The organism is Paraburkholderia sp. SECH4, assembly GCF_030511745.1.
Taxonomy (GTDB): Bacteria; Pseudomonadota; Gammaproteobacteria; order Burkholderiales; family Burkholderiaceae; genus Paraburkholderia; species Paraburkholderia madseniana.
The window spans coordinates 1-113,992 of record NZ_JALOCP010000010.1; the positions used below are offsets into that span (position 1 = coordinate 1).

At 62.6% G+C, this 113,992-nt stretch carries 100 protein-coding genes and 1 pseudogene (1 of these 101 cut by a window edge); 46 read left to right on the plus strand and 55 right to left on the minus strand.

The features are described from left to right. Positions 1-343 precede the first annotated feature (343 nt). From M0D67_RS15715 to M0D67_RS15725, 3 genes are all read right to left on the minus strand, one after another. Positions 344-577, minus strand: a complete 234-nt coding sequence (locus M0D67_RS15715; RefSeq protein ID WP_266239207.1) for a 4-oxalocrotonate tautomerase — start codon at positions 575-577, stop codon at positions 344-346. After that, positions 573-1,349 carry a class II aldolase/adducin family protein gene (locus M0D67_RS15720; RefSeq protein WP_266239146.1) on the minus strand — a complete coding sequence of 259 codons (777 nt, stop codon included), beginning with the start codon at positions 1,347-1,349 and terminating at the stop codon, positions 573-575. Before M0D67_RS15720 ends, M0D67_RS15715 begins: the two co-directional genes overlap by 5 nt. A gap of 157 nt (positions 1,350-1,506) precedes the next feature. Next, entirely contained in the window at positions 1,507-2,451 is a 945-nt protein-coding gene (locus tag M0D67_RS15725; RefSeq protein ID WP_266239147.1) for an urea transporter, read from the minus strand. A gap of 259 nt (positions 2,452-2,710) precedes the next feature. Here M0D67_RS15725 and M0D67_RS15730 point away from each other — a divergent pair, with 259 nt between their 5' ends. Then, a complete protein-coding gene (locus M0D67_RS15730) occupies positions 2,711-3,265 on the plus strand; it encodes a putative glycolipid-binding domain-containing protein (protein WP_200566008.1) in 555 nt (184 codons plus the stop codon). Here the strand turns inward: M0D67_RS15730 and M0D67_RS15735 are convergent. From M0D67_RS15735 to M0D67_RS15795, 13 genes are all read right to left on the minus strand, one after another. Next, complete coding sequence (locus tag M0D67_RS15735; RefSeq protein WP_266239148.1) at positions 3,240-4,208, minus strand: alpha/beta fold hydrolase; 969 nt, start codon at positions 4,206-4,208, stop codon at positions 3,240-3,242. The genes M0D67_RS15730 and M0D67_RS15735 overlap by 26 nt on opposite strands. After that, entirely contained in the window at positions 4,205-5,086 is an 882-nt protein-coding gene (locus M0D67_RS15740; protein WP_171929438.1) for a metal-dependent hydrolase, read from the minus strand. Before M0D67_RS15740 ends, M0D67_RS15735 begins: the two co-directional genes overlap by 4 nt. Before the next feature lie 63 nt (positions 5,087-5,149). Beyond that, complete coding sequence (locus M0D67_RS15745; RefSeq protein ID WP_171929437.1) at positions 5,150-6,058, minus strand: SDR family oxidoreductase; 909 nt, start codon at positions 6,056-6,058, stop codon at positions 5,150-5,152. A gap of 64 nt (positions 6,059-6,122) precedes the next feature. Beyond that, positions 6,123-7,739 (minus strand): NAD(P)/FAD-dependent oxidoreductase, encoded by a 1,617-nt coding sequence (locus M0D67_RS15750; protein WP_154567527.1) that lies wholly within the window; start codon positions 7,737-7,739, stop codon positions 6,123-6,125. Positions 7,740-7,997: 258 nt separating this feature from the next. Beyond that, positions 7,998-8,897, minus strand: coding sequence for a mechanosensitive ion channel family protein (locus M0D67_RS15755; RefSeq protein WP_266239149.1), 900 nt, complete (start codon positions 8,895-8,897; stop codon positions 7,998-8,000). Positions 8,898-9,295: 398 nt separating this feature from the next. Next, a complete protein-coding gene (locus tag M0D67_RS15760) occupies positions 9,296-10,297 on the minus strand; it encodes a sulfonate ABC transporter substrate-binding protein (RefSeq protein WP_171929434.1) in 1,002 nt (333 codons plus the stop codon). 198 nt (positions 10,298-10,495) lie between these two features. Further along, positions 10,496-11,347 (minus strand): MerR family transcriptional regulator, encoded by an 852-nt coding sequence (locus tag M0D67_RS15765; RefSeq protein WP_266239150.1) that lies wholly within the window; start codon positions 11,345-11,347, stop codon positions 10,496-10,498. Positions 11,348-11,356: 9 nt separating this feature from the next. Beyond that, on the minus strand, positions 11,357-11,959 hold the full coding sequence (locus M0D67_RS15770) for a GNAT family N-acetyltransferase (protein ID WP_266239151.1): 603 nt from the start codon (positions 11,957-11,959) through the stop codon (positions 11,357-11,359). 227 nt (positions 11,960-12,186) lie between these two features. After that, complete coding sequence (locus M0D67_RS15775) at positions 12,187-12,480, minus strand: hypothetical protein (RefSeq protein ID WP_171929464.1); 294 nt, start codon at positions 12,478-12,480, stop codon at positions 12,187-12,189. Positions 12,481-12,535: 55 nt separating this feature from the next. Continuing rightward, positions 12,536-13,147 carry a peroxidase-related enzyme gene (locus M0D67_RS15780; protein ID WP_154561587.1) on the minus strand — a complete coding sequence of 204 codons (612 nt, stop codon included), beginning with the start codon at positions 13,145-13,147 and terminating at the stop codon, positions 12,536-12,538. Then, a complete protein-coding gene (locus tag M0D67_RS15785; protein ID WP_154561585.1) occupies positions 13,144-13,695 on the minus strand; it encodes a CMD domain protein in 552 nt (183 codons plus the stop codon). Before M0D67_RS15785 ends, M0D67_RS15780 begins: the two co-directional genes overlap by 4 nt. Positions 13,696-13,710: 15 nt before the next feature. Next, positions 13,711-15,201: an NAD(P)-binding domain-containing protein gene (locus M0D67_RS15790; RefSeq protein ID WP_266239152.1), complete on the minus strand. Its 1,491-nt coding sequence runs from the start codon at positions 15,199-15,201 to the stop codon at positions 13,711-13,713. Continuing rightward, positions 15,198-16,184, minus strand: coding sequence for a LysR family transcriptional regulator (locus tag M0D67_RS15795; RefSeq protein WP_266239153.1), 987 nt, complete (start codon positions 16,182-16,184; stop codon positions 15,198-15,200). Before M0D67_RS15795 ends, M0D67_RS15790 begins: the two co-directional genes overlap by 4 nt. Before the next feature lie 350 nt (positions 16,185-16,534). Between M0D67_RS15795 and M0D67_RS15800 the strand changes: the two genes are divergently transcribed. Genes M0D67_RS15800 through M0D67_RS15815 form a run of 4 tightly spaced genes read left to right on the plus strand, consistent with a single transcriptional unit; the run spans position 16,535 to position 21,214 of the window. Beyond that, on the plus strand, positions 16,535-17,731 hold the full coding sequence (locus tag M0D67_RS15800) for an ABC transporter substrate-binding protein (protein ID WP_154561579.1): 1,197 nt from the start codon (positions 16,535-16,537) through the stop codon (positions 17,729-17,731). Positions 17,732-17,778: 47 nt separating this feature from the next. Continuing rightward, a complete protein-coding gene (locus M0D67_RS15805; RefSeq protein ID WP_266239154.1) occupies positions 17,779-19,602 on the plus strand; it encodes an ABC transporter permease in 1,824 nt (607 codons plus the stop codon). Between the two features lie 10 nt (positions 19,603-19,612). Further along, positions 19,613-20,455, plus strand: a complete 843-nt coding sequence (locus M0D67_RS15810; protein WP_266239155.1) for an ABC transporter ATP-binding protein — start codon at positions 19,613-19,615, stop codon at positions 20,453-20,455. An 18-nt stretch (positions 20,456-20,473) separates the two neighbouring features. After that, positions 20,474-21,214 carry an ABC transporter ATP-binding protein gene (locus M0D67_RS15815; protein ID WP_097396882.1) on the plus strand — a complete coding sequence of 247 codons (741 nt, stop codon included), beginning with the start codon at positions 20,474-20,476 and terminating at the stop codon, positions 21,212-21,214. A 158-nt stretch (positions 21,215-21,372) separates the two neighbouring features. Here M0D67_RS15815 and sapR read toward each other — a convergent pair whose 3' ends face one another. Both sapR and M0D67_RS15825 read right to left on the minus strand, forming a co-directional pair. Continuing rightward, entirely contained in the window at positions 21,373-22,278 is a 906-nt protein-coding gene (gene sapR / locus M0D67_RS15820) for a sap1 transcriptional regulator SapR (protein WP_154561574.1), read from the minus strand. Between the two features lie 113 nt (positions 22,279-22,391). Next, a complete protein-coding gene (locus M0D67_RS15825) occupies positions 22,392-23,279 on the minus strand; it encodes a DMT family transporter (protein ID WP_154561572.1) in 888 nt (295 codons plus the stop codon). 116 nt (positions 23,280-23,395) lie between these two features. Between M0D67_RS15825 and M0D67_RS15830 the strand changes: the two genes are divergently transcribed. Continuing rightward, positions 23,396-24,835, plus strand: coding sequence for a PLP-dependent aminotransferase family protein (locus tag M0D67_RS15830; protein ID WP_266239156.1), 1,440 nt, complete (start codon positions 23,396-23,398; stop codon positions 24,833-24,835). Between the two features lie 27 nt (positions 24,836-24,862). On the opposite strand, the gene M0D67_RS15835 is transcribed toward M0D67_RS15830, so the two are convergent. The 3 genes from M0D67_RS15835 to M0D67_RS15845 form a co-directional block, all read right to left on the minus strand. Next, on the minus strand, positions 24,863-25,936 hold the full coding sequence (locus tag M0D67_RS15835; RefSeq protein ID WP_266239157.1) for a TAXI family TRAP transporter solute-binding subunit: 1,074 nt from the start codon (positions 25,934-25,936) through the stop codon (positions 24,863-24,865). A gap of 212 nt (positions 25,937-26,148) precedes the next feature. Then, positions 26,149-27,156: a hypothetical protein gene (locus tag M0D67_RS15840; protein ID WP_266239158.1), complete on the minus strand. Its 1,008-nt coding sequence runs from the start codon at positions 27,154-27,156 to the stop codon at positions 26,149-26,151. Positions 27,157-27,595: 439 nt separating this feature from the next. After that, on the minus strand, positions 27,596-29,143 hold the full coding sequence (locus M0D67_RS15845) for an MDR family MFS transporter (protein WP_154561564.1): 1,548 nt from the start codon (positions 29,141-29,143) through the stop codon (positions 27,596-27,598). Positions 29,144-29,218: 75 nt separating this feature from the next. Here M0D67_RS15845 and M0D67_RS15850 point away from each other — a divergent pair, with 75 nt between their 5' ends. Next, positions 29,219-30,007, plus strand: a complete 789-nt coding sequence (locus tag M0D67_RS15850; RefSeq protein ID WP_154561562.1) for a TetR/AcrR family transcriptional regulator — start codon at positions 29,219-29,221, stop codon at positions 30,005-30,007. Positions 30,008-30,020: 13 nt separating this feature from the next. Here the strand turns inward: M0D67_RS15850 and M0D67_RS15855 are convergent, their stop codons facing one another. Next, positions 30,021-30,743 (minus strand): ribonuclease activity regulator RraA, encoded by a 723-nt coding sequence (locus tag M0D67_RS15855; protein ID WP_266239159.1) that lies wholly within the window; start codon positions 30,741-30,743, stop codon positions 30,021-30,023. 492 nt (positions 30,744-31,235) lie between these two features. Between M0D67_RS15855 and M0D67_RS15860 the strand changes: the two genes are divergently transcribed. Further along, positions 31,236-31,745, plus strand: a complete 510-nt coding sequence (locus tag M0D67_RS15860) for a response regulator (RefSeq protein ID WP_154561558.1) — start codon at positions 31,236-31,238, stop codon at positions 31,743-31,745. 112 nt (positions 31,746-31,857) lie between these two features. Here M0D67_RS15860 and M0D67_RS15865 read toward each other — a convergent pair whose 3' ends face one another. Next, the gene (locus M0D67_RS15865) at positions 31,858-32,436 is read right to left on the minus strand and encodes a Fur family transcriptional regulator (protein WP_154561556.1); all 579 of its coding nucleotides are present in this window, start codon (positions 32,434-32,436) and stop codon (positions 31,858-31,860) included. A 123-nt stretch (positions 32,437-32,559) separates the two neighbouring features. Then, a complete protein-coding gene (locus M0D67_RS15870) occupies positions 32,560-33,186 on the minus strand; it encodes a glutathione S-transferase family protein (protein WP_154561554.1) in 627 nt (208 codons plus the stop codon). A gap of 246 nt (positions 33,187-33,432) precedes the next feature. Between M0D67_RS15870 and M0D67_RS15875 the strand changes: the two genes are divergently transcribed. Next, entirely contained in the window at positions 33,433-35,136 is a 1,704-nt protein-coding gene (locus M0D67_RS15875; RefSeq protein WP_154561552.1) for an ATP-binding domain-containing protein, read from the plus strand. A 7-nt stretch (positions 35,137-35,143) separates the two neighbouring features. Here the strand turns inward: M0D67_RS15875 and M0D67_RS15880 are convergent, their stop codons facing one another. Further along, entirely contained in the window at positions 35,144-36,091 is a 948-nt protein-coding gene (locus tag M0D67_RS15880) for a phosphoribosyltransferase (protein ID WP_154561550.1), read from the minus strand. Positions 36,092-36,398: 307 nt separating this feature from the next. Between M0D67_RS15880 and M0D67_RS15885 the strand changes: the two genes are divergently transcribed. Both M0D67_RS15885 and M0D67_RS15890 read left to right on the plus strand, forming a co-directional pair. Beyond that, positions 36,399-36,947, plus strand: coding sequence for a molybdopterin-dependent oxidoreductase (locus M0D67_RS15885; RefSeq protein WP_266239208.1), 549 nt, complete (start codon positions 36,399-36,401; stop codon positions 36,945-36,947). Beyond that, on the plus strand, positions 36,917-38,785 hold the full coding sequence (locus M0D67_RS15890; RefSeq protein WP_266239160.1) for an ATP-binding protein: 1,869 nt from the start codon (positions 36,917-36,919) through the stop codon (positions 38,783-38,785). The genes M0D67_RS15885 and M0D67_RS15890 overlap by 31 nt, the downstream gene beginning before the upstream one ends. A gap of 80 nt (positions 38,786-38,865) precedes the next feature. Here M0D67_RS15890 and M0D67_RS15895 read toward each other — a convergent pair whose 3' ends face one another. The 3 genes from M0D67_RS15895 to M0D67_RS15905 all read right to left on the minus strand — a co-directional run bounded on the left by M0D67_RS15895 (position 38,866) and on the right by M0D67_RS15905 (position 41,609). Next, entirely contained in the window at positions 38,866-39,720 is an 855-nt protein-coding gene (locus tag M0D67_RS15895; RefSeq protein ID WP_266239161.1) for a helix-turn-helix domain-containing protein, read from the minus strand. A gap of 291 nt (positions 39,721-40,011) precedes the next feature. Then, on the minus strand, positions 40,012-41,352 hold the full coding sequence (locus M0D67_RS15900; protein ID WP_154561544.1) for a type II toxin-antitoxin system HipA family toxin: 1,341 nt from the start codon (positions 41,350-41,352) through the stop codon (positions 40,012-40,014). A gap of 2 nt (positions 41,353-41,354) precedes the next feature. Continuing rightward, positions 41,355-41,609, minus strand: coding sequence for a helix-turn-helix transcriptional regulator (locus tag M0D67_RS15905; protein ID WP_054036490.1), 255 nt, complete (start codon positions 41,607-41,609; stop codon positions 41,355-41,357). Between the two features lie 206 nt (positions 41,610-41,815). Here M0D67_RS15905 and M0D67_RS15910 point away from each other — a divergent pair, with 206 nt between their 5' ends. The 4 genes from M0D67_RS15910 to zwf all read left to right on the plus strand — a co-directional run bounded on the left by M0D67_RS15910 (position 41,816) and on the right by zwf (position 45,636). Further along, positions 41,816-42,448 (plus strand): C39 family peptidase, encoded by a 633-nt coding sequence (locus tag M0D67_RS15910; protein WP_171927018.1) that lies wholly within the window; start codon positions 41,816-41,818, stop codon positions 42,446-42,448. Between the two features lie 95 nt (positions 42,449-42,543). Further along, positions 42,544-42,801, plus strand: coding sequence for a hypothetical protein (locus tag M0D67_RS15915; protein ID WP_154561538.1), 258 nt, complete (start codon positions 42,544-42,546; stop codon positions 42,799-42,801). Between the two features lie 197 nt (positions 42,802-42,998). Next, entirely contained in the window at positions 42,999-43,952 is a 954-nt protein-coding gene (gene lhpI, locus M0D67_RS15920; RefSeq protein WP_154561536.1) for a bifunctional Delta(1)-pyrroline-2-carboxylate/Delta(1)-piperideine-2-carboxylate reductase, read from the plus strand. A gap of 202 nt (positions 43,953-44,154) precedes the next feature. After that, complete coding sequence (gene zwf, locus M0D67_RS15925; protein ID WP_266239162.1) at positions 44,155-45,636, plus strand: glucose-6-phosphate dehydrogenase; 1,482 nt, start codon at positions 44,155-44,157, stop codon at positions 45,634-45,636. Between the two features lie 117 nt (positions 45,637-45,753). Here the strand turns inward: zwf and icmH are convergent, their stop codons facing one another. The 3 genes from icmH to tssJ all read right to left on the minus strand — a co-directional run bounded on the left by icmH (position 45,754) and on the right by tssJ (position 48,611). Further along, positions 45,754-46,533 carry a type IVB secretion system protein IcmH/DotU gene (gene icmH / locus M0D67_RS15930; RefSeq protein ID WP_093638426.1) on the minus strand — a complete coding sequence of 260 codons (780 nt, stop codon included), beginning with the start codon at positions 46,531-46,533 and terminating at the stop codon, positions 45,754-45,756. Beyond that, positions 46,530-47,876, minus strand: coding sequence for a type VI secretion system baseplate subunit TssK (gene tssK, locus M0D67_RS15935; RefSeq protein ID WP_093638429.1), 1,347 nt, complete (start codon positions 47,874-47,876; stop codon positions 46,530-46,532). The genes icmH and tssK overlap by 4 nt, the downstream gene beginning before the upstream one ends. 108 nt (positions 47,877-47,984) lie before the next feature. Then, entirely contained in the window at positions 47,985-48,611 is a 627-nt protein-coding gene (gene tssJ / locus M0D67_RS15940) for a type VI secretion system lipoprotein TssJ (protein WP_154561597.1), read from the minus strand. Between the two features lie 363 nt (positions 48,612-48,974). Here tssJ and M0D67_RS15945 point away from each other — a divergent pair, with 363 nt between their 5' ends. The 9 genes from M0D67_RS15945 (at position 48,975) to tssA (ending at position 59,786) form a co-directional block, all read left to right on the plus strand. Further along, a complete protein-coding gene (locus M0D67_RS15945; protein ID WP_154561530.1) occupies positions 48,975-49,667 on the plus strand; it encodes a tetratricopeptide repeat protein in 693 nt (230 codons plus the stop codon). Between the two features lie 37 nt (positions 49,668-49,704). Next, positions 49,705-50,253 (plus strand): type VI secretion system contractile sheath small subunit, encoded by a 549-nt coding sequence (gene tssB, locus M0D67_RS15950; protein ID WP_154561528.1) that lies wholly within the window; start codon positions 49,705-49,707, stop codon positions 50,251-50,253. Positions 50,254-50,271: 18 nt separating this feature from the next. Further along, the gene (gene tssC, locus M0D67_RS15955) at positions 50,272-51,762 is read left to right on the plus strand and encodes a type VI secretion system contractile sheath large subunit (RefSeq protein WP_093638439.1); all 1,491 of its coding nucleotides are present in this window, start codon (positions 50,272-50,274) and stop codon (positions 51,760-51,762) included. Between the two features lie 72 nt (positions 51,763-51,834). Continuing rightward, positions 51,835-52,338, plus strand: coding sequence for a type VI secretion system tube protein Hcp (locus tag M0D67_RS15960; RefSeq protein ID WP_054036475.1), 504 nt, complete (start codon positions 51,835-51,837; stop codon positions 52,336-52,338). Positions 52,339-52,420: 82 nt separating this feature from the next. Next, entirely contained in the window at positions 52,421-52,900 is a 480-nt protein-coding gene (tssE, locus tag M0D67_RS15965) for a type VI secretion system baseplate subunit TssE (protein WP_054036473.1), read from the plus strand. A gap of 101 nt (positions 52,901-53,001) precedes the next feature. Then, complete coding sequence (gene tssF, locus M0D67_RS15970) at positions 53,002-54,840, plus strand: type VI secretion system baseplate subunit TssF (protein WP_154561526.1); 1,839 nt, start codon at positions 53,002-53,004, stop codon at positions 54,838-54,840. Continuing rightward, complete coding sequence (tssG, locus tag M0D67_RS15975; RefSeq protein ID WP_266239163.1) at positions 54,804-55,898, plus strand: type VI secretion system baseplate subunit TssG; 1,095 nt, start codon at positions 54,804-54,806, stop codon at positions 55,896-55,898. Before tssF ends, tssG begins: the two co-directional genes overlap by 37 nt. 35 nt (positions 55,899-55,933) lie before the next feature. Further along, entirely contained in the window at positions 55,934-58,609 is a 2,676-nt protein-coding gene (tssH, locus tag M0D67_RS15980; protein ID WP_266239164.1) for a type VI secretion system ATPase TssH, read from the plus strand. A gap of 67 nt (positions 58,610-58,676) precedes the next feature. After that, entirely contained in the window at positions 58,677-59,786 is a 1,110-nt protein-coding gene (tssA, locus tag M0D67_RS15985; protein ID WP_266239165.1) for a type VI secretion system protein TssA, read from the plus strand. Positions 59,787-59,870: 84 nt separating this feature from the next. Here tssA and M0D67_RS15990 read toward each other — a convergent pair whose 3' ends face one another. From M0D67_RS15990 to M0D67_RS16005, 4 genes are all read right to left on the minus strand, one after another. Next, positions 59,871-60,827: an OmpA family protein gene (locus M0D67_RS15990; protein ID WP_154561518.1), complete on the minus strand. Its 957-nt coding sequence runs from the start codon at positions 60,825-60,827 to the stop codon at positions 59,871-59,873. Between the two features lie 4 nt (positions 60,828-60,831). Further along, positions 60,832-61,824 (minus strand): type VI secretion system-associated protein TagF, encoded by a 993-nt coding sequence (gene tagF / locus M0D67_RS15995; protein ID WP_054036464.1) that lies wholly within the window; start codon positions 61,822-61,824, stop codon positions 60,832-60,834. Continuing rightward, a complete protein-coding gene (gene tssM / locus M0D67_RS16000; protein ID WP_266239166.1) occupies positions 61,821-65,723 on the minus strand; it encodes a type VI secretion system membrane subunit TssM in 3,903 nt (1,300 codons plus the stop codon). Before tssM ends, tagF begins: the two co-directional genes overlap by 4 nt. Positions 65,724-65,991: 268 nt before the next feature. Beyond that, positions 65,992-66,837 (minus strand): M15 family metallopeptidase, encoded by an 846-nt coding sequence (locus M0D67_RS16005; RefSeq protein ID WP_054036462.1) that lies wholly within the window; start codon positions 66,835-66,837, stop codon positions 65,992-65,994. Positions 66,838-66,962: 125 nt separating this feature from the next. Between M0D67_RS16005 and M0D67_RS16010 the strand changes: the two genes are divergently transcribed. Next, positions 66,963-67,907, plus strand: a complete 945-nt coding sequence (locus M0D67_RS16010; protein ID WP_266239167.1) for a hypothetical protein — start codon at positions 66,963-66,965, stop codon at positions 67,905-67,907. A gap of 68 nt (positions 67,908-67,975) precedes the next feature. Continuing rightward, positions 67,976-68,206, plus strand: a pseudogene (locus tag M0D67_RS16015) (nucleoside hydrolase); the annotation flags it as partial. Between the two features lie 31 nt (positions 68,207-68,237). Here M0D67_RS16015 and M0D67_RS16020 read toward each other — a convergent pair. Next, a complete protein-coding gene (locus M0D67_RS16020) occupies positions 68,238-69,194 on the minus strand; it encodes a LysR family transcriptional regulator (protein ID WP_168435750.1) in 957 nt (318 codons plus the stop codon). Positions 69,195-70,037: 843 nt separating this feature from the next. Then, positions 70,038-71,090, minus strand: a complete 1,053-nt coding sequence (locus M0D67_RS16025) for an NAD(P)-dependent alcohol dehydrogenase (protein WP_154561510.1) — start codon at positions 71,088-71,090, stop codon at positions 70,038-70,040. 320 nt (positions 71,091-71,410) lie between these two features. Here M0D67_RS16025 and M0D67_RS16030 point away from each other — a divergent pair, with 320 nt between their 5' ends. After that, positions 71,411-72,397: an AraC family transcriptional regulator gene (locus M0D67_RS16030; protein WP_154561508.1), complete on the plus strand. Its 987-nt coding sequence runs from the start codon at positions 71,411-71,413 to the stop codon at positions 72,395-72,397. An 18-nt stretch (positions 72,398-72,415) separates the two neighbouring features. Here the strand turns inward: M0D67_RS16030 and M0D67_RS16035 are convergent, their stop codons facing one another. From M0D67_RS16035 to M0D67_RS16045, 3 genes are all read right to left on the minus strand, one after another. Next, on the minus strand, positions 72,416-73,189 hold the full coding sequence (locus tag M0D67_RS16035; RefSeq protein WP_154561506.1) for a molybdopterin-dependent oxidoreductase: 774 nt from the start codon (positions 73,187-73,189) through the stop codon (positions 72,416-72,418). Then, positions 73,186-73,818, minus strand: a complete 633-nt coding sequence (locus tag M0D67_RS16040; RefSeq protein ID WP_154561504.1) for a cytochrome b/b6 domain-containing protein — start codon at positions 73,816-73,818, stop codon at positions 73,186-73,188. The genes M0D67_RS16035 and M0D67_RS16040 overlap by 4 nt, the downstream gene beginning before the upstream one ends. Before the next feature lie 101 nt (positions 73,819-73,919). Beyond that, positions 73,920-74,552 carry a hypothetical protein gene (locus tag M0D67_RS16045; RefSeq protein WP_154561502.1) on the minus strand — a complete coding sequence of 211 codons (633 nt, stop codon included), beginning with the start codon at positions 74,550-74,552 and terminating at the stop codon, positions 73,920-73,922. A 184-nt stretch (positions 74,553-74,736) separates the two neighbouring features. On the opposite strand from M0D67_RS16045, the gene M0D67_RS16050 reads away from it, so the two are divergent. Together M0D67_RS16050 and M0D67_RS16055 are read left to right on the plus strand one after the other, a co-directional pair. Beyond that, positions 74,737-75,408: a heavy metal response regulator transcription factor gene (locus M0D67_RS16050; RefSeq protein ID WP_093638501.1), complete on the plus strand. Its 672-nt coding sequence runs from the start codon at positions 74,737-74,739 to the stop codon at positions 75,406-75,408. After that, a complete protein-coding gene (locus M0D67_RS16055; RefSeq protein WP_266239168.1) occupies positions 75,405-76,805 on the plus strand; it encodes a heavy metal sensor histidine kinase in 1,401 nt (466 codons plus the stop codon). The genes M0D67_RS16050 and M0D67_RS16055 overlap by 4 nt, the downstream gene beginning before the upstream one ends. Here the strand turns inward: M0D67_RS16055 and M0D67_RS16060 are convergent. Next, positions 76,802-76,975: a hypothetical protein gene (locus tag M0D67_RS16060; protein WP_166618212.1), complete on the minus strand. Its 174-nt coding sequence runs from the start codon at positions 76,973-76,975 to the stop codon at positions 76,802-76,804. The genes M0D67_RS16055 and M0D67_RS16060 overlap by 4 nt on opposite strands. 52 nt (positions 76,976-77,027) lie before the next feature. Next, a complete protein-coding gene (locus M0D67_RS16065) occupies positions 77,028-77,369 on the minus strand; it encodes a zinc ribbon domain-containing protein YjdM (protein ID WP_154561498.1) in 342 nt (113 codons plus the stop codon). A gap of 207 nt (positions 77,370-77,576) precedes the next feature. Between M0D67_RS16065 and M0D67_RS16070 the strand changes: the two genes are divergently transcribed. After that, complete coding sequence (locus tag M0D67_RS16070; protein ID WP_154561595.1) at positions 77,577-77,900, plus strand: hypothetical protein; 324 nt, start codon at positions 77,577-77,579, stop codon at positions 77,898-77,900. Positions 77,901-78,104: 204 nt separating this feature from the next. Next, positions 78,105-78,407, plus strand: a complete 303-nt coding sequence (locus tag M0D67_RS16075) for a putative quinol monooxygenase (RefSeq protein ID WP_093638511.1) — start codon at positions 78,105-78,107, stop codon at positions 78,405-78,407. 80 nt (positions 78,408-78,487) lie between these two features. Here M0D67_RS16075 and M0D67_RS16080 read toward each other — a convergent pair whose 3' ends face one another. Next, complete coding sequence (locus tag M0D67_RS16080; RefSeq protein ID WP_154561496.1) at positions 78,488-79,993, minus strand: sensor domain-containing diguanylate cyclase; 1,506 nt, start codon at positions 79,991-79,993, stop codon at positions 78,488-78,490. A gap of 269 nt (positions 79,994-80,262) precedes the next feature. On the opposite strand from M0D67_RS16080, the gene M0D67_RS16085 reads away from it, so the two are divergent. The 4 genes from M0D67_RS16085 (at position 80,263) to M0D67_RS16100 (ending at position 86,072) form a co-directional block, all read left to right on the plus strand. After that, the gene (locus tag M0D67_RS16085) at positions 80,263-81,195 is read left to right on the plus strand and encodes a 2-hydroxyacid dehydrogenase (protein ID WP_266239169.1); all 933 of its coding nucleotides are present in this window, start codon (positions 80,263-80,265) and stop codon (positions 81,193-81,195) included. Between the two features lie 145 nt (positions 81,196-81,340). Then, complete coding sequence (locus M0D67_RS16090) at positions 81,341-84,262, plus strand: molybdopterin-dependent oxidoreductase (RefSeq protein WP_266239170.1); 2,922 nt, start codon at positions 81,341-81,343, stop codon at positions 84,260-84,262. A gap of 101 nt (positions 84,263-84,363) precedes the next feature. Continuing rightward, positions 84,364-85,110 (plus strand): 4Fe-4S dicluster domain-containing protein, encoded by a 747-nt coding sequence (locus M0D67_RS16095; RefSeq protein ID WP_154561490.1) that lies wholly within the window; start codon positions 84,364-84,366, stop codon positions 85,108-85,110. 11 nt (positions 85,111-85,121) lie between these two features. Further along, positions 85,122-86,072: a DmsC/YnfH family molybdoenzyme membrane anchor subunit gene (locus M0D67_RS16100; RefSeq protein ID WP_154561488.1), complete on the plus strand. Its 951-nt coding sequence runs from the start codon at positions 85,122-85,124 to the stop codon at positions 86,070-86,072. Positions 86,073-86,134: 62 nt separating this feature from the next. On the opposite strand, the gene M0D67_RS16105 is transcribed toward M0D67_RS16100, so the two are convergent. Beyond that, positions 86,135-88,699, minus strand: coding sequence for an adenosylcobalamin-dependent ribonucleoside-diphosphate reductase (locus tag M0D67_RS16105; RefSeq protein WP_266239171.1), 2,565 nt, complete (start codon positions 88,697-88,699; stop codon positions 86,135-86,137). Positions 88,700-89,074: 375 nt separating this feature from the next. Further along, the gene (locus M0D67_RS16110) at positions 89,075-89,359 is read right to left on the minus strand and encodes a DUF3331 domain-containing protein (protein WP_028197253.1); all 285 of its coding nucleotides are present in this window, start codon (positions 89,357-89,359) and stop codon (positions 89,075-89,077) included. A 345-nt stretch (positions 89,360-89,704) separates the two neighbouring features. Between M0D67_RS16110 and M0D67_RS16115 the strand changes: the two genes are divergently transcribed. Then, complete coding sequence (locus M0D67_RS16115) at positions 89,705-90,787, plus strand: AI-2E family transporter (RefSeq protein WP_266239172.1); 1,083 nt, start codon at positions 89,705-89,707, stop codon at positions 90,785-90,787. A 71-nt stretch (positions 90,788-90,858) separates the two neighbouring features. Here the strand turns inward: M0D67_RS16115 and M0D67_RS16120 are convergent, their stop codons facing one another. Both M0D67_RS16120 and M0D67_RS16125 read right to left on the minus strand, forming a co-directional pair. Beyond that, complete coding sequence (locus M0D67_RS16120; protein ID WP_154561482.1) at positions 90,859-91,719, minus strand: alpha/beta hydrolase family protein; 861 nt, start codon at positions 91,717-91,719, stop codon at positions 90,859-90,861. A gap of 73 nt (positions 91,720-91,792) precedes the next feature. Next, on the minus strand, positions 91,793-92,902 hold the full coding sequence (locus tag M0D67_RS16125; protein WP_171927001.1) for an OpgC domain-containing protein: 1,110 nt from the start codon (positions 92,900-92,902) through the stop codon (positions 91,793-91,795). A gap of 578 nt (positions 92,903-93,480) precedes the next feature. Here M0D67_RS16125 and M0D67_RS16130 point away from each other — a divergent pair. Further along, the gene (locus M0D67_RS16130) at positions 93,481-94,653 is read left to right on the plus strand and encodes a porin (RefSeq protein WP_154561478.1); all 1,173 of its coding nucleotides are present in this window, start codon (positions 93,481-93,483) and stop codon (positions 94,651-94,653) included. 85 nt (positions 94,654-94,738) lie between these two features. On the opposite strand, the gene M0D67_RS16135 is transcribed toward M0D67_RS16130, so the two are convergent. After that, entirely contained in the window at positions 94,739-95,038 is a 300-nt protein-coding gene (locus tag M0D67_RS16135; RefSeq protein ID WP_154561476.1) for a hypothetical protein, read from the minus strand. Positions 95,039-95,397: 359 nt separating this feature from the next. Beyond that, complete coding sequence (locus tag M0D67_RS16140; protein WP_154561474.1) at positions 95,398-95,985, minus strand: NUDIX domain-containing protein; 588 nt, start codon at positions 95,983-95,985, stop codon at positions 95,398-95,400. Positions 95,986-96,108: 123 nt separating this feature from the next. Here M0D67_RS16140 and M0D67_RS16145 point away from each other — a divergent pair, with 123 nt between their 5' ends. The 6 genes from M0D67_RS16145 (at position 96,109) to M0D67_RS16170 (ending at position 104,341) form a co-directional block, all read left to right on the plus strand. Next, the gene (locus M0D67_RS16145) at positions 96,109-96,864 is read left to right on the plus strand and encodes a DeoR/GlpR family DNA-binding transcription regulator (RefSeq protein WP_168435748.1); all 756 of its coding nucleotides are present in this window, start codon (positions 96,109-96,111) and stop codon (positions 96,862-96,864) included. A gap of 447 nt (positions 96,865-97,311) precedes the next feature. After that, the gene (locus M0D67_RS16150) at positions 97,312-100,140 is read left to right on the plus strand and encodes a xanthine dehydrogenase family protein molybdopterin-binding subunit (RefSeq protein ID WP_266239173.1); all 2,829 of its coding nucleotides are present in this window, start codon (positions 97,312-97,314) and stop codon (positions 100,138-100,140) included. Further along, on the plus strand, positions 100,137-100,898 hold the full coding sequence (locus tag M0D67_RS16155; RefSeq protein WP_171926997.1) for a (2Fe-2S)-binding protein: 762 nt from the start codon (positions 100,137-100,139) through the stop codon (positions 100,896-100,898). The genes M0D67_RS16150 and M0D67_RS16155 overlap by 4 nt, the downstream gene beginning before the upstream one ends. Beyond that, complete coding sequence (locus tag M0D67_RS16160) at positions 100,895-102,175, plus strand: cytochrome c (RefSeq protein WP_266239174.1); 1,281 nt, start codon at positions 100,895-100,897, stop codon at positions 102,173-102,175. The genes M0D67_RS16155 and M0D67_RS16160 overlap by 4 nt, the downstream gene beginning before the upstream one ends. Before the next feature lie 124 nt (positions 102,176-102,299). After that, positions 102,300-102,716: a hypothetical protein gene (locus tag M0D67_RS16165; protein ID WP_266239175.1), complete on the plus strand. Its 417-nt coding sequence runs from the start codon at positions 102,300-102,302 to the stop codon at positions 102,714-102,716. A 650-nt stretch (positions 102,717-103,366) separates the two neighbouring features. Further along, positions 103,367-104,341, plus strand: coding sequence for a peptidoglycan DD-metalloendopeptidase family protein (locus M0D67_RS16170; protein WP_266239176.1), 975 nt, complete (start codon positions 103,367-103,369; stop codon positions 104,339-104,341). Positions 104,342-104,492: 151 nt separating this feature from the next. Here M0D67_RS16170 and M0D67_RS16175 read toward each other — a convergent pair whose 3' ends face one another. Together M0D67_RS16175 and M0D67_RS16180 are read right to left on the minus strand one after the other, a co-directional pair. Further along, positions 104,493-105,311 (minus strand): alpha/beta fold hydrolase, encoded by an 819-nt coding sequence (locus M0D67_RS16175; RefSeq protein WP_266239209.1) that lies wholly within the window; start codon positions 105,309-105,311, stop codon positions 104,493-104,495. Positions 105,312-105,770: 459 nt separating this feature from the next. Further along, positions 105,771-106,169: a hypothetical protein gene (locus tag M0D67_RS16180; RefSeq protein ID WP_154565293.1), complete on the minus strand. Its 399-nt coding sequence runs from the start codon at positions 106,167-106,169 to the stop codon at positions 105,771-105,773. A 449-nt stretch (positions 106,170-106,618) separates the two neighbouring features. Between M0D67_RS16180 and M0D67_RS16185 the strand changes: the two genes are divergently transcribed. The 3 genes from M0D67_RS16185 to M0D67_RS16195 are packed head-to-tail and all read left to right on the plus strand — an operon-like array spanning position 106,619 to position 110,603. Next, positions 106,619-107,074: a (2Fe-2S)-binding protein gene (locus M0D67_RS16185; protein WP_054036421.1), complete on the plus strand. Its 456-nt coding sequence runs from the start codon at positions 106,619-106,621 to the stop codon at positions 107,072-107,074. Between the two features lies 1 nt (position 107,075). Then, positions 107,076-109,310: a xanthine dehydrogenase family protein molybdopterin-binding subunit gene (locus M0D67_RS16190; RefSeq protein ID WP_266239177.1), complete on the plus strand. Its 2,235-nt coding sequence runs from the start codon at positions 107,076-107,078 to the stop codon at positions 109,308-109,310. Between the two features lie 12 nt (positions 109,311-109,322). Further along, entirely contained in the window at positions 109,323-110,603 is a 1,281-nt protein-coding gene (locus M0D67_RS16195) for a cytochrome c (protein ID WP_266239178.1), read from the plus strand. Between the two features lie 76 nt (positions 110,604-110,679). Here M0D67_RS16195 and M0D67_RS16200 read toward each other — a convergent pair whose 3' ends face one another. The 4 genes from M0D67_RS16200 to M0D67_RS16215 form a co-directional block, all read right to left on the minus strand. Beyond that, positions 110,680-111,336, minus strand: a complete 657-nt coding sequence (locus M0D67_RS16200; protein WP_171926992.1) for an amino acid ABC transporter permease — start codon at positions 111,334-111,336, stop codon at positions 110,680-110,682. Positions 111,337-111,338: 2 nt separating this feature from the next. Next, positions 111,339-112,091, minus strand: a complete 753-nt coding sequence (locus M0D67_RS16205) for an amino acid ABC transporter permease (RefSeq protein WP_266239179.1) — start codon at positions 112,089-112,091, stop codon at positions 111,339-111,341. Positions 112,092-112,158: 67 nt separating this feature from the next. Continuing rightward, positions 112,159-112,983, minus strand: a complete 825-nt coding sequence (locus M0D67_RS16210) for a transporter substrate-binding domain-containing protein (RefSeq protein WP_154565297.1) — start codon at positions 112,981-112,983, stop codon at positions 112,159-112,161. Between the two features lie 90 nt (positions 112,984-113,073). After that, a protein-coding gene (locus M0D67_RS16215; protein WP_171926990.1) for an ABC transporter ATP-binding protein crosses the window boundary here: on the minus strand, positions 113,074-113,992 show its 3' portion. Its footprint extends 155 nt past the window's final position; 919 of the gene's 1,074 nt are visible here — the last part of the coding sequence; its start codon lies beyond the right edge, outside the window; it ends in the stop codon at positions 113,074-113,076.

Below are 113,992 nucleotides of genomic sequence, written 5' to 3' on the forward strand. Positions count from 1 at the left end.
GCGCTTCGGGGTGTGGGTCCTACCCGCGCGCCGCCCTCGTCCCGCCGCCTTTGCGCGCCTGGCGGGGGACTCAGCCCCCGTTTATCTGTCCGGGGTGGGGGGGGGGGGTGGGCCCCCCCCCCCACGGCGACGCGTTTCAGATACGCGTCGCTCAGAAGTTCCTGCTGCGCGCGCAACGCGCGCAGCATTTTCTGCGGCGCACGGACTTCGGTTCAGTCTTGACGCGCCCCGTCTCGCGTTACCGCCCACCGATTGACCCAGTGCCGGCTTTTTCAGCTCAGGGGGCGCGAATCTGTTGTGACAATCGGACAGGATTAAGACGTTGGATGGCAAATACGGACAATTACGCGTCCGCTTCGGACCACAAACGCCCACCCGTTGCCCAGTTTTCGCGTTTGACGTCGGTGAGGATGATGTCCACTGAGTCCGGTTCGACGCCGAGCGATTCGCAAGTCGCTTTGGTAATGGCTTCGACGAACTGGCGTTTCTGTTCCACCGAGCGGCCTTCGAAGAGTTCGATATGAAACGTGGGCATTGCGTGACTCCGTGATGAGTGATGTTGAAAAGTGAATTTAATCGCGGTACGTGCGATCGAGCCGGTCGAGCTTGCGTAGCAAAGCAGGCCATTCCAGTGCGCCTTCGATCGCCCCGCCGTCGTACAGTTGGTCGGCAGTGCGAGCGGCTACGGCATCGCCCGGCACGACAAGCTCGCTGCCGCATGCTTGCGCCTGCAACTGGATTTCGCAGGCCTTGATCAGCGTCGCCATCAGTACATAGGCTTCGGCGACGGTGCGGCCGGCGGTCAACGTGCCGTGATTGCGCAACAGCATGGCTGGTTTGTCGGCGAGATGTGCGACGAGGCGTTCGCCTTCGGTCGGCGTGAAGGCGAGGCCTTCGTAATCGTGATACGCGAGGTGGCCGTAAAAACGCAGCGCATGTTGCGACGCCGGCAGCAAGCCGGCGGGTTGTGCGGAAACTGCCACGCCTGCCGTATTGTGCAAATGCATCACGCAGAAAGCATCGGCACGTGCCGCGTGCACAGCGGCGTGCAGCGCGAAGCCCGTGGCGTTGACCGGATGCTCGCTCGCGCCGACGATGTTGCCTTTGATATCGATCTTCACCAGGTTCGATGCGCACACTTCGTCGAACGCGAGGCCGAACGGGTTGATCAGGAAGTGGCCGGGTTCGCCGGGAACGCTGGCCGAGATATGCGTGTAGACCAGATCGTCCCAGCCGTTGAGCGCCGCGAGGCGATAGGCGGCGGCCAGGTCGACACGGGTCTGCTGTTCCGCTTCGGATCTTGGCCCCGCCTCGGTGACACGGCCGGTGGGCATGTGGGTGAACGACATGTCTGTCTCCTGAGATTGCATGATGGGCTGGGACGGTGGCCTAGGTCCAGGGGCTAAACCTGCGGCTTGGATCTGCGGTCTAAATCTGCACCCAAACCTGCGGCTCAAGCCCGCGGCCCATATCTGCGGTTTAAGCCTGTGGTCCAAACCCGCAGCGCTAACCCAGGCGCCTGACTGATGCCGGTGGCGTCACACGCCTTCCGGCTTCGGCGTGCTCCGGCGGTTCGGGCATCGCCGTACCGCGCGTAAAACGGCCAGTGAGCCACTGCATGCTCCACGTCGCGAGTACGAACGGCGCGGTCATGGCCGGCAACGCATAGTAAGCCGTCGCCATCTGCAGCACGACCGAAAGCACAACACCCCCAAGCGTCATCGCAATGCCGCAATCGGCCAGCGCGATCGCGGTCAGCGCGCCGTTGAATCCTAACAGGCCTGCGTCGAACGAGCTTGCACTCGCGCCGAGCAGGAGGTGCATGACGCTCGCGAAGCCCGCGCCGACCAGCGCCCACAGCGCGTGCCGTCTTGACGCAGCCGCAATGCCGATCCATACGAGCACACCTGGCAACGCGCCGGACGCAAAGCCGGTTTGCGCGAATCCGGCGAATAAGCCGCTGCTCAATTGCACCGCGCTGAGCGTGGGCTCAGTGGCGAGGCTCGCTTGCTGGGCGACACGAGTCACGAGCGGCAGCCAAAGCCACGTGACGATCAAACAGGGGCTCGAGAAATAGCCGAGACCACGCGCGCGCAACCAGCGCGACCACGGTTCCAGCAGCCATGCCGTGCCTGTCGCAGCCAGAATGGCCACGGCGGCGGCCGTCGCGTTTTCGGCGATGAAGCTGAACGCGGCGAGACCGGCCAGCGCGCCATTGAAGCCGTGCAGGCCCGCGCGAGTGTCGTGCTCGCGATAGCCGGCCAGCACCGCGCTCACGTTGGCCGCGATCGCGCCAATCAGCGCCGCGCAGGCGAGACGTGGATCGTATAGCAGCCACGCGCCCAGCAGGTACGCGCCGGTGAATGCGTTCGGTTGCAGCACGACCTGGCCAAAACTGCGCAGCAAGGTGCGCAAGGCGGCGGATTGTGCTTCGGTTGCGGCGGCGTGCATGGTTTGAGGGCGGCGGATTCGATGCGGCGCGACTTTGCCGCGGGCAGGTGAGGCGCGCAGCGGGTCAGGTTGAAAATAAACCGCGAGCATAGGCTACTGGCGCCGCGCCGGGCATCGCCGCCGTTGATAGTGGCTATTTGCGACACTTGCGCGCCAGAGAGCCGAAAGCCGAAAAACGATGCGTCGGCGAACCGAAAGCTTTCGCGCTACGATAGAAACCCGGCGCGTTTGCCGCGCCGTTCCACAAGGAGACAGGCTGATGCGTGAATTAAGGTGGGCATCGGAAGAGGGCGACGGCTTCGAACATCTGGCGTTCGACGCGCGCGCGGACGGCTTTGCAGTGGAAAGCGTCCTGGTCGGGCAGCGCTACGGCAAGGAATATGGCTTGCACTATAAGGTGCGCTGCGATGCGCAATGGCGCACCACATATGCGTGGCTGAAAATCGTCGGCGGCGCTGAGCTGGAATTGCACGGCGACGGAGCCGGCCATTGGCACGATGGTCATGGCCTCGTACTGAGCGCGATTGAAGGGTGCATCGATATCGATATCGCCGCCACGCCCTATACGAACACGTTGCCGATCCGCCGGTTGCAACTGGCCGAAGGCGAGCGTCAGCCGATTTCCGTGGCCTATATTTCGACGCCGGATTTACAGGTCACGCGTGCCGAGCAGGCGTATTCATGCATCGAGTTGAATCGCGTGTATCGCTATGAGGGCATCTTCCGCAATTTCACCGCCGACCTGACGGTGGATGAAGACGGCCTCGTGATCGACTATCCGACGCTGTTCACGCGTCTGCCGCGCGAGCGTTGACCGTCGAGGTGCCGGGGCCGCCGTTGTCTGCTGGCTGCTGCAACCGGTGCTGCTCGACAAAGCGCTCGATGCCTGCCGCGATACGCTCGGGTTCGCGCAATACGACCCAATGGCCGGCATCGATTTCAGTGCGGCTATACGGGCCGAGCCAGCCTTCGAGTCCAATGGAGAGTTCGGGCCCGACGTAGCGATCGCGCAGCGGCACGATGAATTGCACCGGCGCATGCGCATGGCGCGCACGCGGGCGCAGCAATTTGTCGATGAAATTGGCGCGATAAAGATTCAGGCCGTTGATCGCATTGCGCATCTGCGCAGGATCGCGTTCAGGGCGCACCCGTTCGGTCAGGCGCAGCCATAACGGCCACATGCGTGCGCCGCCGGCGCGCCATACCAACTCCGGCAGCAACGGCACGTGAAAGAAGAAGATGTACCAGGATCTGAGTGTTTGCCGAAGGCCGCTGCCGAACGGGCGCTTTGCTGCGTGATGTGCATCGGACTGTTCCGCACGATCGGCGCCGGCGCCGCGTAAGCCGAAAGACGCATGATCGAGGCACGGCCCGGAGATCGATGTGTACGACGCAACGCGGCCTTTGAAGACAGGATCAGTGACCGCTTCCCAGCTTTGAATCGAACCCCAGTCGTGGCCGACCAGGTGAAACGGCCGCGCGCCGCACGTTGCATCGGCGACGGCCGCGAGATCGGCGGCCAGTCGTTCGAGCCGGTAAGCCGCGCGCGACTCGGGTGCGTCGGATGCCCCGGCGCCGCGCACGTCATAACTGATGACGCGGTAGCGTGCGTCGAGTTGCGCGCGCACCGGTTCCCACACCGCCGCCGAATCCGGATAACCGTGCACCAGCACGATCGGCGGCGCGTCGCGCGGCCCACTCACATAGACCGCGAGCCGCACGTCGCCGGCCTCGACCGACAGCGTGTCGCGTATCACGCGGCCGCCTGCACGCCGCGTCGCGCGGCCTTGCGTGCGCTTGGCGTGGTCGCGTTGGTGGCGTCGACCGCGGCGATGAGCCCGTCGATGCGCGACAGTTGCGCGCGATTGTCGTGATCCCACGGATGGAAGCCCGGCCGGAAAAAGCTCAGCCATTCACCGGCAATACGCGGAAACACGCCATGACGCGGGCCGTACAGATACTTCACGACGCGCCACATGCCGCGGATATGGCCGGCGCGTTTGCGATCGGCGATTAGCAGGCGCACGTGGAAGTCGAACACGATCAGCCAGAAGGTCAGCGTAGTGGCGAGCATCGTGCCGGTGCGCAGCAGATAGCGTCCGAGGCCGGGCTTCAGTACCGCATTCCACACGTCGTACGAAACCGATTTGTGTTCGGTTTCTTCGAGCGCATGCCACGTCCACATCTGCGTATAGCCTTCGACCGAACCACCGATACGCGATGCGTCCTCCAGCAGCAGGCCCGCCAGCATCGCCGTGTAATGCTCGAGGCAGACCGTGACCGCGAGTTGATACGAATGCGGCAGGATCTTGCGGCCAAAGTTGAGAATCGCCCACAGGCGTTTGTCGAGCTTATGCGCGGGCAAACCCGCTTCCTGCAACAGATCGTTGTATTCGATGTGCTCGCGCGTATGCATCGCCTCCTGGCCGATGAAGCCGAGTACCTGCTTCTTCAGCACGGGGTCGTCGATCTGGTCGCGGTAGTTGCGCACGCTGTCCATGAAGAAACGTTCGCCGGCAGGGAATAGCAGCGAAAGCGCATTGAAGAAGTGTGTCACATGCGAGCCCTGCACGTGCCAATCGGAGGCACGTTCGGGCGGCAAGTTGAAGCGGAGGTCGCGGCGAACCGGCATCATGACCATTCTCCTTGTAATCCTTTATGTCCTGTTGATCGTGCTCGTCGTGTGGCGGGCAACGCATTACGCACGCCGGCCGTCCACCTGCGCGGCGCGGCGTGCGCGCTTTTCCGCAATGCGTTTCATGCGGCGCGTCTGCATCACGACCAGCGCCTGATAGGCGGCCGGCAACGTACGCGCCAGCCAGTCGGCGGCGCGCGCATCGCGGCCGATCAGTACGCGCCGCTTGTTCTTGCGCACGCCGTCGAGAATTACGCGTGCGGCTTCGTCGGCGGTGGTAATGAAAAACTTCTCGAAGTCGTCCTTGCCTTGCTGTTCGTTTTCCAGCATGAAGCCGACCATGTTCGACGAGATCCGGCTCGACTGCGCGATGCTCGTGCGAATGCCGCCCGGATGCACGCAGGTGGCCGACACACCGCACTTCATCAGATCGAGTTCCTGGCGCAATGCTTCGGTAAAGCCGCGCACGGCGAACTTGGTCGCGTTGTAGCCGCTCATGCCGGGCTGCGAGAAGAGGCCAAACACACTCGATGTATTGACGATGTGTCCCGCACCGGATGCCTTGATATACGGCAGAAACGCCTTCGTGCCGTGCACCACGCCCCAGAAATTGATGCCGACGATCCACTCCAGGTCGGCGTACTCCATGCCTTCGATGGTGCTCGACAATGCCACGCCCGCGTTGTTGAACACGAGGTTCACGCGCTGATGTTGTGCGGCCGTTTCGGCGGCCCATTCGAACATCGCGGCACGGTCCGACACGTCGAGCACACGCGTGGTGATGCGCAGCGGCGAACCGACGATATGTGGCGCGGCAGCCTGAGCGAGTTGCGCGGTTTCGGCGAGGCTCGCGGCATTGCGATCGGCGAGCGCGAGGTGGCAGCCTTCGCGCGCCAGCCGGATCGCGAGCGAACGGCCCATGCCCGAGCCTGCGCCGGTGATCGCGGCTACTCTGTCGGTGAAGTTCTTCATTGGCTTATCTCCTGTCCTCTCTGAACGGTGCCTTGTCGTTATGTTTATTCGGGTCGTGCTTTTATCAGGTTGCTTCCGCGGATGTCGTGGGTGCCCTGGTGGCCACATTCCCGTGTGCATGCACAGGCTGTTGTTGCGAACTCCCATGTCCACTCAGCGCTTGCGCCGCGGGCGAATACGCGAGGTAATCGTCCATGCTGAAGGTGCTGGTCGCCTGGCGGAATTTGTAGGCGAATCCTGGCCACAGCGTGGTGTTCTTGCCGGTCTTCGGATCGAGATACCAGCTCTTGCAGCCGCCCGTCGACCAGATCGCGCGGCCGAGTTTCTGCTGGATCTGTTCGTTATAGGCACGCTCGACATGCGGACGCACTTCGATCGCATCGGCGCGTTCCGCGTTCATCGTCTTCAGCGCTCGCAGCACGTACTCGACCTGCGACTCGATCATGAACACCATCGAGTTGTGACCGAGGCCGGTGTTCGGTCCGACGATCATGAAGAAGTTCGGATAACCAGGCAGTGTCGTACCGAGATACGCATGCGCGCCATCGCGCCACGTATCGACGATATCGACGCCGCCACGGCCACGCACCACGCCCGCCGGAAACGGATCGGCCACCTGAAAGCCGGTGCCGAAGATCAGGCAATCGGCCGGATGACGTGCACCGTCGGACGTGATCACCGCATCTTCTTCGACGCGGGCGATGCCGGTGGTCGTCACCGACACGTTCTGGCGAGACAGCGCCGGGAAGTAGTCGTTCGAGATCAGGATGCGCTTGCAGCCCATCGTGTAGTTCGGTGTGAGCGTGGCGCGCAATTGTGGATCGGGCACCTGGCGACGCAGATGCCGCTCCGCGACTTTCTGCGCGGTCTTCATCAGCGAAGGATGAATCGCGAAGCCGAAGGCGCGCGATTCGAGCATGCAGTAGAGCGCCGAGCGCATGATCTTCTGCGTGAACGGCAGATGCTTGAACAACCACTGTTCAAACGGTTTCACCGCGCGGTCGGCCTTGGGCATGATCCACGGCGGCGTGCGCTGGAACAGGTTCAGATGCGAGACGCGCGGCGCGATCTGCGGCACGAACTGGATCGCGCTCGCACCGGTGCCGATCACGGCGACGCGTTTGCCTTCGAGCGGATAGGTGTGGTCCCAGTGCTGCGAGTGGAACGCTTTACCCTTGAATTTCTCGATGCCGGGAATGTTCGGCAGGGCCGCGCGCGATAGTCCGCCCATGCCCGAGATCAGCACTCGCGCCGACCATTGCTGGCCGTTCGCGAACGTCAGTTGCCAGCGGTGGCGGGTTTCGTCGTAGATCGCGGAGGCCAGTTCATGGCCGAAGCGCAGATGACGCTGGATGCCGAAGCGTTGCGTGCATTCTTCCAGATATGCGCGAATTTCCGGCTGACGCGCGAACATGCGGGTCCAGCGCGGATTCGGGGCGAAGGAGAACGAATAGACGTGAGATTGCACGTCGCAGGCACAACCGGGGTAGTGGTTGTCGCGCCAGGTGCCGCCGACCGACTCGGCCTTTTCGGCGATGATGAAATCAGTCATGCCGGCTTGCCGCAGGCGAATCGCCATGCCGAGACCCGCAAAGCCGGAGCCAATGATGGCGATATCGGTATCGACGGGCGCGGATGCGTTGGGCGCCGCGTCGTCGGGGGGCATCATGCGTGCGTTCATCCGATCCGTCTCCTTGTTGTTTGCTCTTAACTGTTACATTGGTTGATGTAACAATAGAGGCTGTCAACGGATGACGCAAGCAGCGGGTTAGACGGGGAACTCTATGACGTGGAGAAGGTTGTGGCACAAGACCCAGGCGGGCACGGCGCTGGCCGGAGCGGGCTTCGAGACTGATGCGGGAGGCTGGGTCGTTCCGTTATGTGAAAAATTCCGGGCGGATTCGCTTTGGAAACCCGCCCGGCTTGCAGCTTTGACGCGTTATTGCATCGCAGTCTGCGGCGCGGCAGTTGCGCGAGTCGCTGCAGACTCGTCCGGGTCGTTGTTTTGCACGATATGCAGTTCACGTGTGCGAACCGGCAAGCCGCATTGCGCGTCGTTGAGCGTTTGACGGACCTGGCGAGCGAGGTCCCAGCGTATGTCCCAGAACGCGTCGATGGTGGCCCACACGCGGATGTTCAGGACCACGGTGCTGTCGTCGAAACGGGCCACCATCACTTGCGGCACGGGCTTGGGCAGCACGCGCGGGTCGGCAATGGCGAGATTGCGCAGTGCGGCCAGCGCCTGGTCGACGTCGTCACGCACCGAGATTTCCACTTCCAGGTCGAGGCGGCGAGTCGGATTGCGGTTGTAATTGCGGATTGAATTGCTCCAAAGCGCGCTGTTCGGCACGTATTCGCAAATGCCGTCGGATTTCGTGAGACGCGTCGTGAACAGGCTGATTTCTTCGACGGTGCCCGCGACGGTGCCCGTGCCCGCCTCAATCGAATCGCCCACCTTGAACGGCCGCAGCAGCAACAGCATGATGCCGGCCGCGATGTTTTGCATCGTGCCCTGCAGCGCGAGACCGATAGCGAGGCCGGCGGCGCCGAGCACGGCGACAATGCTCGCCGTCTGGATACCCAGTTGCGACAGCGCGCCAATGATCGAGACGACGCGAATGCTCCACAGGCAGGTGTCGCAGATGACCGGACGCAGCGTGGCGTCCATGCGCGATTGGCTCGCGAGCAGCCGGTTGAGCGAGCGTGCGACGCGGCGGGCGACCCACCAGCCCACCACTAAGATCAATGCGGCGGCGCACAGGTGCATCGAGATCGTGGTGAGTGCGTCCCAAAGGAAGGCCCACCGGTTGGAGTGGATCCCAGCGAGTAGATTCTGCATGGCCTTGACGGTCCTGATTTATTAAGCGGCGGCGAGTTGTTCGCCGCGTGGTTCATTAAAGCGTGAATACCGCGCCTCCGCGTAACGCGAGCGACGAACAGGTATCCGGAAAATGACGCGCTTGAAGCGTGCGGAGAAGGGACCGCTTCGCAACATGAAAGTTCTACCGGTGCAACCTTTTTGACAGATTGAGTTTCCGGATGCGAAGGGCGGGCAGCGTCGCGAAAGGACGTGGGGGGAGCGTGTCGTTATGACCCCGTCATCGATTGAATGACGGGGGCCAGTGAAACGTGGCGTCGAGCTGAGAAATTATTCATCGAGCTGACCTGGTGTCATGGCTCGATTTGATATGGATGGCGAAGTAACCGGTCATGCTGTGTTATTCGAGCCGCCGACGTCTATTTCCCCGCAAGACTGGCTGCAATCTCGCGGTTCTGCCAGACGTTGTCCTTCACCGTGATTTTCTGCGGAATCAGATGCGCGCCGTAGAACGCATCTGCGACGACCTGCTGCGAGCGCACGATCTCGTCGGTCACGGCGGTGGTGCCGTACGGATAGCGGCGCACCCAGGTTTCGACCAGCTTCTGATCGAGACCGACCTTCGGCGCGATCAGCGCGGCAGTTTCCACCGGATGGTCATTCACCCATAGGCCTGTGGTGCGCAACTGCCCAAGAATCGCTCCGATCACATCCGGATGCTGCTGCGCGAAGTCGCGCGTGGCCTCATAGAAGTTATAGGGGCTGTTGAGCTCCGAATAATCGACCAGCGTGCGCGCCTTCAGCGCCTGCTGTGCGGACGCGTAGTAAGGGTCCCAGATTGCCCATGCATCGACGGTGCCGCTTTCGAAGGCGGCGCGCGCATCGGCGGGTGCCAGATAGACCGGGCGAACGTCTTCGTAACGCAGGCCGGCTTTTTTCAGCGCTTCGAGCAGCAGATAGTTCGCGCTCGAACCCTTCTGCAGCGCGACGCGCTTGCCCTTCAATTCCGCCACGCTATGCAGCGCGGAATCGCTTCGGACCAGAATCGCTTCGGCATGACGCCCTGACGGCTCCGCGCCGACATACACGAAGCGCACGCCACCGGCCTGTGCGAACACGGGTGGCGGCGCGCCGGTGTAGCCGAAGTCGACGCTGTTAGCGTTCAGCGCTTCGAGCAGTTGCGGGCCGGCCGGAAATTCGAACCATTTGATGCTGTAGCCGAGCGGCTTGAGCTTTTCGTCGAGTGAGCCTTGCGCCTTGAGGATCGCGAGCAAGCCCGACTTTTGATAGCCGATGCGCAGCACGTTGGCCGGCTCGCTGCCGTTGCCATTGCTGCTGCTCTGCGCGGTCGCGCTGAATGTGGTGAGCGCCGCCAGCAACGCGGCGGCGACGTGTAGCGAAATACGGGTATGACGGGACATGCTGCGAATCTCCATTGCGTTCGATTAGTCGAAGATCGTCGCATGGACGTCCCGCCGATCAAACGAAGCAATGCAGATTTGAATATGACGCGCGCGAACGGCCGGGGCACGAAAGCGCCTGCTTGCGCGCGGAATGGGAACGCGCTTGCCGCGCACGTGAGCAGCACCGCTAGCGGGAGCAAATGGCCGCGTGTAACGCTATTTCCTGGATTTATCTTTCTTTGCCGCTGTGCCTTCGGGCGCGTGTCCCAGCTTCTTTTCCATGATCGCCGCGACACGGTCGCCGAGATAATCGCCGGAGGCTTCTTCCAGTGCGCGGTTCATTTCGCTTTCCACCAGCACCATGGCCAGCGGTCGCACACGCCAGATCGCGTCGACCAGGGCGGGCACATCGGCGGGCGGCGGCAGGGCGTCGGCGTCATAGCGATCAAGTTGACGGACCACCAGATCGACCAGCGCCTTGGCGACCGCATTGAAATGCGGTCTGGCGATACCCACGGCGTCGAGCAGGTCGGCGAGCGGAATGCCTTCCTTGGCCATGGTCGCGCCGGCGGCCAGCGCCGTCGGGCTGCCGGACACGAAGGAGAGGCCGTCGCGCTCCAGCAAGCCCAGATCGACCGCTTTGCCGAGGGCGCTCGGCGAGGCTTTGTCGCCGAACATTTGCAGCAGTTCGAGCAGCGAGTATTTTTTCGGCCGTTCGCGCGACCAGCGGCTGCCGATCGCGGTTTCGAGGCCGAGGATCGAACGCAGATCGTGGCCTTCGTCGACGGCCATGATCAGATCCTGGATGTTCGCGAGCGTGTAGCCGCGCGTGAGCAGATGGTTGATCAGCTTCAGACGCGAGACATGCGTATCGTCATACACGCCGACCCGGCCGCGTTTTTCCGGCGGCTCGAGCAGGCCGCGGTCCTGATAGGCGCGCACGTTGCGCACGGTGGTGTCGGACACGCGCGCGAGTTCGTCGACCGTGTATTCGTTGCGCGGCGTGGCGCTTGCCGGAACGCTCGGGGCGTCGGGCGAGGGCGGAATGGGGGGCGGCGTTTTGGGCATGGGGGGATTTTAACGCGCCACGTCGTCCGGCACGGTCGAATCGCCTACGCCCAACGTCCGCTGCATCAGCGTGGTGTCGAGCCACCGGCCGTGCTTGAAGCCGACCGCCTTCAACGTGCCGGTCAATTCGAAGCCCAACTGCGCATGCAGAGACAGCGAACCGCCGCTGCCGCCGTCGGCGATCACGGCGACCATCTGGCGCCACGGTCCGGTTTCGCAGCGTTCGATCAGCGCCTGCAAAAGCACGCGTCCCAGGCCTCGCCCACGATAGGCGTCGCCGACGTAGATCGAATCTTCGATCGTGTTGCGATAGGCGGCGCGCGGCCGGTACGGCGTCGCGTAACAATAACCGGCGACTTCGCCGTCGATCTCGGCCACCATATACGGCAGCCCGTGACTGCGCACCGACGCGAGCCGTGTACGCAGGTCGTCCACGGACGGCGGAATTTCTTCGAACGAAGCGACGCCGGTCAGTACATGGTGCGCGTAGATCGCCTGGATCGCGGGCAGATCGGCTTCGGTGGCATCGCGGATCAAGGGCGCGGTGGACAGCGGCGTGGCAGTGGAGTCGGCTGAATGGGGCGAGGAGGGCGCGGGGCGGGTGGTGCTCATACGTGGTCCTGTCGTGGCCGGTGGGTCTGAGGATACGTTTCACTATGCCCGCCGCGGGCGAGAATTTGAAGCGAGTCAAAAATCGCCGCGATTTATAGGCAGTATCCGCGGATGCATAGGTGACCGGTGCGAGCGAGGTACGGCACGTAGCGCCCGGCCACGCGGCTGCGCCGGGCGCTACGGATTTTCGTCGCAAAGACGCGTGCGCGCGGCATGCGTTTCGCCGATCAGCTATGCGAGTACGTGTCCGGCTGCGTCACATGCCCGCGATGATGTCGGTGATGCTTCGCCTTGTGCTTCGGCTTGGCCTTGGCCGGAGCCTGTTCCGCGGGTTGCGGTTGCGGCTGGGCCTGCATCGGTTGCGGCTGTTGGGCCTGCGTGCCAGGTGCGGGTGCCGGATGGGCATTGCCGGACGGCAGCGAGGTCTGGCCTTCGCCGAAGCGAAAGGTTTGCGAGGTTTGCGCGTACGCGGTGGCGGACAGCGTCAGGGCGGCAACCGCCACGCAAATCGAAAACTTCATGAATCCATCCTCCTTCTGAACGAGCCCGTGAGGATACCGCAATGCGGCCGGTGGCCTATTCGGCATGCGGAAACACCGGTTCTCCAAGCGTGAGCATCAGCCGGTTGGCCCACGCGAAGATCGCGATAGCGTGAGTCAGGTCGAGAATCTCCGCGTGCGTCAGGCCATTTGCTTCGAGCCGCTTGATGGCGTCGGCGTCGACGCCTTCAGGGTGGTCAGTCAGTTCGATTGCGTACCGGATGATCGCGCGCTCGCGCTCGGTGGTGCCTGCGCTCGACGGGTCTTCAAAAACCTGTTCGATCGCATCGGTCCGCCTCGCGAGTTGGCCGAATCGTTGTGCATGCACCGAAGCGCAATACACGCAGCCGTTCACGCGCGACACGACGGTGCTGGCGAGTTCACGCTCGGCGCGCGGCAGGCCGCCTGGCGCATACATGATCGCGTTGAAGACCCCCGAGCGCTGCCGCAGAATTTCCGCCTGTTGGACCAGCAGCAGATAGTAGTCGGAGGTCCTGGCGTGCGGATGGCTCTCTTCGAGCACGGCGATCTGCTCCAGTGTGGCGCCGGCGAGGCTGACCGTGTCGAGCCATGCGCGCCAGCCGAGGGTATCGAAGGTGAAGCCGTTGAGCGGATCAACCGGCAATGCACTGGTGTTCGCCTGACTCATGCGGCCTCCTGTGCGGCGCGCAATGCCTTCAGGCCCGCTACCACGCGCAATTGATAAGTGACGAACGCAATTAGCTGCGATAAAGCGACAATGCCGCGTGTCGTGATGCCGGCCTGCTGCAGCGTTTGCAGATGCTCGGGGCGTGCTTCGACTGGCTTGATCGTCAGCAGCTTGACGTGCGAGAGGATCGCGATCAGGCGAGCGTCGGTGGTGGTGTCGAGTGTGCCCGCTTCGATTGCATCGAGCGTGGTCGGCTGTGCGCCAGTGGCGATGAGCTTCGCCGTGTAGGCATCGGCGAGGTCGTCGGCCAGCGAGAGGCGCGCGGCATACCACGCGGCAAACAAACGTTCCTGCAGCGACAGGTCGGGCAACGCCGGATCGAACAACGCGTCTTCGCTGCGTTGCGTGTGCAGCGCGACTTTGTCGCGGGCATGGCGGATCGCGGCGAGCGGGCTGCCGGCTTGCAGGCCGGCGAGGGCGTCGATGGTATCGATGGTGTCAGCGCCTGAGGGCGCGGCGGGTTGAGTCGGTGACGCGAGGTCGGTCATGTCTGTTCCGGCTGGTTAATCGGTGTTTTCAGCGGCGTTTTCAGCGGTGTTCTCTGCTTGCAGGCGAGCGCGTGAAGTGTCGGACGATGCATCCGCGTCGGTCCATTCGTCCCCTCGAAGCTCAGCCGTGTCGAAGGCGAGCAGCGCCTGGTAGTGCCGCTCGCGATCCGCGTCGAACAGGCGGCTTGCGATGCCGCGCGCCAGACGCTGCGCGCCATCGCTGATCGCGGGGATGTCGCCGGAGAGTTTGCCGTGACTGAGACTCGCTGCATGATTGAAGCAATGGATCTGCGTCAGCGCGGCGCACGTACCGGACTCGCGCTCCTGAAACGCGAACGCAGCGCCGAGATCCGGCGATTCGGCCAGTTCGTACGAAGGCAGTGACGGGTCCGCTTGATAACGATCTTTCCAGCGCCGTACAAAGTGGGCGAACGGCGCGAATTCGGCGCGCGTGGCGATATCCGAATGAAAGCCGGTCGCGAAGATCAGAAAGTCGACCACGTAGCGGCCTTTCGGCGTCGTTACCGCGAGCGCGCCGTCGAGTTCATTGAGCGCAACAAGCGGGCTGCCGACGTGAAAGCGTGCGCCCGCATGGCGCGAAACCTGCAGCACGCTGTCTCTTGGCGGCGGTGTTTGCTCAGCCTGTGCGTAATGCAGGAAACGCCATTTGGATGTGTCGTCAAGATCGGCGAAACCGTGCACAAGCCCCGGACTGCCGATGCCCGTCAGCTTGTTCACGCGCGGAATATCGTCACGGCGGATGAACAGATCGACGGCGGCCGCACCCGCTTCGAGCGCGGTCGCGGCATTGTCGAAGGCGGACGCACCCGCGCCGACGACACCGACGCGCTTGCCGGCCAACGCAGCGAAATCGATCACATCCGCGGAGTGTGCCCAGTAGCGGCGTGCAACCGTATTGGCGATAGCCGGTACGGATGGGCCGCCCAAACCGTCGCGTCCGGTGGCAAGCACGACATGTCGCGCAAACACCGTGCGTTGCCCACTCGCATCAGCGAGATCGAGTTCAAGCAGGCCGTCGTCGCGCGGACGCAGTGAGGTCAACGTGGTGTCGTTTTGCACCGGAAGATCGAGCACCTCGCGGTACCAGCGCAAATAATCCATCCACTGTATCCGCGGAATCTTGTAGAGCGCATCCCACGCGGCGCTGCCGAATTGCGCTTCGTACCACGCGCGAAACGTGAGGGCCGGCATGCGCAGGGCGGGCCCCGTGAGTTGCTTGGGCGAGCGCAGCGTTTCCATCCGCGCGAACGATACCCATGGACCTTCGCGTCCTGATGGCGCGCGGTCGAACACCTGCAGATTGTCGATGCCGAGCCAACGCAGTTCCGCCGCCGCGGTGAGACCCGCCATGCCGCCGCCGATCACGGCGACATCGAGTACGCGTTCAGCACCGGCGAAACGTGGCGCGACCCATGAGGGCGCGGGCAATTCCAGCCAGCGCAGATCTTCACGCAAGCGGGCTTCGAGTGCGGCAAGGCGATTCATGCTGTGTGTTCCGGGTGTTTGGTGCGCGCACGGGAGACGCGCGTTTCGCGCTGTAGCAGTGCATCGTGTTGCTGGGCGGGATGCAGCACCACGCCTTCGAGCAGCTCGCGGGTCGCATGTTCGATAGATTGCAGTAATGCGTCGACGGCGGCGCGGCGCGGTTTGCCTGCCGGCGTCACGACGCCGAAGAAGAACGGAATCGCGCAGTCGAGCGGCCGCGCCGTCACGCCTTCGATCGACAGGCCGAGTCCGGTGGCGGGATCCACGATTGCGACACCGGCGCCCGCGCGAGCGGCCATCACAGCGTTCAACGATGCATTGGTTTCGAGAAACACGTTGGCGGAAATGCGCGCAGCCGCGAACGCCGCGTCGATCCGATGCCGCAGCCGAAACCGGTTCGCCACGGTGACGATGCGCCGGTCGGCCAGATCGCGCAGCGCGATGTGCGGCTGCGTGGCGAGCGGGTCGCCACTCTGCACAAGCGCCACGCAGGGTGCTTCTGCGATCCAGTGGATGTCGAGCCCCGCATGCCCAATCGGCAGCGTCACCAGACCGATATCCGCGGTACGGGTCAGGACTTCATGCACAACGTGTTCCGCCGACAAACTGCGTAACTGGAATTGCGGCGTGTGGCCGAGCGGCGGCAACGAGGCGATGGCGGGCGGCACGATCGAGGCCGCCATCGCGGGCGTGGCCGCCACGCGCAGCGGTTCCGCTTCGCCGAGACCGATGGCGCGCGCGCGTTGCTCGATGGTCCTCAGCCCGATCAGCGAACGCTCGACTTCTTCGTAAAGCAGAAACGCGCGATGCGTCGGCGTCACACGCGGACCGTTGCGATTGAACAGCGCATAGCCGAGATCCGCCTCGAGTTCCTGAATCTGACGCGTGACGGCCGGCTGCGAGCGTTCGAGCAAGCGTCCCGCACCGGTGATGCTGCCGGCGGACATAACCGCCGAAAATGCTTCGAGTTGATGCAGCTCCATGACTCGCCCTGGCAATTCGGTCTGCGCATTGTAGGGTCGTCTGAATGCGGGATTTATATAATCAATTCCGATATCGACAGCCGAAAAAATGCGAAGCGGATTGGTGGGCGAGTGCGCGGCGCCGCAGATTTCGTTCGATACGGCGCGTGTCGGGAGAGAGAAAAATCAATTGCGTCAATGAGATGTCTTGGCGTGTCTGCGCATGAGTGTGAACGCGGGCTCGTCACGTTGCCGTGAGCAAGCGGAGGCATCCTCTCCGACGTGATAACCATATTCCCAAAACTTCGTTGGTTCGCTGGAATTCACCGTGGTTACATGGCCCCACTTTGAAGCTGACAGGCGGGGCAAACATGAAACACGTATCCAAATCGTCGCGAACCAGTTGGTCACGCTGGCTGAAAACGCTGCCGGTGCTCGCCGCAGTGGTGGGCATTGCAGCGACCTCGGCGGCCCATGCAGGCGCCGCAACGGGCGACCCGTATCTCATCGGCGTGAGCGGACCGCTGACCGGACAGGACGCGCAATACGGCACGCAGTGGAAGCGCGGCTTCGATCTCGCGCTGGAGCAGATCAACAGCCAGGGCGGCATCAAGGGCCGCCCGCTTGCCTACGACTTCGAGGACAGCCGTGGCGATCCGCGCCAGGCCGTGTCGATCGCGCAGAAGTTCGTCGGCGATCCGCGCATTCTGCTGGAACTGGGGGATCTGTCGAGCACGACTTCGATGGCGGCCTCGCCGATTTATCAGCGCGGACAACTCGTGCAATTCGGCTTCACCAACTCGCACCCCGACTTCACCAGGGGTGGCGACTACATGTGGAGCACGGCACTGAGTCAGGCCGAAGAGCAGCCGCTGCTCGCGCACTACGCGACGAAAGAACTCGGCTTCAAGCGCATTGCCGTGCTCTATCTGAATACCGACTGGGGCCGCACCAGCAAGGACATTTTCGCGAAAGCCGCCGCGCAGGATGGCGCACAGGTGGTCGCGGCGGAAGGCTATCAGCCGACCGAAAAGGATTTTCGCGCGACGCTGGTGCGCGTGAACGAAGCGAAGCCCGATTCGCTCGTGCTGATCTCGTACTACGCGGATGGCGCGCAGATCGTGCGCCAGGCGCGTTCGTCGGGTTTGACGCAACCGATCGCGGCTGTGGGCTCGGTCTATTCGCCGAAGTTTCTCGAACTGGGCGGCGAGGCCGTGAACGGCGTATTCACGGAATCGAATTTTTTCCCCGGCGACAAGCGGCCTGAAGTGCAGGACTTCGTGCAGCGTTATCGCGCGAAGTACAACGGCGAGCCCGATACCTTCGCCGCGCGCGCTTACGACGCGATGATCGTCTCGGCGGAAGTCATGCGCCGCTACGGCGTGACCCGTCAGGCGGTGCACGACGGCCTGAAGCAGATCAAGGACGTGCCGAGCCTGATCTTCGGCAAGGTGCAGTTCGACCCGCAGACGCGCCGCGTGGCCGGTGCGCGCAGCGTGTACCTGGTCGTCAAGGACAATCAGTTCACGCAATGGGACGGTTCTAAGCCGCTGGTCGCTTCGAAATAACGCCTGGGCAACGCTCACGTGTCTGCTTCTCACCGGATCTGAATGCTATGGCTTCATGGCTCGACTACACGATCAACGGACTGATCGTCGGCAATATCTATGCATTGCTGGCGGTCGGTCTTGCGTTGATCTTCGGCGTGTCGCATCTGATCAACTTTGCGCACGGCTCGGTGTACATGATCGGCAGCTTCATCGGCTGGCTGTGTCTGACGCGGCTTGGGTTGCCATTGCCGCTGGCCTTGCTGGCGGTGGTGGTCGGCTGCGGGCTGCTGGGCATCGCGATCGAGCGCGTCGGTTTGCGGCCGCTGCAGGGTGCGGCGCGCATCGCCCCGTTGCTCGCGACGATCGGTATCAGCTTCGTGCTCGATCAGTGCGCGCAGTTGCTGTTCGGCGCCGATCCGCGGCCGGTGCCTAGCACGCTGCCCGATTGGCACTTCCGTCTTGGCGGCGCAACGATCGGTTCGCTGGATCTGCTGATCGCCGGCATCGGCGTGACGGCGGCTGCTGTGCTCTATGTGTTCCTGCGGTTTACGCGTTTGGGGTGGGCCGTACGCGCCACCGCGCAGGACCGGGACGCGGCGCAGCAGATGGGTGTCAACGTCAACGGCGTCAATCAGGCGGTGTTTGCGATCGCGTGCGCGCTCGGCGGCGTGAGCGGCTTGCTGGTCGGCATGTACTACAACAGCATCGATCCGGCGATGGGCTTCCAGGCCACGCTCAAGGGCGTAGTGGCGTTGCTGATCGGCGGTCTGGGCAACGTGCCGGGCGCGATTGTCGGCAGCCTGCTGCTGGGTCTGGTCGAGAGTTACGGCGTGGCGATCTTCGGCACCAGTTACCGCGATCTGTTTGCATTCGTTTTGCTGTTGCCGTTTCTGGTGTGGCGTCCCAATGGACTCTTTAGCGGCAGCCGCCGTTTGCCACCCGAGCCGATGACGGGCACGTTCCTGTCCGCCGGCAAAGCGGTGATAGTGCCGCGCACCGTGGTGATTGCGCTGGCACTGGCTGCGGTTGCGCTGCCGTTCGTTGCCAGTTCGTCCTATCTCCTGCAAACACTCACCAATGCCTGGCTGTACGGAATGTTGGCGTTGAGTCTGACGCTGGTGGCGGGTACGGTTGGACAGATTTCGCTAGGCCATGCTGCGTTGCTGGTGATCGGCGCGTACGCGTCCGCGTTGCTGTCGACGAATCTCGGCTGGTCGCCGGTCGTGACGATCTTTTGCGCTGGTCTGATCACCGCCGCGCTGGGCACGCTGCTGGTCTATCCGGCGTTCCGGCTGCGCGGCCACTACGTGTCGATTGCGACGCTCGGCATCGGCGAAGTGGTGAGCCTCGTGATCCTCAACTGGGACAGTCTGACGCGCGGCCCGCTCGGCATCGCGGGCATTGCGCCGTTGTCGGTGTTCGGCTGGACGCCCGATAGCGCTCGCGCGATCTACTGGTTTGCGCTGGGCGTGCTGATCGTGCTGGCGCTTTTGCAAACGCGGCTGTTGAGCTCGCATCTGGGTCGGACGCTGCGTGCGATTCGCGAAGACGAGGTCGCCGCGCGCTCGCACGGTATTCGCCCGAACCGCTACAAGGCGATCGCGTTTGCGTTCGGTGGGCTGGCTGCCGGGATCAGCGGCGGGATCGCGGCGCATCTGTATAGCTACATCAACAATCAGACTTTCGATTCGCAAGTATCCATCCTCGCCTTGACGATGGTGATTCTCGGTGGCCTCGGCAACGTGCTGGGCGGCATCGTCGGCGCGGTCGCGCTGATTGGCTTGCCGGAGATTTTCCGCTGGGCCGCCGACTATCGGATGCTGATCTACGGCCTGGTGTTGCTGCTGCTGGTGCGGTTCAGGCCACAGGGTTTGCTGGGAACGGTCTGACGGAGCGCACATGACACAGACTCTTCTCGACGTGCGCGGCGTGACACGGCGCTTCGGCGGACTGACCGCGGTGAACGGCGTCGATCTTTCGATTTCGGAGGGCGAACTCGTCAGCGTGATCGGGCCGAACGGCGCGGGCAAGTCGACGCTGTTCAATCTGATCACCGGGCTCGATACGCCGGACGCAGGCAGCGTGCAATTCGACGGCCGCGACATCACCGGCGTGCGGCCGGAAAAGCTCGCCGCGCTCGGACTTGCGCGCACGTTTCAGCATGGCCGCGTGTTCGGCAATCTGAGCGTGCTCGACAACGTGTTGATCGGTGCGCATGCACGTTTGCGCGCTACCCGCACGGGTTGGCCGATTGTCGGCGCCATCGCCGAAGTCGCGCGCGCACTGATCGGACCCGCTTCGATCCGGCGTGAAGACGCGGCGTTGCGCGACGAAATGCGCGAGATCATCGCGGGGTTTGGCGAGCGCCTCGCGCCGCGTATCGATCATCCGGCGCATAGCCTGTCGTATGCGAACCGGCGACGTGTCGAGATCGCCCGCGCGCTCGCCTTGCATCCGCGCATCCTGCTGCTCGACGAGCCGACGGCCGGCATGAACGAGTCCGAAACTGCCGAAATGCTGGTGCTGATCCAGCAACTGAAAGCGCGCGGACTGACCATTCTGCTGATCGAACACAAGCTCGACATGGTGATGCGCTTATCGGATCGCGTGATTGTGCTCGACAACGGCGGGAAAATCGCCGAAGGGCTGCCGCGCGACGTGCGCAACGATCCGCGTGTGATCGAAGCGTATCTGGGCCATCGCAATGTGGGCGGTGCGGCGGCTGTGCGCGTCGCGGCCTGAACTTCTGGAACATCGACGATGAGCGACGCTCTACTGAAACTCGAACACATCGAGACGTTTTACGGTCCCGTACAGGTGCATTTCGACGTCAATTTTCAAGTGCGGCGCGGGCAGATCGTGAGTTTGCTTGGCGGCAACGCGAGCGGCAAATCGACCACCATGAAGCTGATTCTCGGTCTGCACAAGCCGCGCTCCGGCAGCGTGACGTTCGAAGGTGAGGCGATCACAGGACTCAGCACGCCGCAGATCGTGCGGCGCGGTGTTGGGTCCGTACCCGAGGCGCGGCGGCTGTTCGGCGACATGACGGTGCGTGAGAATCTGCTGATGGGCGCATACACACGGCGCGACCGTGTAGCCATCGACGAAGACTATGAGCGCGTGCTGGGCCTTTTCCCGCGCGTGAAAGAGCGCCTGGCGCAAAAGGCCGGCACGCTCTCGGGTGGCGAACAGCAGATGCTGGCCATGGCGCGCGCGCTGATGAGCCGGCCGAAATTGATTTGCATGGACGAACCCACGATGGGTTTGTCGCCGCTCTACGTCGATAAAGTGCTGGAACTGATCGACACGATCAACCAGCAAGGCGTGACGTTCTTCATGGTCGAGCAGAACGCCAGCCTCGCGCTGGAGATCGCGCATTACGGCTATGTGTTGCAGACCGGCCGTGTCGTGCTCGAGGGCACTGCTGAGTCCCTACTCGGTGACGAGCGGATACGTGACGCGTATCTCGGCGGGGAAGCCGCGGCGACGACCGCGTCCTGATGTGATCAACGCACGGCGTCAAGCGCAACGGGCGGTTTGTGCGGTTGTCGATTCGATCACCTGCGCACTGCGCCGCGTAGCAACATGCGCTTGCCATGCTTGACACTCGGGCTCCGATGAGCCGACCGTCAATCCTGTGGCTTATCGCCAAAGCGGCTTCAAAGGTCGAACTGGTCGAATTCGCTCTGCAGTTCGCGGTTACGTGCAACGCGCTCGTCGATGCCCGGCCCGAGCCGTTCGACAATCGCCGAAATCAGCAGATTGAACAGACATGTGAGCGGCGCCAGCGAGTCCCAGAACTGACCGACATCGGTCTTCACCTGCAAAAGATCGCCGTCGAATTCGCGCGCCCACGGACAGTAAATATCGGTGACGAGCGCGAAGGGCAGCCCACGGCGCGTGGCCGCCTCGCAATAGCGGCGCGCGATCATCGAATAGGCGCGTGTATCGGTGACGATCAGATACGGTGACTTGAACTCGGAGTTCAGCGAATCGACATAGGAGCCCGACATGCCGTCCGAATAGAACACGCGCGGACGGATGTACTCCAGGTAGCTGTAGAACGCGTTGCTGATGCCGCGCGTGGACTGAATGCCGAGGATATAGACGGCGTCAGCGTTCGAGATGCGTTCGGCCACGCGGGCAAACACCGGCGATTGCGCAAGCTGGTAGACATGCTGGATCGCGCCGATTTCGAGTTCGAGCGAGTGGGCGAGAGCGGGGTTGGCAGCGGGGTTGCCAGCATCGGGCTCACTTGCGGCCGGTGTGGCTTCGTCGTGCTGGCCGGAGGCGCGGCGAAATGCGTCGAGCCGGTCGGTGATCAGCCACGGGCGCTCCTGCGCGCCGCGCAGCTCGCGCTTCAGATCATCCAGGTTCTGGTAGCCGATGCTGCGCAAGAACCGGCCCACGGAGATACCGCTGGTGCCGGCTTGCTGGGCGATCTGATCGGCGTTTTCAAGGCCGAGCCGGTCGAGATTCGCCAGCATGTAACTGGCGACGCGCTTGGAAGTGGGCGTGAGTTCGGCAAAGCGGGCTTCGACGGTTTGTGCAAATGCGGTCGGCATCGTAGTCGCGGCGCGAGTGGTGGATCGATTATCGAGATGATGACATATTCATCCGACAGTCGACCTGGCGCGGTCCCGAAAATCAGGGAACGCACGCGCGGGCGAGACACCGTTCAGACTGCCGGCCGCACCGGTGCGCTTCGCGAGAAGTGCCGCGCGCCCGCCACACACGCGACTACCACGACGGTCACCAGGATCATCGCGGGCGGCACCTGTTCGTGCAGCAGCAAACCGGCGAGCAACAGCCCGAAGAACGGCTGCAGCAATTGCAGTTGCCCGACCCCCGCGATACCGCCTAACGCCAGTCCGCGATACCAGAAGACGAAGCCGATCAGCATGCTGAAAAGCGACACGTACGCGAGCCCCCACAGCGCCGCATGGCTCACACCTTCAAACGATGCAGGCCGCGCCCACCAGGCGAGCGGCAGCATCACCGGCAGCGACAGCACCAGCGCCCACGAAATCACCTGCCAGCCGCCGAGATGGCGCGACAGCCGCGCGCCTTCGGCATAACCCAGGCCGCAGGCGACGATCGCCGCCAGCATCAGCGCATCGCCGAGTGGCGACGCGTCGAGGCCGTGGCGCAAGGCGAACGCGACCACCGCGCCGCTGCCGAGCGCCGAGAACAGCCAGAACGCCGGCTGCGGGCGCTCGCCGCCGCGCAGCACGCCGAAGATCGCGGTGGACAGCGGGAGGAGCCCGACGAACACCACGGCGTGCGCGGCGCTCACGTGGCGCAGCGCGAGGGCAGTCAGGAGCGGAAAGCCAACCACTACGCCCAGCGCGACGATCACCAGCGGGACGAGGTCGCGCCTTGCGGGCCGAGCCTGGCGAAACACGAGCAGAAGCAACAGCCCCAACGTGCCAGCGATGGTCGCGCGGGCCATCGTCAGAAACACCGGATCGAAGCCTTGTACGGCGATGCGGGTGGCGGGTAGCGAGCCGCTGAAAATCAACACGCCTACCATGCCGCTCACCCAGCCGTTCGTTGTTTTGTCCATCGAAAGAGTCCATGCGCATTGAAAACAGAACTCATAGCATCCGCTTTCGGGCTGTAAAGGGTAAGCTACGGATCAGTACAATTCGTACAAACTGTACCGAACATGGAGCAGTACAGATGGCGGAAAGCGATAACAACCGGGCGGCCTTGGGCGCGCCAGCCGGCACGCGGGTCGGCACCGTGATGGACAACTTGCGCGAGCGCATCGCGAGCCGTTCGCTGATGCCGGGCGCGCGCGTGCCCTCGATCCGCACGATGACCGAGGCACTCGGCGTGTCGAAGTCGACCGTAGTGGAAGCGTACGACCGGCTGGTCGCGGAAGGGGTGATCGTGGCGCGGCGCGGTTCCGGCTTTTTCGTCTCCGGTCATGCTCCGCCGCTTGCGCTCGCCGATCTCGGGCCGCGGCTGGATCGCGAGGTCGATCCGCTGTGGCTCACGCGGCAGTCGCTGGAGGCCGGTGCGAAGGTGCTCAAGCCGGGCTGCGGCTGGATGCCGCCTTCATGGCTGCCGGAAGACGGTGTGCGCCGCGCGTTGCGCGCCGTGGCGCGTGATCCGCAGTCGCCGCTCGCCGACTATGCGAGCCCGCTCGGTCTGCCCGCGCTACGTCAGCAACTCGCCTGGCGGCTCGCGCAGCATGGCGTGGAAGCGCCGCCCGAGCAGATCGTGCTGACCGACGGCGGCACGCATGCGCTCGATCTCGTCTGCCGCTTTCTGCTCGAACCCGGCGACACGGTCCTGATCGACGATCCGTGCTACTTCAACTTCCAGGCGCTGCTGCGTGCGCATCGCGTCCGCATCGTCGGAGTGCCTTATACGCCATCCGGTCCGGATCTGGCGGCATTCGAGCGGGCGCTGATCGAGCACCGCCCGCGGCTCTACGTGACCAATTCCTCGATCCACAATCCGACCGGTGCCACGCTTGCGCCGGCCATTGCGCATCGGCTGCTGAAACTGGCGGGTGAGCACAATCTGCTGATAGTCGAAGACGATATCTTCGCCGACTTCGAGGACGAACCCGCGCCGCGTCTTGCGGCGTTCGACGGTCTCGCGCGGGTGGTCTCGATCGGCAGCTTTTCGAAGACCTTGTCCGCGGCCGTGCGCTGCGGCTACATCGCGGCGCGCAGGGAATGGATCGAGCCGCTGGTCGATCTGAAGCTGGCCACCACGTTCGGCAACGGCCAGCTCGCGGCGAGCGTCGTGCATCGTTTGCTGGTGGACGGCACCTACCGGCGGCATCTGGAATCGATGCGCGCGAAGCTCGCGGACGCCATGGGGGAGACGATCAGGCGGCTGGGCTACGCAGGCCTTGAAGTGTGGACGCGGCCACGCGCCGGGATATTCGTGTGGGCGCGCTTACCCGATGCGCTCGACGCCGCCGATATCGCGCGTCACGCATTAGCCGAGAGTGTGGTGTTCGCGCCGGGCAATGTGTTCAGCGCGTCGCAATCGGCGGCCGGCTTCCTGCGCTTTAACGTGTCGCAATGCAACCGGCCGAAGGTGTACGAAGCGCTGCAACGGGCGATGGACGTGTCGGCTGCATCGAAGGCGCACGCCTGAGCGCGCGCCTCGCCTCGCCAGACGACGTTACTTGCACAGCAACAGCAGACGCTCCTGATCCGTGCAGGGGGAGCGCGGTTTCTGCGCGGCTTGCGCGGCCGTCGCGCTGATCGCCGCACTCTTGTTCGCGAGACACGCGCGCAGATGTTTTTCCACCGGCGCGTAGTATTTCCATCCGCGCACGAGGGGCGGCAATTCGAGTTTCACCTGCTTCCACTTCGGATGCCCATGCTCCTGCAGATTGTCGAAGTTGGCGCAGAGCGAATCCGCAAAGTGATTCAGATTGCCGACGGTATCGCGCAGACCGTAATCGTAAGTGACGAGAAAGGCCTTGACCGTTAGCGTGGGAACATCTTCCTTCAGCCAGTTCGGATAGCTGGTCGCGCGGAGTGTCGTGGGAAAATAAGTCTGCTTGGCTCGGGCGGTTTCGGGCGCGTTGGGATCAACCTTCAGAGGGCGGATCTGTTGCAGCAGCTCGGGATTCATGTCGTTGAACAGTTTCGCCGGCTGCCCGACCACGATGATCGCGACGTCCACCTTCTTGACGATCAGCGCGGCCAGCGCATCTTCATTGCTCAGGTGCTGGACGTTCTGCTCGGGAATCGCCTGTCCGAACATCAGGTGATAGAGGGTCGTGGCCGTTTGAGCGGTGCCGCTGCCGAGCAGGCCCACGCTGATGCTTTTGTCCTTGATGTCGGCGAAGGTTTTCATCGGCGAGTCCGCGCGCACGACGACGTTAATTTCTTCGTCGTAGAGCGGCATGATGAGCCGTAGCGGCCGGATTGTCGTACCCGCGTCGGCATTGCCCGCGTTGGCCATGTCGATGTAGGCCTGATACACGTCGGACTGAACCAGTGCGAGCTTCACGCCGGGCTCGAAGCGCATGCGCTGCACGTTTTCGGCCGAACCCTTCGACGACATCACTTCCAGGTCGATGCCCGCCGGCTGCGCCACCCATTTCGACAGATCCTGGCCGATCTGAATGTACGTGCCGCGTTCCGGACCGGTAACGATCTTGTAGTGCGCAGGTTCCGCCCAAGCAAACGAAGACATGATCATTAGCGCCAGCCCCAGCCATCCCGCCAGAAGTTTCTTCAGCATGGTTTATCTACCTATCGGTCAGGGTTGAACAGCCTCTCGTGTCGACGCGCGCGAAGCACCGGTGAGTCGGCTTGCCATCTCATGTTCAAGGCGTCGCGCGTGCCATGTCCGTCTGTTGCCGCTCAGAGGGCACGCGAAACGCCAATGCAATCGGTCGTGCGAACGGTCAAGAAATTCGGTATCCAAACTTTTTCGCTGACCGGGATGCCGGTTTACGCATGCGGCTTGAGCGGTGCCCAACCTGTCTCGCGAATCACGCGCTCAAGGATGGTTTTCGCGGCGTCGTTGCCGGTGTCGATCGCGAGCGCCTCATTGGCGTGCTGGCGTGCGCAACTCCACGACTGCTGCGAGGCACACAGTTGTGCCGCCTGCAACGCGGCGTCGCGGCGCGCGGTGAGCGGCTTCAATTCGGTCAGCAGGCTTTCTGCGTCGGTGTTGCCGGGCTGCAGCGTTTGCGCCGCGCCAAGCGCCGCTTGTGCCGCGGAGAGATCGTTGGCGCGGACGGCCAGACGCGCTGTCTGCAGCGCTTGCGCGGCATCGCGGAACTGCGGCGCCGCTGGTTTTACAGGCGCTGCGGCCAACGGCGGCGCGATGGGCGTGGGCAGGATTGCCGGTGCGGCCTTGGCGGGATTGGCGGCATTGCTGGGGACAGCAGGCTTAACCGCGGTGGCCTGATTCGTCGGCTGAGCCGGTGCGTACAGCGCAATCGTGCCGGTCGCCGTTCTGGCGTCCTGATGATTTTCAGCCGTCTGCTCAGTATTGCCGTTCTGCGATTCGTGGTTGTCGCTGAATAGAGTAAAGGTGACATACGCTAGTCCGATTGCGCCAATCGCCACGATCGCGAGCAGCACCCGGCGCATCGGGACCATGCTGCGGCCAGCAGAATGCGGTAGATCGGCGAGCGGCGGAATCGGCGTATCCGGAGACGCGAGTACCGGCGCTGGCATCGGGGGCTCGACAGGGGCGGCTTCGCCGGTGACCGCGGTCTGCGCGGCGAGATCGGTTTCAACCGGCTGTGTCGGATCGAAGCCGTTTTTCTGCGCTGTCTTGCTGATGGCACTGGCGTGGCTGCCGGGAATCACGCCGCGCTTGTGTGGGCCGGCGTCAAGCGGGTGCACCGCGCCGCAATACGGGCAATAGTCGACTTGCCGGTACAGCGCACCGCCACAGCGTTTGCAGGGCGTCGGGAAACTATGGCCGAGTATTGTCTGGGTGGACATACTGTGGACCCACCTGTGGAAAACAGTGCCGTTACGGCATGCTCCAGATCGTGTTGAGGCAGGAGTAACGTCCGCGGAAACCACGATCCACATGCTCTGGAGAACCTTGGGACGCAAGTCCTCGCTTGCGGTGCCGCTGCTTGCAATATGTGGCGTTTCCGTGAGGACGTCAATCGACGTTCTTACCTACTTTATGTGCGCTAAAACACATTTGTAGGTACGACGAAACACTGCATATGTCGGCAGAACGAACAGGCTGACGGTTTTTTTCACACGGTTTGCTCAGTCACGGTGCGCAGGTGTCGACACTCTCGCGCGCCGGCGGAATCGGTAGAGCGAAATAGCGGCGATGAAAACAGAACGAGGTCGAAGCGCGCGGCGTTCGACCTCGTCATCAAGCGCTTGCAGAAAACGCTCGCTGGAAACGGGATACGCGAAATCAGTGCTTGCGCAGCGGATGATCTTTCAGAAGCCACGCGAGCGCAAAGGCCAACACGACGACGCAGGCCGCCGAGAGATACACCGTGTGCAACGCACCGGCAAACGCTTGCAGATAGTCGTTGCGCAACGCTTCAGGCAACTGGTGGATGGCCGCCGGTCCGAGCGCGTGCGGCAATTCGATGTCGGCCGGAATCAGTTTTTCCAGACGCGCGGCGAGGCCGTTCGAAAACACCGCGCCAAAACCGGCCACGCCGATCGAGCCGCCGATTGACCGGAACAGCGTCGCGCCTGAAGTGGCGACACCCATGTGCTTGAACTCGACAGTATTCTGCACCGCGAGAATCAGCACCTGCATCACCATGCCGAGGCCGAAGCCGAGAATGCCCATGTCGATATACATCACACGAATGGGCGTGTTGATCTGCAGGCGTGCGAGCAGCACCATCGCGACGGTCACGAGAAATGTGCCGGCGATCGGAAACATGCGGTACTTGCCGATCTTGCTGATTACGCGTCCGGTCACCATCGACATCATGAACAGACCGCCCATCATCGGCAGCATCTGCATGCCGGCTTCCGTGGGCGTCGAGCCTTTGACCACTTGCAGATACAGCGGCAGGAACGTGACCGAACCAAACAGCGACACGCCGATGATGAAGCCGATCAGACTGCTCAGCAAAAACGTGCGCTGTTTGAAGAGTTCGAGCGGCATGATCGGTTCGACGGCAGTGCGCTCTTCGTGGATGAAGCCCCAGATCGCCACCAGCCCCATTCCCAGCGTGAACCACAACTGCGGCGATGACCACGGCAGGATCGTGCCGCCCTGGCTCGTGAACAGGATGATGCAGGTGAGCGCGCCGGCGAGAAACGCGGCGCCCATGTAGTCGATGGTGTGCTTCACATGCCGCACGTGCGGTTTGAAGACCGCGCCGATCACAGCCAGCGAGATGAGGCCGAGCGGCAGGTTGATGTAGAAAATCCAGCGCCATGACAGGTGCTCGACGAGAAAGCCGCCGAGCAGCGGCCCGACCACCGTCGCGAGACCGAACACGCCGCCGAATACCCCCTGGAAGCGGCCGCGCTCAGCCGGCGGAATCACGTCCGCGATGGCGGCCATCGTCACGACTAGCAGACCGCCGCCGCCGAGCCCCTGCAGTGCGCGCAGCACGATCAACTGGGTCATGTTCTGGGCGACGCCGCACAGCGCGGAGCCGACGAGGAACACGACGATCGCCGTCTGCAGCACGATCTTGCGGCCGAACAGATCGCCGAATTTGCCATACAGCGGCACGACGATAGTCGAGCTGAGCAGGTAGGCGGTCACCACCCACGAGAGGTTGTTGAGCCCGCCGAGTTCGCCGACGATGGTCGGCAGCGCGGTCGAGACGATCGTCTGATCGAGCGCGGCGAGCAGCATGACCAGCAGCAGCGCCGGAAACAGCAGGCGGATCGGCGGGTGGTCATTTGCCTGCGGGCCGGACTGCGGATCTGGCTGCGCATCTGGCAGCGTTAGCCCGGCGGGTTGAGTCGTTGTCGATTGGTCCATGGCGCCACGGTATTGAAATTAATTAATTCGGAGATTAATATATGCGACATTGTGTCACTCGTCAAATTGAATGCAATGGCAAGGATTACGTCAGATGACCGGGAAGTGAAACGCCCGCCGCGCAGCACGGCCGCCGCGAAGGCGCGAAAGCTTTCGAAGCCGGCGTCAGCCGCGGTGGGCGATGCTGCGAACGCTTCGATTCCCGCACCGCCGCCCGCGCTCACACGGCGACCGGGCAGGCCTTCGGGCTCGGCGCGCGGCCCGGAGCAGCGCAGCCGCCTGCTGGACGCCGCGCTCGCCCTGTTCGCGCGGCAGGGCATCGTCGACACCACGCTCGGGGAGATTGCCCGTGAGGCGGGTTTCACGCCGGCGATGATGCATTACTACTTCAAGACGCGCGATCAATTGCTCGACGTGCTGATCGACGAGCGTTTCGCGCCGCTGCGCGCGGGGATCGGCGTGCCGTTTCAGGAAAATCCCGACGATCCGGTGGCTGCCATCACGCAACTCGCGCAGCGTTTGGTGAAGACGGCGAGCGACAATCCGTGGTTTCCGTCGCTGTGGGTGCGCGAAGTGATCAGCGACGGCGGCCTGCTGCGCCAGCGCATGCATGAACGGTTCGGCGACGCGAATCAGAAGGCGTCGCTGTCAGCCATCGCGCGCTGGCAAAAGGAAGGGCGCCTGAATGCCGGGCTGGAGCCGTCGCTGGTATTCGTCACGCTGCTGGGTATGACGATTCTGCCGCTGGCCACCTCGAAGCTGTGGCGTAACGATCCCGCTCGGTGCAACATCGGCAGCGAGGAGATCGCCCGGCATGCGGTGGCCTTGCTGGTGCAGGGCGTCGGTCCTGGCAAAGCGGACTGACACACTGCCGGACTCACTCAGAAATACGTTTCTGCCGCCACGCCTCATACGCAGCCTTCGTTTTTTCGTTCGGCGGATAAGTGCCGGGCAGGGCGGCGCCCTCACGAATACGCTCGGCGAGAAACACTTCGAGTTGCTCCTGCTCGGCGGCGGCTTGCGCAACCTCGGCTGCCATTTTGAGTGGGATTACCACCACGCCGTCCGCATCGCCCACGATCACGTCGCCGGGAAACACCGCTACACCGCCGCAGCCGATCGGCACATTGATATCCACCGCGTGATGCCGGATCAGATTCGGCGGCGCGCTTGCGCCGGCACAAAACACCGGCATGCCAAGCGCGGCGATTGTCGTGCTGTCGCGCACCGGACCGTCGGACACCATGCCCGCTACGCCGCGCACCTGCAACCGCTGCGAGAGGATCGAACCGAACGAGGCGCTGCCTCGCTCGCCGCGGCAATCCTGCACGAGCACATGGCCGGCCGGAATGGTCTCGACACATTTGCGCTGTGCGTACTCGGGATCAGCAAACAGTTCGAGCACGTCGATGTCCTCGCGCGAGGGAATATTGCGTAGCGTGAAGGCCGGCCCGACCAGATTCGTGCCACTGTGCGCGGCGAGCGGCGCTACGCCCTGCATGAACGCATTGCGCAGGCCGCGCTTGAACAACTGGGTGGTCAGCGTGGCGGTGCTGACATGACGGAGTGTTTCAAGCGTGGCGGAGTCGAGATCGGACATGGTGTCGGGCGGCCTCAGGTTTTAGGGGCGGAGAGATGGCGCTCATATGACGTGCTGCGTCGCAGCGGCAGAACATAACGCAGCCGCTGCGATCTCGCGCACACGATCATAGCGCCGCCGTGGATCGTGCGGCAGGCTCGCGCAACCATGCTGACGTAACGACGAATCTGGTGAAGCCGGCGAGGCACGCAACGTGCTACCTGAGGAGTGGATTTGAACGCCGTGCGAGAGGCATAACCGCGCCGGCGTCGCAATAGAACATGAATGTCGGAGCAGACGCTGAGGCGGGCAAGGCGATGGACGTGGGTTTGCAGCAGCCACCGCCACGGCGAATCGGGTGTCGGCATTGGTCAGCCAGGGCAGTGGAGCCGAGGGTCGGTTTTTCATCGGCGTGCAATTTTGGCGCGTTACTGTGCGCACGCGTTGCGCCGGGGCCATGTTTTACAATCGCGGGCCTGCATGCAACTCGACGCATGAAATCGAGTCGGAACCATGGACAGCAATACCGCAGCCGCGCAAATCGGCAGCAAACAGCAGGGCGATACGTTGGCCGAGTCTGATGGCCTAACCGGTTTTTTAGAGCTACAGCAGAACATGAACGGAGCATTGAGACTCGATCAGGCCACGATCGTGCTCGTCGAGGACGACCCGGATAGCCGGGAATCACTGGCCTTGTTACTCGAGGCGGAAGGTGCGCATGTCGTCGCAGTGGCGGATGCGGAAGAGGGCGTCGAAGCGGCGCTGCGGCTGTTACCTGACGCCGTGGTGTGCGACCTCGAATTGCCGGCCATGGACGGCTTTTATCTGATCCAGCGGCTGCGCGATCACGAGATTCGCGGTGACCATGCACCTTCGGTGGCCGTGGCGCTCACGGGTCATACCGACGACGCTTACCGCTTACGCAGCATCGGCGAAGGCTTCCAGCATTTCATGACCAAGCCGGCATTGCCGGAAGACCTCGTGACACTGTTGCACGACGCGATCGACGCCCGCGCGGGCTGAGGAGCGGCCTCGCGGCCGAGGGCGGTTTCTTGCCGCCGCATCGTCGGCGGCAAGCTTTCGTCTGGCGAAACGGTCCGCAATCAGACTGCAAACCTGATGGCAGGCGCCGCTGTTATTTGGCGACGGCGACCGGTGCGGCAGCGCTGGCGCTGGCCGCTTCCGCTGCCTGACACGCGGAACACAATCCCTTCAATTCGATTTCATCGCTGGCAAGGCGGTAACCCGCGTCTTCGATTTGCGTGACGAGCGCCTGGCGCAGCTTCGGCTGATGCAACTCGGTGACGTTGCCGCATTGCTGGCACACCACCAGAATGCCGTGCTGGCATTGCGTCAGGTCGTGGCAGACGGTAAACGCATTAATCGATTCGATCCGGTGCACGAGCCCTGCCGAGAGCAGAAAATCCAGCGCCCGGTAAACCGTAGGCGGCGCCGAGCCCGGATGGATCTGGCGCATGTCGTCGAGCAGCGAATAAGCTTTGGTGGCGCGCCCGGAATTCAACAGCAATTCGAGCACTTTGCGGCGGATCGGTGTGAGTTTTTCGCCGCGTTCGCGGCAATATTCTTCCGCGAGAGTCAGTGCGGCTTCCTGCGATTCACCGTGCGCAATGTGCGTGTGCCCCGGCTCATGATGATGAGCGGAGGCGGCAGGCGTGGTTTTGTCGGCGGTCGCGGCGGGCTTGGCGGTCTTCATGCGTGGATTATAAAGGCCATCGGGCTTGGCTGTGCCGGTGTGCGGCGCACCTGCCGGTCGCGGCTGGACGCCGCGGCGGGGCATGAAGTCGCTCATCAAGCCGCCCAATGGCTGCCGGATCGTTCAAGTCAGCGGGAAATCGATGTATTTCTTGAAACCCGGGCGTGTCGCAAGCCGCGAATACCAATGCTCCAGATTCGGCAACGGCGGGCGTTCGACGCCGTCCAGTCCGAACCAGCGTTTCGCGTACGCGCCGATCACGATATCGGCGAGCGTGAACTTTTCGCCTTCGAGAAAGAAGCGGCCTTGCAGATGGTTATCCAGCAGGCGCCACAGCAACGTGACCGCGCCGAAGTCGGTAGCGAGCTTGTTGGCGTCGCGCTCGGCGGCAGGCGTGCGCACGAGAGTCCAGAAGACGGGCTTTTCCGCGGGTTGTAGCGTGGTGAGCGACCAGTCGAGCCAGCGGTCGACGCTGGAGCGCAATTTCGGTTCGGACGGATACAGGAGACTCGATTCGCCGTATTGCAGCACCAGATAGCGCAGGATCGAGTTCGATTCCCACAGCACGAAGTCGTCGTCGACCAGCGTCGGAATTTTACCGGTCGGGTTCATCGCCAGGTAGTCGGGCTCGTTGTTGCGGCCGAATTTCAGGCCCGCGTCGATGCGTTCGTACGGCAGCACCAGTTCGTCGCAACACCACAAGACTTTCTGTACGTTGACCGAGTTGGCGCGTCCCCAGATCGTGATCATCCGGTAAATCCTTTCTTTATATTGACAGTTGGCAAGCCGCGCGTGGCGCGCGGCGTTCAGCCAGTAACGATACACGATGCGCATGGATTTGCGCGCCGCCAGCCCGCAATCTGCTGCGTGAAGTGTTGCCCGGAGCCTGGTCCGAAGCACCTTGCCCATAGAGGTCCGTGTATCGCCCGACGTGCCATGCCGGCAACGCACGGGCGTTGCGTACAATGTGCGCACCCGAACACGACGAGGCACCGCATGGCCCGCATTGTCCCCGACGACTGGAAGAGCCTCGCCGCCACCGGTGCGGCGGCACGCGAACGCGAGACCCTCGCCTTGCTGGAAGAAGCGCTTCCCGATGGCTACACCGTCTATCACGGCGTGCACTGGACCCGTCTGAACCAGAACTTCTCGGTGTTCGGCGAGGCCGACTTCGTGATCGTCAGCCCGGCTGGGCGCGTGATGATCGTCGAACAGAAAACCGGTTTCCTGCGCGAAACGCCCAAGGGGCTCGTCAAGGTCTATCTTCAGACGGAACGCAATGTGGCGATCGCGCTCGCGCATACCGTCGAAACGCTGCACCGGCGCTTCACCGCGGCGTTCGGCGCGGGTACATATTTCATCGAAGAACTGCTGTATTGCCCGGACCACATCGTCAAGGACGCGGCGATTGCCGGCGTGAATCCCGCGCGGATCGTCGACGCGACGCGCAAGGACCGGCTTGCCGCGATCATTCGCGAAGCCTTGCCGGCGGACGAAGCGCGCCTCGCCTGCGCACCGAAAATCCATCACTTTCTCGCCGACGAACTCTCGCTTACGCCCGACGCCAGCGCGCTCGTCGGCCAGGCCGGCACGCTCGTCACGCGTCTGGCCGGTGGCCTCGCGACCTGGGCGCGACGGCTGGAGTTTTCGCCGTTCCGGCTGCGCGTGATCGGCACGGCCGGCTCCGGCAAGACGCAACTGGCGGTGCAGGTGATGAAGGACGCGGCGGCGCGTGGTCAGCGGCCTTTGTACGTGTGTTTCAACCGGCCGCTCGCGGATCACATTGCGCGGGTCGCGCCGCCTGAGGCAAAGGTGGCGAACTATCACCAGCTATGCGACTGGGTCGCGCGCGACGCGGGCCGCGAGCCGGATTTTCAGTCTGGCGACGTATTCAAACAGCTTGAAACGACTTTCGCCGAAACGCCGATCGACGCGCGCTGGCAATTCGACGTGCTGATCGTCGACGAAGGGCAGGATTTCCAGCAGCCGTGGGTGGCTGCACTCGAGCGTCTGTTGCGGCCGGGCGCCGCGTGGTGGTGGCTCGAAGATCCGCTGCAGAATCTGTATATGCGCGAGCCTGTCGAGTTGCACGGCTGGACCACGCTGAAAGAGACTACCAACTACCGCAGCCCGCGTGACATTCTCGATTATGTGCGGGACGTGGTCGGCGCCTCGGTGCCGGTCGCGGCGGGTTTGGCCTCGGGCAGTCCGTTCGACGGCTCCGATATTTCGCTCTCCGTCTACGACGAAGCGAACGCCGCCGAAGGCAGCATCGAGGCGACCAAGCGGGCGATCACGCAGGCCTTGTCGCTCGGCTTTCGCAAGCAGGATATTGCGGTGCTGTCGTTTCGCGGCCGCGAAGGCTCGGCGATGACCGCGCAGGATCATCTCGGACCACATCGGTTGCGCAGTTTTACGGGTAAATACGATCTGTTCGGCAACCCGGAGTATCGCGAAGGAGATGTGCTGTTCGAGTCGATCTACCGCTTCAAGGGGCAGGCGGCGCCGTGCGTGATTCTCACGGAGGTCGACTTCGAACTATTCGACGAACGGATTGCACGCAAGCTGTTCGTCGGCGCCACGCGTGCGACGATGAAGCTGATCATCGTCGCCTCGCAGCGGGCCGCGCGGCATCTGCATCTGCGTGATGGTAAAGAGCTCAGAGAAACCAGAGAACTCAGAGAGGCGAAAGAAGCCTAGCCGCCGCTCACGTCCACGCGCGCGCCCCCACCAGCATCCCCGTTTGCGTAAGCGCGTCCCACCAGATCACGCGCAGTAACGGCGCTTGCTGCGCGATCAGCAGCGCCTGCACCGGATCGCTCTCGACAAAATGCGTGACACCGCCGCGCAACGCCGCCGCAGCCTTGTGAGCGGCGGCGCCGGCGGCACTTTCGTCGTGCGTCCCGGGCGTGCGCATCACCAGTTGCATATGACCGAAGCCGTGCCGCGCGAGCCACGCTTCGGTGCGCGCGCGATCCAGTTCCGGCCGGCCGGTGATGATCGTGCGCACGCGTTGCAGATCGATGCCCGGCAGCACCTCGAACGGCAGCAGCGCGTCGCGTTCGGCGAGCGCCGCGGCCAGATCCTCGTCGTAGCGTGCGAGCGGCACGTCGGGTAGCAGAATGCCGTCGAGGTCGATTGCGTAGGTGGCGTATTCGTGATCGTCGGCCATGGCGGACGCAGCGCCCGCTTCAACGCGCTCCCAGTCTTCGCGATAACGCTCGGTGTAGGCCTGGCGCTCCCACGGAAACAGCGCGAAGTAGCCGCGGGCGTCGATCGCGTAGTCGGGTTGCGTGCGGCTCAGGTCGTCGACCGCGGCGGTCAGCGTTCTGACGTCGAGGCCATGCTGCTGAAGGAAAGCGATGCAATCGGTCAGCGTAAAGCCACGCCCCGCGATGTCCTCGCACAGCAGCACTTTCGAGCCGGCGGGCGGGATCGGCAGCGTCGAATCCCAGGCGACCGTGCGCGACTGGCGGTCGTAACGCAGAAACGCCACCGGCGTGCCGGCCGCATGCGAAACCATCAGCGCAAGCGGCGCGCCGCCACGCAGAATGCCGATCGCCATGGTGAAACGCTCCGCCAGCAACGCGGGTTGCAGCGATTCGATCCAGCGATCGAGTTGTTCGTACGTCAGGGGCAAAACCGGCTTGTTCATGACTCTCGGGGCGTCGCGGTGCGCGGGTCGGGCAGGTGTCCCGTAGACGGAGAGCGGCGCGCGGCGCAGCGCGGCGGCAGGTCCCCGTTTTTGAGACAAAGAATTTTGGCGATATTATGCATGCGGTTCAAAGATCGCGCGTCGGGGTGACGCGCGCCGCCGGACGGGGCGTGTCGCAAAGACCGCCGCCGCGGCGGCAAACGGGCAAGGGCAACGGCGAGGATGCTGCAGGTCCGCTGGCCGGTTGAGCCGGCGCAGCGCAGCCGCCCGCAAAATAACAAACGATGGAATGACCAAACAGATGAAGATGACCAAGGCGGGCATAGCGGTGAATGGCAGGAAAGGCGTGGTCCGGGGCGCATGGTGGGGGCTGGGTCTGCTCCTCGCTTTCGCCGCGTGGAGCATGCAGGCACAGGCGCAGGCAGAGTCGTTGCCGCTATCGCTCGATGTGAAGGGCAAGATCAGCAAGACCAACGATGCGACGCACCAGTTGTATCACTTCACCGACGCGCAACTGCTCGCGCTGCCAGCTCATTCGATTACGACCGCCACCACCTGGACTCCGCGTTCCACCTTCACAGGACCGCTGCTCGCGGATATCCTGAAGACAGTCGGCGCATCCGGCAGCGCAGTCGAGATCCATACGCTCGACGACTATACGTACACCATTCCGGTGACGGACTGCGATCGCTACGGCGTGGTCGTTGCGTACAGCATGAACGGCCGGCGCCTGAAGATCAGCGACTTCGGGCCGCTGTTTCTTATCTATCCGCGCGACGCGTTTCCCGATGAACTCATGGGCGCGGCGGGCGATTCTAAATTCGTATGGCAGATCAAGGCACTCATCGTCAAATAACACGCCGCCCCTTGCGTCGTGTCCTCTATGTGTTGATCTGGCTGACCGCGCTGGCGGCGCCGGCAGGCGCGATCGGCTATCTGTTGTACGCGAACCTGCTCAATCCGCGCGCCACCGAACAGTTGACCGGTCAGTACGATGGTTTCTATTGGGACGCAGCGCAACTGCAGATCGCCTACGCGCGTTTCGAGAACCAGTTGCTGCTGTATCAATCCGGTGTCGACGACGACTATCCGCGGCTCATGCTGCGCTACCAGTTGCTGCAATCAAAGCTGCACGTGATGGCCGGTTCGACACGCAGGCTGACTACTCAGCTCGCGCTGCTGCAACGGCAACAGGACGAAATCCAGTCGCTCGATCATTTGCTGGATGGGATTCAGCCTGAGGTGGATGCGTTGCCGAAGGACCGCAGCCGCGCCGACAAGATTGTCGTGGAGTTGCGTCAGCATTGGAACGAGGTCAACGATCTCGCGTTGAGCCGCCGTTTCGCCGACGTGGCCGATCGTGAGGCGATGAACCGCGATTTCATCGACAAGCGCCGTATGCTGTTCGCAGGCGGCCTGTTGCTGCTGTTGTTGTCCGCGGCCGCGACCACACTGTTGGTGCTCAACGGCCGGCGCCGCATGCGCCTGATGCATCAGCAGCACGCGGCGCTTGAAGCGGAGCATCAGGCGAGCCGCGCGGCACGCGAGGCGAGTCTCGCGAAGGATGCGTTTCTCGGCATGATCAGCCACGAACTGCGCACGCCGTTGCATGCGATCGTGTCGTCGATCGAATTGCTGGGCTTCAACTATCACTCCGAGGCCGACCGCAAGGTGATCCAGCGTCTCGAAACCGCGGGGCGGCATCTGGAAGCACAGATGAAAGACCTGACTGACTACGCGCGCCTCGGCGCCGGCAAGCTCGAGTTGCGTCACGAGCGTTTCGAGCCGCGCGAGCTGCTGGCGTCGATCGTCGACGAACACGCGATGTCGGCCGCCGCGCGCGGGCTCAAGCTGGAAAGCGAGGCAAGCGGCATGAGCGGCCTCGTCGATTCCGATCCGCACCGCATCCGCCAGATCGTCAACAACCTCGTCGCCAACGCAATTCGCTACACCGAAACCGGCACGGTCCGCGTGCAACTGAGGCAGCGGCCGGCGGTCCTGATCTTCGTCGTCAGCGATACGGGGCCGGGCGTGCCGCATGAGCAAATTCCGCTGATCTTCCAGGAGTTCACGCAACTGGACGCGTCGCGCACGCGCCGCTTCGAGGGCGCGGGGATGGGGCTCGCGATCGTGCAGGGGCTGGTCAGGCTGTTCGGCGGTGCCGTCGACGTGGCGAGCGCGGTGGGCGAGGGCACGACCTTTACGGTGACGATCCCGGTCACGCCGGTCGCGGCAACCGTGCCGCCCGGCGTGACGGCGCAGGCCGAACCAGGCGGCGCGCGCCCGTGCGTGTTGATCGTCGACGACAACCGGCTGATTCGCGAGTCGCTCAGCGAAATGATCGCGCACATGGATTTCGACGCGCACGCCGTTTCCAATGCCGACGATGCACTCGCGTGGCTCGACGCGCGTCGCTGTGACGTGGTGTTGCTCGATCTGCATATGCCGGATCGCGACGGTTATACGTTCCTTGCGGATTTCGCGGCACGCGGGGGGCCATCGTCGGGTGTTCCAGTGATCGTGGTGAGCGCGTATGCGCCAGAGGCGGATAGCGTAGGTAGTGCGGGTGGGGCGGCAGGGGAAGCGGGAGAAGCCGGCTTGCAGCCGTTCTTTGAAGCGTTATTAAAGCCAGTACATTACGAGGAACTGCGCAGTGCGTTGCAGCGAGCTTTGGCTTCGCGGCATACGGTGTGACGTGACGCCTTGAGGAAACGCAGTTGGAGGAGGGCTCAACCTGAGCACGCACCTTCAGCCGCTTGCCGGCGTATGCATCATCAAGGCCGGTTGAGGCGCTTGGACAGATCGGCGACCAGGATCGCCATACGCGCGGGCTTTTCATAGCACGCAACGTCGTAATTGCGAATGACCTCGCTGATCTCCGATTCGCTGGCCTTGCCGGTCAGCAGTTCGCCGGTCAGCACGAAAATCGGCGCGTCCGGATTCTCTGATGCCCGCACTGCGCGGATCGCTGCCGCCGAGGTCTGTGAGCCGAACAGCCAATCGATCACAACGCCGTCGAAGATCTGCGTTTGCAGTTGTTCGGCAAACGCCGCGAGGCCGTAGATCGCCACCGCCGCGAAACCGCTGCCCTCGAGATAGTCGCGCAGGTTGTCGGCGGAGGCCTGATCGTCGTCCACCACGGCGATGGTCGGCTTGTCGGTCTCGGCGCGGCGCGGATAGATCTCGATCTTGTGGACTTCGTAGGCGCTTTGGTAAAGCGTGCCGTCGTGGCGCGCCACGCGCCATTGGCCGAGCTTCGAGTACGCGACAAATTCAGGGCGGCTGCCCGGTTCGAGCGCGGCGCCGACCCATGCGGTGCAGGCCAGCTCGATCGCGCCGACGCAGAACACCGCCTCCTGGGCGATGGCGCCGACCATGCCTGGATCGAGCGACTGTGCGCCGAATAGCTGAGCGGCAGGTTCGCCGAACACCTCGGCAACCTTCTTGATCTGCGAGAGAGTCCACGGGCTGTTGCCGCGCAGCTTGCGGTGTCCCTGCGAAAAACTCAGATCGAGGATGCGGCATAGCTCAGTGGTCTGCTGGCGTTTGCCGATTCCATGCCGGCTCATCAACTCGCGCACGCGCTCGGCGACGGCAATGGAGTCAGGTGAGTTTGTTTCGTTGGTCATACTGCGTGAGGATCTGCCTTCTTGAAGGGTGGCTGGGGGCATGCGATATGGCACGCGCAGCGCGGCCACGCACATTGGATGCGCATTGACGCGGCTACGCGGGGGACAGCAAATGTACCGCAAAAAGTCTCACGGCCTGTGTTTTGGTATGACTGCCGCCAAACCTGTCGGTGCGAGGTGCGAACGGACACATTCGGCGATCTGTTTATGCTTTTAGCATCGAATGTATTTTACCGATTAAACCGGGCGGAATCTGTAAGTAATTCCGATTGAATTTACCCTCACCCGCCGTTACGCGGGCGGCATTGTGTCGAGCTTGGCCGCCGAGTTTTTCAGGCCTTTGAAAATCCGCTCGGCAACCTTGCCCGGAAAGCGCTCGGGCAATTCGGCCGAGACCCGCGCGATGACCGCCGGCGTCTGTTCGATCAGCCGCTGGATCAACGGTTCGGCGTTCGCACCGTATGAGCACCTTGGCGCCATGGTGTTGAAATGGCGCCGCTGCACGTCGCGGAAGGCGTCGTGTTTGCTGCGCGACCACATCGCCATGGCGAGCCTGGCCTTGAACCATGACCACTGGTTCGGGCCGTTACCCTCCACCGGCCAGATCGACATCACGTCGTAAAGCGGCGTGAGACGGTACTGACCGCCCGCCAGCAGGCGAATGCTGAAGTTCTTGGCGTGGCCGTCCGGCGCCGCCAGCATCCAGAACAGGATCTGGCTTGCCAGCAGCGTTTCGATGTCCTGTTGCGCCGACACCGATTGCTGGAGAATCCGCGCGAGGTCCAGCAGGCCCGGACCGCCTTCGTTTTCGTACTTGCGATGCGACGGCACGCCGTACACCTGGCAGAAGTCCTCCTGCGGCAGGCGCAGCAGCCATTGCCCGCTCGAATGCAGTTGCCGGTCGAAGCGTTCGACGCTCAGCACCCGCTGCTTGCCGAACGTCATGATCTCGGTGTTGGCCACCGGCAGGCCATAGGCGCGCAGAATCCGCAGACACAGCCATTCGTTTTCGACCGAGGTGCTGAGGTCGGCGAGCTTGTTGCCGACCAGCCCGAGCGGCAGCTTGAAAATGTGCGTGGTAGGCGTGGCGCCATGCGGGCGCTGCCACTTGCCGTCGTGCCACAGCAGGGCGGTTTTCTCCTGCGCGCCGGCGAGCGAGATGCGGAAATCGTCTGCTTCGTCGGCTGCGCCGAGGGCGGGGTTGCTGACGGTGCGCGCCAGCATGGTCTCGATCTCGCTGTCGGAGAGCGGCGTGCCCTCGATGCGTTCGACGCCGGCCGGCGCGTCGTCTTCGGCCAGCAACTGGACGGCGCCCACGCAATCGCGGCCGATGGCTTGCAGCAGATCGAATGCATCGAGCGTATCAGTCTGGTAGCGCTGGGCGATGCGCTTTCTGATGGCCTCGCTGTCGGGCAGCAGATTGTCGAAATAGTTGAGCACCCGTGGCCCTTTGTTCGCCACGTTGCTCGGCGCGAACGGCAGCGAGAGCGAAAGCGGCCGGCCCGCGGGCGAGGCGACCCATGCGGGGTCGTAAGCGAACTCCATGGGGCCGCGGGTGGGCAGGCGCCAGACGCCGACGCGCTCGCCGTTGGCCCACACCGAAAGCGCCCGCGAATGCGTTTGGCGGCCCATGCTTACCACTCGACCAAAGGCGCCGGTTCAGGCACCGGCTGGTTCTTGTCGCGTACCTGCAATTGCAGGCCGTAGGCGCCGCACAGCGCCAGCAATTGTGCGAGGGTAAGGGCGGTGGCGTCGGTTTCCAGCGCCGAGATGCGGCTCTGGCTCACGCCGATGCGCGCGGCGGCGTCAGCCTGGGTGAGGCCGGCCTGGCGCCGACCGGCAGCGAGCAGTTGGGCCATTTGGTCCGGCGTGGCGACAAGGTGGATCATGGCAAATTATCCGCGAGACGAATAAACACACTTTATGCGTCACACAGATATTTGTCAAATATTCGTGTGACGCATATTCGACAAATATCTGTCTGGCGAATAAACGGCAAATATCTGCATGACGAATAAATTCCGTATGCGTGCGCTCCGCTGGGCCGGCCGTGTAGCATGCTGTGAAAATATTTGCCACCGACTCCGCGCGATTCATGAACCAACCGACACTACGCCACACCGAGGTGCCGTACCACACGCAATGGGGCAGCCCCGAATGGGTGCGCCACATCGTCGAACAAGAGGGCGACCCATGCGACGATCCACACTGGCAGCAGAGCGGTTTTGCCGACCCGGAGCGTTACCGTTTCTGGGCGAAACGCCTGTGCGGTCTGACCTGCCTCGAATCCGCGCTCGATTACTGGCGCATCGAACACGCGCCGCGCGCCGCGTTGCTGGACGAAGCGTTGCGCCACGGCGTGTACCGGCTGCGTGACGACGGTGGCGTCGACGGTTTGATCTACCAGCCGTTCGCCGACTGGCTCGGCGAGGCATTCGGTATTCAGGTCGAAGTGCTGCCGCAGGCGCCGCTCGAAGAGATCGCCGTGCGCATCGACGGCGACACGCTGGCGATCGTTTCCGTGAGCCCCGAGATCCGTTATCCGGAGCGGCCGAATCAGAGCCAGGGCGGGCATCTGATCCTGCTGCACGGGCGCGATCGCGATGGCGTATGGTTTCATAATCCGTCGGGCATTGCGCCTCACCAGGCGGATGTCTATTTGCCGTTCGCCACGGTGGCGCGTTTCTACGCAGGGCGTGGCATGACGCTCACCCGCAGCGTGCGCTAGATACGGCAACCGGCAAGCCGCACGGCGAACGCAATGATCGGGCCCGTTTTCTGCTGAGGAGCTTCACGCCGACTTTTGCGATACCGGAGCCCGTCATGAAGCGAACCTATGCCGTGCTTGCTGCCGGCCTCGTCGCGCTCGGCGCCGTCACCGCAGCGCATGCGGCTACCCAGGACGACCGGGCCAAGGCCTGTCGCAGCGACGCGATGCATTTCTGCGCCGCCCACATCCCGAGCAAGGCAAAAATCACCGCCTGCATGAAGCAGCACCTCGACGAACTCAGTCCGGCGTGCCGCGCGATGTTCGAGGACGGCAAGAAAGACGACGCCAAAGACGACGCCGTTTCGCAATGACCCTAGCGGCGGCGCGCCGCTGCTTTTCGGTAAGGCAGGCCAATTCCTGCGCTGCAGCCGCGTGCCCGCGTTCCCGCGATCCGGCCCCACGGCGCGCAGCGCGTCGTAGAATCGCTTGTTCCCGATTCCCGGAACAGCCGCGTGTCTGGTGCGCTGAATCGAACGCATCAACTCGCCTGGACAGGAAAAGCCCGCTTATGACCCGCCCGACCACACAGATTTTCGACGCTGCCGCCACCGCGCGGCTGATTCCGTACGCGACGCTCGTCGACGCATTGAGGCGTGCGAGCATCGACTACGCACAGCAACGGGTTGTGAGTCCTGAACGGCTCGTCGTGCCGCTCAACGAGGGCGGCATCATGCTATCGATGCCGGCCACCGCGCCCGATCTCGCGATCCACAAGCTGGTCAACGTATGCGCGAGCAATCGACCACGCGGCATCCCGACGATCCACGGCCAGGTGATGGCCTTCGACGCCGATACCGGCGAGACGCTCTTCATCCTCGATGGCCCGACGGTGACCGGGCGCCGCACGGCGGCGATGTCGATGCTCGGCGTACGCACTTTCGCGCCGGCAAGGCCGCGCGAATTCCTGCTGATCGGCACCGGCACGCAGGCGGTGAATCATCTGGAAGCGATCGGCGAATTGTTTCCCGACGCTCGCGTGTGGGTGAAGGGCAGTGCGCCCGCGCGGGCCGAAGCGTTTTGCGCCGCACATGCTGCGCAGGGTGCGCATGGCGGCAGCGCGCACGAACTGCGACCGCTGGCCGACTCCAACGCGGCCATCCCTGATTCGATCGACGTGGTGATTGCGCTGACCACCAGCAAGCAGGCCGTCTACGACGAAGCCGCGCGCGCGGACCGGCTCGTGATCGGCGTCGGCGCGTTCACACCGGCTATGGTCGAGATCGGCGCGCGCACGATCGCAGGCAGCGCGCTGTTCGTCGACGACGAAGCCGGCGCGAGGCATGAAGCCGGCGATTTCATTCAGGCCGGTGTCGATTGGGCGCGGGTCGGTGGAATTGCCACCGTGGTGGACAACGCCGCTTTGTTGCCGTCGAAACAACCGATTGTTTTTAAAAGTGTCGGCTGCGCGGCGTGGGATCTGGCGGCCTGCCGCGTGGCGCGCGAAGCCTTGTCAGGCGCCTGATCGCGGACCGTTCGCAGCGTCCGGCACGTTGCGGTTCGCAGGTCCTAATTGGCATCTTGCGCCAACCTGCGGCACATGTTGCCGTGCAAACAATCTCAAAACGTTGCACCATAGGCGTTTGCCAGAAAAAAGCGCCGGTCCGCCGGCGTTTTTTGCCCTTTGTCTGTTGACTTGACGCCTACCACGACGCTGCGATCGCGCTATGACGACCCAACACGCTTCAGCCACTCCCAACCTGCCGCTCGACATGATCATCTTCGGCGGCACCGGCGACCTGTCATTTCGCAAGCTGCTGCCCGCGCTCTACATGGCGCATCTGCACTGCAATCTGCCGCCGGACACCCGCATTATCACGATCGGCCGCAAGCCGTGGTCGCGTGAGGAGTACATCAGCGAATTCATGGAAGCGAAGGCGAAGCCCTTCATCGAAAAGAAGGCGTTCGATGCCACCGCCTGGGACAAATTCCTCGCGCTGTTCGAGTACGTGCGCATGGACGTCGATTCGGTCGAGGACTACCAGCGTCTGAAGGAAGTGTCGCGCGAAGGCGTGCGGCGCGTGTTCTATCTCGCGACCTCGCCGGATCTGTTCACGAATATCTGCGAAAACCTTTCGGCGGCGGGATTGGTCGACGAGAATTCGCGGGTGGTGCTCGAGAAACCGCTGGGCCACGATCTGGCGTCCGCGCAGGAGATCAACACGGCGGTTGGCAAGCATTTCAGCGAGGCGCAGATCTATCGGATCGATCATTACCTCGGCAAGGAAACCGTGCAGAACCTGATGGTGCTGCGCTTTGGCAACGCGATTTTCGGTCCGTTGTGGCAGGCGCCGTATATCAAGCGCGTGCAGATCACCGTGGCCGAAGAGGTCGGGGTGGGCAGCCGCGCGGGCTTCTACGATAAAACCGGTGCGCTGCGCGACATGGTGCAGAACCACTTGCTGCAGTTGCTGTGCATCGTCGCCATGGAGCCGCCGGTGTCGCTCGATCCGGATGCGGTGCGCGACGAGAAGCTCAAGGTGCTGCGCTCGCTGCGCCCCATGACGCCCGAGGATATCGCGCGCGATACCGTGCGCGGCCAGTACACGGCCGGCGCGGTAAACGGCGAGCCGGTGAAGGGCTACCTCGAGGAAGACAATGTGCCGGCCGGCAGCCGCGCCGAGACTTTCGTCGCGCTGCGCGCGCATATCAACAACTGGCGCTGGGCCAACGTGCCGTTTTACCTGCGCACCGGCAAGCGTCTGCAGAAGAAGGTATCGGAAATCGTTATCGAGTTTTCCGAATTGCCGTTCTCGATCATTCCGAGCGGTGGGCGCAATTACGGCAACCGTCTCGTGATCCAGTTGCAGCCGGAAGAGTCGATCCAGTTGCAGATGCTCGCGAAGGAACCCGGCAGCGGCATGCACATGTTGCCGGTGAATCTGAACCTGGACTTGCAGCAGGCTTTCACCGAGCGTCGCGCGGAAGCATACGAGCGTTTGTTGATCGACGTGATTCGCGGACGCCTCACGCACTTCATGCGCCGTGACGAACTCGAAGCCGCATGGGCGTGGGCCGAACCGATTCTGGATGGCTGGGCCAAGTCGGGCGACAAGCCGCGTGGTTATACGGCAGGCACGTTTGGGCCGGCTGCGTCGACGGCGCTGATGGCGCGTGAAAACGCCGTGTGGGCGGAAGAGTCGCAGTAAGCGGAGCAGGCAGTCAGGCGTCGGCGGTACGTCGACGCTTCGAAGCGTTCGTCTCGCACTAAAAAAGGCGGCCCGTTTTCACGGGCCGCCTTTTTCGTTACGCGTTGCCGTTCTGATTTACGGCAGCGAAATCGTCAACGTGGCCGATTGCGGGCCGAGCTTGACCACCTGCGAATACGGAGCGAGCGTGCGCAACGTCTGATCTTTCAGGTAAGTGTTCAGGCCGAGATAAGCGAGCAGCCCAACCAGCGCGAACACCGCGCCGATCGACCACAACGGCACCTCGCGCTTGAGCCGGTGCGCCACCTGATCCGGCAGCGGCCAATGCGGCGCGAACGGTGCGCGCTTGCCTTTCATATGCGCGATTTCGTCGCCGATGCGTGCGGTCAGATAGGCGAGCTTCTCCGGTCCTTCGAGCAGATACTTGCCCTGGAAGCCGAGCAGCAGGCACATGTGGAACACTTCGAGCGACTGTAAACGCGCGGCACCCTGCGCGCGGCATTCCTCGAGATACTGGAAGAATTTCTCGCCTGCCAGTTGCTCGCCGAACAGCACCAGTTGCAACGGCCGACGCTCCCATTCCGTGCGGATCTTGAAGGTGGATGACAACACCGATTCGTCGATGGCGGCGCAGAACGCAAACTTGGACGCGTAGACATCTTCCGCCGACGCGTTGAGCTTTTTCGCACCGCGCTCGAAGTCGCCGAGAAACTGCTGGATGCGCTGGCTGAATTCGTGCGCGTCGCCAGGCTCGCGGCCGTTCTTCAACAGAAACAGCATGAAGAAGCCGTCGTAGAGCAGATCGAGCAGCGAGCGGACCTGATAGCTCGGCTCGGTCATGGGGGCGGGCGTCGCGGCAGGCGTGCTGCCGCCAAACAGGGAAGGCGCGTAGCTCATGATGTGACGGCGATCAGTTCGAGTTGAAGATCGTTGATGCCCGACGGCGCGTAGATCATTGCCGATTGGGCCTGCAACATGCGGTCATACAATGCGCCGCGCGATTCGCAAGAGAAGTAGCATGCGCCCGGCCGCACCGGAATGGCGGGCGGCACTTGCGGCGTGTAGACGAGGCGCACGCCCGGCATGGCCGAGAGCACCAGCTTGTCGACGTCGTCCGGCGCGCCGACCTTGAAGCGGGCGGGTACGGCTTCGACCAGTTCAGCGGTTGGCATGTCCGCGGACACCGCGATGTAGAACATCGTTTTGTCGTCGATCTTGCCCGAGTCGAGACGGCCTGCATGGAACGACGGACGCACTTCTTCGAGCGCGATCGCGAAGTAACGCGTGGAGATCACGGTTTCGAGCAGATCGCGCAGGATCGTGTCGAGACGCGCAAAGCCGGGGCCGGGATCGTCATGCCGGTAAGCCGGCAGGTCGGACAGCGCATAGCCCTTCGAAAACGTCATCAACTGGCCGGCCAGACGCAGCAACTCCTGGAACAGGCGTTCAGGATGCAGCGCCGAATGCTGATAAAGATGCGCGAGCGAGGCAAACGCGGCGCTCGCGGTGTGCAGCAGCCAGAACGACGCGATGTCGCCGGAGCGGAACTCGATGATGTTCTTGGTCGGCTCGCGGTGAAAACCATACAGTGCGTTGACCTTGGCCTGCAGCGCGTCGATCAGTTGACGCAGCCGTTGATGCAGGATCGGCGACGCATCGATCGCGAGGCAGGGCGGCACGAACGTGTCGTCGATTTCAAAACCCGAGGTGGCGGTGCGGCGAACGCGCACGAGCGGCACCGACAGCAACTGGTCGCGCGGCTCGCTATGCGCAATGAGTTTGACGCTGGTCTTCAGGAAGGTGATGTCGGCTTCGGCGGCGTCGGTGAAATGATCGGCCACCGGTGTTTGCTCGCTGACGTAACGCGATACGAAGCCTGCATTGCTGTCTTGTGAATAGTTCGCGCCGGCTTCGCGCAACGGATGCAGCGCGAGATAGAAGGTAAATTCGTTGATGCCGTCTGGCAGCGTGTCGAGCGCGATCGGCGGTGGCAGGCCGTCGGCTTGCGGCGCTGAGTAGAGCGCGCCATCCGGAAACACCAGCGAGAGTTCGCTCACGCGCAGCACGTTGCTGCCGAGTGCGTCGCGGTCGAAGCGCGCCGAACGCACGCCCCAGTTGTACGGCTGGATCGCCTGGATCGATTCGAACAGGCGCGCCTCGTGATAGGCGTCCTGACGCTGAAAATGCTGCGGCCTCAGAAACAGGCCTTCCCCCCAGAGCACTTTTGCTGAATAACTCATCTCAAACCTGTTATATGCGTTCAGCGTGTGACGCGTCCGGAGATAAACGATTCGAACGCCACATTGTTAATTCTCTAAAAACTGTTAAATCGTATTTGCACGGCATCTTTAGCCGCAGCTTACCGAAGAAAGCATATTCAACGGCTGGGCGGGCAATCCCTGTTCTGGCGGGATCACAGTGCCGTTGGTCACCGTCATTGCACAGTTATGCAGGCCGATCATTATGCCGGATTTCTCCGACTTCGCCGGGTCGAAGGCGAATTTCCAGCGTTGCATGGCCGGATCGCGGAATAGAGCGACGATACCGAATGCCTGCGCTTCACGCGAGACTTTTTCGGTGACGACGTAACGTTGACCGGGGATCAGTGTCACTTCGCGCACGCCCAGCAGATCGCCACCCAGTATGGTCTTTTCCTTGGCCGGATCGGTAAAGGCGTCGAATGGCGCCTGCTGGAATGAAGTGGGGTCTTTCAGCACGTAAAGCCGCACGACCAGCGCCAATGGGCGGTTGTCATTGGCGGCATTCAGATTTGACGCGGCGTATAACGTGAGGCCGACATTACGTGGTGGCTTTTGCGCATCGGGTACGTCGGGCTTACCGAGGCCGCTCGCCTGCAAAACCGCGTTGGCAGCGGCTCCCAGCGCCGGCACGGCGGCCGCGCAGCCGCCCAGCAGCGCGCACGCCGCGGCGGTTGCAATCAATAGCGATGCATGGCGAACAAGACGCGAATTCATATACATCGACCGGCTCGGCGCCGTCCCCCGTCAAAACATCAATAACGAATTCAATCCCGCAAATTTGCAGCAACGCTATGCCGCGTAATGCCGCTTTATGCAAAGTGCATTGTTCTATGGCACTCGCGTGTTTGCAGGTCGGTAGGCGGAAATTTTTTCCGCTCTCCACAATGCGGCTATTGCGCCAGGAAACAATTTCTGCATGTTTCGTTTAAATCATCCACATGCATTTTTTTTGTGCAATGCTTCTTCACACGAAAGTTGAATTATCGAAAATTGGCCTGTACTATACCCGCGCAGTTGAAGCAAAGCAAAACTCCGGTTTCTCCTTGAATTAAAAAAATCGCACGTCGGTGAAAAACGATGAATGAGCGTCTGTTAGTAAAACTATCTGGGGTAGTGTTGGCATGCGGCGTGATTGCCGGTTGCGCGACACAGGGCAACAACACAGCGACCACACCGGAGGCTTTTAATAAGCAACTCGCGGACGCGGATACCGTCGCCAAGGGCGGTGATCAGGATCGCGCCATCGCGCTTTATCAGCAATTGTCAAAATCCGATCCGACCCGTGAAGAACCGTGGTCGCGCATTGCGCAGATCCAGTTTACTCAGGGTCACTACGGTCAGGCCATCGTCGCCGCGCAAGAAGCGCTGCAGCGCGACCAGACGGATCGTCAGGCCAAGAGCGTGCTGGCGGTAGCCGGCCTGCGCGTGGCCACGCAATCGCTCGGCGAACTGCGTCAGGATGCGTCGCTCGCGGGTGATGCGAAGTCGGACGCGCAAGCGCTCGCCAAGCAGTTGCGCGACACGCTCGGCGAAGCCACGTTGTTCCCGCCTGACCCGAACGACAAGCCGGCCGTGAAGAAGAAGCGCATCGTTCGCCACGTCGTTGCCAAGGGCAAGGCCGGGGATACGCCGGATGCCACCACCAGCGCAGCGGCTCCGGCCGCTACGCCGGCGGCCCCCGCGGCGCCTGCCGCCCCGGCTGCGCCTGCAGCACCCGCCAAAGCCGCACAAAGCGGCGGCGCGTCCGACCCGTTCAGCGCGCTGCGCTGATCCACACGCCTGACCTATCTGCATCCGGGAGCCGACGATGGCGAAGAAAGAAAGTATTCAGAAGCGTTTGCAAAAAGTGCGGCCTCCGCGCGTTCAACTGACGTACGAAGTTGAGCGCGGCGATGCGATCGAGATAAAGGAGTTGCCGTTCGTCGTCGGCGTGGTTGCCGATCTGGCAGGGCAGTCCGAAGTCGAGCAGCCGAAGTTGCGCGATCGTAAGTTCGTCAATATCGACCGCGACAATTTTGACGACGTGATGAAAGCGATCGAGCCGCGCGCTGCGTTTCAGGTGGAAAACCGCCTGAGTGAGGCGGGCGGCAAATTTGCAGTCGACTTGCGTTTCAAGTCGATGGCCGATTTCAATCCGGATGAGGTGGTCGCGCAGATCGAACCGCTGCGCCGTCTGCTCGATGCGCGTTCGAAGCTGGCCGACCTGCGCAACAAGCTGGCCGGCAACGACAAGCTCGAGGACCTGCTGAGCGAAGTGCTCAACAACACGCAGCAGTTGCAGACGCTGGCGAAAGATCAGGGCAACGCAGCAGACCAGCACGCCGGCGCGCCGGATCACGACAAGCAGGGCGAATAAGTACGTACGGGGTGTGAGATGAACCAGCAAACGGCAGCAGCCCAACTCGCCAGCGTGCAGAGCGGCACGGAATCCACGCTGCTCGACGAAATCGTCGAGAAAAGCCGCGTGGCGAAGTCCGATTCCGAACACGCGCGCGCGAAAGACCTGATCGGCGAGCTCGTCCACCAGGTGCTCGACGGCACGGTGGTCATGTCCGACAACCTGTCGGCCACCATCGACGCGCGCGTCGCGGAACTCGACCGCCTGATCTCTGCGCAACTGAGCGCGGTGATGCATGCACCGCAATTCCAGCGCATGGAAAGCACGTGGCGCGGCCTCGACTATCTGTGCAAGGAAAGCAATACCGGCTCGACGGTCAAGATCAAGGCGCTGCACGCGCCGAAGCGCGACCTCGTGCGCGACTTCAAGAACGCGATCGAATTCGACCAGAGCGCACTCTTCAAGAAGGTGTATGAAGAAGAGTTCGGTACGTTCGGTGGCGCGCCGTTCGGCACGATCATCGGTGACTTCGAAGTGACGCGTCAGCCGGAAGACGTGTACTTCATCGAACAGATGGCGCATGTCGCAGCTGCGGCGCACGCACCGTTCATCGCATCGGCGTCGCCTGAACTGATGGGTCTCGAAACGTTTGCCGATCTCGGCAAGCCGCGCGATCTCGGCAAAGTGTTCGATACCGTCGAATACGCGAAGTGGAAGTCGTTCCGCGACTCCGAAGACTCGCGCTATGTCGGCCTGACCTTGCCGCGTTTCCTCGGCCGCCTGCCTTTCAATCCGAAAGACGGCGCCACGGCGGAAGGCTTTAACTTCGTCGAAGACGTGGACGGCACCGATCACAGCAAATACCTGTGGTGTAACGCAGCGTGGGCATTTGCCGCCCGCCTGACGGCTGCATTCGACGACTTCGGCTGGTGCGCGGCGATTCGCGGCGTGGAAGGCGGCGGTCTGGTTGAAGACCTGCCCACCCACACGTTCAAGACCGACGACGGCGAAGTTGCGCTGAAATGCCCGACCGAAATCGCGATTACCGATCGCCGCGAAAAGGAACTGAGCGACCTCGGTTTCATTCCGCTCGTGCACTGCAAGAATTCGGATTACGCCGCGTTCTTCGCCGCGCAATCGGTGCAGAAGCCCAAGAAATACAGCACCGATAGCGCGAATGCGAACGCCGTGCTGTCCGCGCAGCTACAGTACATCTTCTCGGTATCGCGCGTCGCGCACTACCTGAAGGCGATGATGCGCGACAAGATCGGCAGCTTCGCATCGGCGCAGAACGTCGAAGTATTCCTGAACCGTTGGATCTCGCAGTACGTGCTGCTGGACGACAACGCGACTCAGGAGCAGAAAGCGCAGTTTCCGCTGCGCGAGGCATCGATACAGGTCTCGGAGATTCCGGGCAAACCTGGTGCGTATCGTTCGGTCGCATTCCTGCGTCCGCACTTTCAACTGGACGAGCTGTCGATCTCTTTGCGGCTTGTCGCTGACCTGCCGAAACCGGCAAATTCATAAACGAAGTCAGAAAGCCCGTGCCGGCCGCACGGGCAGGCTGTTAAAACCACCTCTTTGGGGAGTCGATGAGTTATGAAGGACATCTATTTAAAATTCGGCAATCCGGCGATCAAAGGCGAGTCTGCCGATAAAGATCATGCTGGCTGGATCGAAATCGATTCGTGGAGCCACTCGATTACGCAACCGCGTTCGGCAACGGCTTCAACGGCGGGCGGTCACACGTCCGAGCGTTGCGAGCACGCTGACATGCAGTTCACGAAAGACATCGACGTGGTCAGCCCGCTGATCTATCAACACGCATCGGGCGGCACGACGTTCGACGAAGTGACGATCGACTTCATGCGTTCGGATGGCGAAGGCAACCGCATCAAGTACCTGGAAGTGAAGCTCAAGTACGTGATCATCTCGAGCGCTACGCCAAGCGTGGTGGGCGAAGGCCTGCCGACCGAACAGTTCTCGCTGAAATACGCTGCAGTGCAGTGGAAGTACACGCAGCAGAAGATCGGCGGCAACCAGGGCGGCAACGCGCAAGGCGCATGGAGCCTGACGAAGAACGACAAGACGTACGCGGTCTGATGCCGGGGCGCACGCGGCGCGCGCCTGAAAAGGCTGACGCCCGCCGCGCGCGCCTCGCATCGAACCGGTTTTTCGGACGCTGATGAAACGCTTCGAACCCAGCTTTCTCGACAAGCTGTTCGACGACGAACCGCATCTGCCGGCTTCCCCGGCGATGCGGCAATTGTCGTTGGACGAGCTGAAGGCCACCGTTGCGCGCGACGTCGAGGCAATCCTGAACACCCGGATTGCCCTGACCGAGCACGAGCTGGCGGCGCTGCCGGAATGTCAGCGCTCGGTGCTCACGTACGGGCTGAACGATTTCGCGGGCTTGAGCCTGGCGAGTCACTACGACCGCACGTTTATCTGCAAATCGATTCAACAGGCCATCGCACGGCATGAGCCGCGCTTGCAGCAGGTGGCGGTCACGCTCGAATTGAACGAACAATCCACCAACGCGCTGAACTTTGCGATTCAGGCGTTGCTGGTGGTGCACCCGGCGGAAGAACCGGTGAGTTTCGATGCGATGCTGCAGCCTTCCACGCTGCAGTATTCGGTGACGCGCGCACGCGCGAAGCTTTAGTACCTGCGTTTTAGTGTTTTGAGTACCGCTTTGTCGTCGCCGTTAACGCGCAACGGCAGCGACTGATCAGGCGGCGATGGTTCAGGTTCGGGGATAGATCGATGGAAGAATTGCTGCCGTATTACGAGCGCGAATTATCATTTTTGCGGCGCTATTCGCGCGATTTCGCCGAGCGCTATCCGAAGATCGCAGCGCGCCTCGCGATGTCGGGCGAGCACTGCGAAGATCCGCACGTCGAGCGGATGATCGAATCGTTCGCGCTCCTGGGCGCGCGTATCAACAAGAAGCTCGACGACGATTACCCCGAATTCACCGAAGCGCTGCTGGAAGTGCTGTATCCGCACTACTTGCGGCCGTTTCCATCGTGCTCGATCGCGCAGTTGGGCACCTCGGCCGCGCTCAGCCATCTGACCGAGCCGGTGCTGGTCGAGCGTGGCACCGAACTCAAGTCGCGACCGATTCGCGGCGTGCAATGCCGTTTCCGGACCGCCTACGACGTGACGCTGGCGCCGATCCGGATCTCGGAGGCGAAGTACACATCGGTGGCCATGGCGCCGAGCGCGACCGTCCTGCCAGGCAACGCTACGGCGATCGTGTCGATCACGTTCGAATCCACGGCTGCGCAGCTCGATCTCTCCGCATTGAAAGTCGGCACGTTGCGCACGCACCTGCACGGCGAACAGTCGTTTATCGCGGCGCTGGCGGACTGCCTGTTCGTCAACGCGATGGCCACTTATGTCGAAGCCGACCGCCGCGGTGTGTGGACGCAACTGCGCGAATCGCCGGTCGTACAAGCCGGTTTCGATGAAGACGATGCGCTGATCGACTATCCGGCCAAATCACATCCGGCGTACCGGTTGCTGACCGAATACTTTGCTTTCCCCGAAAAATTCAACTTCACCGATTTCGATCTGGCGGCGATGACGCGCGCGAGCGGTCGCTGCCAGCGTCTGACGCTGCACATCGTACTCAAGGAAGTGCGCAGCGATTCTCACGTCGCGCGCTTGCTGGATTCGTTGTCCGCGCATCATTTCCGCTTGTTCTGCACGCCGGTCGTGAATCTGTTCGAACAGCACGGCGAGCCGATCCGCGTCAGTCACCAGGCGATTTCGTACCCGGTGATCGCCGAAGCGCGCCGGGCATTCGCGTACGAAGTCTATTCGATCGACTCGGTGAAACTCGTCCGGCAGCAGGCGCATGAAGAATCGGTGATCGAATTCCGGCCGTTCTATTCGCTGCATCACGGCGAAGCGGCGCGTGCGGGACACTACTGGTTCGCGCGTCGCAACGATTGGGTCGCGCAGAAAAGCCCCGGCTACGAGACCGAAATCTCGATCGTCGATATCGACTTCGAGCCGGCCGCGCCGCAGACCGATACGCTGAGTCTCGATCTGACGTGTACCAATCGCGACCTGCCGGCCGGCCTCGCCGTGGGTCTTGAAGGCGGCGATCTGTTTCTGGAAGGCGGCTCCTTGACCGGCAGCATCACAATGCTGCGCAGGCCGACGCCTAGCGTGCGTTTCGAACGCGGGCGCGCCTCGCACTGGCGGCTGATTTCGCATCTGGCGCTGAATCATGTGTCGCTCGCCAATAGCGGCCTGTCGGCGCTGAAGGAAATGCTGGTGCTTTACGATTTGCGGCGCACGGCGGTGTCGGCGCGGCATATCGACGGTCTGGTCGGCATCGAACAGCGCGCAGCGGTGCAATGGTTGCCGGGCAAGCCGTTTGCAACTTTCGTGCGCGGCATCGAGATTCGTTTGACGATCGACGAAGAGCATTTCGTCGGCACGAGTCTCGCTTCGTTCGTGCGGGTGATCGATACGTTTTTCGGGCTGTACGTGCATCTGAACAGCTTTGTGCAACTGGTCGTCGTGTCGAAGCGCACCGGCGAGGAGATTCTGCGATGCAAACCGCGCAGCGGCGAATCGATCCTGGCGTAGTCGAGCAACTTCTCGACGAACCGCATCGCTTCGAATTTTTTCAGGCGGTGCGGATTCTCGAGAAGTGGTTCGCGCAACAAACGCCGTCGAGTCATGGACGCCCCGGCGAAATCGTCGCGCAGCGGATTGCCTTTCGCAATTCGCTGTTGATGTCTTTTCCGCCTAGCGAAATTCACAGCGCACAGTCTTACGACGATGAAGGCACGGCGCTGAAAGAGAAGCCGCAACGCACCGCCGCGCTCGAAGCGGGTTCGCTTCACAAGGTCGATATCACGCCGGCGTTTTTCGGTTTGCTCGGCGGGCAGGGCGCGTTGCCGCTGCATTACACCGAGCAGATCATCGCGCGTGAGCAGATCAAGCGCGACCGGGCCGCACGCGAATTCTTCGACGTGTTTTCGAATCGCGCGACTGCGCTGTTCTACGCGGCGTGGAAGAAGTACCGGTTGCCGTTTCACTACGAACTGGATCGCGACGAACGTTATCTGCCGCTGTTGCTCGCGTTGGCAGGCGTCGCCGACGACGACACGCGCAACAGTCTGCAAAGCGGCGACGGCGCGCTATTCGACGAAGCGATTGCCGGTTATGCATTGGCCGCACGGCACCGGCCGGTTTCAGCGGCCTATCTGCAGCGTACGCTGTCCGAGTACTTTAAGGTGCGGGTGCGGGTCGAGCAGTTCGTCGGCAAATGGTACGACGTGCCGCGCGATCAATTGACCGTGCTCGGCGGTGTCAACGCGACGCTCGGCGCAACGGCGCTGGCGGGCGAGCGGGTCTGGCAACGCGACATGCGCGCGCGGCTCGTGATCGGGCCGCTCGACAAGGCCGACTACGAAGCGTTTTTACCTGGCGCCGACCGCGCCGTGGCGCTCGAACGCATGCTGACGCTGCTCGCCGGCGTGACCCTCGAATATGAGGTCTCGCTGGTACTGCGCCGCAAGGAGGTGGGACCCAGCATGCTGAGCGGCGGTGCGCGCCTCGGCTGGGACGCATTCCTGTGCACGAGAGAAGGCGACCGTGACCGTGCGGATGCCCGCTACGAATTGCATGTGATTCACTGACTACAACGATAGAACCTGGACCCGGATCGCACGACATGAGCACGTCCCTCAATACCCTGATCGCCAAACTGAATCCGACCTGCCGGCAAGCGGCTTTGCTCGCGGCGAACAACTGTCTCGCGCGCGGTCACTATGAGGTCGACCTTGAACATCTGTTGCTGGCGCTGCTGGATGAACCGGCGAGCGACGTCACGCTGGTACTGCGCGCATGCAGGGTCGACGCACATGCCTTGCGTGCTGATATCGAGCGCGAATTGCAGCGATTGAAAACCGGCAATACGCGCACGCCTGTGTTTTCGAAGCATCTGATCGATTTGCTCGAACAGGCGTGGTTGATCGCGTCGCTCGATTCGCAGATTGGACGGATTCGCTCGGGACATTTGCTGCTCGCGTTGTTGACGGCGCCGGACCTCGCGCAGTTCGCCGAACGCATGTCGCCGCTGCTGCGCGACGTGCGGGTGACGGATCTGAAGCACAAGTTCGACGAAATGACCGCGGGGTCGCGTGAAGTCGAACGTAGCAATGCGGCAGAGAACGCCGCAGAAGCCGTAAGCGATGCAGCTGCGACCGACTCCGCACCCGGTGCGCCTTCTAAAACCCCCGCGCTGGATACCTACACCAGCAATCTGACGCAGCGTGCGCGTGAAGGCAAGATCGATCCGGTGATCGGCCGTGAGGGCGAGATTCGCCAAACGATCGACATCCTGATGCGCCGCCGGCAGAACAATCCGATCATGACGGGCGAGGCGGGCGTCGGTAAAACGGCGGTGGTCGAAGGCCTCGCGCTGCGCATCGCGGCCGACGACGTGCCCGCACCGCTGAAAGGAGTCGCGTTGCACGTGCTCGATATGGGGCTGCTGCAAGCCGGCGCAAGCGTCAAAGGCGAGTTCGAGAACCGCCTGAAGAACGTGATCGACGAGGTGAAGAAGAGCCCGCATCCGATCATTCTGTTTATCGACGAAGCGCATACGATCATCGGCGCCGGCGGCCAGGCCGGGCAGAACGACGCGGCGAATCTGCTGAAGCCCGCTTTGGCGCGCGGCGAATTGCGCACCATCGCGGCGACTACGTGGGGCGAATACAAGAAGTACTTCGAGAAAGATGCGGCGCTGGCGCGGCGTTTCCAGGTTGTAAAGATCGAAGAGCCGAGCGAGACGCTCGCGGCGGCGATGTTGCGCGGCATGGCCGCGTTGATGGAAAAGCACTTCAATGTCCGCGTGCTGGACGATGCGATCACCGAAGCAGTGCGTCTGTCGCATCGCTACATCAGCGGCCGTCAACTGCCGGACAAAGCGATCAGCGTGCTCGACACCGCCTGCGCGAAAGTCGCGCTCGCGCATAGTTCGACACCCGCCGCGATCGACGACACGAAGAAACGGCTCGAGCGCATCGACGCCGAAATCGCGGCGCTGGAGCGCGAAGTGGCGAGCGGTGCGTTGCACGACGAGCGGCTCGCGGAACTGCGCAGCCTGCGTGAAGAAGACGTGAAAGACCTGGCCGTTGACGAGGCGCGCTACGACAAGGAGCGCGCATTGGTAACGGAGATCGTCGGCTTGCGCGCGGAAATCGACGCCGCGCGCGTAAGTAGTGCAGACGCCGCGCAGGCCGACAAGGCTCAGCAGGCGCGCGAAACGCTGGCCACGCGTGTTGCGGAATTACATGCATTGCAGGGCGGCCAGCCGATGGTCCCATTGCAGGTCGACGGCCACGTGGTCGCCGAAATCGTCGCTTCATGGACCGGCATTCCGCTCGGCCGCATGATCAAGGACGAAATCCAGACCGTGCTGAATCTGCAGCCGTTGCTGGCCGCTCGCGTGATCGGGCAGGACCATGCGCTCGATGCGATCGCGCAGCGCGTGCGCACCGCCAGCGCGAGTCTCGAAGATCCGAACAAACCGCGTGGCGTGTTCATGTTCGTCGGACCGTCGGGTGTCGGCAAGACCGAAACCGCGCTGGCACTCGCCGACGTGCTGTACGGCGGCGAACGCAAGATGGTCACGATCAACATGAGCGAGTATCAGGAGGCGCACAGCGTGTCGGGCCTGAAGGGTTCGCCGCCGGGCTACGTCGGTTACGGCGAGGGCGGTGTGCTGACCGAAGCGGTGCGTCGCAATCCGTATTCGGTAGTGCTGCTCGACGAGGTGGAAAAGGCACACCCGGACGTGCTGGAAATGTTCTTCCAGGTATTCGATAAGGGCACCATGGACGACGCCGAAGGGCGCGAGATCGATTTCCGCAACACGCTGATCATTCTGACCTCGAACGTCGGCTCGCAGGCGGTGATGCAGGCATGCCTGAACAAGAGCGCCGAAGAACTGCCCGATCCGGACGAACTCGCGGAGACGTTGCGCCCGCAACTGTACAAGACGTTCAAGCCGGCGTTCCTCGGCCGTATGAAAGTGGTGCCGTACTATCCGATCTCCGACGACGTGCTGGCCGAAATTATCGACTTGAAGCTGGAGCGGATTCGCCGCCGCATCGAATCGAATCACAAAGCGGTGTTCGAGTGGGACGAGTCGCTCGTCGACGCTGTGCTGGCGCGCTGCACCGAAGTGGATTCCGGCGCGCGCAATGTGGACCACATTCTGAACGGCACGCTATTGCCCGAAGTCGCGCAGCAGATGCTCGAGCGTATTGCCAACGGCACCGCGATCGAACGCATCGCGGTCCGTGCGAGCGAGGCGGGCGAGTTCGAATACACGGTTGCGTGAACAGGCAAGTCCCCGCCTGCCTGCCAATCTGTTTTAATGCCGTACCGGATACTTATTGCTTTCTGTCATGCCGACTAATCTGAACACGCTGCTGGCGCCGATCAGCGAAGCCTCGCCTTGTGGCGACGACCTGCTGTTTTCGGCGGATTTCGACGCGATTCAGCACGCGCGCCGATTCGAAGACCCGTCGCTGGATCAAGGCGAATGGGTCACGGATATCAAGGAGGCCGACTGGCCATTCGTGGTCGAACGCTCCAGCAACCTGCTGCAGACGCAGACCAAGGACCTGCGCCTCGCTGTCTGGCTCACCGAGGCGTTGGCCATCGAAGAGGGCGTGACCGGTCTCACACAAGGGTATGCGCTGCTGACGGGGCTGTGCGAAAAGTACTGGGATTACGTGCATCCGTTGCCGGAAGGCGACGACACCGAGTATCGCCTCGGCAACGTTGCGTGGCTGATGGGCCGCACCGGTGATCTGCTGCGGGCGATGCCGCTCACGTCGTCGCAAGGCAGCTCGTACAGTACGATCGATTGGGACGTGGCAACGCACGTCGCGCAAGCGGTCAAGCGCGATCCGGATCACGCCGACGACATCGCGCGCGGCAAGCCTTCCATCGAGCAGATCGAGGCGTCGAAACGCGCCACGCCGCCGGCGTTCTATTCGACCCTGCTGGTGGATCTGAAAGCATTCGAAGCGGCAATGCTCGCACTCGAACAGCAACTGGACCAGCGCGCGGCCGATTCAGCACCGAGTTTCCGTCAGGCGAAAGATGCGTACGAGAGCGTCTACCGGTTGGCGGAACGCTTTGCACGCGAACTGGGCGTCAGCGCTGAAGCGTCGCCGCCGAAAGCGCCGAAGCCGGAAGAACACGAACGCGCCGAGCCTACCTTCAAGACTTCACCGCAACGCGAGGAACCCGTGTTGACGACCATGCCGACCACGATCAGCCCGATTGCAGGAATCCAGAGCCGCGCGCAAGCCGTCGCGCAGTTGCGTGCCGTGGCCAAGTTCTTTCGCAGCACCGAGCCGCATAATCCGGCTGCTTACCTTGCGGACAAGGCGGCGGAGTGCGCGGATATGCCTTTGCATCAGTGGTTGTCGTCGGTGGTGAAGGACGATGGGTCGCTCGCGCATATTCGCGAGTTGTTGGGCGTGAAGCCCGAGGAAAACAGCTAGAACTTCCTTGAACACAAGCAAAAAAGCCAGGCATCGAAATCGGTGCCAGGCTTTTTCAATTCATAAGGTCAAGCAAGCAGCAACTCAAGACCCCGCGCGAAACTCAATACGCCGATTACGCGCCCGCCCGTCGGTCGTATCGTTCGATGCGATCGGCTGATCCGGACCAACCCCTGTGGTCGTCATCTGCTCGGGCGGAATGCCTCTCGCGACCAGATAACCCTTCACCGCATCCGCACGCGCCTGGCTCAGCGCGATATTCGAGGTGCGATTGCCCGAGTTGTCGGTATGGCCGATGATCGCCACCGTCTTCGTCTGCATCTTCGACAACACGGCCGCCATCTGATCGAGAATCGCGCGGCCTTGCGGCGTAAGTGTCGCGCTGCCCGTCTCGAACTCGATTGTGCGATTCGCCAGCGTCTGGTCGAGCAGGCCCTGTTCCGATGCGCTCACGCGCAGGCCGTTCTTGATCGTGTAGGTCGGATTCAGCGCGTTCGCCATATCGCTTGCGAGTTGCTGGCGCTGCGATTCGTTATGCACCTCGCCCTTCACGTCGATCTGCGTGCCGTCGATCTTCAACTGGCCTTTGCTGATCTGCTTCAACTGCGGGCCGATCAGCTTTTGTACGTTGGCGGACCAGTTCGGCGGCGTCGCAACGTCGGCGACTTCGATCTGATCGACCACGTTGGCCGCGCCGTAGGTGTCGCGCAGACGTGCGAGCACGGCCGCTTTGGTCGCTTCATCCGGCACCTTTCCGCCCACCACCACCTGGCCCGGCGTTGCATTGGCGGGCGGCGGCGCTGCGCTGATCGCACCGGTGCCGCCGCCCGTCGTACCGCTGGCGAGGCCGGCCGTGCTGACCGCAGGACCTGCAGTGCCCTGCTGAGCCGAAGAAGGCGCGGGCAGAACCGTCGTGCGAATCGCCATGCCGCTGTTGTCGACCGGCGTGACGCGTGCCGGGCCGTCGTTGTCGGCATGGGCGAGTGCGCAGACGAGAAGGCCCGCCAGCAGCGAGGCAATGCGCGTGTGTTTGCTCAACATCGTGTCACGCTCCCGTGAATGCTTCGCGGAACGTGTCGATGCTGACACGCAACGACAGTTGCGGTTGGTCGAGGTAGCTGACGAGCTTGCTAATGCCATGGTCGTTTTGTGCGTGTTCGTCGATCCACTCGGGATCGTCGATATCGATGTTGTGTGCCGCGTACGCCTGCGGATCGACCACGCTGTGCAGCGTTTTGGCCGAGGCACCGTTAAAGCCGATGATGAGCCGTTCGCGTTCGGCAATCGTGCCGATAAAAATCGCCAGTTCGAAATCAGCCTGCGAGACGAACGGTGCGATCAGTTCGAGCCAGAAAGCGGCGACGAGCGAGCGATAGAACGGATCGTTAGGTAGCGGCAGTGTGAGCCCGCGTTCGAGATGCGACGAACCGCTTTGCATCACCGGACGCAGCAGCGAACCGAGCGCTAGCATCGCGCCACGCAAGCGCACCGGATGGCCGCTTGCAAGCAGCATCTGTTCGAGGCCGGAGAGGGTCTGATGCTCGACGAAGTCGTTGAAGGTGCCGTCGTGCGGATTGCCCGGACCGCCGCCGATTTCGATCGGCACTTGCGTTTCGCCGAGCGCGTGCAACGCGCCGGCTGGCTCGCTCACGCCGAGCAACGGCTTCATCTGCGAGGCGATACGCGACCACAGGCGCGCGAAGGCCAGCGGACTGTGCGCGAGGAACGTCAGCGGCTTTTCTACTTCCAGCGCGGTGGCGGCAAGAAACGGAAAGCGGCGCGACGATTGATCCTGGCTCGCCACCATATGCCCGGCGATCGCTAGCTTGCTGCGCGAGCCGAGGAACGCGAAGTGCATCGGCTTGGCGTTTTCGTAGACGATCTTCCAGCGCGGATCGTCAGTGAGCAACTCCATGGCCTCGGCGATCCAGCGGTCGAGCGTGGCCAGCAATTGCGGGTTATGCGCGCTTTTGACGAAGTCGCCGCGCGACGGGATCTTGCCGAAGTAGGCGATTTGCGCCTGCACGGTTTGCGTCATTGCGCACCTCCTGTGTTCGAAACCGCGGCGGCGGCCGTGGCCGGCCGTGCCGCTGGTGAGGCCGGTGCGACAGCGGGCACGGTGCCCGCTGTTCCTGTTGGTCCTGGCGCACCCGCGGCTGTCGCATTGACTGAATTCGCCGCGGCGCTCACGTCCGCTACCGACGACGGCAGCCGCAAGCCGCGCAGGCTTTGCTGTTGCGGTGCATCGCTGCTGGCACCGCCCGAGGCCTGCGACGTGCTGATGATGCGCATGCTGACCGCCACCGTGACATTGCCTTGCGTCCACGACAGATCGAAGGTGCCATCCGGACGGCGTTTGCGTTGCGCCGAGTTGATCAGTTTCTCCAGACCGTAGCGGCCCGGCTCGTTGACCAGTTGCAGCGTGCGGCCGTCGAAGGTCGTGGCATTCAGCGTGGCGCCCGGCGAGCCCGACGGATTCGGCCACACGAAGTTGGTCCACTGCGGCGGCGTATTGCGGTAACGCATCTGCTGGCCATCGATCGCGAGCGTGTATTCCGTGGTGCCGCTGCTTGGTTGCGGCAGGATCTGGAATACGGTCTGCGGTTCGGCCGAGCTTTGGCCACCCGAGGTCGCCGCGCCGCCGGCAAGCGGCGCCACCCAGCGCGCGAAACCGCTGGTGAAGTCGGGCGTCAGCGCGAGACCCATATCGCCCCATGTGCGTGAGGTCAGCGTGTCGCCGCGGCGCACCGCGAGCGGCCCGAGCGTCGTACCGACGAACTTGGCGATCGCGCCGTCCGGCCCGAACACCTGGGCGATTTCGCCGGCGCCGGCCTCGACCTTCGCATCGCCTGCAAACGGATACTTGTTCGCGAGCGCCCCCTGGAAGGTCTGGTAGACCTGTGCGTTCCACACCTTGTTGACTTCGACGCTGGCCGGCTGGATCACCACTGCATACGCCGCCATCAGCGGACGCACCAGCAGCGGGCGCAGTGCCTTGCGTTGCGAATCGGTGAGACCCGTCAGCATCTGTTCGTCGACGTACTTCAGCGAATCAGCCAGTTCGGAGCCGCTGCCGTCGAGTGTCTGCTGCATCAGCTGACGCGCGCCCGGTCCCGGATCGCCCTGATTCTTGATCACGTTGAAGCGCGTACGGACCTTCGAGAGCGTGTCCATGTAGCCCTTCAACATCGAGCCGTTGTCGCCGGAGACGACGATGCGGCCCAATGCCGAGAACTCCTGGCCGATCGGGCCCATCGGCACTTCGACCGGATTGCCGTTGATGTCGATGTTGGCGTTCAACTGGCCGGTCGGCGCACGCGCGAACCAATTCTTGAACCAGCTGGTCATGCCGGTTTGCGCGCGCTTCAGGTTCGCGTTGAAGAGCGACGGGTTGTCCCACGAAGTCTGGTCATACGCGGTTTCGAGGACCTTGCGGATCGGCGAATCCTGCGGGTCGCCGAGACGGTTCATCGCATCCACCGCCTGACCGAAGCTGCCGAAGCTCTGCACGGCAATGCCTTGCATGAACTTCTGCCAGTGCATCGCGTACTCCGTTTTGTACATCGCCACGAGTGCTTTCTGGATCTGCTCGGGGCTGCCTTCGAGCGTCAGGTCGTCGTGCGCGGAGGTATTGAGCACCCAGTCCTTGGCCTGCAATTCCTTGGTGGCGGCATCGCGAATCGCCGGCTGCACGTACTGGAACCACGCTTCACGCGTGAAGGTGCCGGGAATCGCGTAGCTGCCGGCCACCAGCGCCGTATTGTTTTCGCCGACGATGCGCGCGATCGTCATCGGCGCGAAGCGGGTCGACGCACGCGCCTTGATTTCTTCGTAGACACGCTGACGAGCCGGCATGCCGCGCACCACGCGGCGCAGGTTTTCACGGGTCTGGTCGACGAGGCCGAGGTTCTGGTCGATCATCGGCCAGTCGTTGTCGGACACGCGCGACAGATAGAAGGTGATCATGCGCTCGGCGCTGCGGATCATCTCGTCGCGGGGCATGTTGCCGCGATTCGTTTCGAGCCAGCCGCGCCAGAAGCGGGCGACCTGATCAGTCAGGTGCGCGGTTTCCACGTGACGCTTGTCGCTCAGCATCAGGTAGGTCTTGAGCGCGTTGTACGCGTCTTCGACGTTGGTCGGCGACGCGTCGCTATACAGGCCACCCTGGCTGTTCGCCGCCATCGCCGTGTGTGCGGACACCGGAATCGCGGCGGCGTCCGGCGTGCGGTTCAGCGGCGCGAGCTGATCGGGGTGCGCATTGACGTCCTTCAGGAACGACGCGAGATTCTGCGAGACCGGGTCGAGCAGGATCTGGCGCACGCCGTTGTAGTACTCGGTGAGCAAGTGCTGCTCGAGGCGGTCGCCCTGATACAGCCCGAGCGACACGGCTAGCGGCTTGTCGCGGCGGAACTGTTCGAGCTGGTCGATGCGGTCTTCCAGAATGTCCATGGCCTGCAAGCGCGATTGCAGGTCATTGCGGTTCTGCTGCAGGCGCACCACGTTGTCGAGGTCGGCCTTGACGTTGTCGGCGAGCTGCTCATTGCCGATCGTCGACCACGTCCAGCCGCCGAGCGCCAACGCGAGCACCGCGACGAAGCCGAAGAACGTGGCATAACGCATGCGCGTCTTGGCGGGACTGGCGAACTGCTTGACGGTCTGCCGGTCGGCGAAGATCACCTTGGAGAACAGGTCGCGCAGGAAGAAGCCGTTCTTCGAGAACGCGCTATGCGGCTTGGGCAGACTGTCCGCGGAGAGGCCAAAGCGGTTGGCGATGCGCGTGGCGGCGGCGCTGTTGGTTTCGCCTTCCTGCAACGCGCTGGTGAAGTAGAAGCCACGGAAAATCGGCTTGTGCTGGAACGGGTTGGTTTCGAACAGCGTGGCGAGGAACGCGCGCAACGCGGGCTTGATCGCCGAGAATTCGAGCGGGAAGCTCAACTGGCCCGGCGAGAGCTTGTTGCCGCGGTTGATCGACATCTGCGCGACGCTGATTTCTTTCAGGCCGTCATAGAGCTCTTCGAAGTGCTCGTCGAACAGACCCACCACGTCGCGCTTTTCGTCTGGCTCGTAGGGCAGGGTGGCGCCCCACACGCGGTCGTATTCGTGGCGGTCGCTGCCGCTGAAAAATTCGGTGAAGCCCGTGATCAGGTCGGCCTTGGTGAACATCACATACACCGGCGCGAACACTTCGAGCTTCTCGGTCAACTCCTGCACGCGCTGGCGCAGATTCTTCGCGAGATTGATCGCGAACTCGGGCTTGCTGCTGGTCAACTCGGCAATGCTCGCCGTGACGATGATGCCGTTGATCGGCGCCTTTGGCCGGAAGCGCTTGAGCAGGCCGAGGAAGCCGATCCATTCGGTGCGGTCTTCTTCGTGCACGGAATAGCGGCCGGCGGTGTCGAGCAGAATGCCTTCGGTCGTGAAGAACCAGTCGCAATTGCGCGTGCCGCCGATACCGTGAATCACGGCGTTGTTCTTGTCGGCGAAAGGAAATTGCAGACCGGAATTCAGCACGGCGCTGCTCTTGCCTGCGGCCGGGTTGCCGATCACGATGTACCAGGGCAATTCATACAGCGCCGAGCCGCCGGACATCTGACCGATCTTCGAGGTCTTGATCGTTTTCACCGCGTCGACGAGGCGTGTGCGCAGCACGTCGAGTTCGGCCTGGCGCGCGGGCGTTGGGGCGGGGCCGGTTTCGGTCTGTTTTTCGGCTTGCTGCTCGAGCATCTCGCCGAGCTTGTTGTTCGCGCGCCGTGCGCGCAGGCGGCGCACCACCCAGACCAGCAGCCATAGCGCGATCACCGCGCCGAGCACGATGGCAGGCCACATCAGGTCGATCTGCAAGGTATCGGCACCGATGAACAAAACAGCAGCGAGCGCGAGCAAGCCGATGATCGAGAGCGTGCGTGTATGGGTCAACACGTTAAGAATGCGTCGCATAAGCCGTTCAGGTCTTGGTGATGTGTGTTGTGGCGCGTGTGTGGCAAACAGCATGGCGCGAGCGCGGGCAAAGTCTGCCTGCGCCGCGTTTGAAACAATTCGAAAGCATATTCAGGCGAAGGTGAATGCGGCCGGATTGTTAAATCCGCCATGGAATGTTTCGCCGAGGGCGATGGGGCGAATGCCGTTATGCATGCGGCATTGCCGATTTTTGCCAGAAAATTTGCTTGAACGCCCCATTGCCAACCTCTTTATTGCCCACTTCGCCTTAATGACCACGCCCCAGGACGAAGCCGGGTTTGTGATATTCAACGTGCCCGAGATCCATCAATTTCCAACGGCCACCCCACGTCAGGCCGACCTGTTCGGCCGTCTGTCCGTATAACTGATAGCCTCGCATGGCCCAGGGATCTTTTTCTGAAATGACGAGCTTGCCGTCGCGCAAAAACGCATTGTCCGCGGCAAGACCGTATTGGTGATAGCTTTGAAACGCTGCGGCATTGGTGACGTTGCCCCCCATTTGCGCCAGGCGGTTTTGCCGCTCCGGACTGCGATAACCTTCCAGCAATGCCATTTCATACCCGTACTGCTCGTGCATGATTTTGTAAACGAGCAATAAACGCGTTCTGAAATCGGCGTCGAGCAAATTCCAGTCGCGGCTCGCGTCTTTCAGCGCGGGCCGAATCTGCTCCACTTCCTGCGTTGCAAATACCTCGGGCGGCAGCGGCGGCGGGGGCACGAGCTGTTCGCCATTCAATAACGCGGCAATTTTCTCGTCCGGTACCCGTGCAGTGTCATCGAATTGGAATAATTGCCGACCGCGTAAAGCCAATGCCACCAATGGCGGCGTCGCAAGAATACCTGTGGTGGTAAAAATCAGCAAGCGCCGCTTTGCCAGTAACTTTTGCATATCGACTGCAGTCGATTGCGAAATTTTTGCCGAACGTACTAATTGACCGCGAGCACGTGAAGCACCTTGAGATGCTCCGCGCATAACGCGGCCATGAATGGCGAGTGCGGCGCCTAATAAAGAGGCGCGTACCGCCGGCAATAGCAGCATTGCGGCGATCACAACGGCGAAGGCGAAATAGGCGAGAAGTACTACGGCAATCAAAGTCGACCCCGGAAATTGGAAACAATTGTATTTTGTAATGCTTGCTCTTAGAATCAGGCCTGCTCGGAGAGGAGCCGGAACGGTATTATCACGGCGAAATAATCCAGGATTCAATGAGACAGTGAATGAGTGCGCCGGAAAGTTCGAATTCCAAAGCCCCACCTAGCCTGTTATCCGATAAGGCTAAGGGCGCCGATGGCAATGGTTCGCGAATCCTCGCGAATCTGGAAGGCCGTGTCGAGCCGCCTGCCGATAAACCACGCCGGTCGAAAACGCCGCTCCTGCTGGTCGCCTTGCTGGTGATCGCGGCCGGCGGTTGGGGTGCGTGGCATATGCAGCAGCGTGTGCAGACGGAGTCGTTGGCGTCGGCCACGCCCGCCAACCCAGGGAAAGCTGCTGTGCCGGCGTCCGCCGCGAGCGGTGCTGCGCAGGTCACTGCGAAAGCGGAGGCGCCGGCTGCAGCGTCGTCGCAAGCGGCCACGATCGTTGCTGACGACAGCGACAGCAAGGCGCCAGCGGCCTCCGCGAGTGCGCCTGCAAGTGGCGATGAAAGCCGCTTATCGCGCGCGCTTGCCGATGGCGCTGAGCCGAGCAACGCGTCTACGCCGGTTGCGTCCGCAGCGGCCGCGTCGGCGGTCACGGTGCCGGCGGCAAAGCACGCTAAGAGCTCAACGGCTGTCGCCAGCAATGCGAAACACGACGCGACGGCACACAGCAAGAAGGAAAGCGTGAGCGCAAGCAATCATCACGCGAGCGCGCCGACCGCGGTCGCTCAAACGAAGAAATCGCGTCCGACTGGTAATGCTTCGAAAGATGATTCGGATGCCGATCTATTGGCTGCGCTCGTGGCGCGCACCAAACCGGCCGACGCGAAAGCGGCAGACGGCAGCACGGCCACCAAGGTCAGCGCATCGGCTGCGCCTGGGAACGCCAAGCTGGCCGAACGCGTGAAAGAGTGCGGGCAACGCGGCTTCTTCGAAGACCAGTTGTGCCGCTGGCGCGTGTGCGATGGACATTGGGGTAAAGACCCGGCTTGTCCGGGGGCTGCGCCGCAGGCACGTCAGCCGTAAGTTCGCGTAATGCGCCGCTTGTCTTCGTGACTCGCGGCTACCAGGTCCATGGTCCGCGCGGCTGACCGCTGACGCTGGCGTATCTGATGCATCCGTCGTTCGCGACGCAGACGGTGGATGAATGGGTGGATGTGGATATGAGCTTCGGCGCCAATGACGGCAAGTCGACCGGTTACACCAGTTCCCCGCCGGCGGGTTTGCAGAAGATGACGGTGGTGAAACGCTTCGACAATCCGAGCTTTTTCAATTTCTACGTTGATCTGCTGACACGTCCGGTGCCGGTGACACTACCGAACTGACGTGGTGTTGCGGGCCTGCATGAAACCCGCCTCAAGCGGGATGGAGACCGCGCAACAACTGACGGACTCGCGACAGGTCCTGATTGACGTGTTCGGTCTGCTCGAATAACTCTGCGAGCCAGTCGACGAAGGCCCGCACGCGTGGGGACACCCGGCGGTTCTTCACATACGCGACGGAGACCGGCATCGGCACGGGTTTCCATTGCGGCAGTACTTCGCGCAACAGTCCTGAATCGAGGTAGGGCTGTGCCGCGATTCGCGCGGGCTGGATCAACCCCAGGCCTTGCAATCCGCAGGTGAGATAAGCCTGCTCGTCGCTGACTTTAACGAAGCCTCTGACCTTGACGTTTTGCGCTTCGCCGTCCACTTCGAAGTCGAAATCGACTTCGCGGCCGTTATGCGGCGACATGCAATTGACGGCGACGTGTCCGCGCAGATCGTCGAGGTCGACGGGCGTGCCATGTCGGGCCAGATAAGCCGGGCTTGCGCATGTCACGTGCTCGAGGGTGCCCAATTGCCGCGCGATCAGATTCGAGTCTGGCAATTCGCCTAGCTGGATACTGCAGTCGATGGCTTCCGAGATCAGGTCAACCGTGCGGTTGCTGATGCCGATGGCGAGATCGAGATTCGGATAGCGGGCGTGGAAGTCTTCCAGTGCTGGAAGGACGATGGTGCTTGCTACCGCGCCGGGCATTTCTATGCGCAGGCGGCCGGTCAGGTTATCCGTTGCGTGACGGAGGCTCGCTTCCATTTCGTCGATGTCGGCGAGGATCTGCGCGCAGCGTTCGTAGTAGGCTGCGCCTTCAGGGGTGATGCTCAGGCGCCGCGTCGTGCGGGTTAGGAGGGCGGTGCCTAGTAGGGCTTCCAGATTCTGGACGATGGTTGTCGCTGTCGCGCGAGGGATGTTGAGAGACTCCGCTGCGCGGGTGAAGCTGTTGGTGTCCACGATTCGGATGAATGTCCGCATTGCAGTTATTCTGTCAATCACGATGCAAACTCCTGTTGGTGAAATAAAGGTGTGGGTTTTGCCTGCGCGGCGCTTGTTTGTCAGTGTTCTTAGGCCTTTGGCCTTTCCTTGTTTTGTTAGTGGTCTATTAGTGTTGCCCCTGTGCGGGGCGGCACCTACTTCTCTTTGCCGGCTGCAAAGAGAAGTAGGCAAGAGAAAGCAGCTCAAACCACTCCTGCTAAGCGGGTCCCGTGGTCTGCTGCGGGTAGTGGTGCATCTGGAATCTGTGTTCGTGCACCTGCGTGCGCCAGTGACAAGGGCGTCATACTTCCGGCGGCGCTGCGCGCGCCGAAGAGTACTTCTTAAAACCGCCAGCTACGTTGGTCCTTGCGTTGGCGCTCTCGCGTTTAAGCCTTTGGGTTTGGGCTCTCGTGTTTTTCCGGCACCATGACTCGTTATTGCATCGCCACTGCCACCGCGAGTGATCGATCTTTATTTGAAGTGGGGTTCGCCTATGAGTGCGACGGCGCCTCGCCAAGGCGAAGCCGACGGCCCCCACAAACCTCAACCGAAGCCGCCGGTTTCCCATGCAAACCCGTCCGCGACGCACGCAGTGCGGAGTGGGAGCTGATGACACCTTTGTCACTAACGCGGAATGTGCGAGAACACGGATTCCAGATGCACCACTACCCGCAGCAGACCACGGTGCCCACTTAGCATGAGCGGTTTGAGCTGCTTTCTCTTGCCTACTTCTCTTTGCAGCCGGCAAAGAGAAGTAGGTGCCGCCCCGCACAGGGGCAACACTAATAGACCACTAACAAATCAAGGAAAGGCCAAAGCCCTAAGAACACGGCCAATGCCGCCGCTAAAGGCAAAAAACCAAAATCACTTCCGTAAGGAATCCAGATCAACAACAAACCGATACTTAACATCACTCTTAAGCATCCGTTCATAAGCCTCATTAATCCCCTGCATAGGGATCACCTCAATATCCGAAGTAATCCCATGCTCGCCGCAAAAATCGAGCATTTCCTGCGTCTCAGCAATCCCACCAATCAACGACCCAGCCAGCCTGCGGCGCTTAAAGATCAGATTGAACACCTGCGGCGACGGATGGTCATGCTCCGGCGCCCCAACCAGCGTCATCGTCCCATCACGCTTCAGCAAATTCAAAAACGGATTCAAATCATGCTGCGCAGCCACAGTATTCAGAATGAAATCGAAGCTGTTAGCATGCGCGCCCATCTCTTCAGCATTCTTCGAAATGACAACCTCATGCGCACCAAGCCGCTTGGCATCTTCAATCTTCGACGGCGACGTCGTAAACAACACGACATGCGCACCCATCGCACGGGCCAGCTTCACGCCCATGTGACCGAGGCCGCCCAGGCCGACAATCCCGACCTTCTTGCCGGGACCGGCACCCCAAGTGCGCAGCGGCGAATACGTCGTGATACCCGCGCATAGCAACGGCGCCACACCCGCCGGGTCGAGATTCTCCGGCACGCGCAGCGTAAATGCCTCGTCCACCACCAGTTGCGTCGAATAGCCGCCGTAAGTGATCTGACCGTCAACCCGGTCCACACCGTTGTACGTGCCGACAAAACCGTTTTCGCAATACTGCTCGAGACCTTCCTCGCAACTTGCACATGTGCGGCACGAATCGACCAGGCATCCCACGCCCACCAGATCGCCTGCCTTGTACTTCGTCACGTCCGGGCCAACCGCCGTCACACGACCGACAATTTCATGGCCCGGCACCACCGGAAAAATCGTGTTCTTCCATTCGTTGCGTGCCTGATGCAAGTCGGAATGGCACACGCCGCAAAACAGGACTTCCATCTGCACGTCATGGGCGCGCAGTTCGCGGCGCTGAATTTCGAACGGAGCGAGCGGCGCGGTAGCGTCGGTCGCTGCATAGGCGTAAGTCGTGCTCATGGGTAACTCCAGCAAAGAGGGTGGTGTCGCAAGGCGCCGGCGATGGGCGACGCGCGTCGCCGATGCGGCCAAACCTTGTCATGAACCGGGATCAGGGCGCAGGCGGTGGTTGACGTATTCACCGAAACGGTGAGCAGGTAACCGAGCCCGGCGCAGCGTGGAAATAGATGATCCGGCAGGGTTCCCATAGTAGGGGCCGGGAGCGAACCGGGGAATACCTGAATGTCTTGAAGGTTTGCCTAAAACTCCTGGCGGTGAGCGCAGTAGGTCGTTTGGTGCTAAATTTCAAGCATTATTCTCTTGCACGTCACTATACCGTCATGTCAACCCGTTCCGTTGAACCCGTCCCGGCCGCTGGCGGCCCCGCCGATCCTGCCCAGCAGCGTCTGGTCGATTTGTTCGATTTGCTCGCGCCCAAACCGGGCGTGACGCGTTCGAGTTTCGAAGGTGTCAACCTGTTGCGCGCCAATAGTCCGATGCCGCGTATGCCCGTGATGTACGAGCCGAGCATCGTGATCGTCTGTCAGGGCCGCAAGCGCGGTTTTCTCGGCGATCAGGTGTTCCAGTACGACGCACAGCAATACCTGGTGCTGTCGGTGCCGCTGCCGTTCGAATGCGAAACCGAAGCGAGTCCGGAAGAGCCGTTCCTCGCGATCTCGGTGCGTGTCGATCTGACCATGGTGGCCGAGTTGCTGATGGCGCTGAACGAAACGCAGGGCGCTACGCAGAACGAGCCGCTCGGCATCTATTCGACGCCGCTGGACCCGGCCCTGTCCAACGCCGTGCAGCGTTTGATGGACGCGTTGGCCTCACCGCTCGATGCGCGGATTCTGGCGCCAGGCGTGGTCCGCGAAATCTGTTATCGCGTGTTGACGGGCGAGCAGGGCGATGCGATTCGCGCGGCGCTCACGCATCAGAATCATTTCGGCCGCATCGCCAAAGCGTTAAGGCGTATCCACGCCGATTATCAGGGGCAACTCGACGTCGATACGCTCGCCTCTGAAGCGGGCATGAGCCTCGCCGTTTTTCATGCGCAATTCAAGGCCGTGACGGCGACCTCGCCGATGCAGTACGTGAAGACCACGCGTTTGCATCACGCGCGTTTGCTGATGGCGCACGACGGTTTGAATGCCGGTGCGGCAGCGGCACGCGTCGGTTACGAAAGCGCGTCGCAATTCAGCCGCGAGTTCAAGCGTCTGTTCGGCCTGAGCCCGGTCGATGAAGTCAAGCGCATGCGCACCGTGTACGATGCACCGCCGCCGCCGCGCGTGGTCAGGCCGGTCCCGCGTTATGTGACCGCGGTATAAGCGCGTTCCCGGGAAGCGTTATAGCCCGCTAAACCAGTTGTACCCCTGGTCTTCCCAATAGCCGCCAGGGTTCGTGTTGGTCACGAAAATCGCCGCGATGTGCTTCGGATTCTTGAAGCCCAGTTTGGTCGGTACGCGCAGCTTCAGCGGGTAGCCGTATTTGGCCGGCAGCGGCGCGTCGCGGAAATCGAGCGTGAGCTGGGTTTGCGGATGCAAGGCTGTCGCCATGTCGAGGCTCGAGTAATAACGGTCCGCACATTTGAACCCGACATAGCGTGCGCTCAGATCGGCGCCGATGCGTTCGAGGAACGTGCGAAATGGCACGCCACGCCATTGCCCGATCGCGCTCCATCCTTCGATGCAGATGTGCCGCGTAATCTGTGAAACCTGGGGCAAGGCGCGCAGTTGATCGAGATTCCACGTGCGCTTGTCCGACACCAGACCGGACACTTCCAGTTGGTACGTCGAGCCGTCGATATCCGGCGCGTCGAACTCCGGATAGAACGCGTTGAAGGGGAACGGGTCGGTGATTTCTTTCGCCGAGTAGGTCGGCGCGAGCTTGTTGCGATCGAACAGCCACCCCTGCACGCGATCGTTCCAGCGCGACATGGCCCACAACACCTTGTCGACCGAATCTCCGTCCTGCATGTTGCAACCCGAGAGCATCGCCAGCGCACCGATCGAAAGCGACGAGCGCAGGAACAAGCGCCGTTGCAATCGTTCGATTTGCGGTTTGTGGTCGGCGAGGACAATGCGCGTGCCGCGCGCGTCTTTGCGTTCTGCGTCGCTCATGCTTCGCTCCTTTCGTGCGTGGACAGTCGGGCGCGGCCGGTCAACATCGGCAGCAACGTGCGCGGCACCAATAGCACCAGCGCCAGATGCACGACGACAAAACCCACCACGCCGGCCATCGCGACAAAATGCACGCGACGTGCGAAATCGAAACCACCGAACAGTGCGGTAAGCCACGAGAACTGCACTGGCTTCCAGATCGAAAGCCCCGACGCGACCAGCAGCACGCCAAGGAACAATACGAAGAGATAGAGCGCGCGCTGCACCGCGTTGTATTTGCCCGTATCGTGCGGCAGCTTGAACCGCATCGCTAATGCGGCATCGTGTACGACGTCGCGTGGATAGACAGGCAATAGCTTGCGACGAAAATGCCCACGCCCGATGCCATACGCCAGATACAGCAGGCCGTTAGCGCACAGCAGCCACATGGCCGCAAAGTGCCATGCAATCGAGCCGCCCAGCCAGCCACCTACGGTCGCCCACACCGGAAACTTGAACGGAAAGAAGGGCGACGCGTTATAGATCGCCCAGCCGCTCATCACCATGCAGACCATGGCAAACGCGTTGATCCAGTGCGTAATTCGTACGACGAATGGGTGGACGATGAAGCGCGCTTGCGGTTTGGGCATGGTGAGCGGTGATGAAACAAGGAAAAATCTGAAAGCCGCGTCATTGAGGCACGCGGCTGTTCGAGCAGCTAAAAAGGGCGAACGGTTGAAGAAACGCCGTATTACATCGGCGGCGTTACGCCGTGCTCACCTGCGGAGATGAAATTCGCCGCCATCGAGCCATCGGCTTCCTTATGGGCGAACAGCACGACCTTCGCGCCCGGCACCAACAGTGCGCGGTCACCCGGTTCGAGCGCGACGATAGGCACGTCTTGCGGAATCACGATTTTCTTTTCACCGTCCTTGTACTTGACCGTGATCGTGCGGCCGTTGCTGACCACGAGCGAGCCCACCGTGCCGTTGGTCATCGTGCTGTTCGAGCCGAGGTCCCACGGGCGGTGACCTTCGCCGGAGCCACGCATGCTGGCCGGGAATACGTGCACTTCGAGCGCCTTCAGCGAGCCGTCGGGCTGCGGGATCGCGGCGGTGCCGACATAGCTGTCCGGCTTGATGTCGTTCACGTCGGCAATCGTCACGCCGCGAATCGGCGTGTCTTTGGCGAGTTTCACGTCGACGTCTTTGCCGTCGCGCGTGTGGACTTTCAGCACGTCGCCCGAGAGCGCGGTCACGGTGCCACGCACGCCGGTGGGCGCGGCGCTCTGAGCTTGCGCGACGGATCCTGCTGCGAACAATGAGGCGGCGACGAGCGCGGGGGCAACGAAGGCGCGCATCGCATTAGCGGAGACAATCTTCATGAGTCTGCTCTGGGTGGGTGAAAGATAGCGTCAGGTTAGGCGCGCGATCGGCTCCGCCAAGTGACAGACGGATGACAAAAACGTCATGAACGGCGCGCCGCGGCCACGTAGAATGGCCGCCATATCCACGTCCACATTCATGACCCACGCCCACGGCGGCGCTCGGGGTCGGAAACCAGGCATCATGAGCATCCTCGTCATCGAAGACGACCCGAAAACCGGCGACTACCTGAAGAAAGGCCTGCGCGAAAGCGGCTACGCGGTCGACCTTGCGCGCACCGGCACCGATGGGCTGCACATGGCGCTCGAGCACGCGTATGACCTCGTGGTGCTGGACGTGATGCTGCCCGGTATCGACGGTTGGGAAATCATGCGTGCGCTGCGGGCGCGGCGCGATCTGCCTGTCATTTTTCTGACCGCGCGCGATCACGTCAGCGACCGCATTCGCGGCCTCGAACTCGGGGCCGACGATTACCTCGTCAAGCCGTTCTCGTTCACCGAACTGGTGTTGCGCATCCGCACGCTGTTGCGCCGCGGCGTGATCCGCGAGAGCGATGTGTTCGAGATCGCCGACCTCAAGCTCGACGTCCTGCGCCGCAAGGTGACGCGCGAAGGCGTCGAGATTCCGCTGACCAATAAGGAATTCATGCTGTTGCATCTGCTGGTGCGCCGCCAGGGCGAGGCGTTGTCGCGTACGCAGATCGCCTCGGAGGTGTGGGATATGAACTTCGACAGCGACACCAATGTGGTCGATGTGGCGATCAAACGGCTGCGCGCAAAGATCGATCATCCGTTTGAAAAGAAGCTGATTCATACGGTGCGCAGCATCGGCTACACATTCGGCGACGGCGCATGAAACTGTGGACCGAACGTTCGTTGACGGCTCGCACCACGGTGCTGTTCGCCTCGATCGCGTGCGTGGTGATCGGCACGTTGGGCATGTATTTCTACCACTCCGCCGAGCTGTCGTTGCAGCGCCGCGCGGACGTGGTGCTCACCGGCCGTGTCGAGCATTTCAGCCGCATCGTGCACGATCTCTATTCGGTTAGCGAATTGAAGAGCCGGCCTTTGCTGTTCGAGAGCATGCTCGGTGCGGAGCAAGACGTGCTGCTGTTTCGCCGTCCGGGCGAAGCGCCGTTTATCGACGTGAATCCCGGCAATGTCGCGGTGCCTGCCCTGCAGGCTAGCACCGCGGACCACTTGCCGACACTCTCGGATATCCGCCAGACCCTGCTGCCGGACGGCGTGCCGGTTCATTGGGCGATCGCTACCGTCAAAGCGCGTGAGGATGGCAGCGAAGTCGAAGTGATTGCCGCGCATCCGATGACCCAGGAAGTGCGGATGCTGGCCGCCTACCGCAATCGCATCGTGCTGGCCACGCTGACCGGCATGCTGGCTGCCACGCTGCTTGCCTATTACGTGCTGCGCCGCGCGTTGCGGCCGGTGCGCGAAATCGCCACGCGGGCGGCGCAGATCAGTCCGGCGAGTTTATCGGTGCGGCTCGACAGTGAGGCTGCGCCAGTCGAACTACGCCAGCTCACGCACGCCTTCAACGCCATGCTCGACCGTCTTGCCGATGGCTACCAGCGCCTCTCGCAGTTCTCCGCCGATCTGGCGCATGAAATTCGCACGCCGGTGGGCGCCTTGATCGGCCAGACCCAGGTGACGCTCGCGAAACCGCGCGATGCCGGCGAGTATCAGCAACTGCTCGAATCGAATCTCGAGGAGCTGAGCCGCTTGAGCCACATCGCGGAGAACATTCTGTTTCTCGCGCATGCGGACCATGCGGCGCTGTCCATCGACCGTGAGCCGGTCGATCTGCGCGATGAACTCGTCAGGATCGCAGACTATTTCGAAGGCCTCGCCGACGAACGCGGCATGCGCTTTACCGTCGAGGCTCGGGGCGTGGCGTCGGCCAATCCGATGCTATGCCGGCGAGCGATCAACAATCTCGTCGTCAATGCGGTGCGATACGGCGCGAGCGATACGGTGGTGCGCTTGAGCGGCACGCAGGACGAGCAGGGCGCGACTGTGGTGGTGGAAAACGACGGTGCGCCGATTCCTGGCGAGCAACTGGACCGCCTGTTCGATCGCTTCTACCGCGGGGATGCGGCGCGCAGCGAGTTCACCGAATCGAGCGGGCTGGGGCTCGCGATCGTCAAGGCGATCATGCATCTGCACGGCGGCACGGCGCGCGTGGTGTGTCCGGTGCCGGGCGTGGTGCGCTTCGAATTGCGCTTTCCGGGCGCTTAACTGGTTGTTTGCGTGGCGGAGGTCGTCTCCGGCGCATGGCAGCACACGCAGAGCTTGTTGCCATCGTCATCGCGAAACTTAAGCCGCACTCCTGGCGTTTCCATCAGCACGTCATAAAAGCCGAACGCGCGCTCGAAATCCGTAATGCCGACGAATACGTGGGAAAGCATCAGTGTCGCTCCTCGTTTGCATTGCCGGCCGATCCAGGCCGGGCCGGATGCATCAAACTTTCTTCAGATACTCAGCCTTCAGCATGAAGTTGCCTGCGTCCATCTTGCAGTCCACTTCGTGATCGCCGCCGACCAGACGAATGCTTTTCACCTTGGTGCCCATTTTCAGCGTGATCGACGAGCCTTTCACTTTCAGGTCCTTGATCAGCACCACGGCGTCACCGTCGGCGAGCGGGTTGCCGTTGGCGTCCTTGACGACGCGTTCGTCGGTCTCGTCCGCGCTTTGGGTAGCGCTCATCGGCCACTCGTGTGCGCAATCCGGGCAGACATAATTCTCGCCATCCGGGTAAGTATTTTCCATTGCACATTGCGGGCAAGCGGGAATTGTCGACATGATTTTCTTTCCAGACCGCGACTTGGCGCGGAAAACTTCAGGGCCGGGGAGTATAGCGGACGCGCACCGGGCCGCCTGCATCCGGCACGCCGGATACTGTTGCAGCGCAAACCGGTAATAGCGATACCGGGATGATCGCGCAACTGGTTGCGGCGGCGCGCGCCGGATACGATGAAACACCTCATTTTAACCGTCGGGAAAACCGCTATGAAACGCTTCCACATTGCTTTGGCCGTTACGAGCCTCGAGGCTTCCATCGACGATTACAGCGCCCGTCTCGGCCAGCCGCCCACGGCCGTGGTGCCGGGCCGTTACGCGATGTGGCGAACCGAGCTGCTCAACTTTTCGATCAACGAGATGCCGGATAACGGTGGGCAGCTTCGGCACGTCGGCTTCGAGGACGATTCAGTAGAAGGTTACTCGAGCAGCAAGGATGTAAACGGCCTCGAATGGGAGCTGTTTTCGGTGGAAGAGCAGGATCGGCGGATCGTCAGCACTTACGGCGAGGCGGTACGAACCGGCAAAGGCTGACATGCTTTTCTGCGCGGATGCAACCTGAATGCCTGTGCCTGATGCTGCCTGGCGCGACCCGATGTGCCCCCATGCTCTTCGGCACAGCTTCACGACCGCCGCCCTATACTTGCTAAGGTGCTTGACGAGCCGATGCCTTTCACAGCGCTTTGCCGGCCTGGCAAAGCGGATCCATTGTCCTCACTTCACCCAGGGAGTCGCGCCATGGTCAAACTCGCTCTGTACGTTCGTCTTGAAGCCAAACCCGGCAAGGAACAGGATGTCGAGGCCTTTCTGCTGAGCGGCTTGCCGCTCGTCGAGGAGGAGCCTGCTACCAGCGCCTGGTTCGGTCTCAAGCTTGGACCGACCACCTATGCCATTTTCGACGCTTTCCCCGACGAAGCTGGCCGCGAGGCGCATCTGAACGGCAAGGTGGCCGCTGCGCTAATGGCGAAGGCCGGCGAGCTATTCGCCACGCCGCCCAGCATCCACAAACTCGATGTGCTGGCATCCAAACTGCCAGGCTGATTGAGCTGCCAATCCGCTGACACGGCGCGGCCTTTTCAACAATCGAATTACACCGTACCAACGTGCGAGGCGGTCGGGCGTCAGTCGCTCGACGCGTCCGCAGACGGACGGTTCGCGTAGTGCGCGTGCTTTTCCTCATACATCAGCAGATCGGCGCGTTGCACACCGGCTTCGAGACGGTCGCCGCGCTGGCACGTCGCCGCACCCATCGAAAGACTCAGCACAGAGCCCGGATAAAACTGGTTGTTCAGATCGACCAGCTGGCGGATCGCATCGACCATTGCGGCGCCGCCACGCTCGTCGGTGTCCGGCATCAGGATCGCGAACTCGTCGCCGCCGATGCGCGCCGCGTGAAACGGCGCGTCCGTCGCTTTGGCGAGAACTTCGCCGGCGCGCCGTAACAGCGCGTCACCGGCCGCGTGGCCGAGCTGGTCGTTCACGCGTTTGAGGCCGTTCAGATCGGCCATGATGATCGTCACCGGCCACGGACCCTTGCGCTCGAGCCGGTTCAGTTCATCCACGTAAAAGGAGCGGTTGCGCAGCTTGGTCAGCACGTCATGCTTGCCGAGGAACTCCAGGTAAGCTTCGGCCTTTTTGCGCGCCGTAATATCGGTGAGGGCCACCAGCACCAGGTCCCAATTCTTTTCATGACCCGGCAGTATGGAGAACTGCAGGTGCACGTGCACCTCGTTGCCGTCGAGGGAATAATTGAGCACCTCGCGCTGCTGGAACAGCTTGCCGTCCCATAGATCGATCAACTGCTCGCGGAAATGCGGCCGCATGTCGTCGCGGAAGACGTCGGGCAGGCGCGCCAGCAGCGTTTTTTTGTCTTTTGCCACGAACATGTCGAGCGTGTGCTGGTTCACGTCGAGCACGTGGATTTCCTGCATGCAGCGCTCGACAAACTCGGGATGCACGTCAGTAAACACGCGGAAATCGCTGATGCCGGCGGAGCGCGCGTCGTCGAGCAGACGCTTGACCGAGCTGAAATCTTCCACCCACAACGAGACCGGCGAATATTCGAACAGGCCGCGCACATACTGTTCGGCAAGCGTCACGCGATGCCGCGCGCCTTCGAGTTCGGTAATGTCTTCGACGGACACGAGCACGCGGTCCCAGCGTTCTTCATGGCCGGGCAGCACGGCGCCCTTGAGCAGCACGTCGAGGCGCCGTCCGCCGAGCGTGTAGTTGACCGTCTGGCTCGTGAAATGCGCCTGGCCGGCCCACAACTGGCATAGCTCTTCGAGGTGAGTCTTGAGCATGTCGTCGCGGAACACGGAAGCGAGATTGCTGGTGAGCGCCTCGAAGTCGGCGGCCTCGAATTGCGCCAGCGTCTTCTGATTGACCTTGATGACGCGGATGCTGTGCGCGCATTCGGCGACAAGGGCCGGATATTCGACGAAATGGGCGCGCAGATCCGTCACACCTTGGGCCCGCCAGGCGTCGAATAGCGCCCGCACGCCGCTGAAGTCCTCGAGCCAGAGCGAGACGGGCGCGAGTTCGAACATTTCGGAATCGTCCCCCGAGGGGGCTTCCTGCGGGGCGTCGTTGGCAGGCGCTGAGCCGCGTGGCAGGGTGTCCAGCATGAGATTCCCGTGGTCGGAGTTCCGGCTATTCTAAAGCGGCTTCGGTTTGGCTTAAAAGAAAGACGCATGACGCATCCTGTCCGCGCCGGTCCATTCACGAAGATAACGGCGTGGTTCGGATGAGACTTTAGGCTGCACGGCAGCAGGTTTGCAACCGGGCCTTTTGATTGAGACCGCCCGTGATCGCACGCCAGCAGGGCCACGGGAGGCTTGTTACACTCACTCGTCGCATCCTCCGTCCGTCACAGCCTTAAGAAAAAACGTCCGCCATGAAGCCATCCCTGCTGGTTCTGATCCCCTTGAAAGACGCAAGTCGCGCCAGCGTCGAGACTGCTTTCCACGTCGTCTATGCACCCGATGCCACCCAGCGGGCCGCCGCGATCGCCACGCACGGCGAGACGATCCGTGCCGTGCTGACCAACGGCACGACCGGGCTGACCGCCGCGGAAATCGACCGGATGCCACAACTCGAGTTTGTCAGCGCGCTCGGCGCCGGCTACGAAAACCTCGCTGTCGACCACGCCCGTTCGCGCGACATCGTGCTGGTCAACGGCGCGGGCACCAACGATCACTGTGTGGCCGATCACGCGTTCGCCTTACTGCTTGCGGTGGTGCGCGACGTGCCGCAACTCGATCAGGCCACCCGCAAGGGCGCCTGGCGCGACACGTTGCCGATGCACCCGAACGTTTCCGGCAAGCGGCTCGGCATCGTCGGGCTCGGCAATATCGGCGAGAAGGTCGCGCGGCGTGGCGGCGGGTTCGATATGGAAATCGGCTACCACAACCGCAAACCGCGCGAAGGCTCGCCGCTGCGCTATTTCGACAACGTGCAGGGTCTGGCGCACTGGTGCGACTTTCTGGTGGTGGCGACGCCCGGCGGCGGCGGTACGCGTCATCTGATTAACAAGGCGGTGCTGGACGCACTCGGGCCGGACGGTTTCGTGGTCAACGTCTCTCGCGGCAGTGTGGTGGATACCGCTGCTTTGGCGGATGCGCTTGCCGCCGGCACGATCGCCGGCGCGGGTCTCGACGTCTACGAGGGCGAGCCGCATCCGCCCGAAGCCTTGCTGACGCTGCGCAACGTAGTCCTGACGCCGCATGTGGGCGGCCGCTCGCCGGAGGCGATCGCGGCTTCGGTCGACAATTTCCTGACCAACGCCAGACGCCATTTTGCGGGCGACGCGGTGTTGACGCCGATCTGACATTTGAAGGCAAACTGAAACCATCAGCCCAGCGGATAGTTTCTCTCGAAAATCGCGATTTCCCTTGTAGGCTCGTGGCGAATAGGATGGTCGGTATCGAATCCACATCGCTTCGACACAGCCGGAGCCGCGACGGAGATCCCGCATGGAACACCACGCCCGCACGCAGGACGAACGGCTGGAGATCAAGACCACCACTTGCTACATGTGCGCCTGCCGCTGCGGCATCCGCGTGCATCTGCGTGAAGGCGAGGTGCGCTATATCGACGGCAACCCCGAGCATCCGCTGAACCAGGGTGTGATCTGCGCGAAGGGCGCCTCGGGCATCATGAAGCAGTACTCGCCCGCGCGCCTGACCCAGCCGTTGATGCGCAAGGCAGGCGCGGAGCGGGGCAGTGCGCAGTTCGAGCCGGTGTCGTGGGAGGTCGCGTTCGACATGCTCGAAAAGCGCCTCGCCGCGATTCGCGCCACCGATCCGAAGAAATTCGCGCTGTTCACCGGACGCGACCAGATGCAGGCGCTTACCGGCCTCTTCGCCAAACAGTTCGGCACGCCTAATTACGCGGCGCATGGCGGCTTCTGCTCGGCCAACATGGCCGCCGGGATGATCTATACGATCGGCGGCTCGTTCTGGGAGTTCGGCGGTCCTGATCTCGACAGCGCCAAACTTTTCTTCATGATCGGCACGGCGGAAGATCATCATTCGAATCCGCTCAAGATCGCCATTTCGAAGTTCAAGCGCGCGGGTGGGCGCTTCATCGCGATCAATCCGATCCGTACCGGGTATGCGGCGATTGCCGACGAATGGGTGCCCATCAAACCCGGCACCGATGGCGCGCTGTTCATGGCCTTTCTACACGAATTGATCGCGGCCGACGCCTGGGATCACGAGTTCGTGCAGCGTTATACGAATGCGGCGGAGCTTGTCGATCTCGACGAAGCCAGCGAAAACTTCGGCCTGTTCGTGCGCGATCCGGATAGACCGGTTGGCAATCCTCTGTTTCCGCAGAACCATCTCTGGTGGGACGCCGCAGCCGCGCGCGCCGTGCCGCACCATGCACCCGGTGTGACGCCCGCGCTCGACGGCCGCTATGCGCTCGCGGACGGCACGCCGGTCACGCCGTCGTTCGCCTTGCTGCGCGAACGCGTGGCCGACTGTACGCCGGAGTGGGCCGCCGAGATCACCGGCATTGCCGCGGACACAATTCGCCGCCTCGCCGGTGAAATGATCCAGACCAGCCGCGACCACCGGATCACGCTGCCGATCCAATGGACCGACGCGTGGGGCGAGACGCACGAGACCGTCACCGGCAATCCGGTCGCTTTTCACGCGATGCGCGGGCTGGCCGCGCATTCCAACGGCTTCCAGTCGATCCGCGCGCTGGCGGTGCTGATGTCGCTAATGGGCACGATCGACTGCCCAGGCGGCTTTCGTCATAAGTCGCCATTTCCTCGCGCGGTGCCGCCATCGGCGAAACCGCCGAACAGTCCGGACGCCGTCAAGCCGAACACGCCGCTCGCCACCGGTCCGCTCGGCTGGCCCGCCGCGCCTGAAGACCTGTTCATCGACGAACACGGCGGCCCGGTTCGCATCGACAAGGCCTTCTCCTGGGAATATCCGCTGGCCGTGCACGGCGTGATGCATAGCGTGATCACCAATGCCTGGCGTGGCGATCCCTATCCCATCGACACGCTGCTGATTTTCATGGCTAACATGGCCTGGAATTCGTCGATGAACACGATGAAGGTGCGCGAGATGCTCGCCGACAAGCACGCGAACGGCGAGTACAAGATTCCGTTTCTCGTGGTGTGCGACGCGTTCCAGTCGGAGATGACCGCATTCGCCGATCTGATCCTGCCGGACACGACCTATCTCGAGCGGCACGACGCGATGTCGATGCTCGACCGGCCGATCTCCGAATTCGACGGTCCCGTGGATTCCGTGCGCGTGCCGGTCGTGCCGCCGACGGGTCAATGCAAGCCGTTTCAGGAAGTGCTGATCGAACTCGCTTCGCGCCTCAAGTTTCCCGCCTTCACGACGGCTGAAGGCACGCGCCGCTTTCGGGACTATCCCGACTTCATCGTCAATCACACGACGACGCCCGCTTCCGGCGTGGGCTTTCTGATCGGCTGGCGCGGCAAGGACGGCGACAAGGCGTTGGTGGGCGAGCCGAATCCGCAGCAGTGGGAACAGTATGCAAAGAACAACTGCGTGTTCCATTACCGCTTGCCGGAGACGCTCCAATACATGCGCAACTGCAACGGACCGTATCTCGACTGGGCGGTGAAAAACGGCTTCCGTAAATTCAACGAGCCGATCCTGATCCAGTTGTACTCCGACGTCATGCAGAAGTTCAGGCTCGCCGCGCAAGGCCGCAGGAGCGGCAGGCAACCGCCGGAGCATCTGCGGGCGCGGGTCGAAAAGTATTTCGATCCGCTGCCGTTCTGGTATGCGCCGCTCGAAAGCGATTCCACCGATCTCACGCGTTTTCCGCTGGCCGCGGTGACGCAACGGCCCATGGCGATGTATCACTCGTGGGATTCGCAGAATGCGTGGCTGCGGCAGATTCATGGCGAGAACTATCTCTACATGAATCCGCTGATGGCGGCCGAAAACGGCATTGCCGACGGTAGCTGGATCTATGCCGAATCGCAATGGGGCCGGGTGCGCTGCATGGCGCGCTTTAGCGAGACCGTCGAGCCGGGGACAGTGTGGACCTGGAATGCGATCGGCAAGGCGTCGGGCGCATGGAACCTCGGCGCGGACGCGAACGAATCGCAGCGCGGCTTCCTGCTCAATCACCTCATCACCGACGAGTTGCCCGGTCGCGACGAAGCCGCCGCGCGTCTTTCGAATTCGGACCCGGTGACAGGCCAGGCCGCGTGGTACGACGTGCGCGTGCGCGTCTATCCCGCGGAAGCGGACGCGCGTCATACGCTGCCGCAGTTCGGTGCGATGCCCGCGTTGCCGGGATCGAACGGGGTGATATCGCGGGTCGTGCAGACCTATTTCGCGGGGCGCGGCGAATTCGCGGCACGGCTGCGTGGTGCGGTGGGGCGCAAGTGATGCAGGAATCGCAGGATTCGCACGCGAGCAATGCGAAACCCGGGCACCGCAGAACGGCGGGCAACGCGCGAATAACGCAGTAAAGCAGCAAGGAGCCTTTAATGACTCAGATGGCGTTAGTGATCGACCTGAACGTGTGCGTGGGGTGCCAGGCTTGCGTGACGAGCTGCAAGGAGTGGAATACGTCGGGCGAGTCGGGCAGTCTGGCCGATCTCAATCCGTACGACGCGGATCCGTCCGGCACCTTCTTCAATCGCGTGCAGAGCTTCGAAGCCGGCAGCTTCCCGAACGCCGACACGATCCACTTCCCGAAGTCGTGCCTGCACTGCGAGGACCCGCCGTGCGTGCCGGTGTGTCCGACCGGCGCCAGCTACAAGCGCAAGGAAGACGGTCTCGTGCTGGTCGATTTCGACAAATGCATCGGCTGCAAATACTGCGCGTGGGCGTGTCCATATGGTGCGCGCGAACTCGATGAAGCGCGCAAGGAGATGACCAAGTGCACGCTGTGCGTCGATCGCATTCACGATGAAAACCTCTCCGAACGCGACCGGCAACCCGCGTGTGTGCTCGCGTGCCCGACTTCAGCGCGACTGTTCGGCGATATCCACGATCCGGAGTCGGTGGTGTCGAAGGCAATCAAAGAGCGGGGCGGTTATCAACTGATGCCTGAGTGGAACACCAAACCGGCGAACCACTATTTGCCGCGCATCACGACGTCGGCATCGGGTTGCGGCAGCGGCGCCTGCTCGTGCCAAGACACAGGTGTGGCCCTTGAGGCGCCCGAATCACTTGATGCGCAACTCGAACACGGCCAACTGCATCTTGCGTCGATGGCGACGCGTATCTAAAGGACCTCGCGATGAATCCGGCTTTTTCAGTGGTTTTTCTCACGACGTTGAGCGGCGCGGCACAGGGCCTGCTGATCGCGCTCGTCGGTGTGGAGACGGCTGCGCATCTGGGACTCGTCACCGCGCCCGCGGTTGGGTTCTATGTCACCGGTGCGGGCTTGTCGGTCGTGTTGGGTGGCCTCGGGCTGATCGCTTCGTTCTTCCATCTCGGGCATCCGGAGCGCGCATGGCGCGCGGTCGCGATGTGGCGTACGTCGTGGTTGTCGCGCGAATGTCTGTGCCTGCCGGCGTTTCTCGCCTGCGCGTTTTTCTACGGCGTCGCGCACGGGTTCGGCTCACCGTGGTCACTCGCGATAGGCTGGCTCGGCGTACTGGCGAGCGCCGCGCTGTTCGTCTGCTCGGCGATGATCTACGCATGCCTGCGCTTCCTGCAGGAATGGGCCACGCCGCTCACGCTGGTCAACTTCGTGCTGCTCGGTTGCGCGTCCGGCTTCACACTGGCGACGGCGCTGACCGCGTGGTTCGCGCCCGCGCTGACAGTGGGGCTCGCAATCTGTGCCTGCGTCCTGACACTCGCGGGCTGCGCGAGCCGCTCGGCATCGCTCGTGCGCAATGCGCGCTTACGGCCGAAGTCCACCGTGCAGAGCGCGACCGGCATTCAGAATCCGAAGCTCGTGCAGATCTCGCGTGGCTTCACCGCTGGCGCGTTCAATCTGCGCGAGTTCTTTCACGGCAAATCGGCGGGGACGCTGCGCGGCGTCAAGTGGGGGTTCCTCGCGGCCGCGTTTGCCGTACCAGTTGTGCTGATGGCGCTGGGCGCGGGCCTGCATCCGATCGGCGTCTCGCTCGGCTTGCTGGCCGCGGCGTGTCTCGTGCAATACGCGGGCCTCGTGGCGGAACGCTGGTTCTTTTTCGCCGAAGCGAAGCATCCGCAGAATCTGTATTACGCGCGAGTCGGTTGACGCGTGGGTTGGCGCAGCCGTCCGATATCGGCGGCCGCGTCTGCGTTGTAACTAGCTGTCACTCACCCGCACGCACCGACCTCACCACACGCCGTACAGAAGTCGCACCCATCCTTGCGAATTACCGCATTCGCTCCACACGAGCCGCATTTGCGGCCGAGCATGGTGTGCAAGCCTTGCATACCGCCGGGTTGCGTCAAGGCTGCTTCGTCAGCCTCGCCAGGAGGCGGACGGATACCGAAATCCGCCGGCAACGCCGTCTCGGCCTTCATCTGCCCACGCGGCAAACGCGCCAGCATCCGCGACGGCACCTGATTGCCTTCGGCATCGAGAAAGCCGCGGCGGTGCAGAATCTGCTGGATCGCAAACGCGAGCGCCGCCACTTCGGAATCGTGCCAGCGCGGCGTGCGATGGCCGTCGAGACGCTGCACCTCGCCGAGCCGCACCTGCCCGCGATCCCACGACACCTTGCGCATATCCTGCAGGTTGCGCGCGACAAAACCGCCGCGTGCCGCGAGCGACAGCGAACGCATCGTCGCCGTGATCCACTGTTGCGATTCGTCGCGCTGCCCGGTCGGAATGAAGAACTCGATGGGGCGTTCGATCGTGACTTCTTCACCGCCCAGCCGTCCCGTCACTTCGATGAACGAGACCGCCACGTAAAGCGACTTCTTGCCGGCTTGCGTCAGGTACTCGACCTTTTCGATGATCGCCGGCAATTCACCTTTGGGCCGATGATCGATCGCGATGCGCAGCGGATCCTGATCGGTCTCGGTCAGCGTATCGTCTGCTTGCGGCGGCGGGCTGACGCTCAGCACCGCGCCGAGCGTTTCATTCGGGCGGTACGTGGCGAGCCCTTTCAAACCGTTTTTCCACGCGTCGAAGTACAGGCTTTCGAACGCTTCGAACGGATAGTCCGCCGGCACGTTCACCGTCTTCGAGATCGACGTGTCCACGTACGGCTGCACGGCGGCCATCATGTCGAGGTGGTCGCGGGCCGACATTTCGAGTGCGCTGACGAAGTAGTCGGGAAGGTTTTTCACGTCGCCGCCGAGCTCGCGATAAAGGCGATACGCGTAGTCTTCGACATCGAACGACTCGCGGCCGCCGTCGGCCATCACCTTCATGCGCGTGTAGGTCCACGAGAAGGCCGGCTCGATGCCGTTCGACGCGTTGTCGGCGAACGCGAGACTGACGGTGCCCGTCGGCGCGATCGACAGCAAATGACTGTTGCGGATGCCGTCCTGGCGTATCGCGTCCTTGATGTCGTCGGGCAGGCGCGAGGCGAACGTACCGTCTTCCAGATAGCGTGCGGCGTCGAACAACTCAAACGCGCCGCGCTCGCGCGCCAGTTCCACCGACGCCCGATAGGCCTCGTCGCGCATCAACTGGGCGATGCGCACTGCGAAGTCGCGGCCTTCCTGCAAGTTGTAGCGCAGGCCGAGCATCACCAGCGTATCGCCTAAGCCGGTGAAGCCCACGCCGATGCGCCGCTTGGCGCGCGACTCGTCATATTGCTGTTGCAGCGGCCATAGCGTGACGTCGAGCACGTCGTCGAGAAAACGCACCTGGATGCGAGTGCGTTTGGCGAGACCGTCCCAGTCGAACGAAGGCTTGCGGCCTTTCATTTGAGCGAACGGATTGACCACGAAGCGCGTGAGGTTCAACGGTCCGAGGTTGCAGCAGCCGTAGGCCGGCAGCGGTTGTTCACCGCACGGATTGGTGGCGCGGATGGTTTCGACGGCGCGTAGATTGTTGTCCTCGTTCATGCGCGAGATGAACACGATGCCGGGCTCGGCGACGTCGTACGTGGAGCGCATGACGCGGTCCCATATCTCGCGTGCCGGCCTTTCGCTATAGACCCACAGGCCGTCCTCGCGTTGCCGCACATCGCCTGCCGCGCGCAGCGCGGGGGAGGGCTCGGCACGGTGCACGAGTTGCCAGGGCTGATCTTCTTCGACCGCGCGCATGAATTCGTCGGTGACGCCCACCGACACATTGAAGTTGTTCCAACGGCCTTTCGAATGCTTCGCCTCGATGAACTCGATCAGATCGGGGTGATTGCAGTCGAGCACGGCCATTTGCGCGCCACGCCGCGAGCCGGCGCTTTCCACGGTCCGGCATGACGCGTCGAACACGTCCATATAGCTGCACGGCCCGGACGCCGACGAACTGGTGGTATGAACGCGGGCGCCCTTGGGCCGGATCGCGGAGAAGTTGTAGCCGACGCCACCGCCGCGGCGCATCGTTTCGGCGGCTTGCAGCAGCGCCACGTAGATGCCGGGCAGGCCTTGTTCGTCGACACCCTGAATCGCGTCGCCGACCGGTTGCACGAAGCAGTTGATGAGCGTGGCGGCGATGCCCGTGCCCGCCGCGCTCATGATGCGTCCGGCGCCGAGCGCGCCGTGCCGCAGGTTATCGGCAAAGAGCGCTTCCACCGACTCGCGCAGGGCTTCCGGTTCCGCCTGAGCGACGCCACGGGCGACGCGTTTGAATACGTCGTCAGCCGATTGCTCGTCGCCTTTGGCGTATTTCTCGAGCAGGACGTCCAGAGAGAATTGTTGCGGTGCAACTAGCGGGGCGGGAGAAACCGCTGCGGCGCGGGGTTCGTGCGTGTCTTCTGCCATGGTGTCGCCTCTCGTTTGCCGCGAGACGGCTGCGGCGCGTTCGAATGGGATGCGGTGCATTCATTTAACGCTGCGCGTCTGACAGGCGTGGTGGCCTGGCGCATCGGGGTTCACCTTAACGCACGTGGCCAAGCACCGCAATCAGGCTTTGGGAGGCGGGCCAGCAGAGTGGCTGCCCGCCAATGCCAGCGGCCTTCCGTAGCGGCCGTTATAGACCTATAGGCGGTGAGTTGACGAGCGGCGCCGGGCGTGTTGGAGAGCGCCTGAAAAAGCGGGCAGCGCGGCGGAGAGCCTGCGCCAATAATTCATGAAGGAGGCCTACGGCAGCAGGGACCGTAAGCTCACGGCAGCCACGTGTCGCCGAGGCAAAAAACTTCAGGCTTCAACCAGTTCGCCCAACACCTCAGCACAAATCATTGCAGAAGCATTCGAAGGAGCCGGCCGTTCAGCCGGTTTGAACACCGCGTCGCCGCGGCGGATCTTGCGTCGTGTCACCGCGCACGTTCCCGACGTATGCGCCGAGCGCCGCCGCCAACGCTGCTCGCCGTAATGACAGCGCCCCGGTTCGACCCAGCGGATCACCAGCGTGGTGTCGGAGCGCTCGAGAATTTCGATGCGTACGCCATTGGTTCCGTCAAGGGGGATGGACTCTAAGGTCATCATCGTCGGCTCCGTATTGTGGTGTGCCGAATGTAGTCCCGTGCGAGGCGGATAGCCATTGTGCCGCGGTTGAAACAGTGTTCTCTAAACAGCAACAATGAAACTTGACATTCACGCTTACCCGAAACGACGGGCCTTTGCGGGATATATGCGAGGTGAATTTGCGATAGCGTGGATTTTTGCAACGCAGTGTTGTACCCAGTGCGACGAGCATGCTGCCTGCGAAGGGCGCCGGTGCTTCCTTTAAGATGTGGTTATTGATGAGCAACCGTGCGACGCAAGTGTAGCGGGTTTGCATTTTTCCGGTCGTCACGCGCGCATATCCACAAGAACTCAAGAGCCCACATGATTTCACGCCCCCCCGTAGCGCCGCCCGAATTGCCGACACCGCCTGATTGCCTGAAAAAGCAGAAAGCGGCTTCACTCGTCCTGTATATCGCACTCGTGTTGCTGGCGCTGTGGGTCGTGCGCGATTTCATTGCGGTGGCGGCCTGGGCGGGTGTCATTGCGATCGCGCTGTGGCCGCTTTTGCAAACGGCGGCAGGCAACCGCTGGCTTGCTGGCCGCACGACGCTGATCGCCACGGCGCTAACCCTTGCGATCGCATTGCTGGTGGTCCTGCCGGTGGGTGTCGGCATTGCCCAGGCGCTGCGCGAAGCCCATGACATGAATGAGTGGTTCCAGGCCGCGCAGGAAAATGGTATTCCGATGCCGGACGTCATCCAGCGCTTGCCGTTCGGCGTGCAACAGGTTTCAGCCTGGTGGCAGGCCAATCTCGCCCAGCCGCTGCGCGACTCGGCGGCAATGAAGGGGCTGCACAGCACCACGGTGATGACGCTCGGCCGCCACTTCGGCGCGCGCGCGGCGCACGGCGTGATGGTGTTCGCTTTCATGCTAATCACGCTGTTCGTGATCTTTCAGGCGGGGCCGCGTCTGTCCGGCTCGCTGATGAAAGGCGTGCGGCGCGGCTTCGGCGACGACGGCGCGCAGTTGCTCGCGCGCATGGCCGCGGCAGTACGCGGCACGGTGTCGGGGCTGGTGGTGGTCGGGCTCGGCGAGGGGGTGTTGTTGGGCGTCGCCTATTTCGTGACCGGCTTGCCGCACGTCGCGCTGCTCGCGTTCGTCACGGCGATCGCCGCGATGCTGCCGTTCTGCGCACCGCTCACGTTCGGCCTCGCGGCCTTGTGGCTGTTCTCGCAAGGCTCGGTTGCCGCGGCCGTCGCGCTTGCTGTGTTCGGCTCGGTTGTGGTGTTCGTCGCCGAACATTTCGTGCGGCCGGTGCTGATCGGCAACTCGACGCGATTGCCTTTCCTGCTCGTGCTATTCGGTATTCTCGGCGGGGCGGAGACGTTCGGTTTGCTTGGCCTCTTCATCGGGCCCGCGCTCATGACCGTTCTGGTGGTGCTGTGGACCGACCTCGTGCAATAGTTGCACGCACTTGTTGCACACACTTTGCCGGCGCAATCAGGATTGCTGATTTGCCGGCTTATTTTTTCTGATTACTTGTCCTGATCGCGCGCCGATTGTTTGACGCAGCCAACCGTGTATTTCAGCGCGGCGGGCAACAGCGTGCTCCAGACATCCCAGGTGTGGCCGCCGTCGATGATGCGCAGCGCCGCCGGATTCCCCGCCAGCCGAAGGTGCGTGTAAAGCGATGACGCATCGGCCTGGATCGCCAGGTCGTCGTCGCCGGCGGCGATGAACATCGGCAGGCGATACGGCTGGCTCATGTACCGCTCCCATTGCGCCGGATAGTTGAGCGCATGCCAGACGTGCGGATCGAACTGCCGGTCGCCGAACACACCGACGCGGCGCGCCGCCGAAGCGAGCGGCGGCTCGTTCGCATAGATCGCGGGGCTCAGCAGGAGTGCGCCGCAAAACAGCTCCGGTTGCGTCATGGCGTAGCGCAACGCGCCGAAACCGCCCATTGAAACGCCGCCGATCATCCGCCCGTTACGCTGCGTTGCGACCGCGTAGCGTGTTTCGATCTCGGGCAGCAGATCGCCGAAGAACGCGGTTTCCATCTTCTCCTTGCGATCGACATACCAGTCCGTGCCGCCCTGCGGCATCACGATCGCAACCGGTGGCATCTCCTTGTGCTCGATCAGTGCGTCGGCGGCGGTTTGCAGGTGGCCTTGCGTGAGCCAGTCGTTGGCGTCGCCGTTGTTGCCGTGCAGGAGGTAGAGCACGGGAATGCGTGCGGCGTCGTGGCGATAGCCGGTGGGCAGATAGATCGTGTACGCCCAGTCGCGGCCGAGCGCTTCGGAATGGAAGCTTCGGCTGATGACGGTGCTGGCGCTCGCCGGCGCGCCGACAGCGGCGCACAGCGCGAGGAGTGCGGAATGTAGGAATAGACGCATGTCAGAGTAAGAGGCCGCCGCGCAGGTCGCGCGCGGCCGTCATGCTATCAGGATCGGCAGTGAAAACGCTCACTCAGGGCGACGTTCTGAGACGCAAGCTCCAGAGGTGCGTCGCGAAGCGCTTGAGCGGTTCAGATGCTCTCGCGACGGCGAACAGCGCGCCGACAGCACATGCATCCGCTACCAGCCCGAGGGGATAGTTCAGATAGCCGTCAGTCGCGGCATACAGCAGCGAATCGACGACCAGCGAAATCACGGCGCCCGCGATAAAGCACAGCAGCCCTTTGCGGCCGATCATGCCGACCCACGGCATCCATTGAGCGAGCTTCCTTGCCCAGCCGAGCTGGATCAGGTTCGCGACGAGCCAGGCAATCGCCAGAAAATTGACGGCGCGCAGATAGGAGAGATTTTGCTTGAAGCTGGCATCGAGCGGCTCGCGCTCAATAAAGAGCTTGTAGTAGGCCGCGGCGGCGACCACGGCGAACGCCAGCACGCTGACCAGCCAGCCGAGACGGTGCGCGCTGATCCGCTGATAAACCGGCTGGCAACGTGCCAGCACGCCGAGCACGAACAGCAACTGCCAGGCAAACGGGTTGAAATCCCAGTGCATGTCCGGCGCGGCGGGCAGGTAGGCGTCGATCGCCGGTGCGCCTGCCCACAGCGCAACGCTGCCGGCCAGCAGCAGCCATGGCTTGCTGCGCGCGAGCGGCAGGATCATCGGGACCAGCAGTGCGAAGAACGCGTACATCGGCAACACGGAAGCGAGATACGGCTGACGGCGGAACAGCAGAATGTCGCGCAGGGCGGCCACGGGCGTGTCCATCAGATCGTCGAGGTCGGTGGTGGCGAGATTCGGGCCGTCGATACTGAACGCGGTCAGCACCGCGCTGACCAGCAGCATCAAGCCGGCAGTGATGAGGAAGGCGCGATAGATTTCGAGCGAGCGGCGCAGGAAGCGGCTGCGCGCGGTCGCCTCGTTACGCCGTTCGGCGAGCGCCGCGTAGGCCGTCGCGGTGGCGAAGCCGCCGAGGAACACGAAGACCTCAGCCGCATCGCACAGCGCATAGGCATGCAGCGTGACGCGCGACAGAATGCTGCCGCCGATGTGATCGACGACGATGATCAGGAGGACCAGCCCGCGAAAAAAATCGAGCTCGATCAAGCGGGATTGCGACTTTTGCATTATGTGGTGCCAAAAGCAGCCCCGTGCGACGGCGCGCTAGTCCAGCGCGGCAGGCGTCTCACAAAGCTTTTGAAATTGGATTAGGTGTTGCGGCGGATGGCCGCCCCGCGGATGGCCGCCCCGCAGGTGGCCGCCCCGAGGATGCACGACCCGTGGGGTGACCAACCGCGTAGCCGCTTGAACCAGCCACGCGAGGCGCGGCTGCAGAGGCCAGTAAAAATGACCCGTTTGAGGGCGCAGAGTTCCGCTGCAGCGCCGCAAAAGCTTTCGATTATATTTCCTTCGATGACAAAACCGCGTCGAAACGCGCAGCGCCGGCGCGGCCAATGCGACAGCCAGCTTAAGTCCCGGCGGCGCGGCGCCGTTTACCTGAATAAGCGCTGCGAAAAAAGGGGCTGCCCTAGGCAGTGGAGATTTCGCAACGTTTTGAGATATGCGCGCGACACCCGATGGACGGCGACGTAACGGCGTGTGAGGATTTCCTTAAAGCGCGTCGGGGTCGATAAACGCCTCGACTAGCGTCAAAAAGAAAGCGGTCGGATCGAGTTGTCCCATTGCTCGAGCTCAGGGAGATCATCATGAACAAGCAAGTGTTCGCGCTGGCTGTCTCCACCGCTTTGTCCGCCACTTCGTTGGCGGTTTTCTCCCTGCCTGCTTTTGCCCAGACGAGCGTGACGCTGTACGGCGTGCTCGATGAAGGCATCAACTACACCAACAATGTCGGCCACGGCCATGTCTATGAACTCGCGAGCGGTTTTGCGCAAGGCAGCCGTTGGGGCTTGAAGGGCGCCGAGGAACTGGGCGGCGGCCTGAAGGCGATCTTCCAGCTCGAAAACGGCTTCGACGTCAGTTCCGGGCGGCTTAACCAGGGCGGCCGGATGTTCGGCCGCCAGGCGTTCGTCGGCTTGAGCTCGGAGCCATACGGCACCTTGACGTTCGGCCGCCAGTACGACTCGGTGGTCGACTTTCTGGCGCAGACCACGGCCAACGGCAACTGGGCCGGTTCACTGTTCTCGCACCCGTACGATAACGACAACACCGACAACTCGTTCCGTCTCGACAACAGCGTCAAGTACACCAGCCCGTCGATCTCGGGCTTCCAGTTCGGCGGCGTCTACAGCTTCAGCAACGACACCGGCTTCGCCAACAATCGCGCGTACAGTTTCGGCGGCCAGTACACCTACGGCGGACTGCTGGTGGCCGCGGCTTATCTGCAGGCCGACAACCCCGGCAACGGCTCAAACGGCGCGATCACCGCGAACGACGCCAGTTTTATCGCGGCTCGCATGCGCGTGTTCGGCGGCGGCATCACCTACACCTTTGGCCCGGCCACTGCCGGCTTCGTGTACACCAACTCGAACTATCTCGACCCGACCGGCAACGGCTTTCTCGGCGTGACGCCGCTCGTGCCGCCGGGCGTGTTGTTGAACTCGCTCAAGTATCAGAACTTCGAGGTGAACGGCAAGTATCAGATTTCGCCGATACTGTTCGTCGGCGCGCAGTACGTGTACACGATCGAAACCTACGACGCCTCGAACGGCGGCGTGAAGCCGAAGATTCATTCGTTTGGTTTGATGGCGGACTACAACCTGTCCAAACGCACCGACGTGTACATTCAGGGCGAATATCAGCAGGTGACCGGCGACGCCACGTTCTCAATTCTGGACGATGCCTTCACGCCCGGCACCCAGTCGCCGTCGTCGACGTCGAAGCAGGTCGTGGTGCGCGCGGCGATACGGCATAAATTCTAGAGGGTGGCAGGACGTGCCGGCGGTGGGCTGCATGATGACTGCAGGGCCGGGTGTGATGGATATCGCTTTCCCGTGCGGCGGGAGATCAGTTCATCACGTAGTTCTGAATCAGAATCCCGACTACCACGCCGGCGGGAATGCCGAAGGTTCTGCCGCGAATTGTCGCGGTTAGATCTTCGTCGAGTATGAAGCTGCAGCGGCGGTCACGCCAGACGGTCTTATAAGCCAATGGTTTTGCATCGACGATGACGATCGAAATGAGCACGGTCAGGATGACCTGTTCCAAAGCATGCAGTTTCGCGATAAACGGTGAAAATTCACCGGCATTGCACAGCAATACCATTACGACTGCGGCGACCACGATGCCGAAAAAGAAACCGGCCATGAATCTGTTCGCTGAATTAAGAGAATCCACTTAAACCTCAAATCATTCGCCGGCTTTATGACGCTGACGAAGTAAAAAATATACTGACGGAAATGGTTTTCCCGTTTAAGAACTGCCTCGCAATGACCGCGCGGCAGGCAGGCTTTAAAAGGACCCGTAAGGATATTTTTTTGACGTTCATCGACATATCATCCTTTTCCCAAAGTCGCGTGGGATTAGTCTGAAATGCCGAGGTTTGTGGCGAGGCCGCGGACAGAACGGCCGTAGCGGGAGCGAGGCGCTCGCCACATTGCGCGTAAATGCCCATGCGCACCGCCGCCGCCGCGGTCGATCTCGCCGAACGACCTGCGAGCCAACACTTACGCGCCGAACAGATTCAACTTTGCGTACTGCAACAACATGATCGTCTTCCCGTCGACGATCTCGCCGCGTTCGACCATTGCCAGCGCTTCGTCCACCGCCAGTTCCAGCACCTCGATATCTTCACCTTCGTCGGCAATGCCGCCGCCCGCGCCGACTTTCGCCACCGCATCATATTCAGCGACGAAAAAGTGCAGCTTTTCCGTCACCGAACCCGGGCTCATGAAGGCTTCGAATACCTTGCGCACGTCGTGTACGCGGTAGCCGGTTTCCTCTTCGACTTCAGCGCGAATCCGCTCTTCGGGTGAGGCGGCCTCCAGCAGGCCCGCCGGCGCCTCGATCAGCATACCGTGATGACCGTTGACGAACGCCGGCAGGCGGAATTGCCGCGTCAGCACCACCGTGCGGCGGCGCGGGTCGTACAGCAATAGCGTCGCGCCGTTGCCGCGATCGTAGGTTTCGCGGCTCTGGCGCTGCCAGCTGCCGTCCGCGCGTTGGTAGTCGAAGGTGGTTTTCTTCAGCACGTACCAGTCGTCCGATAGCACTTTCACGTCGACGATCCGCACCCGCCCGGCGATTTCGTTCATGGCTCGTATCCTGTTCCGTTGGGAAACGCGGTCTGCACCGCATGCAATTTATGGTATCGTGCAATATCGTGCAAAAACAAGAAATTGCGTGCAAATTGCCAAAATGCTTTCGGGACGCCCGCCGTGCTCACATCGCAAAGAAAACAGTTGATCCTTGAAGCGCTCAAGCGTGACGGCCAGGTGATCGCCAGGACCTTGAGCGTCGAGTTCGACGTCTCGGAGGACACGATCCGCCGCGATCTGCGCGAGCTCGCCGCCGAGGGGCAGCTCCAGCGCGTGCATGGCGGCGCATTGCCGGCGTCGCCGGCGGCAGTGGATTTTGCCGGGCGCGAGCGCATCGAATCGGCATCGAAGGCGGCGATCGGCCGGGCGGCGGCGGGCATGATCGCGCGCGGGCAGATTGCCTTCATCGACGGCGGCACGACTGCCGTGCAACTGGCGCGCCACTTGCCGCGCGATTTGCGGGCGACGATCGTCACGCACAGCCCGAGCATCGCCGTCGAACTGGCCGAGCACGCGGAGCTCGAGGTCATCATGATCGGTGGGCGTCTGTTCCGGCATTCAATGGTCAACGTGGGTGCGGCGGCTATCGAATCGCTCAGCCACATTCGCGCCGACTTCTACTTCATGGGCGTCACGGGTGTGCATCCGCAAGCGGGCCTGAGCACCGGCGATATGGAGGAGGCCTACGTGAAGCGCGCGCTCGCGGAACATGCAGCGGAAACAGTGGTGCTGGCGTCGGCGGAAAAACTCAATGCGGCATCGGCGTACAAGATCGCGGATGTGTCGGCGGCCAGCACGATCGTCGTCGAGCGGAATACGCCAGAGGTGCTTACCGCGCCGTTCGAAGCATTGGGGATCACGATCTTGCGCGCTTAGTTAAATACGTTTTAGTAAGTTACGCTCGCGACAAAACAGCGGCCATCGCCGATCCTCGACAGATAACAAGCAGCGCAATAAACCCACTGTTATAACGATTCATACCCAATACGTTATTTGCGAGATAGCTGACAAAAAATGACGCACCGTGCGTCTAAACAGCGAGATAATCCCGGCCCTTGGCCCTCTGCAGGGCAGGGAAAAGGCAACTCACGGTAGTTCAAGGTCAATCAGATCGACTGCGGCAGCCGAAGTGATGGCTACTGCACATCGCCGGTACGCCCGGGCTCAAACAAGCGCCCGCGGTTCGAACACCTCCCTCGTGGTTATCGCCGTCCAGCGCAGGTTCGCCGCGCGCGAGCACGCGCGTGGTCTCGCGCGAGACCTGACGTTTTCCACGATCGTCCTGCTCACGAGTTGCCGCTGTGTTCACTTAAGGAGAAGTCCATGGGGAAACTCGACCTTTCGCGTCGTAGTTTTCTGAAGGCCAGCGTGTTGGCGGGTGTGTCGGTGTATATCGCGCCGATGGGCAGCCGCGCATTTGCTGCGTTGTTCGAAGACAAAATTCTGACGCCGGTTCAGTGGGACGCCGCCAATGGGCAGGCGAAATTCCGCATCGACGGTATCGCCAAAGTGACGGGCTCGAAAGTGTTCGCGCGAGACATCCGCGCCACCGACATGCCGCACTGGCCGCAGCAGCAATCGCACGCCTTCATCCTGCGCACGACGCAAGCCGACCGCAGCTACGAAGGCTTCGACCTGACGCTGCTCGGCGACGAACTGAAGCCCGACCGTGTGGTCACGGCGGCCGATCTGACGCGCGACGGCCTGATCTTCCCGGCCTTCTACGGCGACGACATGTTGCTGCCGCCGGGCAAGACGCCCGCATATCTCGGCCAGGCGGTCGCGATCCTGATTTATCACGACTTCGTGCGCTTCCGCTTCGCAAAAGACAAGCTCAAGTTCCAGGATCAGGTCATCCGTTACGGCGCGAAAACCGGGCCGCTCGAGCGCGATCCGTGGGGCACGTTCCGCTTCGTGCGCGTCGGCGGCAAGACGCCGTATGACGACGATATCTTCTCCAGCCTGAAAGACGCACCGGTGTTCCCGAGCATGATGCGCAAGCACCAGCCGGTGTGGCCGGACGGCGTCGAACACGGCAAGCTCGACGAGCAGGGCATGTTCCACGCCGGCCAGATCCAGCAGGAGCTGGATCATCCGTCGGCGGACTGGCTCGTCATGGAGCGCGAGTACAACACGCAGTCGATCGACACCGCCGCGCTCGAACCGGACAACGCGAACTGCTGGTACGACGCGGCGACGCAATCGCTGCACATGGTCGTGCCGACCCAGGCGCCGTCCGAAGTTGCCGACAGTGCGGCCGGCATGGTCGCGAAGTGCGCGTTCCCGGTGAAGAACCTGTTCATTCACCCGTGCTACACGGTGGGCTACGGTTCGAAGGATCACTTCAACGTGCCGTTCTACGGCCTCGTCTGCGCGATGTATGCGGACGGCCGCCCGGTGCGTCTTGCGAACGATCGCTACGAGCAGTTCCAGACGTCGTTGAAACGCCATGCGTTCAAGATGAACTACCGGATCGCCGTCGATAAGAACACCGGCATGATGCAATCGTTCAAGGCCGCGATGGAAGCGGATGGCGGCGGTCGCTGCAATTTCTCGCCGTCGGTGGCGATGGTCGGCGCGACGGCTGCGCAATCGATCTACTACTTCCCGAAGAACGATCTCTCGGCGGTGGCGATCGCCTCGCGCGCAATCGACGCTGGTTCGGCACGCGGCTACGGCACGCTGCAAAGCATGGCCGCGACAGAGATGATGGTCGACGAAATCGCCGCGCAACTGAATCTTGATCCGATCGACTTCCGTCTGAAGAACGCGCTGCGTCCGGGCATGAAGAACACCCAGGGCGCGGTGCCCGCCGGCGCGATTCGTGTCGACGACGTATTGCAGAAAGCGAAGGTTCATCCGCTGTGGGTGAATCGCGCAAAGCGCAAGGCCGAGTTCGAAGCCGCTCATCCGGGCAAGCGTTATGGCGTTGGCTTTGCGTGTGTGCAAAAGGACTTCGGCACGGGCGCGGAAACCTCGTTCGCCAAGGTCGAGTTCAGCGCCGACGGCAAGATCGGCTTGCAACACACGGCGGCCGAAATCGGTACCGGCATGTCGACCTCGCAGGCGATCGCGGTCGCAAAGTGGCTCGGCAAGCCGGCCACCGACGTGCATGTCGCGATCACCGATTGGCCCGATCTGCCGGTCGTCACGAGCGGCGACCCGTACATGATGTCGCAAGCGGACCAGGACAAGCTGGCCGCGAATCCCCGTTGGTCGCCGGGTTATGCGTCGCCGTCGAGTGCGACGAATTCGGCGTTCTATTTCACGCACAGCACGCGCGAAGCGGCACGCGTCGTCTTCGCGCACGGCTTGTGGCCGGCGGCCATGGCGATCTGGAGCCAGGGCGGCGGCGGTGGTCAAGCCGCGCCGCTGGTGGTGCGCATCGAGGACGCGCGTTGGGTCGACGGCAAGCTTTCGGCGGCGGGGCTCGAAGCACTGCCGTTCGAACAGCTCGCGAAGAAGGCACACGAATTGGGTCTGGTCACCGGTGCGACCGTGCACGTGTTCAATCGCTGGCAATGGACCGAGTCGGACTTCGAGATCGACGGCACTGTCGAGCGTCTGCCGCTCGATGGGCTTGCGCTTCGATATGGCGACAACGCTTCGGCCGATAAAAAGAAACTGCAAACCACGCCGAACCACTATCGCGTGCTTGATCGTCAGCGCGTGTTCATTCCGCCGGTTCAGCGTAACAACGCGGCCGTGACGTATTACAGCGCGGTCGGCACGCTGGTCGAGTTGTCGGTGCATGAAGCGAGCGGCAAAGTGGACCTGCTCGCCCATCACTCGATCATGGAGTGCGGCAATCAGCTCTCGCCGCAACTCGTGTCGGGCCAGTTGCAAGGCGGCCTCGCGATGGGCATCGGCCATGCATTGCACGAGTATCTGCCGCTCTATGAAGACGGTCCTGGCAACGGCACGTGGAATTTCAATCGTTACCACTTGCCGCGCGCGACCGACGTCGCCGTCTGGACCCAGACCGGCGAAGTGCTGCCGCCGCTCACCGAGACCGATCCGCCGAAGGGCATCGCCGAAGTGGTGATGATTCCGGTGGTCGGCGCCATCGTGAACGGTATCGCGCACGCGATCGGCCATCGCTTTACCGACCTGCCGGTCACCCCGCAACGTATTCAGGAGGTGCTCGCATGACGGCCCCCACTCAAACTTCCGCTATTGCTGCAAGCGCCGCCACTTCCTCGGGCACCGTTTCTGGCGCTTCGGCTTCCGCTTCCACCGCAGCTACTGCGGCCTCCAGTCCCGCGGCCGCTGCTGCCGCGCGCACTGCTTCCGGTGCTTCAGGTGCCTCGGGCGTTGCCGCCGGCGCGCCGGCCGCAACGGTGGTCGAACGTCCGTTGACGCATTTCCGCACGCTGCCGGTGTCGGTCAAGGTGAACGGCGAGATCGTCGGCCCGACCGACGTGCCCGCCGGTCTGATGATGATCGACTTCCTGCACGAGTATCTGCACCTGACCGGCTCGCGCCTCGGCTGCGGCCAGGGCATCTGCCACGCGTGCGTCGTGATCGTCGACAAGCCGGACGGCACCAGCGAAGAAGTGCGCACCTGCATCACGGGCGCGAATTTTTTCCACGGCAAAACCATCCGCACGATCGAAGGCCACGCGAAGCGCAACGAAGCAGGCGAGGTCGTCGAACTGTCGCCGATCCAGCAGAAGTTTCTCGAACACTTCAGTTTTCAGTGCGGCTACTGTACGCCCGGTTTCGTCAATGCGGCGACCGTGCTGATCGAACGTCTGAAGCGTCAGCCGATTGCTAAAGACAAGGTCGAGCAAACCATCACCGAGGCGCTGAACGACCATATCTGCCGTTGCACGGGCTACGTGCGCTATTACGAAGCCGTGAAGGAGGTTGTGATGACCACGCCAGGCCTTGTAAAGGACGCGGCATGATGACTCCCTCGAAGAATGTGCGCCGCGCGTTGCTGTTGCTCGGCACGGCCGCGTTGCTAAGCGCTTGTGGCCAACAGGACGACTCCGCCGCAGCGATGCGGGCTGCCGCAGCGATGCGGGCTGCCGCCGCAATGGGCCCGCAGTCCACCGCGGCCGATCCGCTCGCGCGCGGCCGCTACCTCGTGAAAGCCGCCGATTGCGCCGCCTGCCACACCACGTCGGATGGCGCGCCGTTTGCCGGTGGCGTAAAGCTGGCTTCGCCGTTCGGCACCTTTTACGGCACCAACATCACGCCGGACAAGGACCACGGCATCGGCAACTGGAGTGCGGACGATCTCTACAAGGCGCTGCACGATGGCGTCACGCCGACCAAGCAGTTGTATCCGGCCATGCCGTACACGTCCTACCGCCAACTGTCGCGCGCGGATAGCGATGCGATCTACGCGTATCTAATGGCGCAGAAGCCGGCGGTCGTGGCGAACCACGAGCCCGAGTTGTCGTTCCCGTTCAACATGCGTTTTGGTGTGCGTTTCTGGAACTGGGTGTTCCTGAAGGACACGTTGCCGGACGCATCTAAAGGGCAATCTGCAGACTGGAATCGCGGGCGCTATCTGGCGAGCGCGCTCGGCCATTGCGCCGAATGTCATACGCCGCGCGGCAAGTTCGGTCAGCTCGACGGTGCCAGGCCGCTGACGGGCGCGGCGCTCGGCAGGATCGCCGCACCGGACATCACACCGCATGGTTTGGCAGCACGCGGCTGGACGGCCGCGGACCTGCAGACGTTCTTCGCGACGGGCATCGCGCCGCAAGGCTCGGCGTTCGGCGAGATGTATCCGGTCGTGCATCTGAGCAGTCAGTACATGACGCATGACGATCTGCGCGCGATGTCGACCTATCTGCTTGGTGACCAGGCGCTGGCGCCGCAACCATCGCAATCGGTCTCCGCCGATGCCGCGCAACTCGAGGCCGGGCGCAATGTGTATCTCGCGGTGTGTGCGGGCTGTCACGGGCTGAGCGGCGAGGGCAAGCCGCACGTTGCGGTGCCGATGCACGGCAACTCGACAGTGCGTCAAGGCGATGCGCACAACCTGATCGTGGCGATGCTCGACGGCATCGGCGCGCAGGATTTCCCGGGCCTCGAGCGGATGCAGGAGATGCCGGGCTTCGCCACGCAACTCAGCGACGCGGAACTCGCGCAGCTCGCGAATTATCTGCGCGCGACGTACGGCGGCCAACCCGCCGACGTGACGGCCGATGCGGTGAAGGCGTTGCGTTGAAGCGTGAACGGCGCGCAATGAACTCACGCGTAATGGTCTGCTCAAACGGTATCGCGCCGTTGCCGTCCGGCGGCGCGCCGTACGTTTCGCCGTAGACCGGTCCGATGTCCTTCACGGAGACTTCATGAGTCATCTCGCCACGCAGATTCTTCCTCATCATAGTGACCCTCATTCGGTGGGTGCACCGCTGGCTTGCGTACAGGGTACGATCAGCAAGGTGTTCCTCAGCCCGGAATTCCACCACGCCGCCGATCACCAGCAATTCGTCATCAGGATCGACAAGGTCGTGAAGTTCGAAGGCGGCACGCAGAACCTGGTCGGTACCGAAGTATTCGTTGCCGTGCGCTACGGCGACAGCGAAGGGCTCGCGCAGGCAATCCCCGGTCTGCAGGCCGGGCAGCCAATCGAGGCGCAAGGCGAATACATCGCCGAAGCCAGCGCCTATCCCACCGCCGACAACAACAACCCTGTTCTGCCGGTGCTGCACTTCACGCATCATCCGGTCGGCTACGTGCTGTATCAAGGTCATACCTACAGCTAGGCCAGGCCAGTCGCTGCGAGCCGGGCGGGCGCACGCCTGTCCGTCCGCTCGCCTGCGCATTTCCCCTTGGCTCCTCGTCTCGCGTACCGGCAATTCAAGTTTTCGCAGTGTTCTGCCGATAAGCAAACGTTATCGTCCGGTCGTCGGGCGACGCAGCCGTTTGCGGGTCTTCGCGATCATGCGCGTAGAGACACCAGGCAGACACCGCGCGTGCGGCGCGGACGGACCTGATGTGCCGGCTGATGCCGCCTGGGCGGCGGCCACTGGACCAGCACCGAGCAGCGGAGGCTCCAGGACATGCGGCGCCGGACTGGTTGCGGATGCAACCGTGTCTGCAACACCGTGAGTAAGGTTTGTATCTGTTTGTGTGAGCCGGGACGTTTTTTGCAAAATGCACTTTACAATTCCGCGTGAATTTTAATCGGCAATCTGGCCCTTTTCGCGGAAGATCGGCTGTTTTTGAGCATCCGGGCGTCCGGGCATCCGGCGTCCGGTGAAGCGAAAGGGATTGGGTTGGACGGCAGGGCACGGATGGGCGCCGCACGAGGCGGCCTCGCTGTGTCGCGACAGAAAGCAGCGCTTCGTCAGAACGCGCGCATCGCACGCGACAGGGCAGCATCCGGCTCGCCAATAAAAAGCAGGAGTCGAACATGTTGGGAAAGCGTTTCGACAGAACAATGATGGCCAGTCTGGCTGGCGTGTGGGTTGCGCTGGCGGTCAGCGGTTGTGCGAATGTGGGGCAGCAGGACGCGCAAGCTGGCGCGGCATCGGGCGCATCGGCTGCGTCCGGTGTGCCGGCAGCGGCTGCAGTGCCGGCTTCTGATGCGCTCGCAGGTTCGTCGGTCAAGCCAGCCGCCGACGACGGCACGCCGCTTAAAAAATCGCCGCCGTTGCTGTATCGCGTCAAGCGTGGCGACACGTTGGCGCGCATCGCGCAGCATCATCATTGCAGTGTCAGGCAGTTGCAGGCGTGGAATGGCCTCAAGCCCTCCTCGCGGTTGAAGCTCGGGCAGGTGCTGCACGTCGCTTCGCCGGAAACGGTACGGGCGGTTAATTCGGCCAATGCGGCAGCAAACGCGGCAGCCGCCGCTGCGAAGGCTGCGGCGGCGTCCGCGCCGGCTGTTCCGCTTGCCGCGCAGCAGGCGCCGGCGGCAACCACGTCGCAGGCAACGGCGCAGTCCGCCACGCCATCACCCGCGCCCAGCGCCGCCGAGGCACGCGAAGTCGCGCAGCAAACCTCCCGGCATGCAAACGGCGTATCGCTGGCATGGCCTGCAGGTGGCCGTGTAGTCGAAGCATTCCAGCCGGGCGAAACACGCGGCATCGAAATCGGCGGAAAGGCCGGCGATCCGGTGCGGGCCGCGGCCGACGGCAAGGTAATGTACGCCGGCACCGGTTTGAACAGCTACGGCAGTCTGATCATCGTCCAGCACAACAAGGACTTTTTGACCGCGTACTCGCATAACCGCAAGCTACTGGTCAAAATCGGCGACATCGTGCGGCAAGGCCAGCAGATTGCCGAGATGGGCGACGAGAACAACTCGCGCGTCTCGGTCGGCTTCGAGTTGCGCCGCGACGGCAAGCCGATCGATCCGATGCCGTATTTGCCGCAAGGCCGCGGCTAGGCGAGCCTAGGAATTAGCCGACGATTTTTCGCCAATACCAAACAAGCAGCGATCCCGGTTAGTCATTTGCCGGTATCGCTGCTTTGTCACATCCTCGCATCCGGGTCGACTACAGGGCAGATCAGATCGGCTACCGGTAACGCGCCTTCCTTCAATCGAACCAGCGCAGCGCCGCTGCGACGATCGCTTCGGGTGCATCTTCCTGCACCAGATGACCGGCCTTGGGCACTGCCTGAAAGCGCGCCTCGGGTATGACCGCCGCCAGTTGCCGGCCGCGTTCGAGTGGAATCCACTGGTCGTCTTCGCCCCACAGGATTTGCGTCGGGCAACGCATCTGCGGATAACGTGTTTCGACCGCGTCGGTATAGCGCTGATCCATTTGGGCGATCTGGCGGTAGAACGCGGCTTGTCCCGTTGCGCCGAGCCACGGTGTTACATAAGGCGCGAGTTCCTCGTCCGGAATATCGCGAGCGATGGCGCCACGCACGTATGCCTTCACGACCGCTTCGTGGATATACGGCGGCAGCCCGGCGAAGGCTGCGCCGTGTTCGCGCACGTGCTGCACGAACGGCGACCCCCATGGTGCGACGGCGACCGGATCGATCAGCGTCAGGCTGCGATAGTCGCACCCGTCAATGAGATGCGCGCGCAAGGAAGTCGCGCCGCCGAAATCGTGCGCGATGATGTCCGGATTCGTCAGTTGCCAATGCGCGAGCAATTCCGCCAGCAGCACGTTCTGCACGCCGAGCGAGACATCCTGAGCGTCGCGTTGCTCGGATTGGCCGTAGCCAAGCAGATCGTAGTAATACACGGTGCGAACTTGCGCGAGATGCGGGGCGATGCGATGCCACACATACGAAGAAAACGGTGTGCCATGAACCAGCACCAGCGGCGGGCCGTTGCCGGTCACGCGAAAACGCACGGTTTGATCACGGAACGTATAGCTTTCGGGAAGCAGCCAGTTTTGCATGGTGATGAGCGTCACGAGAAAGTCTGCTTACCTTAGCAGGGTGCTCCGAAGCGCGCTGACCGGCTTTTCGCAGCATCCTCCGGGTACCTCCCGCAAAAGCTCACCTTTGTTTTAGTCAGCAAAGCCAGGCAAATTCAAAAGACTTTGACTCACGGCGTCGCCGGATCGATCGGTGAGTGGTGCTGACACAGCGCACTGTTACGAAACGAGCATAAATCACCTTGAAACAAAGTATTTTTGTGTTGGCTGGATTCGGGAAGCCTGGTAATCGTCGAGGACGCGCCGATTCGGTATTCAACGAAACGACGCGTGACCGACCAAAATGTGCGCATGGCAATGGTGAGCTAATTCGGGAGCCGAAGGCTCAATCAATACCGGATGCCGCGCTGCCGCACTCCACCACAGCGACCACCTCCGGCTAACGCCGACGAAGCGCCAAGCGAAGTGACGCGCCACCGGCTACTTCGCTTCAGCGCCGCGCAGCAATTGCGAAACCTGGCCGTGGTGATGCAGGATCGCCGGGTCGGCTTGCAGGAGCGGCAAGTAGCGCGGCAGGAATGCGTTGTTGGGCTGGTCGGGTGAAAAGAGGCCAGAGACGGCTTCGGCTGCGGCGAGCCGATCGGCGGCGTCCGCCTCCTTGTCGTCGAGAATTTCGTCGACGTTGGCGATCACTGTGGAGAGCGGCGTGAGCCAGCGGAACGCAGAGCCGTTGATGAGCACCTGCAGGAAGGCCGCCGGGGTCACGGGGCCGAATTCCTTTTCGTACGACGCGCGCTCGTGATCGAGAATCGACTTATGCAGCGCCAGTAGCGGTTTGCGAATTTCCGAGAGGAATTGAATGCATTGCTGGTCGTTCATCTTGCCGCTCCTTCGGATAGTCATGCCGGATCAAGCCGGGCGATCGGGTCAAGCCAGATCCATGCTAACAAAATCGCTCGAAGATGCATCAATAAATAAGATTGATGCGCGCACGCGAAGCGCATCAGATCAAGCCGGTGTCGCAATGGTAACGCATTGATTTAAATCTCGTTTCACTTGCGGCATGGGCCGCGGCTGCGTCTTTCTCAATGCGTGGACACGCTGCGGACATGTGCACCCTGTCTGCGAACTTCTTTATCCACGGCTACAATTTCCAGGTCTCTTCCAGTGCACTCGCGCTGCGCATCATCTCCTGTACGCATTGAACCGCAGCCGCATCGCGTATTAGCACGGCGTGTCGAATAAACCCGGCAAGTCTTTGCGTTTTGGTTCGACGTCTCTGTCTAAACATCCGCCTGACAAACAATAAACCCCACCCGGAGCCGCCCATGACAACGTTCAACATCAACGGCCAGACTCATACCGTCGACGCACCGCCTGACATGCCCCTCTTGTGGGTGTTGCGCGATCTCGTCGGCTTGACCGGCACCAAGTTCGGTTGCGGCATCGCGCAATGCGGCGCATGCACCGTGCACCTCGATGGCGTCGCGGTGCGCTCGTGTGTGCTGCCGGCGGCGGCTGTGGGCGACAAGAAAATCACCACCATCGAAGCGGTCGGCAGCACGCCGGCCGGGCAGAAGGTGCAGCAGGCATGGCGTCAGCTTGACGTCGTGCAATGCGGCTACTGTCAGTCGGGGCAGGTGATGTCGGCGGCCTCGCTGATCGCGAGCAACCCCAATCCAACCGATGCGGATATCGACGCCGCCATGGCCGGCAACATCTGCCGCTGTGGGACATACAACCGCATCCGCGCGGCGATCAAGCAAGCCGCGAAGGGAGCCTGACATGTCCCAGGGATTGCTCGATTCACAAAACGGCGCGCAGCCGTCGAAGGGCGGCATCTCGCGCCGCACCTTCCTCAAATTCGGCATCACGGTTGGTGCGGCAACCGGCGGCGGCTTGCTGCTCGGCTTCAGCATGCCGGCCGCCAGTCAGGATCAGAAGACGGGCAAATCGGTCATCGGCGGCGATGGGGATGAAGCGCCGCAGAACGGCGTGTTCGCGCCGAACGCCTTCATCCAGATCGACACGGCGGGCAAAGTTACGCTGGTGATTCCGAAGGTCGAAATGGGGCAAGGCGTCTACACGTCGATCCCGATGCTGATCGCCGAAGAGCTCGAAGTGCCGCTCGACTCGGTCACGCTCGACCATGCACCGCCGAACGAAAAGCTCTTCATGGATCCGCTGCTCGGCGGCCAGCTCACCGGCGGCTCGACGTCGATCCGCTATGCATGGGAGCCGATGCGCCGGGCTGGCGCGACCGCGCGCACAGTGCTGATCAGCGCCGCCGCGCAGCAATGGCAAGTCGATCCGGCAAGCTGTCATGCAGAAGCCGGTCAGGTGATTCATGCGGCGAGCAATCGCAGCATTGGCTACGGCCAGTTGGTGACAGCGGCTGCCAAACTGCCTGCGCCGCAGAACGTCAAGTTGAAAGACCCGAAAGACTTCAAGCTGATCGGCACCGCGGTGAAGCGTCTCGATTCGCCCGAGAAGGTCGACGGCACCGCCATGTTCGGACTGGACGTGCGCGTGCCGGACATGGTCTACGCGGCCATCGCGAACTGCCCGGTGTTCGGTGGCACGCTCGCGAGCGTCGACGATACCAACGCGAAGAAGATTCCCGGCGTGCGCCAGGTCGTCAAAGTGGATAACGCGGTCGCCGTGATCGGCGATCACACGTGGGCCGCCAAACGCGGTTTGCAGGCGCTGGATATCAAATGGAACGAAGGCGCGGGCGCGCAGATCGGGATGAAGCAGATCGTCGACGATCTCGCCAATGCCGCGCAGCGAAACGGTGCGGTGGCGCGTAAAGACGGCGACGTGAACAACGCGTTTTCAAACGCGAAAACGCGCGTCGACGCCGTGTATCAGCAGCCGTTCCTCGCGCACGCCACGATGGAGCCGATCAACTGCACGGTACACGTGCGGCCCGACGGTTGTGATATCTGGCTCGGCTCGCAGGTGCCGACGCGGGTGGTGGACGCCGCGGTTGCCGTCACCGGCTTGCCCGCGGACAAGATTGTCGTGCACAACCATCTGATCGGCGGCGGCTTTGGCCGGCGGCTCGAGTTCGACATGGTCACGCAGGCGGTCAAGATCGGCAAACAGGTGTCGACGCCGGTGAAGGTAGTGTGGACGCGCGAAGAAGACATCCAGCACGACATGTACCGGCCGTACTACTACGACAAGATCTCCGCCGGGCTCGACGCGAACGGCAGGCCGATCGCGTGGCAGCATCGGATTGTCGGCTCGTCGATCCTGGCGCGTTTCGCGCCGCCGGCGTTCAAGAACGGTATCGATCCGGATGCGGTGGAAGTCGCCTCGGACCTGCCGTACGACTTGCCGAATCAGCTGATCGACTATGTGCGGCAGGAACCGCACGCAGTGCCGACTGCATTCTGGCGCGGCGTGGGACCGACACGCGGCACCTTCGTGGTCGAGAGTTTCATCGACGAACTCGCCACGCAGGCGAAAATCGATCCGGTCAAATACCGCCAGGATCTGCTGGGCAAAACGCCGCGCGCGCTGAACGTGCTCAATACCGCCACGCAGGCGGCGAACTGGGGCAGTGCGGTGCCCAAGGGCCAGGGGCGCGGCGTGTCGGTGATGCACGCGTTCGGCAGCTTCTTTTCGATGGTGGTCGACGTCGCGGTGGATCAGGGCGAGGTGGCCGTCAAGCGCGTGGTGTGCGCGGTCGATTGCGGGATGGTGGTGAACCCGAACACGATCGAAGCACAGGTGCAAGGCGGGATCATCTTCGGTATCACGGCGGCGCTCTACAGCGAAATCACGATCAAGGACGGCCGAGTGGAGCAGAACAACTTCACCGACTACCGGATGCTGCGCATCGATCAGGCACCGCCGATCGAGGTGCATATCGTGAAGAGCAGCGAGGCGCCTGGCGGCATCGGCGAGCCGGGGACGGCGGCGCTCGCGCCGGCTCTGACGAATGCGATTTTTGCGGCCACCGGCAAGCGGCTGCGGCAATTGCCCGTCGGTAGTCAACTACAAACCGCCTGACTGGAGCCCAACATGAAAAACACACTGAAGGGTTTCGGTGCTGCGCTGTGTATGGCGTTACCGTTCCTCACGCAAACTCCGGCGCAAGCCGCGGATCAGGCGCTGGTGCAGCGCGGCGCCTATCTGGCGAAGGTTGGCGATTGTGTCGCTTGCCATACGGCGCCGAAAGGCAAACCGTTCGCGGGTGGCCTGCCGATGACCACGCCGATGGGCCAGATCTACACCACCAACATCACGCCGGATCAGCAAACCGGCATCGGCAATTACACGGAAGAGGACTTTGCGAAGGCGATGCGCGAAGGCGTCGCGAAAGACGGGCACAACCTGTATCCGGCGATGCCGTATCCGTCGTATGCAAAGGTCAACGACGACGACATGAAAGCGCTGTACGCGTACTTCATGAGCGGCGTCGCGCCGGTGCTGCAGGCGAATCGCGAGCCGGACATCAAATGGCCCTTGAACATGCGTTGGCCGTTGAAGTTCTGGAACATGGTCTTCCTGGAGAAGGGCGCCTATCAGGACAAGCCGGGCAAGGATGTCGCGTGGAATCGTGGCGCGTATCTGATTCAGGGGCTGGGGCATTGCGGCTCGTGTCATACGCCGCGCGGCGTCGCGTTCCAGGAAAAGGCGCTGGATGAAAGCGGCAACGCGTTCCTGACGGGCGGCGTGCTCGACGGCTGGTTCGCCGCGAACCTGACGGGCGAGCACAACGTCGGCCTGGGTCGCTGGAACGATCAGGATCTGCAGGCGTTCCTGAAGACCGGCGCCAATCGCCATGCGTCGGCATTCGGCTCGATGACCAGTGTGATCAACAACAGCACGCAGGGCATGAACGACACCGACATAGCCGCGATGGCGACGTACCTGAAGTCGCTACCGCCGGCGGGCGGCAGTGGCGCACCGCCTTATACGTACGATCCACAAGCGACGAAAGTATCGCTGAACCGTCCCGCGAACGATGCCGGTGCGCGTGTTTATACGGCGTATTGCATGCACTGCCATGGTGTCGATGGACGCGGCTTTGCGCCGATGCTCGCGCCGTTGGCCGGCAATCCGAACGTGCTGGAGAAGGATCCGTCCTCGCTGATCAACGTGACGCTGAACGGCACGGAGGACCTGGTGATCGGCGGTATTCCCGCGCCGTATCCGATGCCGAAGTACGCGCCGGTGCTCAACGACCAGCAGATCGCCGACGTGCTGACCTTCGTGCGGGCCGGGTGGAATAACGGTGGTTCGGCTGTCACGGCGGGCGAGGTGGCGAAGTTGCGGAAGTCGACCCAGGCGGCTCGATAGACGCACCGGGCTGACAACGAAAAAAGCGGCAACCGTGCAAAACGGTTGCCGCTTTTTTATGGACCCGCGGAAAGCGTTATCGGTGCTGCCCCACCTTTTGCCGCTTCTCCAGGACGCGCGCATACCACGTCAACGGGAAACACATCGCGAAGTAAATCATCGCGACCATGCCGTAGATCGGGAACGGGCGGAATGCGGCGTTGGTGATCATCGTGCCGGTCTTGGTCAATTCCGTGAAGCCGATGATCGACGCGAGCGCCGTGCTTTTCACCACCTGCACGAGGAAGCCGACTGTCGGCGCCACAGCGATCTTCAGCGCCTGCGGCCAGATGATGTAGCGCAGTTGCTGGCTGAACGTCATGCCCAGACTAGCGCCCGCAGCCCATTGACCACGCGGCACGGCTTCCACACAGCCGCGCCAGATATCGACCAGATACGCGCTGGTATAAAGCGTCAGCGTGACGGCTGCCGCAACCCAAGGCGACACATCGACACCCAGCAACGGCAGGCCGAAGAACGCCAGAAAAAGCTGCATCAGCAACGGCGTGCCCTGAAACACTTCCACATACACCACCACGATCCGCCGCAACCACGGCAACGGCGACACGCGCATGGCGAGCAGGATCAGCCCGACGACGCCACCGCCGACAAACGCGATCAGCGACAACAACACCGTCCAGCGGGCGGCGAGCAACAGATTGCGGGCGATGTCCCACAGCGTGAATTCGACCATGATCAACGCTCCGTCGGCAGAGTGCGGGCGGCGCGCCACATCAGGCGGGTGCGCCAGTTACGCGGCGCGCTGTCGCTGCTGCCGCCGCGAGCCACGCGGCCCGCGAAGAGGCCACGGCCAAGCCGGTTCATGAGTTGCCGCAGTACGATCGACAACACCAGATACGTCGCGGTGATGATCACGTAGCTCTCGAACGAGCGGAAATTGCGCGACTGGATGAAGTTGGCCGCATAGGTCAGATCGGGCACCGAAATCTGCGAGACCACCGCCGAACCGAGCATCACGATCAGCACCTGGCTCAGCAGCGCGGGAAACACGTTGGCGATCGCCTGCGGCAGCACGACGTAGCGAAACACCTGCCGTCCATGCAGGCCGAGCGCTTGCGCCGCCTGCACCTGACCGCGCGGGATCGAGTCGATACCGGCGCGCACGATTTCGATCGCGTACGCGCCGAGATTGACGGTCATCGCCAGAATCGCGGCCTGCACCTCGTCGATATGAATACCGAGGCTCGGCAAACCAAAAAAGATGAAGAACAACTGCACGATGAAGGGCGTATTGCGGATCAACTCGACGTAAGTCGCGACCACCCAGCGCGCCCACTTCGGTCCGGCCACCGCAATGCTCGCGCCACCAATACCGACGAGACCGCCGAGCAGGGTGGACACGGCGGTCAGCCCCAGCGTGACGGCGACGCCGCGCGCAAGCAGCCCCGCATACAGGCCGAAGCCGCTGAAATCGAACGCATAGGTCATAGCGTGGCGCTCATCGTGTGGTCAAACTCCGGCGCGGGCCGGCCTGGCCGGTCCGCGCAATAAAGGTTCAGAGGTCGGCCGGCAGCGGCGCACGCAGCCACTTCTGCGAAATCGCGTTCATGGTGCCGTCCTTGCGGGCCTTGGCAATCGTTTCGTCGACTTTCTGCTTCAGACGCGGCTCGTTCTTGTTCAAACCGACGTGATCCGGCGAGCTGAACAGCGAGAATTTCTGCTCCGGATCGTTCGCCGGATGACGCGCGAGAATCGTTGCGCCGACGTCGTTGCCGACTACCATCAACTGTACCTGACCAGAAAGAAACGCCGAAATTGCGCCGTTAGGATCGTCGAATCTTTTGATGGTCGCGCTGGGGGGCGCGATCTTGCTGACGCTCAGGTCTTCCAGCGTGCCGCGCGCGACCGAAATCGATTTGCCGGCGAGGTCGGCGGCGTTCTTCACGGGCAGCGTTTTCGGGCCGAAGACGGCGAGATAGTAGGGCGCGTAGGGCTGCGAGAAGTCGATCACCTTTTCGCGTTCCGGGGTCTGGCCGACTGAAAGCAGCATGTCAGCCTTGTGGTCGGCGAGGTAGGCCATGCGGTTGTCGCCGGTCACCTGCACGAGTTCGACCTTCGCGTTGAGCGCCTTGCCGATCAGATTGGCGACGTCGATGTCGTAACCCATCGGCTTCATGTCCGCGCCGATCGAGCCGAAGGGTGGGTAGTCCTCGAATACGCCGATCCGTACCGTGCCGGACTTGGCGATGTTGTCGAGCGCGTCCGCATGCGCGGCCGACGAAAAGGCGCACAGTGCGCCGAGGCCGGTGAAGGCGAGCGTCGCGGCGAGGGTGGCGAAGACTCGGCGTGCGTTTGATTGGGCAACTTGGGGTTGATTCATGGTCTTTCCTCTGTCGAAAACTCGGTATTGGAATGGGTTTCAGTGAACGCTTCGGCGACGCGTTTCGGTGCCTTGCCTCAGCGATACGTTTCAATGCGCCGCGCGGGCGGCGATCAGTTTGCACGCGTGCGGTGGCAATTCCGCGAACACCGGCATGCCGAGCGTCAGCCCCGGCGTTTCGCGCGGTGTGGTCGCGGCAGTCAGGGTGAATCCTGCGCAATCGATCGTGGCTTCCAGAGACGCCCCCACGTCACGGATAAAAGTCACCGTGCCCGCGAGCCGGTTCTGCCCGGCATCGCCGGACGCTGTTTTGACGCACACGTCTTCCGGCCGGATCAGCAGACGGATATCGCTGCTGGACTCCGGCATCCGCGCCGGTTGCGCGACCGCAATGCGCCTTCCGCCCGGCAGACTGACGCCGCCCGCGCCGTCGTAGCTGACCGGCAGGATGTTGCCGAGCCCGATGAAGTCAGCGACGAATTCGCTGACCGGATCGCGATAAATATCGAGCGGCTTGCCGACCTGGGCGATCCGGCCTTTCTCCATCACCACGATTTCGTCGGCCATCGTCATCGCTTCGCGCTGGTCGTGCGTGACCATGATCGTCGTGATGCCGAGACGCTGTTGCAGCAGGCGGATCTCGACCTGCATCGCTTCGCGCAGCTTGGCGTCGAGCGCGGAGAGCGGTTCGTCGAGCAGCAGCAGTTTCGGTTGCGAGGCGATCGCACGGGCAATTGCCACGCGTTGCCGCTGGCCGCCGGAGAGTTGCGTGACCGGCCGGTTCGCCATGTGCGGCAACTGGATCAGTTCCAGCAATTCGGCGACGCGGCGCGCTTGCGCATCTTTTGCGGTCTTGCGCAGCTTGAGCGGATACGCGACGTTCTGCGCCACCGTCATATGCGGAAACAGTGCGAGCGACTGGAACACCATGCCGAAGTCGCGCTGGTTCGCAGGCAGATGCGTGATGTCGCGGCCGGCAAAATTGATGCTGCCCGAGCTCGGCGTTTCC

Excerpts from the sequence above, each read along its gene's own strand:
- M0D67_RS15720 (WP_266239146.1), bottom strand. The coding sequence starts at position 1,349 with ATGTCGTTCACCCACATGCCCACCGGCCGTGTCACCGAGGCGGGGCCA.
- M0D67_RS15725 (WP_266239147.1), bottom strand. The coding sequence starts at position 2,451 with ATGCACGCCGCCGCAACCGAAGCACAATCCGCCGCCTTGCGCACCTTG.
- M0D67_RS15730 (WP_200566008.1), top strand. The coding sequence starts at position 2,711 with ATGCGTGAATTAAGGTGGGCATCGGAAGAGGGCGACGGCTTCGAACAT.
- M0D67_RS15740 (WP_171929438.1), bottom strand. The coding sequence starts at position 5,086 with ATGATGCCGGTTCGCCGCGACCTCCGCTTCAACTTGCCGCCCGAACGT.
- M0D67_RS15745 (WP_171929437.1), bottom strand. The coding sequence starts at position 6,058 with ATGAAGAACTTCACCGACAGAGTAGCCGCGATCACCGGCGCAGGCTCG.
- M0D67_RS15750 (WP_154567527.1), bottom strand. The coding sequence starts at position 7,739 with ATGAACGCACGCATGATGCCCCCCGACGACGCGGCGCCCAACGCATCC.
- M0D67_RS15755 (WP_266239149.1), bottom strand. The coding sequence starts at position 8,897 with ATGCAGAATCTACTCGCTGGGATCCACTCCAACCGGTGGGCCTTCCTT.
- M0D67_RS15760 (WP_171929434.1), bottom strand. The coding sequence starts at position 10,297 with ATGTCCCGTCATACCCGTATTTCGCTACACGTCGCCGCCGCGTTGCTG.
- M0D67_RS15765 (WP_266239150.1), bottom strand. The coding sequence starts at position 11,347 with ATGCCCAAAACGCCGCCCCCCATTCCGCCCTCGCCCGACGCCCCGAGC.
- M0D67_RS15770 (WP_266239151.1), bottom strand. The coding sequence starts at position 11,959 with ATGAGCACCACCCGCCCCGCGCCCTCCTCGCCCCATTCAGCCGACTCC.
- M0D67_RS15775 (WP_171929464.1), bottom strand. The coding sequence starts at position 12,480 with ATGAAGTTTTCGATTTGCGTGGCGGTTGCCGCCCTGACGCTGTCCGCC.
- M0D67_RS15780 (WP_154561587.1), bottom strand. The coding sequence starts at position 13,147 with ATGAGTCAGGCGAACACCAGTGCATTGCCGGTTGATCCGCTCAACGGC.
- M0D67_RS15785 (WP_154561585.1), bottom strand. The coding sequence starts at position 13,695 with ATGACCGACCTCGCGTCACCGACTCAACCCGCCGCGCCCTCAGGCGCT.
- M0D67_RS15790 (WP_266239152.1), bottom strand. The coding sequence starts at position 15,201 with ATGAATCGCCTTGCCGCACTCGAAGCCCGCTTGCGTGAAGATCTGCGC.
- M0D67_RS15795 (WP_266239153.1), bottom strand. The coding sequence starts at position 16,184 with ATGGAGCTGCATCAACTCGAAGCATTTTCGGCGGTTATGTCCGCCGGC.
- M0D67_RS15800 (WP_154561579.1), top strand. The coding sequence starts at position 16,535 with ATGAAACACGTATCCAAATCGTCGCGAACCAGTTGGTCACGCTGGCTG.
- M0D67_RS15805 (WP_266239154.1), top strand. The coding sequence starts at position 17,779 with ATGGCTTCATGGCTCGACTACACGATCAACGGACTGATCGTCGGCAAT.
- M0D67_RS15810 (WP_266239155.1), top strand. The coding sequence starts at position 19,613 with ATGACACAGACTCTTCTCGACGTGCGCGGCGTGACACGGCGCTTCGGC.
- M0D67_RS15815 (WP_097396882.1), top strand. The coding sequence starts at position 20,474 with ATGAGCGACGCTCTACTGAAACTCGAACACATCGAGACGTTTTACGGT.
- sapR (WP_154561574.1), bottom strand. The coding sequence starts at position 22,278 with ATGCCGACCGCATTTGCACAAACCGTCGAAGCCCGCTTTGCCGAACTC.
- M0D67_RS15825 (WP_154561572.1), bottom strand. The coding sequence starts at position 23,279 with ATGGACAAAACAACGAACGGCTGGGTGAGCGGCATGGTAGGCGTGTTG.
- M0D67_RS15830 (WP_266239156.1), top strand. The coding sequence starts at position 23,396 with ATGGCGGAAAGCGATAACAACCGGGCGGCCTTGGGCGCGCCAGCCGGC.
- M0D67_RS15835 (WP_266239157.1), bottom strand. The coding sequence starts at position 25,936 with ATGCTGAAGAAACTTCTGGCGGGATGGCTGGGGCTGGCGCTAATGATC.
- M0D67_RS15840 (WP_266239158.1), bottom strand. The coding sequence starts at position 27,156 with ATGTCCACCCAGACAATACTCGGCCATAGTTTCCCGACGCCCTGCAAA.
- M0D67_RS15845 (WP_154561564.1), bottom strand. The coding sequence starts at position 29,143 with ATGGACCAATCGACAACGACTCAACCCGCCGGGCTAACGCTGCCAGAT.
- M0D67_RS15850 (WP_154561562.1), top strand. The coding sequence starts at position 29,219 with ATGGCAAGGATTACGTCAGATGACCGGGAAGTGAAACGCCCGCCGCGC.
- M0D67_RS15855 (WP_266239159.1), bottom strand. The coding sequence starts at position 30,743 with ATGTCCGATCTCGACTCCGCCACGCTTGAAACACTCCGTCATGTCAGC.
- M0D67_RS15860 (WP_154561558.1), top strand. The coding sequence starts at position 31,236 with ATGGACAGCAATACCGCAGCCGCGCAAATCGGCAGCAAACAGCAGGGC.
- M0D67_RS15865 (WP_154561556.1), bottom strand. The coding sequence starts at position 32,436 with ATGAAGACCGCCAAGCCCGCCGCGACCGCCGACAAAACCACGCCTGCC.
- M0D67_RS15870 (WP_154561554.1), bottom strand. The coding sequence starts at position 33,186 with ATGATCACGATCTGGGGACGCGCCAACTCGGTCAACGTACAGAAAGTC.
- M0D67_RS15875 (WP_154561552.1), top strand. The coding sequence starts at position 33,433 with ATGGCCCGCATTGTCCCCGACGACTGGAAGAGCCTCGCCGCCACCGGT.
- M0D67_RS15880 (WP_154561550.1), bottom strand. The coding sequence starts at position 36,091 with ATGAACAAGCCGGTTTTGCCCCTGACGTACGAACAACTCGATCGCTGG.
- M0D67_RS15885 (WP_266239208.1), top strand. The coding sequence starts at position 36,399 with ATGACCAAGGCGGGCATAGCGGTGAATGGCAGGAAAGGCGTGGTCCGG.
- M0D67_RS15890 (WP_266239160.1), top strand. The coding sequence starts at position 36,917 with ATGGCAGATCAAGGCACTCATCGTCAAATAACACGCCGCCCCTTGCGT.
- M0D67_RS15895 (WP_266239161.1), bottom strand. The coding sequence starts at position 39,720 with ATGACCAACGAAACAAACTCACCTGACTCCATTGCCGTCGCCGAGCGC.
- M0D67_RS15900 (WP_154561544.1), bottom strand. The coding sequence starts at position 41,352 with ATGGGCCGCCAAACGCATTCGCGGGCGCTTTCGGTGTGGGCCAACGGC.
- M0D67_RS15905 (WP_054036490.1), bottom strand. The coding sequence starts at position 41,609 with ATGATCCACCTTGTCGCCACGCCGGACCAAATGGCCCAACTGCTCGCT.
- M0D67_RS15910 (WP_171927018.1), top strand. The coding sequence starts at position 41,816 with ATGAACCAACCGACACTACGCCACACCGAGGTGCCGTACCACACGCAA.
- M0D67_RS15915 (WP_154561538.1), top strand. The coding sequence starts at position 42,544 with ATGAAGCGAACCTATGCCGTGCTTGCTGCCGGCCTCGTCGCGCTCGGC.
- lhpI (WP_154561536.1), top strand. The coding sequence starts at position 42,999 with ATGACCCGCCCGACCACACAGATTTTCGACGCTGCCGCCACCGCGCGG.
- zwf (WP_266239162.1), top strand. The coding sequence starts at position 44,155 with ATGACGACCCAACACGCTTCAGCCACTCCCAACCTGCCGCTCGACATG.
- icmH (WP_093638426.1), bottom strand. The coding sequence starts at position 46,533 with ATGAGCTACGCGCCTTCCCTGTTTGGCGGCAGCACGCCTGCCGCGACG.
- tssK (WP_093638429.1), bottom strand. The coding sequence starts at position 47,876 with ATGAGTTATTCAGCAAAAGTGCTCTGGGGGGAAGGCCTGTTTCTGAGG.
- tssJ (WP_154561597.1), bottom strand. The coding sequence starts at position 48,611 with ATGAATTCGCGTCTTGTTCGCCATGCATCGCTATTGATTGCAACCGCC.
- M0D67_RS15945 (WP_154561530.1), top strand. The coding sequence starts at position 48,975 with ATGAATGAGCGTCTGTTAGTAAAACTATCTGGGGTAGTGTTGGCATGC.
- tssB (WP_154561528.1), top strand. The coding sequence starts at position 49,705 with ATGGCGAAGAAAGAAAGTATTCAGAAGCGTTTGCAAAAAGTGCGGCCT.
- tssC (WP_093638439.1), top strand. The coding sequence starts at position 50,272 with ATGAACCAGCAAACGGCAGCAGCCCAACTCGCCAGCGTGCAGAGCGGC.
- M0D67_RS15960 (WP_054036475.1), top strand. The coding sequence starts at position 51,835 with ATGAAGGACATCTATTTAAAATTCGGCAATCCGGCGATCAAAGGCGAG.
- tssE (WP_054036473.1), top strand. The coding sequence starts at position 52,421 with ATGAAACGCTTCGAACCCAGCTTTCTCGACAAGCTGTTCGACGACGAA.
- tssF (WP_154561526.1), top strand. The coding sequence starts at position 53,002 with ATGGAAGAATTGCTGCCGTATTACGAGCGCGAATTATCATTTTTGCGG.
- tssG (WP_266239163.1), top strand. The coding sequence starts at position 54,804 with ATGCAAACCGCGCAGCGGCGAATCGATCCTGGCGTAGTCGAGCAACTT.
- tssH (WP_266239164.1), top strand. The coding sequence starts at position 55,934 with ATGAGCACGTCCCTCAATACCCTGATCGCCAAACTGAATCCGACCTGC.
- tssA (WP_266239165.1), top strand. The coding sequence starts at position 58,677 with ATGCCGACTAATCTGAACACGCTGCTGGCGCCGATCAGCGAAGCCTCG.
- M0D67_RS15990 (WP_154561518.1), bottom strand. The coding sequence starts at position 60,827 with ATGTTGAGCAAACACACGCGCATTGCCTCGCTGCTGGCGGGCCTTCTC.
- tagF (WP_054036464.1), bottom strand. The coding sequence starts at position 61,824 with ATGACGCAAACCGTGCAGGCGCAAATCGCCTACTTCGGCAAGATCCCG.
- tssM (WP_266239166.1), bottom strand. The coding sequence starts at position 65,723 with ATGCGACGCATTCTTAACGTGTTGACCCATACACGCACGCTCTCGATC.
- M0D67_RS16010 (WP_266239167.1), top strand. The coding sequence starts at position 66,963 with ATGAGTGCGCCGGAAAGTTCGAATTCCAAAGCCCCACCTAGCCTGTTA.
- M0D67_RS16025 (WP_154561510.1), bottom strand. The coding sequence starts at position 71,090 with ATGAGCACGACTTACGCCTATGCAGCGACCGACGCTACCGCGCCGCTC.
- M0D67_RS16030 (WP_154561508.1), top strand. The coding sequence starts at position 71,411 with ATGTCAACCCGTTCCGTTGAACCCGTCCCGGCCGCTGGCGGCCCCGCC.
- M0D67_RS16035 (WP_154561506.1), bottom strand. The coding sequence starts at position 73,189 with ATGAGCGACGCAGAACGCAAAGACGCGCGCGGCACGCGCATTGTCCTC.
- M0D67_RS16040 (WP_154561504.1), bottom strand. The coding sequence starts at position 73,818 with ATGCCCAAACCGCAAGCGCGCTTCATCGTCCACCCATTCGTCGTACGA.
- M0D67_RS16045 (WP_154561502.1), bottom strand. The coding sequence starts at position 74,552 with ATGAAGATTGTCTCCGCTAATGCGATGCGCGCCTTCGTTGCCCCCGCG.
- M0D67_RS16050 (WP_093638501.1), top strand. The coding sequence starts at position 74,737 with ATGAGCATCCTCGTCATCGAAGACGACCCGAAAACCGGCGACTACCTG.
- M0D67_RS16055 (WP_266239168.1), top strand. The coding sequence starts at position 75,405 with ATGAAACTGTGGACCGAACGTTCGTTGACGGCTCGCACCACGGTGCTG.
- M0D67_RS16060 (WP_166618212.1), bottom strand. The coding sequence starts at position 76,975 with ATGCTTTCCCACGTATTCGTCGGCATTACGGATTTCGAGCGCGCGTTC.
- M0D67_RS16065 (WP_154561498.1), bottom strand. The coding sequence starts at position 77,369 with ATGTCGACAATTCCCGCTTGCCCGCAATGTGCAATGGAAAATACTTAC.
- M0D67_RS16070 (WP_154561595.1), top strand. The coding sequence starts at position 77,577 with ATGAAACGCTTCCACATTGCTTTGGCCGTTACGAGCCTCGAGGCTTCC.
- M0D67_RS16075 (WP_093638511.1), top strand. The coding sequence starts at position 78,105 with ATGGTCAAACTCGCTCTGTACGTTCGTCTTGAAGCCAAACCCGGCAAG.
- M0D67_RS16080 (WP_154561496.1), bottom strand. The coding sequence starts at position 79,993 with ATGCTGGACACCCTGCCACGCGGCTCAGCGCCTGCCAACGACGCCCCG.
- M0D67_RS16085 (WP_266239169.1), top strand. The coding sequence starts at position 80,263 with ATGAAGCCATCCCTGCTGGTTCTGATCCCCTTGAAAGACGCAAGTCGC.
- M0D67_RS16090 (WP_266239170.1), top strand. The coding sequence starts at position 81,341 with ATGGAACACCACGCCCGCACGCAGGACGAACGGCTGGAGATCAAGACC.
- M0D67_RS16095 (WP_154561490.1), top strand. The coding sequence starts at position 84,364 with ATGACTCAGATGGCGTTAGTGATCGACCTGAACGTGTGCGTGGGGTGC.
- M0D67_RS16100 (WP_154561488.1), top strand. The coding sequence starts at position 85,122 with ATGAATCCGGCTTTTTCAGTGGTTTTTCTCACGACGTTGAGCGGCGCG.
- M0D67_RS16105 (WP_266239171.1), bottom strand. The coding sequence starts at position 88,699 with ATGGCAGAAGACACGCACGAACCCCGCGCCGCAGCGGTTTCTCCCGCC.
- M0D67_RS16110 (WP_028197253.1), bottom strand. The coding sequence starts at position 89,359 with ATGACCTTAGAGTCCATCCCCCTTGACGGAACCAATGGCGTACGCATC.
- M0D67_RS16115 (WP_266239172.1), top strand. The coding sequence starts at position 89,705 with ATGATTTCACGCCCCCCCGTAGCGCCGCCCGAATTGCCGACACCGCCT.
- M0D67_RS16120 (WP_154561482.1), bottom strand. The coding sequence starts at position 91,719 with ATGCGTCTATTCCTACATTCCGCACTCCTCGCGCTGTGCGCCGCTGTC.
- M0D67_RS16125 (WP_171927001.1), bottom strand. The coding sequence starts at position 92,902 with ATGCAAAAGTCGCAATCCCGCTTGATCGAGCTCGATTTTTTTCGCGGG.
- M0D67_RS16130 (WP_154561478.1), top strand. The coding sequence starts at position 93,481 with ATGAACAAGCAAGTGTTCGCGCTGGCTGTCTCCACCGCTTTGTCCGCC.
- M0D67_RS16135 (WP_154561476.1), bottom strand. The coding sequence starts at position 95,038 with ATGGCCGGTTTCTTTTTCGGCATCGTGGTCGCCGCAGTCGTAATGGTA.
- M0D67_RS16140 (WP_154561474.1), bottom strand. The coding sequence starts at position 95,985 with ATGAACGAAATCGCCGGGCGGGTGCGGATCGTCGACGTGAAAGTGCTA.
- M0D67_RS16150 (WP_266239173.1), top strand. The coding sequence starts at position 97,312 with ATGGGGAAACTCGACCTTTCGCGTCGTAGTTTTCTGAAGGCCAGCGTG.
- M0D67_RS16155 (WP_171926997.1), top strand. The coding sequence starts at position 100,137 with ATGACGGCCCCCACTCAAACTTCCGCTATTGCTGCAAGCGCCGCCACT.
- M0D67_RS16160 (WP_266239174.1), top strand. The coding sequence starts at position 100,895 with ATGATGACTCCCTCGAAGAATGTGCGCCGCGCGTTGCTGTTGCTCGGC.
- M0D67_RS16165 (WP_266239175.1), top strand. The coding sequence starts at position 102,300 with ATGAGTCATCTCGCCACGCAGATTCTTCCTCATCATAGTGACCCTCAT.
- M0D67_RS16170 (WP_266239176.1), top strand. The coding sequence starts at position 103,367 with ATGTTGGGAAAGCGTTTCGACAGAACAATGATGGCCAGTCTGGCTGGC.
- M0D67_RS16175 (WP_266239209.1), bottom strand. The coding sequence starts at position 105,311 with ATGCAAAACTGGCTGCTTCCCGAAAGCTATACGTTCCGTGATCAAACC.
- M0D67_RS16180 (WP_154565293.1), bottom strand. The coding sequence starts at position 106,169 with ATGAACGACCAGCAATGCATTCAATTCCTCTCGGAAATTCGCAAACCG.
- M0D67_RS16185 (WP_054036421.1), top strand. The coding sequence starts at position 106,619 with ATGACAACGTTCAACATCAACGGCCAGACTCATACCGTCGACGCACCG.
- M0D67_RS16190 (WP_266239177.1), top strand. The coding sequence starts at position 107,076 with ATGTCCCAGGGATTGCTCGATTCACAAAACGGCGCGCAGCCGTCGAAG.
- M0D67_RS16195 (WP_266239178.1), top strand. The coding sequence starts at position 109,323 with ATGAAAAACACACTGAAGGGTTTCGGTGCTGCGCTGTGTATGGCGTTA.
- M0D67_RS16200 (WP_171926992.1), bottom strand. The coding sequence starts at position 111,336 with ATGGTCGAATTCACGCTGTGGGACATCGCCCGCAATCTGTTGCTCGCC.
- M0D67_RS16205 (WP_266239179.1), bottom strand. The coding sequence starts at position 112,091 with ATGACCTATGCGTTCGATTTCAGCGGCTTCGGCCTGTATGCGGGGCTG.
- M0D67_RS16210 (WP_154565297.1), bottom strand. The coding sequence starts at position 112,983 with ATGAATCAACCCCAAGTTGCCCAATCAAACGCACGCCGAGTCTTCGCC.